The sequence below is a fragment of the Sphingomonas radicis genome (genome assembly GCF_051400635.1).
Lineage (GTDB): Bacteria > Pseudomonadota > Alphaproteobacteria > Sphingomonadales > Sphingomonadaceae > Sphingomonas.
Map to the genome: position 1 here is coordinate 114,117 of NZ_JBLFFG010000002.1, position 113,434 is coordinate 227,550.

The 113,434-nt window shown below is 66.0% G+C and carries 107 protein-coding genes and 1 tRNA gene (2 of these 108 only partly in view); 73 read left to right on the forward strand and 35 right to left on the reverse strand.

Going from position 1 to position 113,434, the window contains the following annotated elements; all coding sequences use genetic code 11:
- Positions 1-1,022, reverse strand: partial view of a class I adenylate-forming enzyme family protein gene (locus ACMGDH_RS07515; protein ID WP_436827333.1) — the 5' portion only. Its footprint begins 469 nt before the window's first position; only the first 1,022 of its 1,491 coding nucleotides appear in the window; the start codon lies at positions 1,020-1,022; its stop codon lies beyond the left edge, outside the window.
- 224 nt (positions 1,023-1,246) lie between these two features.
- On the opposite strand from ACMGDH_RS07515, the gene ACMGDH_RS07520 reads away from it, so the two are divergent.
- From ACMGDH_RS07520 to ACMGDH_RS07535, 4 genes are all read left to right on the forward strand, one after another.
- Positions 1,247-2,467: an acyl-CoA dehydrogenase family protein gene (locus ACMGDH_RS07520; RefSeq protein ID WP_436827334.1), complete on the forward strand. Its 1,221-nt coding sequence runs from the start codon at positions 1,247-1,249 to the stop codon at positions 2,465-2,467.
- 108 nt (positions 2,468-2,575) lie between these two features.
- Complete coding sequence (locus ACMGDH_RS07525) at positions 2,576-3,649, forward strand: acyl-CoA dehydrogenase family protein (protein WP_436827335.1); 1,074 nt, start codon at positions 2,576-2,578, stop codon at positions 3,647-3,649.
- A gap of 200 nt (positions 3,650-3,849) precedes the next feature.
- Positions 3,850-6,579 (forward strand): TonB-dependent receptor, encoded by a 2,730-nt coding sequence (locus tag ACMGDH_RS07530; RefSeq protein ID WP_436828212.1) that lies wholly within the window; start codon positions 3,850-3,852, stop codon positions 6,577-6,579.
- A gap of 69 nt (positions 6,580-6,648) precedes the next feature.
- Positions 6,649-7,950: a spinster family MFS transporter gene (locus tag ACMGDH_RS07535; protein WP_436827336.1), complete on the forward strand. Its 1,302-nt coding sequence runs from the start codon at positions 6,649-6,651 to the stop codon at positions 7,948-7,950.
- Positions 7,951-7,966: 16 nt separating this feature from the next.
- Here the strand turns inward: ACMGDH_RS07535 and ACMGDH_RS07540 are convergent, their stop codons facing one another.
- Positions 7,967-9,211, reverse strand: a complete 1,245-nt coding sequence (locus tag ACMGDH_RS07540; protein WP_436827337.1) for a TetR/AcrR family transcriptional regulator — start codon at positions 9,209-9,211, stop codon at positions 7,967-7,969.
- A gap of 152 nt (positions 9,212-9,363) precedes the next feature.
- Between ACMGDH_RS07540 and ACMGDH_RS07545 the strand changes: the two genes are divergently transcribed.
- The 4 genes from ACMGDH_RS07545 to ACMGDH_RS07560 all read left to right on the forward strand — a co-directional run bounded on the left by ACMGDH_RS07545 (position 9,364) and on the right by ACMGDH_RS07560 (position 13,743).
- Positions 9,364-10,647 carry an acyl-CoA dehydrogenase family protein gene (locus tag ACMGDH_RS07545; protein ID WP_436827338.1) on the forward strand — a complete coding sequence of 428 codons (1,284 nt, stop codon included), beginning with the start codon at positions 9,364-9,366 and terminating at the stop codon, positions 10,645-10,647.
- Between the two features lie 110 nt (positions 10,648-10,757).
- Entirely contained in the window at positions 10,758-11,843 is a 1,086-nt protein-coding gene (locus tag ACMGDH_RS07550) for a Zn-dependent alcohol dehydrogenase (RefSeq protein ID WP_436827339.1), read from the forward strand.
- Positions 11,840-12,856: a phosphotransferase family protein gene (locus ACMGDH_RS07555; RefSeq protein ID WP_436827340.1), complete on the forward strand. Its 1,017-nt coding sequence runs from the start codon at positions 11,840-11,842 to the stop codon at positions 12,854-12,856. Before ACMGDH_RS07550 ends, ACMGDH_RS07555 begins: the two co-directional genes overlap by 4 nt.
- Before the next feature lie 101 nt (positions 12,857-12,957).
- A complete protein-coding gene (locus tag ACMGDH_RS07560; RefSeq protein WP_436827341.1) occupies positions 12,958-13,743 on the forward strand; it encodes an SDR family NAD(P)-dependent oxidoreductase in 786 nt (261 codons plus the stop codon).
- 123 nt (positions 13,744-13,866) lie between these two features.
- On the opposite strand, the gene tesB is transcribed toward ACMGDH_RS07560, so the two are convergent.
- The 5 genes from tesB to ACMGDH_RS07585 form a co-directional block, all read right to left on the reverse strand.
- Positions 13,867-14,769, reverse strand: a complete 903-nt coding sequence (gene tesB, locus ACMGDH_RS07565) for an acyl-CoA thioesterase II (RefSeq protein ID WP_436827342.1) — start codon at positions 14,767-14,769, stop codon at positions 13,867-13,869.
- Between the two features lie 92 nt (positions 14,770-14,861).
- Positions 14,862-15,968: an acyl-CoA dehydrogenase family protein gene (locus ACMGDH_RS07570; RefSeq protein ID WP_436827343.1), complete on the reverse strand. Its 1,107-nt coding sequence runs from the start codon at positions 15,966-15,968 to the stop codon at positions 14,862-14,864.
- A gap of 113 nt (positions 15,969-16,081) precedes the next feature.
- Positions 16,082-17,236 (reverse strand): acyl-CoA dehydrogenase family protein, encoded by a 1,155-nt coding sequence (locus ACMGDH_RS07575; protein WP_436827344.1) that lies wholly within the window; start codon positions 17,234-17,236, stop codon positions 16,082-16,084.
- Positions 17,233-19,260 (reverse strand): 3-hydroxyacyl-CoA dehydrogenase NAD-binding domain-containing protein, encoded by a 2,028-nt coding sequence (locus ACMGDH_RS07580; RefSeq protein WP_436827345.1) that lies wholly within the window; start codon positions 19,258-19,260, stop codon positions 17,233-17,235. The genes ACMGDH_RS07575 and ACMGDH_RS07580 overlap by 4 nt, the downstream gene beginning before the upstream one ends.
- A gap of 28 nt (positions 19,261-19,288) precedes the next feature.
- Complete coding sequence (locus tag ACMGDH_RS07585; protein ID WP_436828213.1) at positions 19,289-20,515, reverse strand: serine hydrolase domain-containing protein; 1,227 nt, start codon at positions 20,513-20,515, stop codon at positions 19,289-19,291.
- Between the two features lie 198 nt (positions 20,516-20,713).
- Here ACMGDH_RS07585 and ACMGDH_RS07590 point away from each other — a divergent pair, with 198 nt between their 5' ends.
- Entirely contained in the window at positions 20,714-22,417 is a 1,704-nt protein-coding gene (locus ACMGDH_RS07590; RefSeq protein WP_436828214.1) for a class I adenylate-forming enzyme family protein, read from the forward strand.
- 203 nt (positions 22,418-22,620) lie between these two features.
- On the opposite strand, the gene ACMGDH_RS07595 is transcribed toward ACMGDH_RS07590, so the two are convergent.
- Positions 22,621-24,105, reverse strand: coding sequence for an FGGY family carbohydrate kinase (locus ACMGDH_RS07595; protein WP_436827346.1), 1,485 nt, complete (start codon positions 24,103-24,105; stop codon positions 22,621-22,623).
- A gap of 152 nt (positions 24,106-24,257) precedes the next feature.
- Here ACMGDH_RS07595 and ACMGDH_RS07600 point away from each other — a divergent pair, with 152 nt between their 5' ends.
- Positions 24,258-24,656, forward strand: a complete 399-nt coding sequence (locus ACMGDH_RS07600; RefSeq protein ID WP_436827347.1) for a glycine zipper 2TM domain-containing protein — start codon at positions 24,258-24,260, stop codon at positions 24,654-24,656.
- Between the two features lie 74 nt (positions 24,657-24,730).
- On the opposite strand, the gene ACMGDH_RS07605 is transcribed toward ACMGDH_RS07600, so the two are convergent.
- Together ACMGDH_RS07605 and ACMGDH_RS07610 are read right to left on the reverse strand one after the other, a co-directional pair.
- Positions 24,731-24,804, reverse strand: a tRNA-Cys gene (locus ACMGDH_RS07605).
- A gap of 207 nt (positions 24,805-25,011) precedes the next feature.
- A complete protein-coding gene (locus tag ACMGDH_RS07610) occupies positions 25,012-25,299 on the reverse strand; it encodes a hypothetical protein (protein WP_436827348.1) in 288 nt (95 codons plus the stop codon).
- Between the two features lie 221 nt (positions 25,300-25,520).
- Between ACMGDH_RS07610 and ACMGDH_RS07615 the strand changes: the two genes are divergently transcribed.
- From ACMGDH_RS07615 to ACMGDH_RS07635, 5 genes are all read left to right on the forward strand, one after another.
- Positions 25,521-26,204, forward strand: coding sequence for a protein-L-isoaspartate O-methyltransferase family protein (locus ACMGDH_RS07615; RefSeq protein WP_436827349.1), 684 nt, complete (start codon positions 25,521-25,523; stop codon positions 26,202-26,204).
- Between the two features lie 16 nt (positions 26,205-26,220).
- A complete protein-coding gene (locus ACMGDH_RS07620) occupies positions 26,221-27,780 on the forward strand; it encodes a TolC family outer membrane protein (protein WP_436827350.1) in 1,560 nt (519 codons plus the stop codon).
- Positions 27,781-27,818: 38 nt separating this feature from the next.
- On the forward strand, positions 27,819-28,283 hold the full coding sequence (locus ACMGDH_RS07625; protein WP_436827351.1) for a DUF2497 domain-containing protein: 465 nt from the start codon (positions 27,819-27,821) through the stop codon (positions 28,281-28,283).
- A 283-nt stretch (positions 28,284-28,566) separates the two neighbouring features.
- The gene (locus ACMGDH_RS07630) at positions 28,567-30,612 is read left to right on the forward strand and encodes a S9 family peptidase (RefSeq protein WP_436827352.1); all 2,046 of its coding nucleotides are present in this window, start codon (positions 28,567-28,569) and stop codon (positions 30,610-30,612) included.
- A gap of 126 nt (positions 30,613-30,738) precedes the next feature.
- The gene (locus tag ACMGDH_RS07635; RefSeq protein WP_436827353.1) at positions 30,739-33,417 is read left to right on the forward strand and encodes a valine--tRNA ligase; all 2,679 of its coding nucleotides are present in this window, start codon (positions 30,739-30,741) and stop codon (positions 33,415-33,417) included.
- Here ACMGDH_RS07635 and ACMGDH_RS07640 read toward each other — a convergent pair.
- The gene (locus ACMGDH_RS07640) at positions 33,414-34,301 is read right to left on the reverse strand and encodes a diacylglycerol kinase family protein (protein WP_436827354.1); all 888 of its coding nucleotides are present in this window, start codon (positions 34,299-34,301) and stop codon (positions 33,414-33,416) included. The genes ACMGDH_RS07635 and ACMGDH_RS07640 overlap by 4 nt on opposite strands.
- A 77-nt stretch (positions 34,302-34,378) precedes the next feature.
- Between ACMGDH_RS07640 and ACMGDH_RS07645 the strand changes: the two genes are divergently transcribed.
- The 5 genes from ACMGDH_RS07645 (at position 34,379) to ACMGDH_RS07665 (ending at position 39,277) form a co-directional block, all read left to right on the forward strand.
- Positions 34,379-35,830, forward strand: a complete 1,452-nt coding sequence (locus ACMGDH_RS07645; protein WP_436827355.1) for an MATE family efflux transporter — start codon at positions 34,379-34,381, stop codon at positions 35,828-35,830.
- 18 nt (positions 35,831-35,848) lie between these two features.
- Positions 35,849-36,835: a porphobilinogen synthase gene (gene hemB / locus ACMGDH_RS07650; RefSeq protein ID WP_436827356.1), complete on the forward strand. Its 987-nt coding sequence runs from the start codon at positions 35,849-35,851 to the stop codon at positions 36,833-36,835.
- Positions 36,836-36,965: 130 nt separating this feature from the next.
- Positions 36,966-37,508 (forward strand): GNAT family N-acetyltransferase, encoded by a 543-nt coding sequence (locus tag ACMGDH_RS07655; protein WP_436827357.1) that lies wholly within the window; start codon positions 36,966-36,968, stop codon positions 37,506-37,508.
- Between the two features lie 459 nt (positions 37,509-37,967).
- Positions 37,968-38,873: a fructose bisphosphate aldolase gene (locus ACMGDH_RS07660; protein WP_436827358.1), complete on the forward strand. Its 906-nt coding sequence runs from the start codon at positions 37,968-37,970 to the stop codon at positions 38,871-38,873.
- Positions 38,870-39,277, forward strand: a complete 408-nt coding sequence (locus ACMGDH_RS07665) for a putative quinol monooxygenase (RefSeq protein WP_436827359.1) — start codon at positions 38,870-38,872, stop codon at positions 39,275-39,277. Before ACMGDH_RS07660 ends, ACMGDH_RS07665 begins: the two co-directional genes overlap by 4 nt.
- On the opposite strand, the gene ACMGDH_RS07670 is transcribed toward ACMGDH_RS07665, so the two are convergent.
- Together ACMGDH_RS07670 and ACMGDH_RS07675 are read right to left on the reverse strand one after the other, a co-directional pair.
- The gene (locus ACMGDH_RS07670; protein ID WP_436827360.1) at positions 39,278-39,493 is read right to left on the reverse strand and encodes a hypothetical protein; all 216 of its coding nucleotides are present in this window, start codon (positions 39,491-39,493) and stop codon (positions 39,278-39,280) included. It lies immediately after the preceding gene.
- A 95-nt stretch (positions 39,494-39,588) separates the two neighbouring features.
- Positions 39,589-40,317 (reverse strand): DUF72 domain-containing protein, encoded by a 729-nt coding sequence (locus ACMGDH_RS07675; RefSeq protein ID WP_436827361.1) that lies wholly within the window; start codon positions 40,315-40,317, stop codon positions 39,589-39,591.
- Between ACMGDH_RS07675 and thiE the strand changes: the two genes are divergently transcribed.
- The 27 genes from thiE to ACMGDH_RS07810 all read left to right on the forward strand — a co-directional run bounded on the left by thiE (position 40,316) and on the right by ACMGDH_RS07810 (position 64,332).
- Positions 40,316-41,008 carry a thiamine phosphate synthase gene (gene thiE / locus ACMGDH_RS07680; protein WP_436827362.1) on the forward strand — a complete coding sequence of 231 codons (693 nt, stop codon included), beginning with the start codon at positions 40,316-40,318 and terminating at the stop codon, positions 41,006-41,008. The genes ACMGDH_RS07675 and thiE overlap by 2 nt on opposite strands.
- Before the next feature lie 60 nt (positions 41,009-41,068).
- Positions 41,069-42,076 (forward strand): L,D-transpeptidase family protein, encoded by a 1,008-nt coding sequence (locus tag ACMGDH_RS07685; RefSeq protein WP_436827363.1) that lies wholly within the window; start codon positions 41,069-41,071, stop codon positions 42,074-42,076.
- A 4-nt stretch (positions 42,077-42,080) separates the two neighbouring features.
- Entirely contained in the window at positions 42,081-42,683 is a 603-nt protein-coding gene (locus ACMGDH_RS07690) for a M23 family metallopeptidase (protein ID WP_436827364.1), read from the forward strand.
- Positions 42,684-42,721: 38 nt separating this feature from the next.
- Entirely contained in the window at positions 42,722-43,201 is a 480-nt protein-coding gene (locus tag ACMGDH_RS07695) for a GFA family protein (protein ID WP_436827365.1), read from the forward strand.
- Positions 43,202-43,270: 69 nt separating this feature from the next.
- A complete protein-coding gene (gene efp, locus ACMGDH_RS07700) occupies positions 43,271-43,834 on the forward strand; it encodes an elongation factor P (protein WP_436827366.1) in 564 nt (187 codons plus the stop codon).
- Between the two features lie 125 nt (positions 43,835-43,959).
- Positions 43,960-44,781 (forward strand): inositol monophosphatase family protein, encoded by an 822-nt coding sequence (locus ACMGDH_RS07705; protein ID WP_436827367.1) that lies wholly within the window; start codon positions 43,960-43,962, stop codon positions 44,779-44,781.
- 148 nt (positions 44,782-44,929) lie between these two features.
- Positions 44,930-45,304, forward strand: a complete 375-nt coding sequence (locus tag ACMGDH_RS07710; RefSeq protein ID WP_436827368.1) for an NADH-quinone oxidoreductase subunit A — start codon at positions 44,930-44,932, stop codon at positions 45,302-45,304.
- Positions 45,295-45,843 carry a NuoB/complex I 20 kDa subunit family protein gene (locus tag ACMGDH_RS07715; protein WP_436827369.1) on the forward strand — a complete coding sequence of 183 codons (549 nt, stop codon included), beginning with the start codon at positions 45,295-45,297 and terminating at the stop codon, positions 45,841-45,843. Before ACMGDH_RS07710 ends, ACMGDH_RS07715 begins: the two co-directional genes overlap by 10 nt.
- The gene (locus ACMGDH_RS07720; protein ID WP_436827370.1) at positions 45,840-46,748 is read left to right on the forward strand and encodes an NADH-quinone oxidoreductase subunit C; all 909 of its coding nucleotides are present in this window, start codon (positions 45,840-45,842) and stop codon (positions 46,746-46,748) included. Before ACMGDH_RS07715 ends, ACMGDH_RS07720 begins: the two co-directional genes overlap by 4 nt.
- Positions 46,749-46,871: 123 nt before the next feature.
- Complete coding sequence (locus ACMGDH_RS07725; RefSeq protein WP_436827371.1) at positions 46,872-48,107, forward strand: NADH-quinone oxidoreductase subunit D; 1,236 nt, start codon at positions 46,872-46,874, stop codon at positions 48,105-48,107.
- The gene (locus ACMGDH_RS07730) at positions 48,104-48,442 is read left to right on the forward strand and encodes a nuclear transport factor 2 family protein (protein ID WP_436827372.1); all 339 of its coding nucleotides are present in this window, start codon (positions 48,104-48,106) and stop codon (positions 48,440-48,442) included. Before ACMGDH_RS07725 ends, ACMGDH_RS07730 begins: the two co-directional genes overlap by 4 nt.
- Positions 48,442-49,110 (forward strand): complex I 24 kDa subunit family protein, encoded by a 669-nt coding sequence (locus ACMGDH_RS07735; protein WP_436827373.1) that lies wholly within the window; start codon positions 48,442-48,444, stop codon positions 49,108-49,110. The genes ACMGDH_RS07730 and ACMGDH_RS07735 overlap by 1 nt, the downstream gene beginning before the upstream one ends.
- Positions 49,110-49,277 carry a hypothetical protein gene (locus tag ACMGDH_RS07740; RefSeq protein WP_436827374.1) on the forward strand — a complete coding sequence of 56 codons (168 nt, stop codon included), beginning with the start codon at positions 49,110-49,112 and terminating at the stop codon, positions 49,275-49,277. The genes ACMGDH_RS07735 and ACMGDH_RS07740 overlap by 1 nt, the downstream gene beginning before the upstream one ends.
- 1 nt (position 49,278) lies before the next feature.
- Positions 49,279-50,583, forward strand: a complete 1,305-nt coding sequence (nuoF, locus tag ACMGDH_RS07745; protein ID WP_436827375.1) for an NADH-quinone oxidoreductase subunit NuoF — start codon at positions 49,279-49,281, stop codon at positions 50,581-50,583.
- Positions 50,580-51,206, forward strand: a complete 627-nt coding sequence (locus tag ACMGDH_RS07750) for a hypothetical protein (RefSeq protein WP_436827376.1) — start codon at positions 50,580-50,582, stop codon at positions 51,204-51,206. Before nuoF ends, ACMGDH_RS07750 begins: the two co-directional genes overlap by 4 nt.
- The gene (gene nuoG, locus ACMGDH_RS07755) at positions 51,206-53,224 is read left to right on the forward strand and encodes an NADH-quinone oxidoreductase subunit NuoG (RefSeq protein WP_436827377.1); all 2,019 of its coding nucleotides are present in this window, start codon (positions 51,206-51,208) and stop codon (positions 53,222-53,224) included. Before ACMGDH_RS07750 ends, nuoG begins: the two co-directional genes overlap by 1 nt.
- Entirely contained in the window at positions 53,221-54,273 is a 1,053-nt protein-coding gene (gene nuoH / locus ACMGDH_RS07760; RefSeq protein ID WP_436827378.1) for an NADH-quinone oxidoreductase subunit NuoH, read from the forward strand. The genes nuoG and nuoH overlap by 4 nt, the downstream gene beginning before the upstream one ends.
- Complete coding sequence (gene nuoI, locus ACMGDH_RS07765; RefSeq protein ID WP_436827379.1) at positions 54,270-54,755, forward strand: NADH-quinone oxidoreductase subunit NuoI; 486 nt, start codon at positions 54,270-54,272, stop codon at positions 54,753-54,755. The genes nuoH and nuoI overlap by 4 nt, the downstream gene beginning before the upstream one ends.
- Positions 54,756-54,896: 141 nt before the next feature.
- On the forward strand, positions 54,897-55,508 hold the full coding sequence (locus tag ACMGDH_RS07770) for an NADH-quinone oxidoreductase subunit J (protein ID WP_436827380.1): 612 nt from the start codon (positions 54,897-54,899) through the stop codon (positions 55,506-55,508).
- Complete coding sequence (nuoK, locus tag ACMGDH_RS07775) at positions 55,505-55,810, forward strand: NADH-quinone oxidoreductase subunit NuoK (protein WP_029724228.1); 306 nt, start codon at positions 55,505-55,507, stop codon at positions 55,808-55,810. Before ACMGDH_RS07770 ends, nuoK begins: the two co-directional genes overlap by 4 nt.
- On the forward strand, positions 55,810-57,891 hold the full coding sequence (gene nuoL / locus ACMGDH_RS07780; RefSeq protein WP_436827381.1) for an NADH-quinone oxidoreductase subunit L: 2,082 nt from the start codon (positions 55,810-55,812) through the stop codon (positions 57,889-57,891). The genes nuoK and nuoL overlap by 1 nt, the downstream gene beginning before the upstream one ends.
- Complete coding sequence (locus tag ACMGDH_RS07785) at positions 57,888-59,456, forward strand: NADH-quinone oxidoreductase subunit M (RefSeq protein ID WP_436827382.1); 1,569 nt, start codon at positions 57,888-57,890, stop codon at positions 59,454-59,456. The genes nuoL and ACMGDH_RS07785 overlap by 4 nt, the downstream gene beginning before the upstream one ends.
- Complete coding sequence (gene nuoN / locus ACMGDH_RS07790; RefSeq protein ID WP_436827383.1) at positions 59,456-60,913, forward strand: NADH-quinone oxidoreductase subunit NuoN; 1,458 nt, start codon at positions 59,456-59,458, stop codon at positions 60,911-60,913. The genes ACMGDH_RS07785 and nuoN overlap by 1 nt, the downstream gene beginning before the upstream one ends.
- A 47-nt stretch (positions 60,914-60,960) precedes the next feature.
- Positions 60,961-61,629 carry a biotin--[acetyl-CoA-carboxylase] ligase gene (locus tag ACMGDH_RS07795; protein WP_436828215.1) on the forward strand — a complete coding sequence of 223 codons (669 nt, stop codon included), beginning with the start codon at positions 60,961-60,963 and terminating at the stop codon, positions 61,627-61,629.
- A gap of 11 nt (positions 61,630-61,640) precedes the next feature.
- A complete protein-coding gene (locus ACMGDH_RS07800; RefSeq protein ID WP_436827384.1) occupies positions 61,641-62,420 on the forward strand; it encodes a type III pantothenate kinase in 780 nt (259 codons plus the stop codon).
- Between the two features lie 12 nt (positions 62,421-62,432).
- Positions 62,433-64,067 (forward strand): ribonuclease J, encoded by a 1,635-nt coding sequence (locus ACMGDH_RS07805; protein WP_436827385.1) that lies wholly within the window; start codon positions 62,433-62,435, stop codon positions 64,065-64,067.
- Between the two features lies 1 nt (position 64,068).
- Positions 64,069-64,332, forward strand: a complete 264-nt coding sequence (locus ACMGDH_RS07810; protein ID WP_436827386.1) for a DUF1467 family protein — start codon at positions 64,069-64,071, stop codon at positions 64,330-64,332.
- 16 nt (positions 64,333-64,348) lie between these two features.
- Here ACMGDH_RS07810 and ACMGDH_RS07815 read toward each other — a convergent pair whose 3' ends face one another.
- The gene (locus ACMGDH_RS07815; protein WP_436827387.1) at positions 64,349-66,598 is read right to left on the reverse strand and encodes a hypothetical protein; all 2,250 of its coding nucleotides are present in this window, start codon (positions 66,596-66,598) and stop codon (positions 64,349-64,351) included.
- A gap of 122 nt (positions 66,599-66,720) precedes the next feature.
- Here ACMGDH_RS07815 and ACMGDH_RS07820 point away from each other — a divergent pair, with 122 nt between their 5' ends.
- Complete coding sequence (locus tag ACMGDH_RS07820) at positions 66,721-67,014, forward strand: Hpt domain-containing protein (protein ID WP_436828216.1); 294 nt, start codon at positions 66,721-66,723, stop codon at positions 67,012-67,014.
- On the opposite strand, the gene ACMGDH_RS07825 is transcribed toward ACMGDH_RS07820, so the two are convergent.
- From ACMGDH_RS07825 to ACMGDH_RS07865, 9 genes are all read right to left on the reverse strand, one after another.
- Positions 67,011-68,189 (reverse strand): vWA domain-containing protein, encoded by a 1,179-nt coding sequence (locus ACMGDH_RS07825; RefSeq protein ID WP_436827388.1) that lies wholly within the window; start codon positions 68,187-68,189, stop codon positions 67,011-67,013. The genes ACMGDH_RS07820 and ACMGDH_RS07825 overlap by 4 nt on opposite strands.
- Positions 68,190-68,198: 9 nt before the next feature.
- Complete coding sequence (locus tag ACMGDH_RS07830) at positions 68,199-69,041, reverse strand: DUF817 domain-containing protein (RefSeq protein ID WP_436827389.1); 843 nt, start codon at positions 69,039-69,041, stop codon at positions 68,199-68,201.
- 16 nt (positions 69,042-69,057) lie between these two features.
- The gene (locus ACMGDH_RS07835; protein WP_436827390.1) at positions 69,058-70,932 is read right to left on the reverse strand and encodes an acetyl/propionyl/methylcrotonyl-CoA carboxylase subunit alpha; all 1,875 of its coding nucleotides are present in this window, start codon (positions 70,930-70,932) and stop codon (positions 69,058-69,060) included.
- Positions 70,929-71,237, reverse strand: a complete 309-nt coding sequence (locus ACMGDH_RS07840; protein WP_436827391.1) for a DUF3088 family protein — start codon at positions 71,235-71,237, stop codon at positions 70,929-70,931. The genes ACMGDH_RS07835 and ACMGDH_RS07840 overlap by 4 nt, the downstream gene beginning before the upstream one ends.
- Positions 71,234-71,716, reverse strand: coding sequence for a nuclear transport factor 2 family protein (locus ACMGDH_RS07845; RefSeq protein ID WP_436827392.1), 483 nt, complete (start codon positions 71,714-71,716; stop codon positions 71,234-71,236). Before ACMGDH_RS07845 ends, ACMGDH_RS07840 begins: the two co-directional genes overlap by 4 nt.
- Before the next feature lie 126 nt (positions 71,717-71,842).
- A complete protein-coding gene (locus ACMGDH_RS07850; protein ID WP_436827393.1) occupies positions 71,843-72,085 on the reverse strand; it encodes a hypothetical protein in 243 nt (80 codons plus the stop codon).
- A gap of 51 nt (positions 72,086-72,136) precedes the next feature.
- Complete coding sequence (locus tag ACMGDH_RS07855; RefSeq protein WP_436827394.1) at positions 72,137-72,415, reverse strand: acylphosphatase; 279 nt, start codon at positions 72,413-72,415, stop codon at positions 72,137-72,139.
- A gap of 110 nt (positions 72,416-72,525) precedes the next feature.
- Positions 72,526-73,002, reverse strand: coding sequence for a transcription elongation factor GreB (gene greB / locus ACMGDH_RS07860; RefSeq protein WP_436827395.1), 477 nt, complete (start codon positions 73,000-73,002; stop codon positions 72,526-72,528).
- A gap of 15 nt (positions 73,003-73,017) precedes the next feature.
- Entirely contained in the window at positions 73,018-75,024 is a 2,007-nt protein-coding gene (locus tag ACMGDH_RS07865) for a lytic transglycosylase domain-containing protein (RefSeq protein ID WP_436827396.1), read from the reverse strand.
- A 70-nt stretch (positions 75,025-75,094) separates the two neighbouring features.
- Here ACMGDH_RS07865 and dapA point away from each other — a divergent pair, with 70 nt between their 5' ends.
- The 7 genes from dapA to ACMGDH_RS07900 all read left to right on the forward strand — a co-directional run bounded on the left by dapA (position 75,095) and on the right by ACMGDH_RS07900 (position 82,865).
- On the forward strand, positions 75,095-75,976 hold the full coding sequence (gene dapA, locus ACMGDH_RS07870) for a 4-hydroxy-tetrahydrodipicolinate synthase (RefSeq protein WP_436827397.1): 882 nt from the start codon (positions 75,095-75,097) through the stop codon (positions 75,974-75,976).
- A gap of 74 nt (positions 75,977-76,050) precedes the next feature.
- Positions 76,051-76,533 carry an SsrA-binding protein SmpB gene (gene smpB / locus ACMGDH_RS07875; protein ID WP_436827398.1) on the forward strand — a complete coding sequence of 161 codons (483 nt, stop codon included), beginning with the start codon at positions 76,051-76,053 and terminating at the stop codon, positions 76,531-76,533.
- Complete coding sequence (locus tag ACMGDH_RS07880; protein WP_436827399.1) at positions 76,526-77,095, forward strand: DUF2062 domain-containing protein; 570 nt, start codon at positions 76,526-76,528, stop codon at positions 77,093-77,095. Before smpB ends, ACMGDH_RS07880 begins: the two co-directional genes overlap by 8 nt.
- Positions 77,096-77,245: 150 nt before the next feature.
- A complete protein-coding gene (locus ACMGDH_RS07885) occupies positions 77,246-79,225 on the forward strand; it encodes a M13 family metallopeptidase (RefSeq protein WP_436828217.1) in 1,980 nt (659 codons plus the stop codon).
- A gap of 138 nt (positions 79,226-79,363) precedes the next feature.
- Positions 79,364-81,751 (forward strand): hybrid sensor histidine kinase/response regulator, encoded by a 2,388-nt coding sequence (locus tag ACMGDH_RS07890; protein WP_436827400.1) that lies wholly within the window; start codon positions 79,364-79,366, stop codon positions 81,749-81,751.
- Between the two features lie 39 nt (positions 81,752-81,790).
- The gene (locus ACMGDH_RS07895) at positions 81,791-82,144 is read left to right on the forward strand and encodes a response regulator (RefSeq protein WP_436827401.1); all 354 of its coding nucleotides are present in this window, start codon (positions 81,791-81,793) and stop codon (positions 82,142-82,144) included.
- Positions 82,137-82,865 (forward strand): polysaccharide deacetylase family protein, encoded by a 729-nt coding sequence (locus tag ACMGDH_RS07900; RefSeq protein ID WP_436827402.1) that lies wholly within the window; start codon positions 82,137-82,139, stop codon positions 82,863-82,865. Before ACMGDH_RS07895 ends, ACMGDH_RS07900 begins: the two co-directional genes overlap by 8 nt.
- A gap of 14 nt (positions 82,866-82,879) precedes the next feature.
- Here ACMGDH_RS07900 and ACMGDH_RS07905 read toward each other — a convergent pair whose 3' ends face one another.
- Positions 82,880-83,665 carry a hypothetical protein gene (locus ACMGDH_RS07905; protein ID WP_436827403.1) on the reverse strand — a complete coding sequence of 262 codons (786 nt, stop codon included), beginning with the start codon at positions 83,663-83,665 and terminating at the stop codon, positions 82,880-82,882.
- Positions 83,666-83,724: 59 nt separating this feature from the next.
- The gene (locus ACMGDH_RS07910) at positions 83,725-84,405 is read right to left on the reverse strand and encodes a hypothetical protein (RefSeq protein WP_436827404.1); all 681 of its coding nucleotides are present in this window, start codon (positions 84,403-84,405) and stop codon (positions 83,725-83,727) included.
- Positions 84,406-84,532: 127 nt separating this feature from the next.
- Between ACMGDH_RS07910 and ACMGDH_RS07915 the strand changes: the two genes are divergently transcribed.
- Positions 84,533-84,922, forward strand: a complete 390-nt coding sequence (locus ACMGDH_RS07915; RefSeq protein ID WP_436827405.1) for a GFA family protein — start codon at positions 84,533-84,535, stop codon at positions 84,920-84,922.
- 12 nt (positions 84,923-84,934) lie between these two features.
- On the opposite strand, the gene ACMGDH_RS07920 is transcribed toward ACMGDH_RS07915, so the two are convergent.
- Genes ACMGDH_RS07920 through ACMGDH_RS07930 form a run of 3 tightly spaced genes read right to left on the reverse strand, consistent with a single transcriptional unit; the run spans position 84,935 to position 87,197 of the window.
- Positions 84,935-85,657 carry an MOSC domain-containing protein gene (locus tag ACMGDH_RS07920; RefSeq protein WP_436827406.1) on the reverse strand — a complete coding sequence of 241 codons (723 nt, stop codon included), beginning with the start codon at positions 85,655-85,657 and terminating at the stop codon, positions 84,935-84,937.
- 39 nt (positions 85,658-85,696) lie between these two features.
- Complete coding sequence (locus ACMGDH_RS07925; RefSeq protein ID WP_436827407.1) at positions 85,697-86,425, reverse strand: metallophosphoesterase family protein; 729 nt, start codon at positions 86,423-86,425, stop codon at positions 85,697-85,699.
- A complete protein-coding gene (locus ACMGDH_RS07930) occupies positions 86,409-87,197 on the reverse strand; it encodes a nucleotidyltransferase domain-containing protein (RefSeq protein WP_436827408.1) in 789 nt (262 codons plus the stop codon). Before ACMGDH_RS07930 ends, ACMGDH_RS07925 begins: the two co-directional genes overlap by 17 nt.
- Positions 87,198-87,851: 654 nt before the next feature.
- Here ACMGDH_RS07930 and recA point away from each other — a divergent pair.
- From recA to ACMGDH_RS07945, 3 genes are all read left to right on the forward strand, one after another.
- Positions 87,852-88,922, forward strand: a complete 1,071-nt coding sequence (gene recA / locus ACMGDH_RS07935; protein WP_436827409.1) for a recombinase RecA — start codon at positions 87,852-87,854, stop codon at positions 88,920-88,922.
- A 182-nt stretch (positions 88,923-89,104) separates the two neighbouring features.
- Positions 89,105-89,935, forward strand: a complete 831-nt coding sequence (locus ACMGDH_RS07940; protein WP_436827410.1) for a class I SAM-dependent methyltransferase — start codon at positions 89,105-89,107, stop codon at positions 89,933-89,935.
- Positions 89,932-90,558: a glutathione S-transferase family protein gene (locus ACMGDH_RS07945; protein ID WP_436827411.1), complete on the forward strand. Its 627-nt coding sequence runs from the start codon at positions 89,932-89,934 to the stop codon at positions 90,556-90,558. Before ACMGDH_RS07940 ends, ACMGDH_RS07945 begins: the two co-directional genes overlap by 4 nt.
- Here the strand turns inward: ACMGDH_RS07945 and ACMGDH_RS07950 are convergent.
- Entirely contained in the window at positions 90,549-91,880 is a 1,332-nt protein-coding gene (locus ACMGDH_RS07950; RefSeq protein WP_436828218.1) for a dicarboxylate/amino acid:cation symporter, read from the reverse strand. The genes ACMGDH_RS07945 and ACMGDH_RS07950 overlap by 10 nt on opposite strands.
- 99 nt (positions 91,881-91,979) lie before the next feature.
- On the opposite strand from ACMGDH_RS07950, the gene ACMGDH_RS07955 reads away from it, so the two are divergent.
- The 3 genes from ACMGDH_RS07955 (at position 91,980) to ACMGDH_RS07965 (ending at position 96,543) form a co-directional block, all read left to right on the forward strand.
- On the forward strand, positions 91,980-93,236 hold the full coding sequence (locus ACMGDH_RS07955) for a M24 family metallopeptidase (RefSeq protein ID WP_436827412.1): 1,257 nt from the start codon (positions 91,980-91,982) through the stop codon (positions 93,234-93,236).
- Positions 93,237-93,323: 87 nt separating this feature from the next.
- A complete protein-coding gene (gene alaS, locus ACMGDH_RS07960; RefSeq protein ID WP_436827413.1) occupies positions 93,324-95,984 on the forward strand; it encodes an alanine--tRNA ligase in 2,661 nt (886 codons plus the stop codon).
- A 55-nt stretch (positions 95,985-96,039) separates the two neighbouring features.
- On the forward strand, positions 96,040-96,543 hold the full coding sequence (locus ACMGDH_RS07965; RefSeq protein ID WP_436827414.1) for a hypothetical protein: 504 nt from the start codon (positions 96,040-96,042) through the stop codon (positions 96,541-96,543).
- 6 nt (positions 96,544-96,549) lie between these two features.
- Here the strand turns inward: ACMGDH_RS07965 and ACMGDH_RS07970 are convergent, their stop codons facing one another.
- On the reverse strand, positions 96,550-98,331 hold the full coding sequence (locus ACMGDH_RS07970) for a cation:proton antiporter domain-containing protein (RefSeq protein ID WP_436827415.1): 1,782 nt from the start codon (positions 98,329-98,331) through the stop codon (positions 96,550-96,552).
- A 556-nt stretch (positions 98,332-98,887) separates the two neighbouring features.
- Positions 98,888-99,967, reverse strand: a complete 1,080-nt coding sequence (locus ACMGDH_RS07975; RefSeq protein WP_436827416.1) for an alkene reductase — start codon at positions 99,965-99,967, stop codon at positions 98,888-98,890.
- Positions 99,968-100,072: 105 nt separating this feature from the next.
- Between ACMGDH_RS07975 and ACMGDH_RS07980 the strand changes: the two genes are divergently transcribed.
- Positions 100,073-100,924 (forward strand): LysR family transcriptional regulator, encoded by an 852-nt coding sequence (locus ACMGDH_RS07980; protein WP_436827417.1) that lies wholly within the window; start codon positions 100,073-100,075, stop codon positions 100,922-100,924.
- A gap of 94 nt (positions 100,925-101,018) precedes the next feature.
- On the opposite strand, the gene ACMGDH_RS07985 is transcribed toward ACMGDH_RS07980, so the two are convergent.
- Both ACMGDH_RS07985 and ACMGDH_RS07990 read right to left on the reverse strand, forming a co-directional pair.
- Entirely contained in the window at positions 101,019-102,239 is a 1,221-nt protein-coding gene (locus tag ACMGDH_RS07985) for an NADP-dependent isocitrate dehydrogenase (RefSeq protein WP_436827418.1), read from the reverse strand.
- Positions 102,240-102,328: 89 nt separating this feature from the next.
- Positions 102,329-102,946, reverse strand: coding sequence for a class I SAM-dependent methyltransferase (locus ACMGDH_RS07990; protein WP_436827419.1), 618 nt, complete (start codon positions 102,944-102,946; stop codon positions 102,329-102,331).
- A gap of 246 nt (positions 102,947-103,192) precedes the next feature.
- Here ACMGDH_RS07990 and ACMGDH_RS07995 point away from each other — a divergent pair, with 246 nt between their 5' ends.
- The 4 genes from ACMGDH_RS07995 (at position 103,193) to tsf (ending at position 107,161) form a co-directional block, all read left to right on the forward strand.
- Positions 103,193-103,921 carry a phosphatidylserine decarboxylase gene (locus ACMGDH_RS07995; protein ID WP_436827420.1) on the forward strand — a complete coding sequence of 243 codons (729 nt, stop codon included), beginning with the start codon at positions 103,193-103,195 and terminating at the stop codon, positions 103,919-103,921.
- Positions 103,918-104,715, forward strand: a complete 798-nt coding sequence (gene pssA / locus ACMGDH_RS08000; protein ID WP_436827421.1) for a CDP-diacylglycerol--serine O-phosphatidyltransferase — start codon at positions 103,918-103,920, stop codon at positions 104,713-104,715. Before ACMGDH_RS07995 ends, pssA begins: the two co-directional genes overlap by 4 nt.
- A 449-nt stretch (positions 104,716-105,164) precedes the next feature.
- On the forward strand, positions 105,165-106,013 hold the full coding sequence (gene rpsB, locus ACMGDH_RS08005; protein WP_436827422.1) for a 30S ribosomal protein S2: 849 nt from the start codon (positions 105,165-105,167) through the stop codon (positions 106,011-106,013).
- A gap of 215 nt (positions 106,014-106,228) precedes the next feature.
- Entirely contained in the window at positions 106,229-107,161 is a 933-nt protein-coding gene (gene tsf / locus ACMGDH_RS08010) for a translation elongation factor Ts (RefSeq protein WP_436827423.1), read from the forward strand.
- A gap of 241 nt (positions 107,162-107,402) precedes the next feature.
- On the opposite strand, the gene ACMGDH_RS08015 is transcribed toward tsf, so the two are convergent.
- Together ACMGDH_RS08015 and ACMGDH_RS08020 are read right to left on the reverse strand one after the other, a co-directional pair.
- Positions 107,403-107,813, reverse strand: coding sequence for a hypothetical protein (locus ACMGDH_RS08015; protein ID WP_436827424.1), 411 nt, complete (start codon positions 107,811-107,813; stop codon positions 107,403-107,405).
- A 74-nt stretch (positions 107,814-107,887) separates the two neighbouring features.
- A complete protein-coding gene (locus tag ACMGDH_RS08020; RefSeq protein WP_436827425.1) occupies positions 107,888-108,682 on the reverse strand; it encodes a hypothetical protein in 795 nt (264 codons plus the stop codon).
- Between the two features lie 233 nt (positions 108,683-108,915).
- Between ACMGDH_RS08020 and pyrH the strand changes: the two genes are divergently transcribed.
- From pyrH to ACMGDH_RS08050, 6 genes are all read left to right on the forward strand, one after another.
- Positions 108,916-109,650, forward strand: coding sequence for a UMP kinase (pyrH, locus tag ACMGDH_RS08025; protein WP_436827426.1), 735 nt, complete (start codon positions 108,916-108,918; stop codon positions 109,648-109,650).
- A gap of 14 nt (positions 109,651-109,664) precedes the next feature.
- The gene (gene frr / locus ACMGDH_RS08030) at positions 109,665-110,222 is read left to right on the forward strand and encodes a ribosome recycling factor (protein ID WP_436827427.1); all 558 of its coding nucleotides are present in this window, start codon (positions 109,665-109,667) and stop codon (positions 110,220-110,222) included.
- Positions 110,223-110,327: 105 nt separating this feature from the next.
- Positions 110,328-110,996 carry a polyprenyl diphosphate synthase gene (gene uppS, locus ACMGDH_RS08035; protein ID WP_436828219.1) on the forward strand — a complete coding sequence of 223 codons (669 nt, stop codon included), beginning with the start codon at positions 110,328-110,330 and terminating at the stop codon, positions 110,994-110,996.
- Positions 110,993-111,763, forward strand: a complete 771-nt coding sequence (locus tag ACMGDH_RS08040; protein ID WP_436827428.1) for a phosphatidate cytidylyltransferase — start codon at positions 110,993-110,995, stop codon at positions 111,761-111,763. Before uppS ends, ACMGDH_RS08040 begins: the two co-directional genes overlap by 4 nt.
- A complete protein-coding gene (locus ACMGDH_RS08045; RefSeq protein WP_436827429.1) occupies positions 111,760-112,917 on the forward strand; it encodes a 1-deoxy-D-xylulose-5-phosphate reductoisomerase in 1,158 nt (385 codons plus the stop codon). Before ACMGDH_RS08040 ends, ACMGDH_RS08045 begins: the two co-directional genes overlap by 4 nt.
- Positions 112,914-113,434 carry the start of a M50 family metallopeptidase gene (locus ACMGDH_RS08050; protein WP_436827430.1) on the forward strand. The gene runs 613 nt beyond the window's last position, so 521 of the gene's 1,134 nt are visible here — the first part of the coding sequence; the start codon lies at positions 112,914-112,916; the stop codon falls past the right edge of the window. The genes ACMGDH_RS08045 and ACMGDH_RS08050 overlap by 4 nt, the downstream gene beginning before the upstream one ends.

Consider the following 113,434-nt stretch of genomic DNA (forward strand, 5'->3'; position numbering starts at 1 on the left):
CCTGGAGCGACCTCTACCCCTTCATCGTCGATCAGCCGGATATCGTGCCCCTCGATCGGCTGGCCCACGGTGTGGAGCTTGTCGGGATGGGCGTTGCACACGAGCAGGGTCGTGCCGCCACCTTCGGTCATGCCGTAATATTCGACGAGCAGCCCCGGCCAGCGCGCGACGATGTCAGCCTTCAACGCAGCGGAGAAGGGCGCGCTGGTACAGGTCTTGAGGCGATAGCTCGAGAGATCGAATCGGTCGAAATCCGGTAGCGCCATGATCCGCTGATATTGCACCGGCACCAGCATCGCATGCGTGGCGCGATGTTCCTGCGAGAGCGTCAGGAACGTGCGCGCATCGAACTTGCCCGTGAGCACGCCCGTCCCGCCCCAGGCGAGCGTGGGGAGGAAGCTGACCAGCGTGGTGTTCGAATAGAGCGGCGTAGCAACCATGGTCACCGCATCCCCGAATCCCGCCGAGGCGCGGGAGATATGCGCCCAGCGCATCGCGTGCGGCTGGACGATGCCCTTGGGTACGCCCGTCGTTCCCGAAGAATAGATGATGTTGAACGGATCGTCCGGGCTGACATGAACTGGTTCGGGCCGGGTGCCATCCGGCGCCAGCCAGCCGCTGAGCCTATCGAGCGCAACCCTCTGCGCCTCCACCGCGAGATCGGCATGGGCGGCATCGTAGAAAAGGATCGGTGCGCCGCAATCCGCTACCATGGCGGCAAGCTGTTCGGGAGTCGAAGAGGGAGCAAGCGGCGCCGCGACACAGCCGGCGCGCAACGCACCTAGAAAGGCGAGGGCGACTTCGATCGAATTGGATCCGACGATCGCCACCGCCTCACCGGCACGAACCCCGTCGCGCTGTAGCGCGGCGGCGGAGCGATCCATCAGCCGATCGAGCTCGACATAGCTGAGGATCGTGGAGCCGCAGATCAGCGCGGGCTTTGCCGGCCGCTCGGTCGCATGGGCGCGGACAAGATCGGACAGGGTCGCGAAATCGCTCGCGAGCATCGTCTCAGCACTCATTCCGGTTCCCATGCTGTGAGGCTAGCCCGGGATCTCCGGGAATACCATACGCACATTTCGAAACTGCGCAGGGTTCGATCAAGCTCCGACGGGCGGCCCGATGCCGGAAGAAATTCCGTTACTCTACGTTAGAATCTGCCGCGCTTATATCGCGACTCGCTTGACGCTCGCCTTGCCATACCGCATCTTCGAAATGATAGCCCAAGGGCTGCAGGAGAGGTGAATTGGCTACCGCACCCGAAATCGAAGCACCCGCGAATCCGCTCGATGCGTTCCGCGCCGAGGTCCGCGAATGGCTGGCGGTGCATTTTCCGCCAAGTCTGAAGGGCAGGGATAATGCCATGTCCGCGGTCGAAGGCCCCACAGAGGAAGATGCCGAGCAGCGCGCATGGCGAGTCGCGATGGGCGAGAAGGGCTGGGGCGTGCCGACTTGGCCAAAGGAATATGGCGGTGGCGGCTTGAGTCGCGCCGAGGCGCGCGTGCTGCAGGAGGAAATGGCGCGGATCGGTGCGTGGAACCCGATCGGCGGCATGGGCGTGATGATGTTCGGCCCCACGCTGCTCGAATATGGCAGCGAGGAGCAGAAGCGCGAGCATATTCCTGCGATCGCGCGCGGCGAAGTGCGCTGGTGTCAGGGCTATTCGGAGCCCGGTGCCGGCTCCGACCTCGCGAGCCTCCAGACCTTCGCCGAGGACCGCGGTGACCATTATCTGGTCAACGGCCAGAAGACCTGGACCAGCGGCGGCCAATGGGCGGACAAATGCTTCATGCTCGTCCGCACGGACAAGACGAAGAAGCACGAAGGCATCACTTTCCTGCTTTGCGACATGGACGCTCCCGGCGTCGAAGTGCGGCCGATCCGGCTGATCTCGGGCTCGTCGCCCTTCTGCGAGACCTTCTTCACGGATGTTAAGGTGCCCAAGGCGAACCGCGTCGGGGAGGAGGGCCAGGGCTGGACGATCGGCAAGCGCCTCCTCCAGCACGAGCGCACCAGCCTCTCGGGTGGCGGCTCGGCGGCGGGCCGGATGTTCGCGGGCACCTCGCTTTCGCAGATCGCCAAGAAATATGTCGGCGTGGACGAGCAGGGGCGGATCGCCGATGCCGAGCTGCGCAACCGCATCGTGCGGCACGAGATGGACCTGCGCGCCTTCATGCTGACGCTCCGGCGGGCGGGCCTTGAGGCAAAGTCGAACCAGGGGCCGTCCGCCGCTTCTTCGATCATGAAGAACGTCGGGGCCAGGATCATGCAGGAGCGTTCCGAGCTGCTGATCGAGATCCGCGGGATGGCTGGGCTGGGCTGGGAAGGCGAAGGGTTCGGCGAGGAAGAGCTCCGCGACGTGCGCGGCTGGCTCTTTGGCAAGGCGGTGTCGATCTATGGCGGCTCCACCGAAATCCAGAACAACGTAATCGCCAAGCGCATCCTGGGGATGCTCGATCATCAATAAGCTAAAAGCCCTCTCCCTTCCGGGGAGAGGGTTGGGAGAGGGGCAGAGCGGAGAGGATGTGGCATTTGCCCCTCTCCCCAACCCTCTCCCCAGAAGGGAGAGGGAGTTATGGCAGTCCTAACCGAAGAACAGATGATGCTGCGCGACATGGCGCGCGAGTGGGCGGACAATGAATCGCCCGTCACCGCCTTTCGCCGCGTCCGCGACATGGCGCCCGCCGAATTCTATGACAGCGCCGCATGGCAAGCGCAGGCCGAGATGGGCTGGGCAGGCATATTGATCCCTGAGGCGCATGGCGGCGCGGGCATGGGCTATCTCTCGCTCGGGCTAGTGCTCGAACAGCTCGGGCGCAATCTCGTCGCGACTCCGCTCGCAGCGACTGCAGCCGCGACGAGCGCGCTGGTGCTCGGCGGCTCGGAAGCGCAACAGGCCGAATGGCTTCCGCGAATCGCCGCGGGCGAGGTTGTCGGAACGCTGGCAGTGGACGAGGGGCCGCGTTTCACTCCGGAGCGCATCGAGACCAGGGTCGAGATCGGCAGGCTGAGCGGCATCAAGGCGTTCGTCGCCGAAGGAGATTCCGCGCAGCTCTTCGTCGTGGCGGCGCAAGACGGACTTTATCTCGTGACGGGTGACGAAGGTGTCACGCGCGCGCCGCGCCGGCTGACGGATGCGCGCAGCCATGCGCAGGTCCGCTTCGACGGCGCGCCCGCGCAGAAGCTCGCGTCGGGTGGACCCGAGTTGCAAGCTCAGGTGACCGATCGCGCCGCGGCTGCGCTGTGCGCGGAAATGCTTGGCATGGCCGAGTCCGCCTTCGCGCAGACCAACGATTATCTGAAGACGCGCGTGCAGTTCGGGCAGGTCCTCGCCAGCTTCCAGGCGCTCCAGCACCGCATGGCGAAGATGTTCACCGAGCTAGAGCTGATGCGCTCGGCGGTGGAAGGCGCGCTGGAGGCAATCGATTCCGGCCGCGGGAGCGTGAGCCAGGAAGTGAGCCTGGCCAAGGCGATCGCCGGTGACACGCTCAATCTCGTCAGCCGCGAGATGATCCAGCTCCACGGCGGCATCGGCATGACCGACGAGCATGATGCGGGCTTCTATCTGAAGCGAGCCCGCGTACTCGAGACGATGTGGGGGAACGCCGCCTGGCACAGGGAGCGCTTTGCTCGGCTGAGCGGATATTGAGTTTCGTGTTTTCCCGCAGACCGGCGGAAGGGTTCTGCGTTGGGGAGGGCGTCAGGCGACTATTGCAAACGGGCAACACTTCACAGCCCGTCCTATCTTGCAACCTTTGTTATGCTTGACTGCTCTGAGGGAAACAGGTCCTATTCGAGGATAGGGTATGGAACCGGCAAGCGTTCCGGCCCGTGGTGGGAGAGGAAATGATGATGCGGATTCGCCTTCTGTCCGCTTGCGCGGCCCCGGCTCTGATCGCGGCGCTCAGTGCGCCTGCCCATGCGCAGGAAACGCCCGCAACGCCCGAGCAGGAAGAGAGCACCTACGACGCGAATGAAGTGGTCATCACGGCGCAGGGCCGCGCGCAGGTGCTCGCCGATGTGCCGCTCGCAGTCTCTGCGATCAGCGCGGAGACGCTTCAGCAATCGGGCGCGACCGACATCCGCCAGCTCAACCAGGTGGCGCCGTCGCTGCTTGTTTCCTCGACCGGCAGTGAGGCCAATGGTTCGGCCCGCATCCGCGGTATCGGTACCGTGGGCGACAATCCCGGCCTCGAAAGCTCGGTCGCGGTGTTCATCGACGGCGTCTATCGCTCGCGTTCGGGCATCGGTCTCAATGAGCTCGGCGAGATCGAGCGGATCGAAGTGCTGCGTGGTCCGCAGGGCACGCTGTTCGGGCGCAACGCCTCGGCCGGCCTCATCAACATCGTGAGCAAGGCGCCGTCGCCCGATTTCGAAGCAGGTGGCGAGGCCACTTACGGTAATTACGATCACCTGCGTCTGTCGGGCTATCTGAACGTGCCGCTGGGCGACACGCTCGCGGGCCGCATCGACGGCGTCTATGTGAAGCGCGACGGCTTCTATCAGGACGTCACCAACGACACCGACATCAACAACCGCAATCGCTATTTCGTTCGCGGCCAGCTCCAGTTCGAGCCGTCGAGCGATCTCACCGTCCGGCTGATCGGCGACTATACCAAGCGCGAAGAGGATTGCTGCGGCGCGGTCTACGCCAATTCGGACATCAACCAGTTCATCGGCGGGCTCAACGATCCGGCGCAGAACAACATCGTTCGCGTGCTCCGCGATCTGGGCCAGCCCATGGCAGCGTTCACCGACCCTTACAGCCGCGATCTCTATGTGAGCCCGGGCCGCAGCTATGCCGGCACTACCGAGGATTGGGGCGCATCGCTTCAGGTCGACTGGAATCTCGGCGGAGCAACGCTGACTTCGATCACTGCCTATCGCGATTATCGCAGCGATCAGGGATCGGACACCGATTACAGCTACGTCGACATTCTCTATCGTGCTGCTGACGGAAATTCCTCGCGCCAGTTCAAGACGTTCAGCCAGGAACTGCGACTTCAGGGCACGGCCTTCAACGAGACGCTCGACTGGCTCATCGGTGGCTATTACGCCGATGAGGACCTGACGGTTACCGACAACCTGCGCTTCGGCAACCAGTACGGCCGTTTCGCGACCTGCCGCATCATTTCGGGCGGCGGCCTCGCGGCGCTTTATTCGCCGACATCACCGGGCTGTCTCGCGGCGCGGCCCGCGGCTTTCGGTGCCGCGTCACCAATCATCTACGCAGCCTTCGACAGGCTCGACGGGATCAACGATCGTGGCAGCACGCGTGACGAATATTTCCAGAACAGCCGAAACTGGGCGCTGTTCACGCACAACATCGTCCATGTGGCCAAGGGCCTCGATCTGACGCTGGGCCTGCGCTACACCAACGAACGCAAGCGCTTCAACGCGACGTTCGGCAACGACAACGTGGCCTGCACGCAAAATCAGGCTGCGTTGCTGCCGCTGCGTCCGGTGGCGTCGCTGACTGCGGTGGTGGACGGCATCCTCGCGCTCTCATGCCAGGGCAATTCGACGGCCGAGCTCAACGGCGTCTCGATCAACGACGAGCGCACCGAGGATGAGTTCACCGGCACCGCGGTGCTCTCCTACAAGCCGATGGACGACTTGCTGATCTACGGCAGCTATTCGCGCGGTTACAAGGCGGGGGGCTTCAACCTCGATCGTTCGGCGCTCAAGGCACCGATCGCGCCGTTCGGCGGGCAGGCGGGCGCTCAGGCGCTGGTGAGCAACCTTCAGTTCGATCCGGAGATCGTCAATGCCTTCGAGATCGGCGCGAAATATTCGACCGGGCCGTTCAGCCTGAACGTTGCGGCCTTCCGCCAGGAGTTCAAGAATTTCCAGCTCAACACCTTCAACGGCACGGTCTTCCTCGTCCAGAACGTCAATGGCTGCAGTTCGGGGCTGAACGGCGGCGATCTGGACCAGAGCAAGTTTCCGACTGCACCCAACTACAACGCGGCTGCGGCGACGACCGGTTCGTGCAGCGGCGACGATGTGACCTATGGCGTGCTGTCGCAGGGCATCGAAATCGAAGCCTCGCTGGTGCCCGCGCGTGACGTGCGGATCGGGCTTGGCCTCACCTATTCCGATACCAAGTACCGCGAGGATCTGGTCGGCAATGCTTCCGGTGCGCCGCTCGATCAGGCGCTGCGCAAGCTGCCGGGCGACAATCTGTCGAACGCGCCGGAGTTCGTTACCACCGCTTCCTTCGCGTGGACCCCGGAGCTCGGCGGCTCGGGCCTCAGCGGCCTCGTCTATTTCGATACGCGCATGACCAGCGACTACAACACCGGTTCGGACCTGTTCCCGCAGAAGGAACAGGACGGCTATGTGCTGATGAACGGCCGCATCGGCATTCGCGGACGTGACGAGCGCTGGGCGATCGAGCTGTGGGCGCAGAACCTGCTCAATCAGGATTATACGCAGGTCGCGTTCAACTCGCCGTTCCAGGAGGGGGCGGCGGGCGCTCCCTTCACCGATCCGCAATATCCGGGTGGGCGGCAGATCTTCTCGGCCTATCTCGCCGAACCGCGCACCTATGGCGTGACGCTGCGTACCCGCTTCTAAGTCCCTCGCACCCCGGGGGAGCGAGCACGTCGCTTCCCAGGGGTGCCTAGTATCGAGAGTGCCGCGACCATGCTCCACTCAGCCAGTCCCGACGCCGCCGCAGACGCCCTGGCGCTCAAGCGGCGGCGGCTGACGCTCGCGCTGCTCACGATCACATATTTCTTCAGCTACATGGACCGGCAGATCCTCGCGATCCTGCAGGAACTTATCAAGAAGGATCTGGCGCTCAGCGATACCCAACTGGGCCTGCTGTCCGGGCTCGCATTCGCGGTTTTCTACGCGACGCTGGGCATTCCCGTCGCCCGCCTCGCCGATCGTGCCAATCGCAAGAACATCGTCGCCGTGAGCCTCGCGATCTGGAGCGCGATGACCGCGGCCGGTGGGTTGGCGCAGAACTTCGCGCAACTGCTGCTCGCGCGCATCGGCGTGGGAATCGGCGAGGCGGGATCCTCGCCTCCCAGTCATTCGATCATCGCTGACCTCTATCCTCCCGAGCGGCGCGCGGGCGCGATGGGCGTCTATTCGCTGGGCGTAGTGCTCGGCGCGGCGCTGGGCACTTTCATCGGAGGGCTCGTGGCGAGCGCTTATGGCTGGCGGGCGGCGATGTTCGTGATCGGCCTTCCCGGCGTGCTGCTCGCGGTGATCGTATGGCTGTTCGTGGTGGAGCCGCGCCGCGGGCTATCCGACGCGCACGCGCATACCGCGCATGAAACGCCGCCCTCGCTCGGCAAGGGCTTCGCCTCGATTCTGGACAACCGGCCCGCGCTGCATCTGGTGATGGCCGTCACTCTCACCTCGATGATCGGCTATGGCCTGACAGCGTGGGGGCCGAGCTTCATGGTGCGCTCGCTTGGCTTCTCGGTGCGCGAGATTTCGCTCTATGTCGCGCTGCCTGCGGGCGCCGCCGGCGCTGCGTCGGCGGTGCTGGGCGGCCGGCTCGCGGACCGGCTCGCGCGTTCGCACGGGCTCCACGCCCAGTCGCTGATGGTGGCGGTTCTCAAGACGCTGGCGCTCCCGTTCACGCTCGCCTTTTTCCTTCTCGGCAGCCCGGTCGCCGCGATCGCGGCCTATTTCACTTATGTGCTGCTCGCCAACAGCTATCTGGGTCCCACCTTTGCGCTGATCCAGGGGCTGGCGCCAGTGCGGTTACGTGCGCTCTGGGCGGCGATCACACTGCTAGTAATCAACCTGATCGGCCTCGGACTTGGCCCGACGCTCGTGGGCGTGATCAGCGACTTGCTCAAGCCCTCGCTAGGAAGCGAATCCCTGCGCTGGTCGATGTTGCTGTTCGCCGCCGTCACGCCTTGGGCGATATTCCATTACTGGCGTGCGGGCGTGTTGCTGAAGCGCGCCCAGGCTGCCCGGGTTTGATGCCGACGGGCTCCGGCTAGCTCTGCAGCACTCGATCGTCGAACAGGCCGAATGCTAGCGTGGAAGCGTAGAAGGCCACGGCCTTCTCGCGCGCCATGGTGCTCGCCCATTTGCGCATGTCGAAGGCTGCATTCTGGAGCGCCATCAGCGCCTGCGACGCCACCAGCGGGTCGATCGCGCGGATCGAGCCTTCGGCGATGCCGTCGGACAGCATCCCTGCGAAGCGGCGCGCGATCCGGTTCGAACGGTCGATCATCGTGGAGCGCACCTGCGGCGGGAGGCCGGACAGCGCAGTGGTGCGCAACAGCGGCCCGTTCTCCGAGAATTGATAGTCGAGCAGCGTCGCCAGCGTGCTCTCCAGCCGATCCCAATGGCTGCCCCCGATCTGCTCGGCCAGTCGCTGCGCTTCGGTGATGATGTCGAAGCTGCGCTTGTAGCAGGCGATCACCAGGTCGTCCTTGGCGTCGAGATGGTGGTAGAAGCTGCCCTTGGTGACGTTGAGCTCGGACGCGATCCGCTGGACCGAGGCACCCCGATAGCCGAGTTCGTTGATCAGCCGCGTAGCCGCCAGCAGGAACGCTTCCCGGCCCGGCTCGGGCTCGTCATGTTGGAGGTCGAGCAGTCGCGGCTTCCAGCCCTCCCCGGGTGCGACGATCCCGTCCCTGAACACGTCCATCAGCCGTGCCTCGACGCGCGGATATTCGTCGACTTCGTAGCGGGTGAGCCAGGCGGGCAGCCAGAAGGTGTTCTCGAGCAACACGTGCGCGCGTGCGCCGCGCAGATCGGTTTCGGCGCGGGTGCCGTCGGCACCCCATAGCGCGCGCGTCTTGCGGAAGATGTTGCGCCAGCCGGTGAGCAGCTGACCCTTCATCGGCTCTTCCATCGCGCGAAGGTCCGAGAGGACCGCGAAGTCCCGCTCTTCGCCGCGGCGGATGCGCGCGAGCCGTTCCATGTTGATCTTGAGATAGCGCGCGACGCGAGCCTCGGGCATCGCCTCGGCCGCCGCTTCGTCGAGCATGGCGTCGAGCCGTTCCAGCGTGTGCTCGAACGCCGCCGCTGCCAGATCTTCCTTGCGCTTGAAATAATAGGTCACGCTGGTGGTGTTGAGCCCCACACGCCGCGCGACATCGGCGAAGGTCATTCCCTTCGCGCTCTGCTCGTTGATCGCGTCCGCGGCCGCCGCAAGGATCGCATCCCGCTTCGCCTGAAACCGTTTCGTGCCCTTTTCCGCTCCCCTGGCGGTCGTCTCCGGCGCTTGCATGTTTGACAACTTACTCCATTCCGGCAGCAGCCAAAGCAGTTTTTTGGGTTTCGGGGATGGAAATCCGCAGGCGTTGAATTGGAGCCGCAATCCTCTTTACCGAATATGCGGTACGCTCTAAGCCGATTCCGAACGAGCAGGAGAGCGACGCCATGGACTTCACGCTGACCGAGCGCGAGACTCATTTCCGCGACCGCGTGAAAGCGTTCATCGATACGCATATCCGCCCGCGCTACCCCGAGTATCGCGCGCAAGTCGGCGAGGGTGAGCGGTGGAAGGTGATCCCCGTGATCGAGGAAGTAAAGGCCCGCGCCCGCGCTGAAGGGCTGTGGAACTTCTTCATGCCGCCCCACTCGGGGCAGACCCATGTCGACGACAGCTTCGAGTTCGACGGCACCCAGCTGACCAACCTCGAATACGCCCTTTGCGCCGAGGAGATGGGACGGATTTCCTGGGCCTCTGAGTGCTTCAATTGCTCGGCGCCCGATACCGGCAACATGGAAGTGTTCCACCGCTACGGCACGCGCGAGCAGAAGGAGCAATGGCTCCGGCCGCTCATGAACGGCGAGATCCGCTCCGCCTTTCTGATGACCGAGCCCGCGGTCGCCTCGTCCGATGCGACCAACATCGAGACGCAGATCGAGCGCGACGGCGACGACTATGTGATCAACGGCCGCAAATGGTGGTCTTCGGGCACGGGTGACCCGCGCTGCAAGATTGCGATCGTGATGGGCAAGACCGATCCGAGCGCATCGCGACACGCGCAGCAGAGCATGATCCTGGTGCCGCTCGATGCCCCCGGCGTGCGGATCGAGCGGATGCTTTCGGTTTTCGGGTATGATCACGCACCGCACGGACATGGCGAAGTGGTGCTCGAGAATGTCCGTGTTCCGGCCAGCAACATCCTGCTCGGCGAGGGCAGGGGATTCGAGATTGCCCAGGGCCGGCTGGGCCCGGGGCGTATCCACCATTGCATGCGTACGATCGGGGTTGCGGAAGAGGCGATCGCGGCGATGGCGCGTCGGCTGGTGAGCCGTGTCGCGTTCGGCAAGCGCATCTCCGACCATTCGATCTGGGAGCAGCGCGTCGCCCGCGCGCGCATCGACATCGAAATGACGCGGCTGCTCTGCCTCAAGGCGGCCGACATGATGGACAAGGCGGGCAACAAGGCTGCGCACCTCGAAATATCGATGATCAAGGTGCAGGCGCCCAGCATGGCGCTCCAGATCCTCGACGACGCGATCCAGGCGCATGGCGGCGCAGGCGTGTCGGGCGATTTCGGCCTCGCGAGCGCTTGGGCGAACATCCGCACTCTTCGGCTCGCGGACGGACCCGACGAGGTCCACAACCGCACCATCGCCCGGCACGAGTTCGGCAAGCACGCCGAATTCAAGGCGGATCGGGCATCGTCGGCCGACCTTGGAGTTTCGCGATGAACCTTTTCCGTTTGCGCTGAGCTTGTCGAAGCGCCGTCCTGCTTTTCGGGACGAGGGGAAGAAGAGAATGGCCCTTCGACAAGCTCAGGGCAAGCGGAGGTTGGAGCAACGTGAAAGCAGCCGTACTTTTCGAGGCCGGAAAGCCGCTCGAGATCGCCGATGTGCGGGTTTCCAAGCCGGGCCCTCGCGAGGTGCTGATCCGCACCGCCGCGGTCGGCGTGTGCCGTTCGGACCTGCATTTCGTCGACGGCGCCTTCCCGCATCCGGTGCCTACCGTGCCGGGACATGAAGCAGCAGGGGTGGTGGAGGCCGTCGGGTCCGACGTCGCGCATCTCAGGCCCGGCGATCACGTCATCACCTTCTTTACCGTCTTCTGCGGATCGTGCGAGATGTGCGTCACGGGGCGGCCATCGCTGTGCATCGATCCGTCGACACGCCGTCCGCAGGATGCGGATCCGCGGCTCGCGCTGGCCGACGGCACCCCGCTGGCGCCGTTCCTCAATCTCTCGGCCTTCGCCGAGATGATGCTGGTGCACGAGAATGCCTGCGTCGCGATCAGCAAGGATATGCCGCTCGATCGCGCCGCGCTGCTCGGCTGCGCGGTGATCACCGGCGCGGGATCGGTGTTCAACGATAGCCGCGTTCGCCCCGGCGAGAGCGTGGCGGTGATCGGCGCGGGCGGCATTGGCCTTGCGGCGATCAACGCCGCCAAGATCGCGGGAGCGGGGACGATCTTCGCGATCGATCCGGTGCCGCACAAGCGCGAGCTGGCCCTCAAGCTCGGCGCCACCCATGCACTCGACGCGTCGTCCGAGACCTTGCTCAAGGAGGTACTAAGGCTCACCAATGGCGGCGTCCATTATGCGATCGAGGCGGTGGGGCGTCCCGCCACTGCCGAGCTCGCCTGGAACATCCTGCGCCGCGGCGGCACCGCGACGATCCTGGGGATGATCGCACCGGGCAATAGCGTCAGCCTGCCCGGGCCAACCTTCCTGACGGGCAAGAAGATCCAGGGCTCGCTGCTCGGTTCCACGCGCTTCCCGATCGACATGCCGCGGCTGGTGCAGATGTACCTCGACGGGCTGCTCGACCTCGACACGATGGTCGCCGAACGCATCCGGCTCGAGGACGTCAATGACGCGCTCGACAAGCTCCGCACAGGCGACAGTGTGCGATCGGTGATCGAGTTCGCATGAGCGACCTTAACGAAGCGCAACTCGGCGAATGGCTCGCTGCCAACGTCGCCGGGTTCGAGGCGCCCTTCACGATCGAGAAGTTCCCGGGTGGACAGAGCAATCCGACGTATCGCATTGATTCAGCTAACGGGGCGTACGTCCTCCGCCGCAAGCCCTTCGGACCGATCCTACCTTCGGCGCACGCGATCGAGCGCGAGTACCGGCTGATCGTCGCCCTACATCCCACCGGCTTTCCGGTCGCGCGACCCTTTGGGCTCTGCGAGGATGCCGAGGTGATCGGCTCGCCCTTCTATGTGATGGACATGATCGAGGGGCGAACGCTGTGGGACGGGTCGCTCCCGGGCATGGCGCCCGCCGAACGCACTGCCCTGTACAACGCGATCGTCGACACGCTCGCCGCGCTGCACGCAATCGATCACGAAGCGATTGGGCTCGGCGATTATGGCAAGCCCGGAAATTACTTCGAGCGGCAGGTGGCACGCTGGACCAAGCAATATCGCGCCAGCCAAACCGACGATCTTCCCGAGGTCGAGCGGCTGATCGAATGGTTGCCGCGCACGGTGCCGCCGCAGACGCGCACGTCGATCGTCCATGGCGATTTCCGGATCGACAACATGATCTTCGCGCCGAACGAACCACGCGTGCTCGCCGTGCTCGATTGGGAGCTGTCGACGCTCGGCGATCCGCTCGCGGACTTCTCCTATTTCCTGATGAGCTGGGTGACCGAGCCCGAGGGCCGCTCGGGTGTCAAGGGGCTTACCGGCCCAGAGACCGGGATCCCGACGATGGAAGCGATTGTCGAGCGCTATTGCGCCGCGACCGGGCGCGACGGGGTGCCGAACCTCGACTGGTACTTCGCCTACAACCTCTTCCGCCTCACGGGCATCGTGCAGGGCATCAAGAAAAGGATGCTGGACGGCAATGCCTCGAGCACGCAGGCGGCGAAGACAGTCGAACGGCTGCCAGGGCTTGCTGCTGCCGCCTGGGAGTTTGCACGCAAGGCAGGAGCATAGCTAAGTCCGTCATCCCGGCGAAGGCCGGGATCTCAGGCGGCAAGCGAACGGCCTGTGAGACGAGATCCCGGCTTTCGCCGGGATGACGAGAAAGGACGAAAGTGCGCTTCGAGAACAAGGTCGTCATCGTCACGGGCGCAGGCTCCGGGATCGGACGCGCGACGGCGCGGGCCTTTGCGGCTGAGGGCGCGAAGGTGATCGCCGCCGATCTGAGCGAGAGCGTGGCGGCCACCGCCGAGGGCTATGACTCGATCCTGCCGCATCAGATGGATGCCGGTTCCGAAGCCGATGTCGAGCGCACCGTTGGGCTTGCCTGCGATCGTTTCGGCGGGCTCGACGTCTTCTATGCCAACGCCGGCATCTCGGGCGGCGCTGCTGGCATCTTCGATTCCAGCGCCGAGCTCTGGACCGAGGTGCTGCGCGTCAACCTGATCGGCCCCTTCCTCGCGATCAAGCACGCCGCCCCGCGGATCGTGGAGCGCGGCGGCGGGGCCATCCTGTGCACCGCGAGCGTGGCGGGGCTGCGCTCCGGCGCTGGCGGACCGGCCTATTCGGCGAGCAAGGCAGGAGTGATCAATCTCGTCCAGACCGCCGCGCAGCAACTCTCGACTTCGAACGTGCGCGTAAACGCGATTTGCCCCGGGTTGATCGAGACAGGAATGACCAAGCGTGCGTTCGACTATGCGCGCGAAGTCGGCAAGGAGCACAAGCTGGGCCAACTCAACCCGCTGCGCCGCGCCGGCGCGCCCGAGGAAATCGCCAGGGTGGCGCTGTTCCTTGCATCCGACGAAGCGAGCTACGTCAATGGCCAAGCATGGGTAGTCGACGGCGGCCTATCCTCAAGCCACCCGGTGACGCGGCAGGAGTTCGGCAAGCCGGCGTTCTAGAGGCGCGGTTGGTGGTTAGTTACCGTTAGCCCCGCGCTCCTGCGAAAGCAGGAGCCTAGGGTAGTGAAGCACCGCACTTGTTCTGGGCTCCTGCTTTCGCAGGAGCACTGAGAGACCAACCGCTTAGGAGCCTTCGCCCCGGCCTTCAGAGCGCTCGCGCAGCCGGACCAGCCCTTCCTGCGCCACGCTAGCCACCAGTCGGCCATGGCGACTGTAGATGCGGCCGCGGTTGAAACCGCGCGAGTGGCCGGCCCAAGGACTGTCGGTGGTGTAGAGCAGCCATTCGTCGAAGCGGAACGGCTCGTGGAACCACACGGCATGGTCCAGGCTCGCAGTCTGCACCTGGCCGGTGAGCCAGCTGACGCCGTGCGGCAGCATGCAGGTGCCGAGCAGCGTCATGTCGCTGGCGTAGGCTAGCATCGCGCGGTGGAGCGCGGAATCGTCGGGCAGCGGCGCGACGACGCGAAACCAGCTGTGCTGGACGGGCTCGGATGGCACCGGCTGAAACCAGTTACGCGGGTTGACCGGGCGGATTTCGATTGGCCGCGCGCGCAGGAAGAAGCGGCGGAGCTTCTCGGGCACTTGATCGCTGATCTCGTCGCGCAGTTCGCGTTCGGAGCGCAGCGCGTCCGGATCGGGAACCTCGGGCATCTCCGACTGGTGGTGGAGCCCGTCGGCCTCGCGCTGGAAGGATGCCGCCATGTTGAGGATCGGCTGGCCCTTCTGCATCGCGATCACGCGGCGCGTGGCGAAGCTGCGTCCCTCGAAATCGCGGACGACGCGGTAGATGATCGGATGATCCTCGTCGCCGGGCCGCATGAAATAGGCGTGGAGCGAATGCGCCGCCTTGCCGTCCTCGACCGAGCGCTGCGCCGCCTGGAGCGCCTGGGCGATCACTTGCCCGCCGAACACGCGTCCGACGCCGCCGGGCTGGCGGGGGCCGCGGTAGAGATCGGTGTCGAGTTCCTCGACATCGAGCAAGGTGGTGAGTTGATCTACCAGTTGCTGGGGAGTGAGTTCAGGCATTTCTCAAACCGATCGTGCTGAGCTTGTCGAAGCACCCTTCTTCTCGCTCAAGAAAGAACGCCCTTCGACAAGCTCAGGGCGAACGGGCGTAGTCAGTAGCCTGCCGCTACGGCCAGCGCGTCGGCATGGAAGTTCGCATCCCCGAACAGTTCGGCCAGCACGCGCGCGCGCTTCATGTAGAAGCCGACATCATATTCGTCCGTCATGCCGATGCCGCCATGCATCTGGACAGCCTCCTGCACCGCAAGGCTGGTGGCAAGACCGGTCATCGCCTTGGCGACCGAGACTGCCTCCGCCGCTTCCTCGCCTGCGTCGAGCCGCTGCTGCGCCTTGAGCACGGCGGCGCGCGCGATTTCGATCTCGCTGTAGAGATGCGCGGCGCGGTGCTGGAGCGCCTGGAAGCTGCCGATCGGTACGCCGAACTGCTTGCGCTCCTTGAGATAGCCGACGGTTATGTCCATCGCGCCGCCGCCGACGCCGAGCAACTCGGCCGATGCGCCGGTGCGGCCGGCGGCGAGCAAGCGCCCGAGCGGACCGTCGCCCACATCGACTTCGCCCACCACCGCATCGGCATCGACTTCGACGCCGTCGAAGCGCAGGTGCGAGGCGATGCTCGAATCCGCCAGCCGCTGGGGCTCGACGGCGAGGCCAGCCGCGTCGCTCGGCACCACGAACAGCGTCGCTCCCCCCTCGGTTCGCGCCGCGACGAGTAGCAGATCGGCGACATGCGCGTGGTGCACGAACGTCTTTGCGCCCGAGAGTCGGAAGCCGTTGCCCGCGCGCTCGGCTCGCATCGCGACTACGCCATTGTGCTTCGGTCCCTCGTCGATCGCCAGCGCTGCAACGGTCTCGCCGGCCAGGATGCCGGGGAACCAGCGATCGGCATGCGCGCTGCCCTTGAGCGCCTCGACCGCGGCGACGGCTGTGGTGAGGAAGGGGGAGGGGGAGAGGTTTCGCCCAATCTCCTCGAGCACCGTGCCAGCCTCGACATGCCCGAGCCCGAGCCCGCCCTGGGCCTCGGGGATGAGGATGCCGGTGAAGCCCATCTCGGCGAACTGCTTCCACAGATCGCGCGAGAATCCCGTGGGATCGTCCGCGTCACGGAGCGCACGGAGGTGCGAGACCGGGGCGGCATCGGCGACGAACTCCTTCGCGGTATCGCGGAGCATCGCCTGTTCGTCGTTGAGGTAGAGGGGCATTTCATTCTTCCTTGCTCCCTCTCTCATTGGGGAGAGGGCTGGGGAGAGGGGGCTGGAGGAGAGCTGTTGGCACCTGCCCCTCTCCCAACCCTCTTCCCGGAGGGGAGAGGGCTTTAGGACGGCAGTTCCAGAATCCGCTTGGCGATGATGTTGAGCTGGATCTCGCTGGTCCCGCCCTCGATCGAATTGGCCTTGGTCCGCAGCCAAGCACGCGCCGCGGCGCCGTGCGCCGAAGCCTCGCTTTCCCATTCGAGCGCATCCGCGCCGCCAGCAGCCATCTGCAGCTCGTGCCGCGTTTTGTTCAGCTCGGTCCCGTAATATTTCATCATCGAAGGCTGCGCGGGATGTGCCCGGCCCGCCTTGAGCTCGTCGAGGAACTTCTCGGACATTGCAGCAAAGGCCCGCGAGCGCACCTGGAACAGCGCGATCTGCGCGCGCAGGATCGGATCGACGCCCTTGCGTGCCGCTTCGATCATCGGATCGCCACCGCTCCCGCCCAGCCCGAAGCCCGAAATCATCTCGCGCTCATGCCCGAGCAGATATTTGGCGACGTCCCAGCCCTTGTTGAGCTCGCCGACTAGATTCGCCTTGGGAACCTTCACATCGTCGAAGAAGGTCTCGCAGAAGGGCGAGTTGCCGCTGATCAGCTGGATCGGCTTGGTGCTGACACCTGGCGAGGCCATGTCGAATAGCAGGAAGCTGATCCCGCCCTGTTTGCTGCTCTTGTCGGTGCGCACCAGGCAAAAGATCCAGTCGGCCTTGTCGGCATAACTGGTCCACACCTTCTGGCCGTTGACGAGGAAATGGTCGCCCCTGTCCTCCGCGCTGGTCTGAAGCCCCGCGAGGTCGGAGCCCGCGTTGGGCTCGGAATAGCCCTGGCACCAGCGGATCTCCCCGCGCGCGATCTTCGGCAGATGCTCCAGCTTCTGCTCCTCGCTGCCATATTTGAGCAGCGCCGGCCCGAGCATCGAGATGCCGAAGCTGTTGAGCGGGTTGCGGCAGTTGAGCCGCTTCATTTCCTCGCGCAGGATCTTGGTCTCGGCCGGCGAGAGCCCGCCGCCGCCATAATCCTTCGGCCAGTCGGGCACCGTCCAGCCGCGCGCGGCCATGCGGTCGAGCCAGAGCTTCTGGTCGGGATGGGCATATTCGGGATTGCGCCCGCCCCAGGTGACTTCCTTGTCGCTCCGCGGCGGTGTGCGCATCGAGGGCGGGCAATTGGCTTCGAGCCACGTGCGCGTCTCGGCGCGGAATTGATCCAGGTCGCTCATTTGTTGAACTTCTCGCCGTTCTCGGCCTTCTCGCGGAGCAGCGGGGCGACTTCGAAGCCGTGCTTCTCCAGCGCGGCGACGATCTTGCTCAGCCCTTCGGTATCCGCCCAGAACATCGGCCCGCCGCGGTACACCGGCCAGCCATAGCCATAGATCCACACCACATCGATGTCGCTCGCGCGCTGCGCCATGCCCTCGGCGAGGATCTTCGCGCCTTCGTTGACCATCGTGTAGAGCGTGCGTTCGACGATCTCCTGCTCGGTCACCTCGTGCTGCGGCGTGCCGGTCCGGTTACGGAAATCCTCGATGATCTCGGCGACGCGCGGGGAGGGCGAGGGGGTGCGCTTCTCGTCGTAATCGTAGAAACCCGCGCTCTTCTTCTGCCCCCAGCGGCCCTCGGCGCACAGCGCGTCGCGGATGTTCTCGATCCGGTTGGGATCGCGGTGCCAGCCGATGTCGGTGCCGGCGAGGTCGGCCATCTGGAAGGGGCCCATCGGCATGCCGAAATCGACATGGACCTTGTCGATCTGGGCTGGCGTCGCGCCTTCGAGCAGCAGCTTCTGCGCCTCCACCTGGCGCGGCATCAGCATCCGGTTGCCGATGAAGCCGTGGCACACGCCCGCCACCACCGCGACCTTCCTGATCTTCTTCGAGACCGCCATCGCAGTGGCGAGCACGTCGTCGGCGGTCTTGGCGCCGCGCACGATCTCGAGCAGCTTCATCACGTTTGCGGGCGAGAAGAAGTGCAGCCCCAGCACGTCCTGCGGGCGCGAAGTCGCCGCGGCGATCTCATCGATGTTGAGGTAGCTGGTGTTGGAGGCGAGGATCGCGCCGCGCTTGGCGATCTTGTCGAGCCGGCCGAACACGTCCTTCTTTACGTCCATGCTCTCGTATACCGCTTCGATGATCAGGTCGCATTCGGCGAGATCGTCGAAGTTCAGCGTCGGCTTGAGCAGCCCCATCGCATTCTCGACCTGCTCGGCGGTCATCCGGCCCTTGGCGGCGCTCGCCTCATAGTTCTTGCGCATCACGCCGGTTCCGCGGTGGAGCGCATCCTGTGCCATCTCGACAATCGTCACCGGGATGCCCGCCGAGAGGAAGTTCATGCTGATCCCGCCGCCCATCGTGCCCGCGCCGATCACGCCTACGCGGCGGATGTCGCGCAGCTTGATGTCCTCCGCGATGCCGTCGATCTTCGATGCCTTGCGCTCGGCGAAGAAGATATGGCGCTGGGCGGCCGACTGCGTCCCCATGATCAGCTTCATGAAGTTCGCGCGCTCGATCTGGACGCCTTCGGCATAGGGCTTGGATACGGTCTGCTCGATCACCGAGATGATCGTCTCGGGCGCCTCGAAGCCGCGGAAACGCTTGGCGTTGGTCTTGCGGAACTGCTCGAATACCGCCGGATCGGCCTCGACGTTCCGGGTCGAGGCGCGGGGAAGGGGGCGTTGCGCCGCGACTTCGCGCGCAAAGGCCACCGCCTCGTCGAGCAGACTGTTCTCACCTGCGAGCCGGTCGACCAGCCCCGCTTCCTGCGCCTTGGCAGAGGAGATCGGGTCACCCTTGGCCGCCATCTCGAGTGCGAGCGCAACGCCCGCGACGCGCGGCAGCCGCTGGGTGCCGCCAGCGCCGGGCAGGATGCCGAGCTTGACCTCGGGCAGCCCCAACTTCGCCGAAGGCACCGCGATGCGATAATGGCAGGCGAGCGCGACTTCGCAGCCGCCGCCCAGCGCCGTGCCGTGGATCGCGGCCACCACCGGCTTGTCGAGCGCCTCGATCTCGTCGACCAGCGTGGGAAGTCCGGGTTCCTGCATCGGCTTGCCGAACTCGGTGATGTCCGCACCCGCGAAGAAGGTCTTGCCGGCGCAGGCGATCGCGACTGCCTTGATGCCGTCGTCGCTCGCCGCCGCGCGGATGCCCGCCTGCAGCCCCTGCCGCACCGCGGCGCCGAGCGCGTTCACTGGCGGGTTGTCCGAAGTGATGATCAGGACTTCGCCCTGGCGGCTGGTGGTGATGGGGGACATCCTCTTCTCCTGTCGTTCGTGTGCGCGGTCAGGCCAGCGCCGAATAGATCATCGTCTTGAGCTCACGCCGGATCGGGTAGAGCATCGAGGGCGAGAATTGCGTCATGAACACCATCGATATCCGCTCGACGGGATCGACGAAGAAGGCAGTCGAGAACATTCCGCCCCAATAGAATTCGCCCGGCGACCCAGGCATCAGCGTCCGCGCGACATCGGTCGTCACTGCAAAGCCGAGCCCGAAGCCGACACCTGCGTTGGTGGTCTCGCTGAACAGCGCGCGCGACAGGGTCGCAAGGTCCGCCCCTCCGGGGAGATGGTTCATCGTCATCAGTTCGATCGTCTTGGGACTGACGATGCGGGTGCCGTCGAGCGCGCCCTTGTTCAGCAGCATCGTGCAGAAGCGGTGATAATCGAGCGCGGTCGAGACGAGGCCGCCGCCGCCCGATACCAGCCGCGGAAACTTCGCCCAGGCGGATTCATCGCCTCGATCGTACATCACCGGTCGCCGATCCTCGCTCAGCGTCCAGCAATCCGGGAGCCGGTCCAACTTGTCGTCGGGAATCTGGAAAAAGCTGTCGCGCATTCCGAGCGGGCCGAAGATGCGCTCGGCGAAGAAGCGGTCGAGCGGCATGCCGGAGACGCGCTGCACCACTGCGCCGAGCACGTCGGTCGAGACCGAATAATTCCACTCCGTGCCGGGCGAGAATTCGAGCGGTAGCTTGGCCAGCGCGGCAACGAATTCGTCGAGCGTGAGATTGCCGTGCCAGCTCTCGATTCGGCCCGTGCGATAGGCGGCGTCGATGTTGGTCCGGTTCTGGAAGCCATAGGTGAGGCCGGAAGTGTGGCGGAGCAGATCCACCATCCGCATCGGCTCGGCGGTCGGCCTGGTGACGAACGGCGCGCCACCGCCGCCTCCGGCGTAGACTCCGATCCCCTTGAACTCGGGCAGCACATGATGAACGGGCGTGTCGAGCGCGACCTTGGCCTCTTCCACCAGCATCATGAAGGCGAGGCTGGTAACCGGCTTGGTCATCGATGCGATGCGGAACAAGCTGCTCTCGTCCAGGGCCGCACCGCCCTCGCGCGCCGAACCCTGATGCGAAAAATGGACGATCTCGCCGTCGCGCGCGATCAGCAGCTGTGCGTGCGGGAGCTTGCCCGAATCGAGATAGCGCTCCTTCACAAAGCCATCGATCCGCGCCAGCCGCGCGGACGAAAATCCGTGGCTTTCTGGCTGGACGAATATCGGGCTCAGGGCATACCTCTCTTTCGAATCGCGTCGGAAGCGTCATCGTTCAGACACGCTTCTTCTATTGCCTTGAGCGCCGTTTGAATCAACACTAACGTTCAATGATGGCGTTGCCCCAACGGCAAACCCAACATTCGGAAACGATGGAGAGATCGCGCCTTGGCCCTTGAACCGATCGTGCCGCTCGACCCTGACTGGCCCAAGATGTCGCTCGAGCAGGCGAAGGCGCTGCTCACTGCCCCAGGCGCCCGTTTCGAAATGGAGATGGCGGATATCGGCGGCGTCCCCACGCGCGTATGGAAGAACGCGCCGCCGTCGCTCGCCGCGCTCCAGCAGCTGGTACGCGCCTATGGGGATCGCGTCTTCACCATCTATGAAGACGAGCGCGTCACCTATGACGCGAATTATCGCGCCGTGTGCCACCTCGCCGCGCGGCTCACCGAAATGGGCGTGGGGAAGGGCGATCGAGTCGCGCTGGCAATGCGCAACCTGCCCGAATGGCCGACGATCTTCTTCGCGATCGCGAGCATCGGCGCGATCGTGGTGCCGCTCAATGCCTGGTGGACCGGCGGCGAGCTCGAATATGGCCTGCGCGATTCCGGCGTGCGGGTGCTGTTCGTCGACCGCGAACGACACGAGCGGCTGAAGCACTGCTACGACGATCTTTCCGGCCTGGAACGTGTGGTGGTGAGCCGTGCCGACGAAGCCCCGGGCGGCAAAGCCGTGCGGCTGGAGGATCTGATCGGGACCCGCGCCGCCTGGGCTGCGCTTCCCGAAATTCCCTTTCCGCAGGCTGCGATCCAGCCCGACGACGATGTTACGATCTTCTACACCAGCGGCACCACCGGCTCCCCGAAGGGAGCGCTGGGCACGCACCGCAACATCGTCACCAACATCCTGTCCGGCGGCTATTCGACTGCGCGCACGCTGCTGCGCCGGGGCGAAACGCCGCCCGCGACGCCCGATCACAAGACCTCGCTGCTCGTCATTCCGCTGTTCCACGTCACCGCGTGCAGCGCCGGGCTGATGGCGATGATGGCGGCGGGTGCGACGATCGTCTTCATGCGGCGCTGGGATCCGGTGCAGGCGATGGAGATCATCGAGCGCGAGCGCGTCAACCTGACCGGCGGCGTGCCGACGATCGCCTGGCAGCTTCTCGAGCACCCGGACCGCCACAAATACGACCTATCGAGCCTGGAGACGATCGCCTATGGCGGCGCGCCCTCGGCGCCGGAGCTGGTGAAGCGGATATACGAGGAGTTCGGCGCGCTTCCGGGCAACGGCTGGGGCATGACCGAGACGATGGCCACCGTCACCAGCCATTCGGCCGAGGATTATCTGATGCGGCCGACCAGCGCCGGGCTCCCGGTGGCGACGGCGGACCTCAAGATCATGACGCTCGAAGGCGATCGCGAGCTTCCCGTGGGCGAAGTCGGGGAGCTGTGGGCGAGGGGCCCGATGATCGTGAAGGGCTATTGGAACAAGCCCGAGGAAACCGCGCAGACCTTTGTCGATGGCTGGGTGCGCACCGGCGATCTCGCGCGGCTGGACGAAGAGGGATTCCTCTACATAGTCGACCGCGCCAAGGACATTGTGATCCGCGGCGGCGAGAACATCTACTCGTCGGAAGTCGAGGACGTGCTCTACGCGCACCCCGCGGTGACCGACTGCGCGCTGATCGGCATCCCGCACCGGACCTTGGGCGAGGAGCCGGCCGCGGTCGTCCACCTCGCGCCGGGCATGGAGGCGAGCGAGGCCGAGCTGCAGGAATGGGTGCGCGCGCGCGTGGCAGCTTTCAAGGTTCCGGTGGCGATCCGCTTCGTGAAGGATACGCTGCCGCGCAACGCCAACGGCAAGATCCTGAAAACGGAGCTCAAGACGCTGTTCGCGGGGGAAGAAGCGGCGTGAACTACTAGGGTCAATCGACATTCGGATTTTGGCCAGCCAATTCCCAACCGTCACCCCGGACTTGGTCCGGGGTCCACCTGGAGACAAGGGCTGGGCAAGAGGCTCCTTGGCAGCCAGCGAGGCGGAGTGGACCCCGGAACAGGTCCGGGGTGACCGGTGGAATGGGCGGATGCGGCGTGCTTCGGCCTGAATGTCGATCGGTCCTAGCTCGTCGTTCCCGCCTTCGCGGAGGTTACGATCGAATGCACCGCATTAGCCCATCCCGTCAGCCGCGCTTCCCGCATGCTCGCCTCCATCTCCGGCTCGAACGTCCGAACGGCGCCACGCATCTGCGCTGCTTCTTCCAGCCCTGCGAACAACCCGCAACCAACCCCCGCCAGCATCGCCGCGCCCAGCGCCGTCGTCTCCGCGAAGTCGGGCCGATCTACGGGTATGTCGAGGACATCGGCGAGATCCTGCGCGATCCAGTCATTGGTGACCATGCCGCCGTCGACACGGAGGCGAGACCAGTCGGCGCCGTCGGCAGCGAAGGCGGTCTTCAGGTCGTGGCTCTGATGTGCCATCGCCTCGAGCGCGGCGCGAATGATGTGCGCCCGGCTCGTCGAAAAGCTCAACCCGGAGAGCGCGCCGCGCGCTTCCGGCTCCCACCAGGGCGCGCCGAGGCCGCTCAGCGCGGGCACGAGGAACACGCCGCCGCTGTCGGGCACCGACCGCGCGAGCGCTTCCGTTTCGGCTGCGTTCGTAACGAGGCCGAGCGAGTCGCGCAGCCACTGGACCAAGCTCCCGGCAACGAACACCGCGCCTTCGATCGCATAGGTGCGGCGCCCGCCAAGCTGCCAGAGCACGGTCGCGAGCAATCGATGCTTCGATGAAGGCGGCGTGGTGCCGGCGTTGGCGAGGATGAAGGCGCCGGTGCCATAGGTCGCCTTGGTCTCGCCCTTGGTCAGGCACGCCTGGCCGATCGTCGCCGCCTGCTGGTCGCCCGCAAGCCCGCAGATCGGGATCGCGCCGCCGAACAGGCTCGTCGTGGCGAACCGGCCCGCACAATCGACGATCTCGGGGAGCGCGGCCCGGGGCGCGGCGAACATGTCGAGCAGGCTGTCGTTCCACCCGCCGCTGCCCAGGCCCATCAGCAAGGTGCGCGAGGCATTGGTCGCGTCGGTGACGTGCAGCCCGCCGCTCAGCTTCCACACCAGCCAGCTCTCGACCGTGCCGATCGCGAGCCGCTCCCCGGCTTCGCGCAGCTGCGGCCAATGCTCCATCGCCCAGGCGATCTTGGTGCCTGAGAAATAGGGATCGAGCAGCAGCCCGGTGCGGGCCTGGAGCGCGGGCTCCTCGCCAGCCTCGCGAAGCTGCCGGCACAGAGCGGCGGTGCGCCGGTCCTGCCACACGATCGCAGGCGCCAGCGGCTCGCCGGTGATCTTGTCCCAGAAAACGATCGTCTCGCGTTGGTTGGTGATTCCGATTGCGGCAATCGCATCGGGGCCGCCGGCCTTCTCGACCATCGCGGCCGCACAGGCGAAGCTGCGCTCCCAGATCTCGGCGGCATCATGCTCGACCAGCCCTGGCCCGGGATAATATTGCGTCAGTTCTTCGGCATGCGACGCCAGGCATTTGCCCGAAGGCTCGAACAGCATCGCGCGCGTCGATGTCGTGCCTTCGTCGATCACCAGCAGCAATTCACCCATAGATCAAGGCTAGCGGCGATCGTGGGCGGGGGGAATGGCGGATGAACGCCGGCTAACTGAACGCCGGCTAACGGGTGCGTTCAGGCGCGCTGCACGCGACTCGTGCCAAAAGGGCTCCAGATTGAGGCACCGATGCCTCCGAGGAGGACGATATGAAGAAGCATCTGATCAGCGCCGCGCTTGCCGCCAGCGTCGTCGTCGGCGGCATGGCTGCTACTCCGGCCGCGGCACAGCGCTATGGCTATGGCGATTACCGCGACGATTATCGCCGCGACTATCGTGATGGCTATCGGGATGGCTATCGCCGCGATTACCGCGACGGTTATCGCAACTACCGCGGTGACGGCTATCGCTACCGCAACTATCGCCGCTGCAGTGACGGGACCACAGGCACGATCCTCGGCGCGATCGCCGGCGGTCTGCTGGGCGGCGAGATCGGCCGCGGCAGCTCGTACCGCGGGCGCAGCACCACTGGCACCATCATCGGTGCGGGCGTGGGCGCACTCGCCGGCCGCGAGATCGAGCGCGGCGGCAGCAACTGCCGCCGCTAAAACCCCGACAAAACTACAGAAAGGTGCCTGTGCCAGTCGCAGGCACCTTTTTTATTGTCCGCGGGGAAGGAGGATGGAGGCCCGAGCCGGAATCGAACCGGCGTGCAAGGATTTGCAGTCCTCTGCGTAACCACTCCGCCATCGGGCCATCCGAGCGGTGAGGCGCGCAAATGCGCTGGCCGGTCGCCTCGTGTCAACTACTAGGTTCAAAAGGCGGAAACCGGTTTAGCTAGTACGTCGATTGCGGCCGGGGAGAAATCGCCATTCGCCGGATAGAAAACAGGTCGGAGTCGCTGTAGCGGCCGACTCGCTGAAGCTGCGTCTTTTCGGCATGAGCGGAGCTGTAAGCACACGGCTAGCGCGAGTCCTTCCGGCGCATCGCCTGGAGCGCCGCATATCCGCTCGTCGTGATGACTGCGTCGCGGAAACAGGGCGCGCGGTTCCGGACCACGATCGCCTCGTACATCACCAGTCCGGCGTCGCAGAGCGCTTCCATCACTGCCAGCAGCTCGCGGTTGCGCATCGAGCCTTCCAGTCCAAAGGCATTGGCGTCCACGTCGCGTGGAGTGGGGCGCCACTGCGCCAACTGATCGAGCACACGGCGCGCGATTGCGGACTCGAGCCTGTCGCCGGCCTGCTCCACCATAGGATTCCCCGCGTTTAACGTGCTGGTCTCGCTATTCCTTTACTGTTGCGTAACCTCTCTCAACGAAGGGTTAACGCGTTGGCGGCCCGAACCCAGTTTGCGCCCGGCCGATGCCTTGGTGCAAGTCGCTTGGCGATCTCGCTGCGCCGCGATAGAAGCGCAGCGTCTTCAACAAGTGTATTGCACAGCTAATACGGTTGTGCCAGATAGCCGGAGTAATGATGGCCCTTTCGGTCGATCCTGCGCCCGTCGAAGCAAGCCGCTTCGAAGCGATGCGCCATTCGATGGTGGCAAGCCAGCTGCGCACCAATGCGGTCAACGATCCGCGTGTGGTGGAAGCGATGGCAAAGGTGCCGCGCGAGGCTTTCCTGCCGCCCGAGCATCGCGCCATCGCCTATCGCGACACGCTGCTGCCGCTGGCCGGGGGACGGCGCCACAATTCGCCGCTCGCGACCGGGCGCCTGCTCACCGAAGCGCGCGTGCAGCCGAGCGATCGGGTGCTGCTGGTCGGCGCAGCGGGAGGCTATGCTGCAGCAGTGCTCGCCCTGCTCGCCAACTCGGTCCTCGCGCTGGAAGAAGAGGATTCGCTGGTGGCGATCGCGCGCGGCGGTCTCGCCGGCGAAGCGAACGTCGAGCTGGTGCAGGGGCCGCTCAACGCCGGCTGGCCCGCCGGTGCGTCTTATGACCTGCTCGTGATCGACGGCGCAGTCGAGCAAGTTCCCGACGCGCTGGTCCAGCAGGTCGCGATCGGCGGCCGGATCGTCACCGGCGTCATCGATCGCGGGGTCACGCGCCTTGCCAAGGGCCGCCGGTCCGAGGGCGGGTTCGGGCTGATCGACTTCGTCGATATCGAATGTGCAGAGCTTCCTGGTTTCCGACGCCTACGGACCTTTCAATTCTGATCAAAAGATGAGGCTGATGCGATTTTCCTCTCTGCTCCTTGGTGTCAGCCTTGCCGCGATCGCCGTTCCTGCCAGTGCGCAGACCGCGGCCCAGCGGCAGGGTACGGTTCCCGCCGCTGCTGCCCCCGCGGCGGCTCCCGTCCCGACCACGACCCTGCGGGATGCGCTGGTCCAGACCTATAACAGCAATCCGGAGCTCCAGGCGGAGCGGGCCAACCAGCGGGCGAACGACGAGAATGTGCCGATTGCCCGCTCGCGCGGCCTCCCGGGAGCGGACGCGACGGGCTCGGTGAACTCGAGCCTGTACGACAGCGACGCGAACCTGATTTCGCCGACTCGTCAGGGCCGGCTCGGGATCAACCTGTCGCAGCCGATCTACAGCGGCGGGGGCGTGCGCAATTCGGTGCGCGCGGCCGAACGGCGCGTGGAAGCCGGGCAGGCCGATCTGCGCGGTGCCGAATCGGACATCTTCACGCAGGCGGTCACTGCCTATGTCGATGTCATGCGCGATGAGGCGATCGTTCGCCTCAACCAGCAGAACGTCAACGTCCTCGAAGTGAACCTTCAGGCGACGCGCGACCGTTTCGAGGTGGGCGATCTCACTCGCACCGACGTCGCTCAGTCCGAAGCGCGGCTCGCGCTCGCGCGCAGCCAGCTGCGCACCGCCGAGGCACGGCTGATCGGAAGTCGCGAAACCTATATCCGCGTGATCGGCACGCCCCCGGGGGTGCTCGCGCCACCGCCGGCGCTGCCCAATCTGCCCGACGATGTGGCGACGGCCGAACAGATCGCGCTCGCCAACAATCCCTATCTCGAGGCGGCGCAGCTCGCCCGTGACGCTTCGCGCTACGACGTGAGCGTGGCGCGCGCTGGCCGGCTGCCGCAGGTCAGCCTCGGCGTGGGCGGCAATTATTACAATTATCTCGGCTCGATTCCGGCGGCCGCGGCAGCGCAGGGCGCGAGCGGCAGCGGCTTCTCGAGCACGATCGGCGCGGAGCTTTCGCTGCCGATCTTCCAGGGCGGACGGCCGGCGGCGCAGGTGCGTCAGGCGCAGGCGCGTCAGGCATCGGCGATCGAGCAGGTGACGCTCACCGAGCGCGGCGTGATCGCCCAGGCACGCTCGGCCTACGCTGCCTATCAGTCGGCGCTGCGCGTGATCGAATCGAACCGTGTCGCGGTCGAGGCCAACCGGCTCAGCCTGGAGGGCGTCCGCGCCGAGAACAGCGTCGGCACGCGCACGATCCTCGATATCCTCAACGCCGAGCAGGAACTGCTCAATTCGCAGGTCAACTATGTGACTGCCGAGCGCGACGCCTATGTCGCAGGCTTCACACTGCTGGCGGCGATGGGTCGCGCGCAGGCGGACCAGCTCGGCCTCGAAGGCGGGCCGCTCTACGATCCGGCTGCCAACTACAAGCGTGTCCGTGGCGACTGGAGCGACTGGAACGACGATCCCGAGCCGCAGCCGGTGGGCACTCCGACTCGCGAGACTCCGGCGCAGGGAGCCAATGTCGCGCCTGTCGGTCTGGACCCCGTGCTGCAACGCGACGTTGACACCAACCCCCAGAATCCCTGATTGGGTTAGCCGGGCCAGTTGAGGAGAAGGTGCCGGCTATGGGCGATATCAGCGCCGAACCTTCGATGGAGGAGATCCTCTCCTCCATCAAGCGCATCATCGCCGAGGAAGGCGATGCCGCCACCGGTGCGCGCGTCCGCCGCGCCCGGGAAACGCCTTCGGACGAAATAGAGCAGGGGCCGGCGGACGAGGCTGCCGATCGCGAAGTCTTCGAATTGCGCGAAGCCGTCGCCGCGGAGCAGACCGAACGCGCGACTGCCCCGGCAGCCGGCCCGGCCCCCGAACCGATCCTCTCGCAGCAGGCGATGGAAGCGACTCGTCAACCGCTGGAGGCGCTCTCGCGGATCCTCGTGAAGCCCGAAGTGCCCGGATCGGACACGCTCGAAGGGCTGGTGCGCGAAATGCTCAAGCCGATGCTCCGCGACTGGCTCGACGCCAACCTGCCGCAGATCGTCGAAGCGATGGTCGCACGCGAAATCTCGCGCATCACCAGCGGGCGGTGAGCCGCTGGCGGCGGCGGGCTGCTCCAAATCCTCCTCCGTCACCCCGGCCTTGTGCCGGGGTCCACTCTACCGCGAGTCATGCCGCAGCGATCGGGGGCGGATAGGGTATATATGCGCCCTTTGCGCGCTCGCTGCTGGTCCCGGCGCGCGCCGAGACGGTATGGCCCGGCTGCCCAGTGGACCCCGGCACAAGGCCGGGGTGACGAATGGGAGAAGGGACCGGAATCGCGTTCCGCGCCATCCCATATTGCGCCGCACTCCGGGCTTTGCTCTACCTCGCCCCATGAAGCACCTCCTGCTCGCGAGCGTCGCGCTCGCCTTTGCCGCCGCACCTGCCGCTGCCCGGGACCTCACCATCCAGGACGTAGCGACGCTCTCCCGCGTCGGCGCTCCCACGGTTTCCCCCGATGGACGCTGGCTCGTCTGGCAGCAGCGCGAGACCGACCTCGCCGCGAACCGCGGCCGATACGATCTCTGGCGTCTCGATCTCACGAAGAAGGGCGTGGCGCCCGAGAAGCTCGCTGCCGAAGCCGATGTGAACGAGACGAGCCCGCAATTCTCGGCGGACGGCAAGACAGTCTGGTTCCAGTCGGACAAGGGCGGCGAGGACGCAATATGGGGCGTTCCGGGCGCGGGCGGCGCTGCCGTCAAGCTCGGTGCGGTCCCGGGCGGCTTCAGCGGCTTCAAGGTCGCGCCGACCGGCGACAAGCTGCTCGTCTGGGCCGATCGCAAGCCTGGCGCACCGAACCTGGAGCCGGCGATGGTCAAGAAGGACCCCAACGCCGGCTCCGGCCGCACCTACGACCAGCTCTTCGTGCGCCACTGGGATACATGGTCGAACGGCGACCGGTCCCAGCTGTTCGTGCTGCCCTTCGGCCCGCAAGGGGCGAGCGGCAACGGCACGCCGATCATCGGATCGCTGATCGGCGATACCCCATCCAAGCCTTTCGGCGGCGGCGAGGAGCTCGCCTGGTCGCCCGACGGCAAGACAGTCTATTTCGCGCTGCGCGAGGCAGGGCGGATCGAACCGCTTTCGACCAACCTCGACATCTTCGCCGCGCCTGCCGACGGATCGGCGCCGCCGGTGAACCTCACGCCCGACAACGACGGCACCGACACGCTCCCCACCGTCTCGCCCGACGGCAAGTGGCTCGCCTGGGCCTCGATGGCGCGCGCGGGCTATGAGTCGGATCGTCAGCTGCTCAAGCTGCGCAACCTCGCCACCGGCGAAGTCCGCGCGCTGACGCAGGATTGGGATCGCTCGGTCGCCTCGATCGCCTGGGCTGCGGACGGCAAGACGCTCTATGTGACTGCGCAGGACACGCAGGAGCAGCCGATCTTTGCGGTGGATGCGCAGAGCGGGAAGGTGACCCGGCTTACGCAGGAGGGCGTCGTCTCGGCGGTCGTGCCGGTGAAAGGTGGCGTGGTGTTCAGCATGAACAGCCTCACCGCGCCCGACGATTTCTACCGTCTCTCGGGCAAGAAGGTGGAGCGGCTGACCTCGGTCAACGCAGCGAAGCTCGCGGGGATCGATTTGCCCAAGGTCGAGCGCTTCAGCTTCACTGGCGCGAACAACGACAAGGTCTGGGGCTATGCCGTCCGGCCGCCGACCCTTGCCGCCGGTGCCAAGGCGCCGATCGCCTTCATCGTCCACGGCGGGCCGCAAGGGTCGAGCAACAACAGCTGGTCCTATCGCTGGAATCCCGCTGTGTTCGCGGGCGCCGGCTATGCCGTGGTTTCGGTCGATTTCCACGGAAGCACCGGCTACGGCCAAGCCTTCACCGATGCGATCCAGAACAATTGGGGCGGCTGGCCGCTCGAGGACCTGCAGAAGGGCCTCAAGGCCGCGACCGACAAATTCTCTTACCTGAATGCCGACAACGCCTGCGCGCTCGGCGCGTCCTACGGCGGCTATATGATGAACTGGATCGAGGGCCAGTGGCCCGATCGGTTCAAGTGCATCGTCCAGCATGATGGAGTCTTCGATGCGCGGGCCATGGCGTACGAGACTGAGGAGTTGTGGTTCGACGAGTGGGAGCATGGCGGCAAGGCCTATTTCGAGGACCCCGAGGCCTTCGAGAAATGGAACCCCGTCCACCACGTCACCAAATGGAAGACGCCGCAGCTCGTCATCACCAGCGAGAAGGATTTCCGCATTCCCTACACCCAGGGGCTGGCCGCATTCACTGCGCTCCAGCGGCGCGAGATCGACTCCCGCCTGCTCGTCTTCCCCGACGAGAACCATTGGGTGCTCAAGCCGAAGAACTCGATGCAATGGTATAGCGAGGTGCTCGGCTGGCTGGGGAAATATACCAGGCCTCAGCAGTGAACCTCGTGCTCCTGCGAAAGCAGGAGCCCAGGGTTACACGGGGCATCGCTTGCGACTCTGGGCTCCTGCTTTCGCAGGAGCACGGGGTGGGGTGACGCGCGCGGCGCCGCTGGCTAAGGGCAGCGCATGACGACCGAGCTTCCCAAGACCTTCGACCCCGCCGAAATCGAATCCCGCTGGTATGGCCATTGGGAGGAAAAGGGCCTGTTCGCGCCCGAGCGCCCCGGCGCCGATCCCTGGACGCTGGTCAACCCGCCGCCCAACGTCACCGGTAGCCTCCACATCGGCCATGCGCTCGACAACACGCTGCAGGATATCCTGGTCCGCCACGCGCGACTGAAAGGCAAGGACGCGCGCTGGGTAGTCGGCACCGATCATGCCGGCATCGCCACCCAGATGGTGGTCGAGCGCCAGCTCAACGAAAAGCAGCAGAAGCGCACCGACTTCACCCGCGAGGAATTCGTCGCGAAGGTGTGGGAATGGAAGGCGGAGAGCGGCGGCGAGATCACGCGCCAGCTCCGCCGCCTCGGCTGCTCGATGGACTGGGCCAACGAGCGCTTCACGATGGACGACGGCTTTTCGAAGGCGGTCCTCAAGGTGTTCGTCGAGCTTCATCGCCAGGGGCTGATCTATCGCGACAAGCGCCTTGTGAACTGGGACCCGGGCTTCGGCACCGCGATCAGCGACCTCGAAGTCGAGACCGTCGACGTCAAGGGCAGCTTCTGGCGCCTGCGCTATCCGCTCGAGGACGGTAGCGGCTTCATCGAAGTCGCGACCACGCGCCCCGAAACGATGCTCGCCGACATGGCCGTCGCGGTGCACCCTGACGACGAACGCTACAAGCCGCTGGTCGGCAAGAAGGTGCGGCTGCCGATCACCGGCCGGCTGGTGCCCATCGTCACCGACGAGCATGCCGATCCCGAGCTCGGCTCGGGCGCGGTCAAGATCACGCCCGGCCACGATTTCAACGACTTCGAAGTCGGCAAGCGCGCCGGCATCAAGCCGGCCGAAATGCTCAACATGCTCGACGCCAAGGCGCGCGTGACGCAGACCGCCGACGGGCTGATCCCGGAGGAGCTGCTGGGCCTCGACCGGTTCGAGGCGCGCAAGGCGGTGGTCGCATGGCTCAAGGCCGAGGGTTTCCTGATCCCGCACGTCGACAAGGACGGCGAGGAGCACGACGCCGAGCCCCGCACGATCGCGACGCCCTATGGCGACCGCTCGGGCGTGGTGATCGAGCCCTGGCTCACCGATCAATGGTATGTCGACGCCGCGACGCTGGCGAAGCCCGCGATCGAGGCGGTCCACTCGGGCGCGACCAAGATCGTGCCCAGGAGCTGGGAAAAGACCTATTTCAACTGGATGGAGAACATCCAGCCCTGGTGCGTCTCGCGCCAGCTCTGGTGGGGCCACCGGATCCCGGCGTGGTTCGCCGAGGACGGCCGCATCTTCGTTGCAGAAACCGCGGAGCAGGCGCAGGCCGAGGCAGGCGAGGGCGTCGCGCTCACCCAGGACCCCGACGTCCTCGACACCTGGTTCTCCTCCGCGCTCTGGCCCTTCGCGACGATGGGCTGGCCGGACGAGGATGTGAAGGCCAAGGGCCGCTACCCCAACGACGTGCTCATCTCGGGGTTCGACATTCTGTTCTTCTGGGATGCACGGATGATGATGCAGGGTTTGCACTTCATGAAAGAAGTGCCGTTCAAGACCTTGTATCTCCACGGTTTGGTACGCGCTGCGGACGGGCAGAAGATGTCCAAGTCCAAGGGCAACGTCGTCAATCCGCTCGGGCTCATCGACAAGTACGGCGCCGATGCGCTGCGCTTCTTCATGGCCGCGATGGAGAGCCAGGGCCGCGACATCAAGATGGATGAAAAGCGAGTCGAGGGCTATCGCAACTTCGCGACCAAGCTCTGGAACGCCGCGCGCTTCTGCCAGTCGAACGGCATCGCCGCGAGCCGCACGATCGAGCCGCCAGCGGCGACCCTCGCGGTCAATCGCTGGATCGTCGCGGAGACCGTCGCGACCGTCCAGACGCTCGACCTCGCACTCGCGGACCTGCGCTTCGACGAGGCAGCCAACAGCATCTACCAGTTCACCTGGAGCCGGTTCTGCGACTGGTACCTCGAGCTGATCAAGCCCGTGCTCCAGACCGAGGGTGCCGAAGGGGCGGACGAAACCCGCGCGGTCGCCGGCTGGGTGCTCGACCAGATCCTGGTCATGCTCCACCCCTTCATGCCCTTCATCACCGAAGAGCTCTGGTCCAAGATGGGCCCGCGCGAATATGAGCTGATCGTGGCGAAATGGCCGATGGCCGACGCCCGCGCGCTCGATCCCGCGGCCGCGCAGGAGATCGACTGGCTGATCCGGCTGGTGAGCGAGATCCGCGCCGCGCGCACCGAGCTCAACGTGCCCCCGGGCGCGCGCCTGCCGGTCCACGTCCGCGACGCCTCGGCCGACACCGCCGCCCGCCTCGCGCGCCAGGACGCAGCGCTCGCCCGCCTCGCCCGCGTCGATCAGGCTTCGGACGATATCCCCGCTGGCGGCGCCCTCCAGATCATCGTCGACGAGGCGACCTATGTGCTGCCGCTCGGTGACGTGGTCGATCTCGAAGCCGAACGCGCCCGCCTCACCAAGGCGATCGCCGCGGCCGAGAAGGAGCGCGACAGCCTGGCAGGCCGGCTGAACAATCCCAGCTTCGTCGAACGCGCCAAGCCGGAGGCAGTCGAGAAAGCCCGCGCCGATCATGCCGAAAAGGCCGCCGAGGCCGAGCGTCTCTCCGCGGCGCTGGCGCGGCTCGGTTAGCCTTCCGCCGGCGCCATCACTTCGATCACGCCGGCGGCGATCTTCGCGACCGCCGGCGTCTTCGCCAGCACTTCGCCGTCGATCGAAATCGGCAGCACCGGCTCGGTCGCGATCCGCAGCGCCTGTCCGGTGAATTCCACCGTGTCCTCGTGCCGCGCCTCCAGCCGCAGGATCGATGCGGCCCAGTTGCGCACCAGCCGCCGCTTCACATGGCCCTTCACCGCCTGAACCACGATCCGTCCGCTGTCGAGCTCGGCCGAATCGACCAGCTCGGTGCCGCCGTGGAAGGCGCCGTTGGAGATGCGCACCTCCACCACGCGCAGCCGCTCTGCCGCCGTGCCTTCGCCGACGATCAGCGTGAACGGGCGGAAGCGCAGGAACTGGATCGCCGCCCAGCCCAGATAGCCCGCGCGGCCGAACCAGCGCTTCGCCAGATGCGGCACCGTTTCCGCGATCTTGGGCGAGAGGCCGATCGCCGCGGCGTTGGCGAAATAGTCGTCGCCGATCATCCCCAGGTCGATCCGCCGCGGCGCGCCCTTCACGATCACATCCACTGCGCCGTCGATGTCGAGCGGGATGCCCAGCGACCGCGCAAAGCTGTTCGCGGTGCCGAGCGGCAGCACCCCCAGCCGCACCCCGCGCCCCACGATCAGATCGACGAGCGAACTGATCGTCCCGTCGCCCCCGCCCAGGATCAGCAGCGCAGCTCCCCGGTCGAGCGCGCGCTCGACGGCCGCGGGCAGCGCTGCCGGATCGTCCACGGCATGGGCATCCACGGCAAAGCCCAGCGCCTCGAATCGCGCACGCGCGCTTTCGAACGAACGACGGCCGCTGCGCGATCGGGTGTTGACGATCATCGCCGCACGCGCCTTTGCTTCCGCCATCCTGCCCTTCCATCCGGAACGTATCGGGCGGGTAACGTTTGTCCCGGGCGGGACGATCCGCAGCCGATGGAGAGTGCATGGCCCCGAACCGCGCCGCGACGCGAGACCTGACGCAGGGGCCGATCGGCAAGACGCTGCTTCTGTTCGCGCTGCCCACGCTCGGCTCGAACATCCTCCAGTCGCTCAACGGCTCGATCAACTCGATCTGGGTCGGCCGCTTCCTTGGCGAGCAGGCGCTGGCGGCGACCAGCAATGCCAACATCATCATGTTCCTGATGTTCTCGGCGGTGTTCGGCTTCGGCATGGCGGCGACGATCCTGATCGGCCAGTCGATGGGCCGTCACGATGTCGATGCGGCGCGGCGCGCCTTCGGCTCGGCGATCGGGCTGGTGATGGGCGGCGCGGTGCTGATCGCGATCCTCGGCTGGCTGTTCTCCCCGCAGATCCTCCGCCTGCTCGCCACCCCGGGCGAGGCGCGGGGGATGGCGCTCGACTATCTTCGCGTAATCTTCCTCGGCCTGCCGTTCACGATGCTAGGCGTGCTCATCCAGATGAGCCTGCGCGGCACCGGCGATTCGCTCACGCCGCTCTGGTTCATGGTGCTCAGCGTCGTGATCGACGCCGGTTTCAATCCGCTGCTCATCGAAGGGATCGGCCCGTTCCCGCGCATGGGGATAGCCGGATCGGCCACCGCGACGCTGCTCGCGGGCGTGATCTCCTCGCTCGGCCTGCTGGTCTATGTCTATCGGCGCGACCTGCCGATCCGCCTCAGAGGGGCCGAGCTGCGCTACCTGATCCCCGAAAAGGCGCTGATCCGCACGATCGTCGCCAAGGGGCTGCCGATGGGCGCGCAGATGCTGGTGATGTCCACCGCCGGCCTCAGCATGGTCGGGCTGGTCAACCGGCTCGGGGTCGATACCGCGGCCGCCTATGCGGTCTCGCAGCAGCTCTGGACCTATATCCAGATGCCCGCGATGGCGATCGGCGTCGCCGTGTCGAGCATGGCCGCGCAGAATATCGGCGCGGGGCGCTGGGACCGCGTCGGCGCGATCACGCGCTCCGGGCTGATCTACAATACGGCGATCACCGTTTTCGTGATCATCGCGATCCTCCTGTTCGATCGTCCCGTGATGGCTTTGTTCGTCGGCGGCGACAGTCCGGCGATCCCGATCGCGCGCCACATCCAGCTTCTCGCGAGCTGGACCTTCGTCATGTTCGGCGCGACGATGGTGCTCTTCTCCACCGTCCGTGCGAACGGCGCCACGGTGCCGCCGCTGGTGATCCTCGCGATCACGATGTTCCCGATCCGCCTCGGCTTCGCGTTCGGGGCCCAGCCCTGGCTCGGAAGCGATGCGCTGTGGCTGGCCTTCCCGGTCGGCTCGGCCTTCTCGCTGCTGTTCGCGACTCTCTACTATCGCTATGGCGGCTGGCGGAGCGAAGTGCTCGCGGTGCCACCCGAGCAGGTCGAGATCGAGGAAGAGGCGCTCGCTGCCAGCGAGCCCGCCGGGCGCTTGCAACCCAATTGCTGAGGGCGCATCAGCGCGCCCATGACTCAATATCCCGCGCTTCGCCTCCGCCGCACGCGTGCCGCCGCCTGGAGCCGGCGCATGTATGCCGAAAATGTGCTCACCCCCGCCGATCTGATCTGGCCGCTGTTCGTCACTGCCGGCGAGGAAGAGGAGCCGATCGCCTCGCTGCCGGGCGTGTCGCGCTGGTCGGTCAAGGCGATCGTCGAGCGCGCGAAGGAAGCCGCGGCGTTGGGCATCCCGTGCGTGGCGCTGTTCCCCAATACGCCGCACGAGCTGCGCACCGACGATGGGCGCGAAGCCTTCAATCCCGACAATCTGATGTGCCGGGCGATTCGGGCGATCAAGGATGCGGTGCCCGAGATCGGCGTGCTCACCGATGTCGCGCTCGATCCCTATACCAGCCACGGCCATGACGGGATCGTCGATGCCGCCGGCTATGTGCTCAACGACACCACCGCCGCGGTGCTCACCGATCAGGCCCTGGTGCAGGCCGAGGCGGGGGCCGACATCGTCGCCCCGTCGGACATGATGGACGGCCGCGTCGGGCTGATCCGCGGCGCGCTCGAGGCCAATGGCCATGTCAACGTCCAGATCATGGCCTATGCCGCCAAATACGCCTCGGGCTTCTACGGCCCGTTCCGCGACGCGGTCGGCAGCCGCGGACTGCTCAAGGGCGACAAGAAGACCTATCAGATGGACCCCGCCAACGCCGAGGAAGCGTTGCGCGAAGTCGCGCTCGACATCGCCGAAGGCGCGGACAGCGTGATGGTGAAGCCGGGGCTGCCCTATCTCGACATCATATTGCGTGTGAAGAGTGAGTTCCAGGTGCCTGTATTCGCCTATCAGGTCTCGGGCGAATACGCGATGATCGAAGCCTCGGCCGCGGCCGGAGCGGGGGACCGCGAGGCGCTGGTGATGGAAACGCTGATGGCCTTCAAGCGCGCCGGCTGCTCGGGTGTCCTCACCTATCACGCACCCCTGGCGGCGCGCTTGCTCGCGGAATGACCCGCATCTTCGTCACCCCCGCGAAAGTGGGGGCTCATCTCGGAGAGAAGCCGCGGGACACCACAGCTGTTGAATCCCGGGCGCGTACAGGAGATGGATCCCCGCTTTCGCGGGGATGACGGAGAATGGAATGATCACCACCGAACGCCTCCGCCTCCGCCCATGGCGTCAGGAAGACAAACCCGTCTTCCACGCGCTCGCCAACACCCCGGCGATGATGGAGCATTTCGGCGGCCCGGTGCCGCGGGCGAAGCACGATGCGATCATCGATCGCCAGATCGAGCAGCAGGCGCGCTTCGGCCATTGCATGTGGGTAGTCGAGATCCGCGACACCGGCGACTTTGCGGGCGTATGCGGCCTGCGCATCGGCGGGCACCCCGGCACCCCGGTTCCCGAGGAGCTCGAGATCGGCTGGCGCATCGGTGAGGCGTGGTGGGGGCAGGGCATCGCCCGCGAAGCGGCCGAGGCGAGCATCGCCTGGGGCTGGGCCAACACTACGCGCCCGCGCATCGCTGCCTGGACGACGATCTCCAACACCCGCAGCTGGGGGCTGATGGAGCGCCTCGGCATGCGCCGCCGCGCCGACCTCGACTTCCGCCACCCGGATCATGCCGAAGGCGACCCCTTCGGCGCGATGATCGTCTACGCAATCGATCGCCCTCAGGGCTTGTAAAATAGGATTTGTTCTGCTTTCGTTCGAATATGGGCGAGCAGCAGGACTTTTTCCTTCACGGACGCGGCGTTTGCGTGTCGCAAAGGCGACGCGTCGCAGATGCTTCCCTGTCGCGTGAGTGGCGCTTCGCTGTCGCATCGGTGTCTAGCGACTGTGGCGTCGCTGTCGCTTCGCTGGCGCTTCACCGTCGCGTCGCTGCAAAATCACGCTATCGCGTCAACCCAGTGTCAACCAAGTGTCAAGTTAAGGCGTAGTCAAGCAGGGCTGGCCCGCCGTCGTTCCGCCCCTCGACTCGCTCGGATCGCCGCGCGTCCCGGGCATTGGATCGCTGGCTATCGTTGTCAGCCTTCCAAGCCGCGAAACGTGCTGCAATAGCGAAACGAGCTTCGCTGCGAATCGGATCGCGGGCACTGCGGCGCGCGTTCCGACCGTGACCTGAGGATGGGGACGAGAAACGATATGAACGCTTCCGAGATGACGGCCAAGATCGCCAACGGCCAGGGCTTCATCGCCGCGCTCGACCAGAGCGGCGGTTCCACGCCCAAGGCGCTCAAGGGCTATGGGATCGAGGAAGGCGCCTGGTCGAGCGACGAGGAGATGTTCGGCCTCATCCACCAGATGCGCAGCCGGATCATCTCGTCGCCGGTCTTCACCGGAGACAAGGTGCTCGGCGCGATCCTGTTCGAGCGCACGATGGACGGCACGGTGGGCGGCAAGCCCGCCCCCCAGGCACTGATCGACAAGGGGATCGTCCCCTTCCTCAAGATCGACAAGGGCCTCGAAGCCGAAGCTGACGGCGTGCAGCTGATGAAGCCGATCCCCGGGCTCGACGCGCTGCTCGCGCGTGCCAAGGGGCTGGGCGTGTTCGGCACCAAGGAACGTTCGGTCGTCAATCTCGCGAACCGGCAGGGCATCGCCGCGATCGTCGAGCAGCAGTTCGATGTCGCCCGCCAGGTGCTCGCCGCCGGGCTGGTGCCGATCATCGAGCCCGAAGTGAACATCAAGAGCCCCGAGCGTGCGGAGGCCGACCGCATCCTGCAGGAGGAGCTGCTGAAAGCGCTCGACGCGCTTCCGGGTGACGACAAGGTGATGCTCAAGCTTTCGATCCCCGCCCAGGCCGGGCTGTTCGGCCCGCTGGTCGATCACCCGCGGGTGCTGCGCGTCGTGGCGCTCTCGGGCGGGTACAAGCGGCCCGAAGCCTGCGCCGAGCTCGCGAAGAACCGCGGCATGATCGCCAGCTTCAGCCGCGCGCTGCTGGAGGATCTGCGCCACCAGATGCGCGATGCCGAGTTCGACGCCGCGCTGGGCGCCGCGATCGACGAAATCTATGCCGCGTCGACCGACAAGGTCGCGGTGCCGGCATGAGCGTCGCGCGCCGCCCGGTCCTTGCCGGCCTGGCCCTGGCGATGCTGGGCGGCGGAGCCTTGGCGCAGGAGACAGGCGAGATGAAACAGGAAATGCCCGTTCCGACCTTCGGAATGATAGGCAGGATCAAGGCGCAGCCGGGCAAGCGTACCGAACTGATCGGGATCCTGACCAGCGGCACCGAATCGATGCTCGGGTGCCTGGCCTATCTGATCGCGGAGGATGCGAAGGACCCCGACGCCCTCTGGATCACCGAGATCTGGGACAATAAGGAGACCCACGCCGCGTCGCTCCAGCTGCCGGCGGTGCGCGAGGCGATCGCCAAGGGGCGTCCGCTGATCGCGGCGTTCGAGATCAGCGCGGAGACGCGCCCGGTGGTGCGGCTCAACCCGCCGGCCCGCTGATCAGCCGACGGTGACCGGGGCTTCGGCCATCGCCGTAAGCACGTCCGCGACGGTCGAGCCGATGACGACCTCGTGCGCCTTGTCGAACGAGATCACGCCGACTTCGCCGCCGGCCAGGTCGATAGTCGTCACGGTGCGGACGAGCGGGAGGTTCACCAGCATCGGTTCGCCGTTGATCGACTTGAGCAGAACGAAGTGCGGCTTGGAATTGGTCATCGGAGGATCTTCCCTGGCGATTGTTTGGATTCTTATAGGGGGTAGCAGCAGGGGGAGGGCCGGAGCGCCGATAATCTAGTGGGTAGACTGTGCTGTCATGGCCTTGAGCGTGAGAGCGTCTTGGATGGCGGCGGCATCGGTGTCGTTGTTGAAATAGCCCAGACTTCGCGGCCGGCGCGGGCCTGAGCGGCCATCCAGTCGGCGGCGGCGAGGAGTGCCTCGTCCGAATAGCGGCCCCAATATTTGCCCTGGCCGCCGTGGAAGCGGAGGTAGGCAACGGGGCCGACGGCGTTGCGGGGACTCTCCAGCCCCGGCATGTCGTGCGTGCAGAAGCTGGCGCCGTAGCGATCGAGGAGCGCGAACACTTCATCGGCGTACCAGCTCTTGTCGCGGAACTCGAAGACGCTGGTCACGTCCTTGGGCACGATCTGCAGGAAGCTCTCGAGCCGTTCGAGGTTGAGCCGGAAGCGCGGCGGAAGCTGGTAGAGGATCGGACCGAGCGCTTCGCCGAGGTGCCGGAAGGGCGGCATCATCCGCTCCAGCGGCTCGGCGCAATCCTTGAGCTTCTTGGCCTGGGTCAGGAAGCGGTTGGCCTTGACGGCGTAGCGGAATCCCGGCGGCGCCTGCTCGCGCCACGCGTCGAAAGTCTCGGCCTTGGGGAGGCGGTAGAAGCTGTTGTTGATCTCGACGGTGTCGAAATGCTCGGCGTAGAAGGCGAACCAGTTCTTGACCGCGAGCTTCTCGGGGTAGAAGCGGCCACGCCAATGGCGGTAGATCCAGCCCGAACAGCCAATGCGGATCGCCGCGAAACCGGAGTGACTCATGATTGATCCCGAAGATGACTTCGACGCCGACAACGCGCTGGAGGGCTTTGCGGATCAGTTCGTGCGCGACGATCGCCGGCCACCGTGCCAGCTCTACCTCATCTCGCCGCTCGACGTGGGGGGCGGCTTCGCGGACCGCCTGGCGCGGGCGCTCGATGCCGGGCCGGTCGCCGCTTTCCAGTTCCGGGTGAAAGACGTCGACCAGCACCAGGCCGCGCGGCTGGCTGAGCCGCTCCAGCGCATCTGCGCCGACCGCGAGGTAGCGTTCATCGTCAACGACAGCGTCAGCCTGGCCAAGCGGCTCGGCGCCGACGGCGTGCATCTGGGACAGGAGGACGGCGACGCTCGTGAGGCGCGCTCGATCCTCGGTCCGTCGGTGCAGATCGGCGTGACGTGCCACGACAGCCGCCATCTGGCGATGGAAGCGGGCGAGGCGGGCGCCGACTATGTCGCGTTCGGCGCCTTCTATCCCACGACGACCAAGGAAGTGCGGCACCGCCCCGAGCCGGCGATCCTGAGCTGGTGGACCACCGTGTTCGAGCTGCCCTGCGTGGCGATCGGCGGAATCACGCCGGCGAACGCACGGCCGCTGATCGACGCGGGAGCGGATTTCCTCGCGGTCTCCGGCGCGGTGTGGAGCGGCGACGAGGCGGCGACGGTAAGGGCGTTCCAGGAAGTACTCAAAGGCTGACGAAACCACCGCGGACCGGCTTCGTTTCCTGACTAACCTTTGTTGGTCAGGAGCTTGCCCTTGCGTAAATCCGTTGGTGTCGCCGCACTGTTAGCTTCCCTGGCCTCGGCCCCACTGGCCGCACAGCCGAAGGCGCCGGCAGGCAAGCCGCCGATCGACTTCACGACGATGCATGCGCAGGTCATCCTCGATTCGCTCGGCTTCTCGCCGGGCATAGTCGACGGGCGCGAAGGCCAGTCGTTCACCACGGCACTCCGCGGCTTCCAGGCGTCGCGCGAGCTGCCGGTGACCGGGAAGCTCGACCGCGCCACGCTCCGGGCGCTTCATCGATATCGCGCTCGCCGCCCGCTCGCGCAGGTGACGATCGAGCCGGCGATGCTCCGCGGGCCGTTTATCCGGCCGATGCCGAGCGATCCGGAGAAGCAAGCCAAGCTGCCCGCGCTCGCCTATACACGCCCGCTCGAGAAGCTCGCCGAGATGTTCCACACCACGCCCGAGGTGCTGGTGGAGCTCAACCCCGGCGGCGCCACCATCGAACCCGGCGCGACCTTCCGCTTCCCCAATGTCCTGCCGCAATCGCGCGACTATCGAGGCGACTGGAAGCCCGAATGGCGCCAGACGCTGAGCGATCTCAACATCGACGCGCGCCAGCCCGCGGCCGACCACCTCGTCGTCGACAAGTCCGAAAAGGCGCTCAAGGTGTTCGATGCCGGTAACCGGCTCGTCGCCCAGTTCAGCGCGACGATGGGGAGCCGGCACGATCCGCTTCCGATTGGTACCTGGAAGATCAACGTCATAGATACAAATCCCAAGTTCCACTATAACCCGGACCTGTTCTGGGATGCCGACGCAGATGACGACAAGGCGCTGCTGCCGCCGGGCCCCAACGGCCCGGTGGGTGTCGTCTGGCTCGATCTCTCCAAGGAGCATTACGGCATCCACGGCACGCCCGAGCCGCAGAACATCGGCCGCACCCAGAGCCACGGCTGCATCCGGCTCACCAACTGGGACGCCGCACGGCTCGCCCTGATGGTGAAGCCCGGGACGCAGGCAGTGTTCCGGGAGTGAAGCCATGGTAAGACCCTGGGCGATGGGAGCGGGGGTGCTTCTGCTTTTGGTGGTGGCCGGGCTCGCCTCGATGATCCGGGTCGTGCCCCCGCATCCCGCGGCGGTGCCGGGCCCGGCGGCGACGCCTCAGCAGGCACCCGCAGCGCAAGCTTCACCGATTGATGCTCCTGCCGGCCTGCTCGTGCCGGTCCAAGGCGTGGCCCGCGCGCAGATCGTCGACAGCTGGGGACAATCGCGCGCCAACGGGCAACGAACGCACGAGGGCACCGACATCATGGCCCCTGCCGGCGCTCCGGTGGTCGCCGCGGCGCCCGGTACGGTCGAGAAGCTGTTCTACAGCAGCGGCGGCGGCGGGATCGCGCTTTACGTCCGTTCGCCGGACCGGCGCTGGAGCTATTATTATGCCCACCTGCAGCGCTACGCGCCCGGCGTGGCGGAAGGGGTGGCGGTCAAGGCCGGGGACCTGCTCGGCTTCGTGGGCGACACCGGCAATGCGGGCGCAGGCAATTTCCACCTCCATTTCGGCATGGCGCAGATGCAGCCGGGCGAGCGCTGGTGGCAGGGGCAGCCGATCAATCCCTATCCGATGCTTGCGCAAGGGAACTGATGTTCGTATTATGTTCCCATCCGGCAAGGAAGGGCATGATGTTGGAAGGTGGCTGCAACTGCCGGTACGTGCGCTATCGGCTGACGGCGGATCCGATCGTCGTGAACTGCTGCCATTGCCGCATGTGCCAGCGCACTTCGGGAAGCGCTTTCGCGCTCAACGTGATGATCGAGGCCGTGCATGTCGAGCAGATCGGCGAGGGTCAGCCCGAAGTGTTCGCCCCTGAGCCGGGCGATCCGATCGCGCAGGGAAGCGCGCGCTGTCCACGATGCGCGACGGTGTTGTGGGGTCACCATGCCGATTTCGGCGCCGCCGTCTGCATGGTGCGCGTCGGGACGCTCGACTTCAGCCGCGAGGTGGTGCCGACCGCGCATTTCTTCACCGTCACCAAACACCCATGGGTAGCCATTCCGAAGGATGCTCTCGCCTATGAGACACTTCCTGACCTCAGCGCGCCTCCTCCGTGGGGCGCGGAGGGCCAGCGGCGGATAGACGCCGTGCTCGCGCAGCGGCGCTGACTTGCCGGATGCCGCGTCGGAAGCTAAGGGGCCCGCCTCAGCTCTTTCTCAGCGACAGGTCTCGATCCCATGAAGATCAGCGGCGTGGACATCCGTCCCGGCAACATCATCGAATATGAAGGCGGCATCTGGCGCGCCGTGAAGATTCAGCACACCCAGCCCGGCAAGGGTGGTGCCTATATGCAGGTCGAGCTCAAGAACCTGCGCGACGGCCGCAAGAACAACGTCCGCTTCCGCTCGGCGGAGACGGTGGAGCGCGTACGGCTCGATACCAAGGATTTCCAGTTCCTGTTCGCGGACGGCGACACGCTAACCTTCATGGACAAGGAAACTTACGATCAGACCACGCTGCCGCGCGACCTGCTCGGTGACGCGGCCGCTTTCCTGCAGGACGGTATGGACGTGGTGATGGAGCTCTACGACGAGGAGCCGATCAGCGTGCAGCTGCCCGACACGATCGAAGCGACGATCATCGAGGCCGACGCCGTGGTGAAGGGCCAGACCGCCTCGTCCTCGTACAAGCCAGCAGTGCTCGACAACGGCGTGCGCATCATGGTGCCGCCGCACATCGCCAGCGGCACGCGCATCGTCGTCGACGTGTACGAACAGACCTACGTCCGCCGCGCGGACTGAACCAAAATCTCCCTCTCTCCGCTTGCGGGGAGAGGGTAGGGGAGAGGGGGCTGCTCGATTCCCTCACCCGATATTGCCCCTCTCCCAACCCTCTCCCCTGAAGGGGAGAGGGCTATAGGTGTCTTATGGTAGCCCATTCAGGCCTGATCACCGTCATCGAGAAGGCATGCCGTAAGGCAGGCCCGCGTCTGCGCCGTGACTTCAACGAGGTCCAGCACCTCCAGGTCAGCCGCAAGGGCCCCGCCGACTTCGTGTCGCTGGCCGACAAGCGCGCCGAGGATACGCTGATCGAGGAGCTCCAGAAGGCGCGGCCCGATTGGGGCTTCCTGGTCGAGGAGCGCGGCGAGATCGCCGGCGATCCGAACAAGCCGCGCTGGATCATCGATCCGCTCGACGGCACATCCAACTTCCTCCACGGCATCCCGCACTTCTGCATCTCGATCGCGGTCGAGGACCCGCACGGGACGCAGGGCAAGCCCGAAGTCACCCACGGCTATATCTACCAGCCGCTCACCGACGAGAGCTTCTGGGCAGAGAAGGGCAGGGGCGCGTGGGTGCAGGACCAGCGGCTTCGCGTCTCCGCGCGGCGCGATCTGGCCGATGCGCTGATCGCGACCGGGATACCGTTCCTGGGCCACGGCGACTTCGTCGAATGGACCCGGATCTTCGGCGCGGTGGCGCCCGAGGTGGCGGGAATCCGCCGACTCGGCTCGGCCGCGCTCGATCTCGCCTGGGTCGCCGCGGGCCGATTCGACGGCTATTGGGAATCGAACCTCAAGCCCTGGGACGTGGCGGCCGGCATGCTGCTGGTGAAGGAGGCCGGCGGCTTCATCACCGATTATCGCGGGCAGGATATGGCGCGCGAGCGCAACCAGTATCTGGTCGCCAACGATGGGCTGCATTCGAAGCTCCACAAGCTGGTCGCAGGGGCGCTGCGGAACCGATAGCGCCGCTCGTTCGTCCGGTTGCGAGGGCGTGATATTCGCACCCTTGCAAGCATCATTTGTTGCGAGTGATTCTCAGGGCTTCCGGGCCTTGCCGCACTCGGTCGACGGGCCTAAAGCCGCACCAAATTCCGCATCTGCGAGAAGGCAATTGGTCGATCTATCGCAATATCTGCCCATCCTGCTGTTCCTCGGCGTGGCGCTGGTGCTGTCGAGCGCCTTCGTATTCCTGCCGATGCTGGTGGGGCGCCTGACGGGCACGCATCAGCCGACGCCGGAGAAGCTCACCGAATATGAGTGCGGCTTTCCCGCCTTCGAGGATTCGCGCAGCCAGTTCGACGTGCGTTTCTACCTCGTCGCGATCCTGTTCATCGTCTTCGATCTCGAAGCCGCCTTCCTCTATCCCTGGGCGGTCTCGGTGTTCGATCTCGGCTGGACCGCCTGGATCTCGATGATGATCTTCATCGTCGAGCTGGCGCTCGGCCTCGTCTATGCATGGAAGAAAGGTGCGTTGGAGTGGGAGTAGAACTCAGCCCGACCCAAGGTCCTTTGGCGCCGGGGACGCTGCCCAACGTGGCGTTCCTCGACGACATCAATGCCGAGCTCGGCGACAAGGGTTTCCTCGTCACGTCGACCGAGGAGTTGTTCCAATGGGCGCGTACCGGCTCGCTGTGGTGGATGACCTTCGGTCTCGCCTGCTGCGCGGTCGAGATGATTCACGTCAACATGCCGCGCTACGACATGGAGCGCTTCGGCGCCGCGCCGCGCGCATCTCCGCGGCAGTCGGACGTGATGATCGTCGCGGGCACCTTGTGCAACAAGATGGCTCCGGCGCTTCGCCGCGTCTACGATCAGATGTCGGAGCCGAAATACGTCATCTCGATGGGCTCGTGTGCCAACGGCGGCGGCTATTACCACTATAGCTACAGCGTCGTGCGCGGCTGCGACCGGATCGTGCCCGTGGACATCTATGTCCCCGGCTGCCCGCCGACCGCCGAGGCGCTTCTTTACGGCGTAATGCAGCTCCAGCGCAAAATCCGCCGCATCGGGACGCTCGAACGGTGAGGGCGCCTGCACCTCGCTACGCCGCGAACGACGGCGTGATCGATACGGCCACCGCCGCGCTCGGCGGCATGCTGCTCCATGCCGAGGACAAGGTCGGCGAAGTCAATCTGACGCTCGATCGTGTGCGACTGGTGGATGCGATGATCGCGCTGCGCGACACGCCCGGCCTCGAATATCAGATGCTCATGGAGATCGCGGGTGCCGACTATCCGGCGCGGTCCGAGCGCTTCGATGTCGTCTATTGCCTGCTCAGCCTGACGCGAAACCACCGCATCAAGGTCAAGGTCACCACCGACGAAGAGCAGCCAGTGCCTTCGGTGACGGACATCTGGCCCGTCGCCGGCTGGCTCGAGCGCGAAGTCTACGACATGTACGGCGTGCTGTTCGAGGGCAACACGGACCTGCGCCGTATCCTCACCGACTATGGCTTCCAGGGGCATCCGCTACGGAAGGACTTTCCTCAGACCGGCTATGTCGAGCTGCGCTATTCGGAAGAGGCCAAGCGCGTGGTCTATGAGCCGGTCAAGCTCGCGCAGGATTTCCGCAATTTCGACTTCATGAGCCCTTGGGAAGGCGCAGCCTATGTGCTGCCCGGCGACGAGAAGGCTGCGCCGGGGCCCGGTCCTGCCGACACGCCCCAGGCCAAGCCCGCGCCGGCTCCCGCGCCTGCGCCGCCTCCGCCACCGCCGGTCCCTGAGGAAAAGGGCGCGCCGAGCCCCGTCACCGCCGACGATGTGGTGAAGGCGGGCGAGGCCGCGACCAAGCCGGTCAAGCCGCGCGCCAAGCGTGCCAAGACCAAGGACGGCACCGCCCAGACTGGCGCGGGCCAGGACCATCCCGGCAACAAGCCCGAAGAGAAGCCGACGGACCCTGATGTGGCACCCGGCAAGGGGCAGAACCAGTGACGAAGTTCGGATATTTTTCCCCGTTAGCCCTGAGCCTGTCGAAGGGCGGACTGTCCTGCGAAGACCAGCGGGCGGAGTCGTGCTTCGACAAGCTCAGCACGAACGGATTTGGGGGAGGCCGCCGTGGCTGATACCGTCGAGAAGATGATGGAGCGCGACACCATCAAGGACCCGGCAACGGGCGACGTCGCGATCCAGAACTACACGATCAACTTCGGCCCGCAGCATCCAGCCGCGCACGGCGTGCTCCGCCTGGTGCTCGAGCTGGACGGCGAGATCGTCGAGCGCGTGGATCCGCACGTAGGGCTGCTCCACCGCGGCACCGAGAAGCTGATCGAGTACAAGACCTACACCCAGGCGCTGCCCTATTTCGATCGCTTCGACTATTGCTCGCCGCTGTGCATGGAGCACAGCTTCGTGCTCGCGGTCGAGAAGCTGCTCGATCTGGAGGTTCCGCTCCGCGGCCAGTATCTGCGGGTCTTCTTCGCCGAGCTGACCCGCATCTCGAACCACCTGCTCAACCTGGGCAGCCATGTGATGGACGTGGGTGCGATGACGCCCAATCTGTGGCTGTTCGAGTTGCGCGAGGACACGCTCAACTTCTTCGAGCGTGCATCCGGCGCGCGCATGCACGCCAATTGGTTCCGCGTCGGCGGGGTGCGGCAGGATGTGCCGCTCAAGCTGCTCACCGACATCGCCGAATGGCTCGACACCCGCCTGCCGCGGCTGTTCGAGGATGCGATCAGCCTGGTCGCCGAGAACCGCATCTTCAAGCAGCGCAACGTCGATATCGCGGTGGTGAGCCGCGATGACGCGATGCGCTGGGGCTTCTCCGGCCCGATGATCCGCGCCGCGGGCATCCCCTGGGATCTGCGTCGTTCGCAGCCCTATGACGTCTATGATCGGATGGAGTTCGAGATTCCCGTCGGCACGCGCGGGGATTGCTACGACCGGTTCATGGTGCGCGTCGAGGAGGTCCGCCAGTCCGCGCGGATCATGAAGCAGTGCCTGCAGCAGATGCCCGAAGGACCGGTGCTGACGCTCGACCACAAGGTCGCGCCGCCCCGCCGCGGGGAGATGAAGCAGTCGATGGAATCGCTGATTCATCACTTCAAGCTCTTCACCGAGGGGTATCACGTGCCCGCGGGCGAGGTGTACGTCGCGACCGAAAGCCCCAAGGGCGAGTTCGGCGTCTATCTGGTGAGCGACGGCACCAACAAGCCCTACCGGTGCAAGGTCCGCCCCACCGCGTTCAGCCATCTCCAGGCGATGGACTTCATGTCCAAGGGCCACATGCTCGCTGATACGACTGCGATCCTGGGTGCGATGGACATCGTGTTCGGGGAGTGCGACCGGTGAGCATCGATCGTGTGGCAATCGCGCACGAGATGATCGCGCGCTACAATGCGCAGGACGCCGACGGCTATGTCGCGCTGATGACCGACGGCGCCTGCGAGGCGACCTATCGCGGCGCGGTGCTGCGCGAGGGTCGCGAAGGCGTGCGCTCGGGCCTCAATGCGATGTTCGCCGAGTTTCCCGGAAATCGTGCTGAAATCCTCACTTCCTATGCGCTCGGCGACACCGTCGTTCTGCACGAGAAGGTCGCGCGCTCGCCCGAAGCCGAGCCCTTCGAAGTGATGTCCATCTATTCGTTCTCCGACGACAAGGTCGATCGGGTGGAGTTCATTCGCTGATGGCTGAAGCCCCACAACTTCCCGACGAGGCAGAGACCCGCGCGCGCTGGGGCGCGTTCGCCTGGTCGCCCGAAAATGCCGAGAAGGCCCGGGAAATCCTCGGCCGCTATCCGGCGGGCCGCCAGCAGTCGTGCACGATTCCCTTCCTCGACCTCGCCCAGCGCCAGGTGGGGGCGGAGACCAACACCCAGGGTTGGCTGCCGATTCCGGTGATCGAATTCGTCGCGCGCGAGCTGGGGCTGCCCTACATCCGCGTGTTCGAAGTCGCGACCTTCTACACCATGTTCAATCTGGTGCCGGTCGGCCGCTATCATGTGCAGGTTTGCGGCACGACGCCGTGCATGCTGCGCGGTTCGGACGATGTGATGGCTGCATGTAAGGCGCGCGGCATGAAGAAGGGCCACACCACCGAGGACGGGCTGTTCACGCTTACCGAGGTCGAGTGCATGGGCAATTGCTCGTCGGCGCCGATGGTCCAGATCAACGACGACAATTACGAAGACCTGACCTACGACCGCACGCTCGCGATCCTCGACGCGCTGGCGAAGGGCGAGAGCCCCAAGACGGGCACGCAGGAGCCCGGCCGCCATACGGTCGAGCCGCTCGGCGGCCCGACGACGCTGCAGGCGATGGTTACCGAGAACCACGATTACCGGGGGGAATGGTGATGAGCGGCGACAACAAGAACCTGATCGTCACGATCCTCGCGATCATCGGCGCCGTCGTCGTCGCTGGCTGGGTGCTCAAGATCACCTTCAACCTGCTCGGCCCACTGCTGCTGATCGGCGTGGCGGTGCTGATCTACCTCATGTTCTTCAAGAAGGGTCCTCGCTGAGATGCTCGCCGACAAGGACCGCATCTTCACCAATGTCTACGGCTACCAGCCGTGGAACCTGCAGGCTGCGCTCAAGCGCGGCTCCTGGGACAATACCAAGGCGCTGCTCGCGCTCGGCCAGGACACGATCATCGATCGCATCAAGGCCTCGGGTCTGCGCGGTCGCGGTGGCGCGGGCTTCCCGACCGGCATGAAGTGGAGCTTCATGCCCAAGAACCCGACGCCCGAGCGGCCGAGCTTCCTGGTGATCAACGCCGACGAGTCCGAGCCCGGCTCGTGCAAAGACCGGGAGATCATCCGCCACGATCCGCATTTGCTGATCGAGGGCGCGCTGGTCGCCGGCTTCGCGATGCGCGCGCGTGCCGCCTACATCTACATTCGCGGCGAATATATCCGCGAGGCCGAGACGCTCTTCGCCGCGGTCGCCGAGGCCTATGACGCCGGGCTGATCGGCAAGAACGCCTGTGGCTCGGGCTATGACTTCGACGTCTTCGTCCACCGCGGTGCGGGCGCGTACATCTGCGGCGAAGAGACCGCGATGCTCGAAAGCCTCGAGGGCAAGAAGGGCCAACCGCGGCTCAAGCCGCCGTTCCCGGCCGGAGCAGGCCTCTACGGCTGCCCGACCACGGTGAACAACGTCGAATCGATCGCAGTGGCGCCGACCATCCTTCGCCGCGGCCCCGAATGGTTCGCGAGCTTCGGCAACGAGAACAACAAGGGCACCAAGCTCTTCCAGATCTCGGGCCATGTCGAGAAGCCGTGCGTGGTCGAGGAAGCGATGAGCATCCCGTTCCGCGAGCTGATCGAGAAGCATTGCGGTGGCATCCGCGGCGGCTGGGACAATCTGCTCGCGGTGATCCCGGGCGGCTCCTCGGTGCCGCTCGTTCCCGCAGCGCAGATCATGGACGCGCCGATGGATTTCGACGGCCTGCGCGCCGTCGGTTCGGGCCTCGGCACCGCCGCCGTGATCGTGATGGACAAGTCCACCGACATCGTGCGCGCGATCAGCCGCCTCAGCTATTTCTACAAGCACGAGAGCTGCGGCCAGTGCACGCCGTGCCGCGAAGGCACCGGCTGGATGTGGCGCGTGATGGAGCGGCTGCGCACCGGCGACGCCGACATTGCCGAGATCGACACGCTCCAGCAGGTGACCAAGCAGGTCGAAGGCCACACGATCTGCGCGCTCGGGGACGCCGCCGCCTGGCCGATTCAGGGCCTGATCCGCCATTTCCGCCCCGAACTCGAACGCCGCATCAACGAGCGCCGCGGCGCGGGTGAGGCGCCGATGATGGAGGCGGCGGAGTGATCGGGATCTTTGCTGCCACCACTATGATGCTTGCAGCCGTGCAGAGTGCTCCGGCTGAGGCCGCTCCCGTGACTCTCGAAGCTCGCGAGACGCTCGAGCGCTACGCCGCTTGTGTGGTTGACGGTAGTGCGGACAAGGTCTCGGAGACGCTGACGAAGGATTTTCGCAGTTCTGAATACCGTAATGCGATGGATGCCATCCGCAGCGCTAACGCTCATTGTTCTCGCGTGCTCCGGAAGACTGGCAGTCGCGGGGCGACGATGCGTAGCAGTTCTTTGCTGGTTGCAGGTGCCATGGCCGAGCTGCTGCTGGAGAGGGAAGGGTCTCCGCTGAAAACGCGCCTCGCAAAGGCCGCTGGGGGTGTGCAGACAACCGCCTTTTCACCAAGCGACGCGATGGCGATCTGCGTTGTTCGCTCGGTGCCGGACGACGTTTCTGCGTTGTTCGTGACCACCTTGGGCAGCGAAGAGGAAGCAGCTGCCGTCGGTCGACTTGATCCGGCGGTCAAGGCTTGCAGTGCCGGTCGCCAGTATGAGGTCAATCCGGAAGGCATGCGCGCCATGCTCGCAACAGCGGCCTTCCGTTCCGTAGCGGCGCAATCCGCTCAGACGAGTAGCCGATAATGCCCAAGCTCAAAGTAGACGGAATCGAAGTCGAGGTGCCCCAGGGCGCCACCGTGCTCCAGGCTTGCGAAGCCGCAGGGAAGGAGATTCCGCGCTTCTGCTATCATGAGCGGCTGTCGATCGCCGGCAATTGCCGCATGTGCCTGGTCGAAGTGAAGCCCGGGCCGCCCAAGCCGCAGGCTTCGTGCGCGTTGCCCGCCGCCGACAACCAGGAAGTCCGTACCGACAGCGCGATGGTGAAGGCTGCGCGCGAAGGTGTGATGGAATTCCTGCTGATCAATCACCCGCTCGATTGCCCGATCTGCGATCAGGGCGGCGAGTGCGATCTGCAGGACCAGAGCCTGGCCTATGGCCGCAGCCACAGCCGCTATACCGAGAACAAGCGGGCCGTGACCGAGAAGTACATGGGCCCGATCATCAAGACGATCATGACGCGGTGCATCCAGTGCACGCGCTGCGTCCGGTTCGGCGAGGAAGTGGCGGGCGTGGAGGATATCGGCGCGATCTATCGCGGCGAGGACATGCAGATCACCACCTATCTCGAGAAGGCGTTCAAGAGCGAACTCTCGGGCAACACGGTCGATCTCTGCCCGGTCGGTGCGCTCACCCACAAGCCGGTGGCGTTCGAATATCGCCCCTGGGAGCTGCGCAAGCACCTGTCGATCGACGTGATGGATGCCGTGGGCACCAACATCCGCCTCGACAGCCGCGGCCGCCAGGTGATGCGCGTGCTTCCGCGCATCAACGAGGACGTCAACGAGGAATGGGCGCACGACAAGACGCGCTACCATGTCGACGCGCTGGTTCGTCGGCGGCTCGACAAGCCGTACGTGCGCCGTGACGGCAAGCTGGTCGAGGCAAGCTGGGACGAGGCGTTCGACGCGATCGCCGCAGTTGCCAAAACCGCGGGCAGCAGCGTTGCCGCGATCGCCGGCGATCTGCTCGACTGCGAGACGATGTACGCCGCCAAGGCGCTGGTGAAGGCGCTCGGCTCCGATCTGATCGAAGGCCGCCAGACCGGCATGGCCTATGACGTGACCAACCTCGGCGCGGTGGCGTTCAACTCGACGATCGCCGCAGTGGAAGACGCCGACGCGATCCTGCTGCTCGGCTCGAACCTGCGCTGGGAAGCGCCGCTGATCAACACGCGTGTCCGCAAGGCGATCAAGAAGGGCGCAAAGGTCTTCGCGATCGGCCCCGAGGTGGACCTCACCTACAAGGTCGAATGGCTGGGCAACGACCTCGAGCTGCTCGGCAAGCTGCCCGAGGTGGCGGCGCAGGCGATCGACAACGCCAAGAAGCCGCTGCTGATCGTCGGCCCCGGCGCGCTCAAGGACGGGCACGGCCCGGCGCTTGCGATGGCCAAGGCCTTCCAGCGCACGGCGACCGAGACCGACGCAGCGTGGAACGGCTTCAACGTCGTCCACACCGCCGCGGCGCGGATGGGCGGGCTGATGCTCGGCTGGGCGCAGAAGGGCGGCATTGCGGATATCGTCGCCGCCGCGCCCAAGCTGACCTTCTTCCTCGGTGCCGACGAAGTCGACTTCACGGCGTTTGCCGGCAGCTTCAAGGTCTATATCGGCCATCATGGCGACAAGGGCGCGCATCACGCCGATGTGATCCTGCCCGGCGCCACCTATGCCGAGAAGCCCGGCACCTATGTGAACCTCGAAGGCCGCGTGCAGCGCGCCGACCGCGCGGTGTTCGCCCCCGGCGATGCGCGCGAGGACTGGAGCATCCTGCGCGCGCTTTCGGAAAAGCTCGGCCATACGCTGCCGTTCGACAGCTTCGACGAGCTTCGCGCCGCGATGGCGAGCGAAGTTCCGGCGTTGGGGCAGGAGGGGCTGGTCTCCTATGAATGGGCCCCGCCGAAGCTCGCCGCCAAAGCCAAGGGGCCGGTGAGCTATCCGATCGCGGACTTCTACCTTACCAACGCCATCTGCCGCGCCTCGCCGACGATGCAGCGCTGCTCGGCCGAACTGATCCACGGCGAAGACTTTGCGGAGGCCGCGGAATGACCGCCTTCTTCCAATCCTGGGGCATGTCGTACGAATGGGCGTGGTTCGTCGCCACGATCGTCGGCATCCTGGCGATCGCGTTGCCGCTGATGCTGACGGTGGCGATGGTGATCTACGCCGACCGCAAGATCTGGGCGGCGATGGCGCTGCGCCGCGGCCCGAACGTGGTCGGCCCCCTCGGCCTGCTCCAGAGCTTCGCTGACGGTCTCAAGGTGTTCCTGCAGGAAACGATCATCCCCGCGGCGGCGAACCGCGGGCTGTTCCTGATGGCGCCGATCATCACCTTCACGGTGGCGCTGATCGTCTGGGCGGTGATCCCGTTCCAGGCGGGCGTGGTGCTCGCCGACATCAACGTCGGCCTGCTCTACATCCTCGCCGCCTCGTCGCTCGGCGTGTACGGCGTGATCATCTCGGGCTGGTCGTCCAACTCGAAATACCCGTTCTACTCGGCGCTGCGCGCGTCGGCGCAGATGGTGAGCTACGAAGTTTCGATCGGCTTCGTCCTGATCTCGGTTGTGCTCTGGGCGGGGACGTTCAACCTCTCCGGCATCGTCACCGCGCAGCAGGGCACCGTGCTCGGCTTCCTCAACGGCTTCGGGTTCAATCCGCTGCTCTTCCCGATGTGGGTGGTGTTCCTGATCTCGTCGCTCGCCGAGACCGCACGCCCGCCGTTCGACCTGACCGAGGCCGAGTCCGAGCTCGTCGCCGGCTACCAGACCGAATACAGCTCGATGAGCTTCGCGCTCTTCTGGCTGGGCGAATATGCCAACGTCATCCTGATGTGCACGCTCAACGCCGTGCTCTTCTGGGGCGGCTGGCTGCCCCCGGTCGACTGGGCGCCGCTCTATCTGGTGCCGGGCATCCTCTGGCTGTTCGCCAAGATTGCCTTCTTCTTCTTCGTGTTCAGCTGGATCAAGGCCACGGTGCCCCGCTACCGCTACGATCAGCTGATGCGGCTGGGCTGGAAGATCTTCCTGCCGCTGTCGCTGATCTTCGTCTTCCTCGTTTCCGGGTTCTTGATGTTGACCCGCGTCGGAGTGCCCGCATGAGCGCCGCGCAACTGATCCGATCCTTCACGCTCTGGGAGTTCGTGAAGGCGCACTGGCTGACCTTGAAGTATTTCTTCAAGCCCAAGGCGACGATCAACTATCCCTATGAGAAGAACCCGATCTCGCCTCGCTTCCGCGGCGAGCATGCGCTGCGCCGCTACGCCAATGGCGAAGAGCGCTGCATCGCGTGCAAGCTGTGCGAGGCAGTGTGCCCCGCGCTGGCGATCACGATCGAGGCCGAGCCGCGCGAGGACGGCAGCCGTCGCACCACGCGCTACGACATCGACATGACCAAGTGCATCTATTGCGGCCTGTGCCAGGAAGCGTGCCCGGTCGATGCGATCGTCGAGGGGCCGAACTTCGAATTCTCGACCGAGACCCGCGAGGAGCTGATCTACGACAAGAACAAGCTGCTCGCGAACGGTGACCGCTGGGAGCGCGCGATCGCCGCGAACCTTGCCGCCGATGCGCCGTACCGTTAAGCGCGCCGCAACAGTGGGACGCACGATGATTCACTCTACCGCCGTCATCCCCGCGAAAGCGGGGACCCATCTCCTGCCGGCTGGGCAGGCGAACGGGTTCGGGAGCTGGGCCCCCGCTTTCGCGGGGGTGACGCTGCGCGCATGATCCAGCTTCTCGCCTTTTATCTGTTCGCGTTCGTCGTCCTGGCCTCCGGGGCCATGACGATCCTCTCGCGCAACCCGGTGCATAGCGTGCTGTGGCTCATCCTCGCCTTCTTCAACGCGGCGGGGCTGATGGTGCTCGCGGGCGCCGAGTTCATCGCGATGCTGCTCGTCATCGTGTACGTCGGCGCGGTAGCGGTGCTGTTCCTTTTCGTCGTGATGATGCTCGACATCGATTTCGCCGAGCTGCGTGCGGGCGTGATGCGCTATGCCGCGGTGGGCCTCGCGCTCGCGATCGCGCTCGTCGCCGAGATCGTCATTGCGATCGGTGCCTATAGCGCGGGCGGGCTTCAGCTTGGCCGCCGCATCGCGCCGATCGACGCTGGAGTGCCCAACATCGAGGCGATCGGGCGGCTGCTCTACACGCGCTACCTGTTCGTATTCGAAGGCGCGGGGCTGGTGCTGCTGGTGGCGATGATCGGTGCGATCGTGCTCACCTATCGCCAGCGCAGCGACGTCCGCCCCCAGAACATCAACCGCCAGATCAACCGGCGTTCGAAGGATGCTACGCGCAACATGAACCCACCAGTGGGGCAGGGGGTCGAGCTGTGATCGGCGTCACCCATTATCTGGTCGTCTCGGCGATCCTGTTTACGCTGGGCGTGCTCGGCATCTTCATGAACCGGAAGAACCTGATCGTCATCCTGATGGCGATCGAGCTCATCCTGCTCGCGGTGAATCTCAACCTCGTCGCCTTCTCGGCGGCCTTGGGCGATCTCGTCGGCCAGGTCTTCGCGATGTTCGTGCTGACCGTCGCCGCAGGCGAGGCCGCGATCGGGCTTGCCATTCTCGTCATCTACTTCCGTAGCCGGGGCACGATCTCGGTCGACGACGTCAATCGGATGAAGGGCTGATGTCGCCGATTCTCCTAATCGTTTTCCTGCCGCTGATCGCGGCGGCGGTCGCGGGTCTGTCGAACAAGGCGTTCGGCAGCGCCTTCCCCAAGATAGTCACCACGGGCGCGCTGTTCGTCTCGTGCGCGCTCTCCTGGCCGATCTTCCTCCAGTACCTCCATGGCGCCGAGGCGACCGTGGTTCCGGTGCTCAACTGGATGGTCTCGGGCGACTTTCACGCCGAATGGGCGCTGCGCGTCGACTCGCTGACCGCAGTGATGCTGGTGGTGATCACCAGCGTCTCGGCGCTCGTCCACCTCTATAGCTGGGGCTATATGAGCGAGGACCCGGATCAACCGCGGTTCTTCGCCTACCTCTCGCTCTTCACCTTCGCGATGCTGATGCTCGTGACGGCGGACAACCTCGTCCAGATGTTCTTCGGCTGGGAAGGCGTGGGCCTCGCGTCCTACCTGCTGATCGGATTCTGGTTCCGCAAGCCGAGCGCCAACGCCGCCGCGATCAAGGCCTTCGTGGTCAACCGCGTGGGTGACCTCGGCTTCATGCTCGGTATCTTCGGCACCTTCCTGGTGTTCGGCACCGTCTCGATCCCTGCGATCCTCGAGGCTGCACCCGGCATGGCCGGCTCGACTATCGGCTTCTGGAGCATGCGCGTCGACACGATGACGCTGCTATGCCTGCTGCTGTTCATCGGGGCGATGGGCAAGTCGGCGCAGCTGGGGCTCCACACCTGGCTTCCCGACGCGATGGAAGGCCCGACTCCGGTGTCGGCGCTGATCCACGCCGCGACGATGGTCACCGCGGGCGTGTTCATGGTCTGCCGCCTCTCGCCGATGTTCGAAGTGAGCCCCACCGCACTCGGCGTGGTCACCTTCGTTGGTGCCGCGACCTGCCTGTTCGCCGCGACCGTCGGCCTGGTGCAGACCGACATCAAGCGCGTGATCGCCTATTCGACCTGCTCGCAGCTCGGCTACATGTTCTTCGCCGCAGGTGTCGGCGCGTACGGCGCGGCGATGTTCCACCTGTTCACGCACGCCTTCTTCAAGGCGTTGCTGTTCCTCGGCGCCGGCTCGGTGATCCATGCGATGCACCACGAGCAGGACATGCGCTTCTACGGTGGGTTGCGTAAGCACATCCCGATCACCTTCTGGACCATGACCGCGGGCACGCTCGCGATCACCGGCGTCGGCATCCCCGCGGTGCTCGGCAACCATCTCGCTATCGGGTTTGCCGGCTTCCATTCGAAGGATGCGATCATCGAGGCGGCTTGGGCCGCGGGCGTGCCGAGCGCCTTCTGGGTCGGTGTGTTCGTCGCGCTGCTCACCAGCTTCTATTCGTGGCGCGTGGTGTTCCTCACTTTCTTCGGCAAGCCGCGCTGGGCAGGCTCGGAGCACATCCAGCACGCCGCCCACGACGCGCACGGCCACGACCATGCGCACGACAAGGGTCCCGCGCAGGAAGGTGCCGGGCACGAGCCGACAGCGCACGAGATCCCGCACGATCACGGTCATGAGGGCACCGCGGGCTATCACCCGCACGAGAGCCCGTGGGTGATGCTGCTCCCGCTGCTGCTGCTCTCCGTCGGCGCGATCGCGGCGGGCTATGTCTTCCACGGCTTCTTCATCGAAGCCGAGGAGGGCGCGCATTTCTGGAACGGCGCGCTCGCGTTCGACACGCATCTGATGCACGCGATGCATGAGGTGCCGACCTGGGTGAAGCTCTCGGCGACCGTCGCGATGCTCTCGGGGCTGGTGATCGCCTGGTACGCGTACATCAAGCGTCCGAGCTTCGCCGGCGCAGTCGCGGAGAACTTCCGCGTCGTCCACACCTTCCTGCTCAACAAATGGTACTTCGACGAGCTCTACAACTTCCTGTTCGTGCGCCCGGCATTCGCTATCGGCCGCGTCTTGTGGAAGGCGGGTGACGAGAAGACCATCGACCGCTTCGGCCCCAACGGGCTCGCCAATATCGTCCGCCTCGGCAGCGTCGGCGCGGTCAGGCTGCAATCGGGATATGTCTACACCTATGCGTTCATCATGCTGATCGGCCTCACTGCGGCGCTGACCTGGGTGATCGCAGGATGAGCGGCTTCCCGATCCTCACCGTCATGCTCGCTGTTCCCGCACTCGCGGCGGTGGCGTGCCTGTTCGTCAATGCGCAGAGCGCCCGCTGGATCGCGCTCGTCGCGACTTTGGTCGATCTCGTCCTGGGCGGCCTGCTCTGGGCCAACTTCCAGATCGGCGGCGAGCAGTGGCAGTTCGTCGAGCACGTCACGCTGTTCCGTCTCGGCTCGGCCGAGTTCGCCTGGGCGCTCGGCATCGACGGTTTCGCCCTGCTGCTGATCCTGCTCTCGGTGTTCCTGATGCCGATCTGCATCGGCGCGAGCTGGGAAGCGATCGAGCAGCGCGTCCCCGAATATATGGCTGCGATGCTCGCCACCGAAGTGCTGATGATCGGCACTTTCGCGGCGCAGGACCTGTTCCTCTTCTACGTCTTCTTCGAAGGCGGGCTGATCCCGATGTTCCTGATCATCGGCATCTGGGGCGGGGCGAACCGCATCTACGCGTCGTACAAGTTCTTCCTCTACACTTTGCTCGGCTCGCTGCTGATGCTGGTCGCGATGATCGCGATGGTGCTGACCACCGGCACCACGTCGATCCCGGCGCTGATGGCGCACGACTTCGCACCGCACGTCCAGACATGGCTGTGGCTCGCCTTCTTCGCCTCGTTCGCGGTCAAGATGCCGATGTGGCCGGTCCACACCTGGCTTCCTGACGCGCACGTCCAGGCGCCGACGGCAGGTTCGGTGATCCTGGCAGGCGTGCTGCTCAAGCTTGGCGGCTACGGCTTCCTGCGCTTCTCGCTGCCGATGTTCCCCGAAGCCTCGGCGCAGTTCATGTCGCTCGTCTTCGTGCTCTCGTGCGTTGCGGTGATCTACACCAGCCTCGTCGCGCTGGTGCAGACCGACATGAAGAAGCTGATCGCCTATTCGTCGGTCGCGCATATGGCGATCGTGACGATGGGGCTGTTCGCGCTCAACCCGCAGGGGATCGACGGCGCGATGATGGTGATGCTGGGCCACGGTCTGGTCTCGGGCGCGCTCTTCCTGTGCGTCGGCGTGATCTACGATCGGCTCCACACCCGTGAGATCGATCGCTACGGCGGCCTCGCGATCAATATGCCGCGTTACGCCACGCTGTTCCTGCTCTTCACCATGGCTTCGGTCGGTCTGCCGGGCACGAGTAACTTCGTCGGCGAGTTCCTGGGCCTGATGGGGACGTACAAGGTCTCGACCGTCACCGCGTTGCTCGGCACCACCGGTATCATCCTGGGCGCCGCCTATATGCTGTGGCTGTTCCGCCGCGTCGTCTGGGGCGATCTGACCAAGGAAGACGTCAAGGCGATGCCGGACCTGTCGCTGCGCGAGATCGCGCTGCTCGCGCCGATCGCCGCGGTGGTGCTGTGGATGGGCGTATATCCCGAAAGCTTCCTCGCCCCGATGCGTGCCGACACTGCGCGCCTGGTGGAGCGCGTCTCGCGCGCCGCACCTCCGGGTGACTCGCAGCCAACTCCGGGCAATCCCGCCGCCGCCGCTGCCGCGCAAGCTGGCCACGGCGAAGCCGCCTCCGCGCACGGGGAGGCACATTGATGAGCTATTCGATGCAACTTCTGATGGCGCTCCCCGAGCTGGTGCTCGCCGTGGGCGCAATCCTGCTGATGCTGGTCGCCGCATGGGGCGGCCAGGCTTCGACCCGGCTGGTGAGCTGGGCCGCCGTGGCGGTGTTGCTCGGCGCGGGCATCTCGCTCGCCGGGCCTGCTTCGGCGGGCGGCACGGCCTTCGACGGCCTCTACCGCGCCGACATGTTCGCGGCCTTTGCCAAGGTGCTGATCTTCGCCGCGGCCGCGGTCTCGATCGTGATCGCCCCGCGCTTCTTCCAGCGCACCTCGGGCGACGACCTGCGCCCCGAATATCCGGTGCTGATCCTGCTCTCCGCCGCCGGCATGGGGATGATGGTCTCCGCGGGCGATCTGATCACGCTCTACGTCGGGCTCGAGCTCCAGAGTCTTTCGGCCTATGTGCTCGCCAGCTTCATGCGTCGCGACACGCGCTCGGCTGAGGCAGGCCTCAAGTATTTCGTCCTGGGTGCGCTCGCCTCGGGCATCCTGCTCTACGGCATCAGCCTGGTGTACGGCTTCTCGGGCACCACCTTGTTCGGCGGCATTGCCGAAGCTTATGCGGCAACGCCCGAGGGCGGCCGCAACTTCGGGCTGCTCTTCGGCCTGGTGTTCGTCTTCGCCGGCCTCGCGTTCAAGATCAGCGCCGTGCCGTTCCACATGTGGACGCCCGACGTCTATGAAGGCGCGCCGACGCCGGTGACTGCCTTCTTCGCCTCGGCGCCCAAGGTGGCGGCGGTCGCGCTCGCAGTGCGCGTCGCGGTGGAGGCGATGGGGCCGGCGCTGCACGACTGGCGCCAGATCGTGATCTTCGCTTCGCTCGCCTCGATCGTGCTCGGGGCGGTCGGCGCGATCGGCCAGACCAATATCAAGCGGCTGCTCGCCTATTCGTCGATCAACAACGTCGGCTTCGCGCTGGTCGGCCTGGCCGCGGGCACCGCGGAGGGCGTGTCGAGCGTGCTCGTCTACATGGCGATCTACGTCGTGATGACGCTCGGCAGCTTCCTGGTGGTGCTCCAGATGCGCGATGCCGAGGGCGGCTCGATCGAGACGATCGAGAGCCTCTCGGGCATGTCGCGCACCCGGCCCGGGCTCGCGCTCGCGCTGGCGATCTTCATGTTCAGCCTGGCGGGCATCCCGCCGCTGCTCGGCTTCTTCGCCAAGCTGGGCGTTTTCATGGCTGCGGTGCAGGCGGGCCTGTGGGTGTTCGCAGCGGTCGCGGCCGCCGCATCGGTGATCGGCGCCTATTATTACCTCAAGATCGTCAAGACGATGTATTTCGACGCGCCCGCACCGGCCTTTGCCGGTCGTGCCGACGCAGTCGAAGGCGGGCTGATCGTGCTCACCGCGACGGCGATCTCGCCGGTCGGCTGGCTGTTGCTCGGGCCGCTCGGCCTGTGGACCGCAGCGGCCGCAAGGGCGCTGTTCTGAGCCACACCCTCCGGACCGCCGCGGAGACGGGCTCGACCAACGCCGACATGGCCGAGCTCGCCCGCAGCGGCGCGGCCGAAGGTCTGTGGCTGCGCGCCGAGCGCCAGACCGCGGGAAAGGGCCGGCAGGGTCGTGCCTGGGAATCGCCCGCAGGCAATCTCTACGCGAGCACGCTGGTGCGCCTGCGGCCGACCGATCCTTCGCCCGCCACTCTCGCGCTGGTCGCCGCGGTCGCGCTGGAGGAGACGGTCTCCACCTTCCTGTTTACGGGCGAAGGCGCGGGTACGGTGCTGAAATGGCCCAACGACTTGCTCGTCGGTGGCGCAAAGCTGTCCGGCATTCTGCTCGAACGTGTGGAGAATGCTGTGATCATCGGCTTCGGCGTCAACCTCGCGCATCATCCGCAGAGCCTCGACCGGCCGACCACCAGCCTTGCCGCTCATGGCCCGGTCCCCGATCCGCAGGTCTTCGCCGAGACGCTGGCCGAGGCCTTCGCGCGGTGGCTGGCGCGCTGGCGCGGAGAAGGGATCGGCGCGGTCCGCGATCGCTGGATGGCACGCGCGCATCCGCCGGGCACTGCGTTGACCGCGCGCCTGGCGGACGGCAGTGCCGTGGAGGGGCTGTTCGAGGGGCTGGATGGGCAGGGCGCGCTCATCCTGCGCTTGGCCGACGGCGGCCGCCATGTCATTCACGCAGGCGACGTGTTCCTGCTCTGAAGGGGAAAGCGATGCTGCTCGCGGTCGACGCCGGCAACACCAATGTGGTTTTCGCGCTGGTCGAGAGCGGAGACGTCCGCGCACGCTGGCGGATCGCCACCGATCCGCGGCGCACTGCCGATGAATATGCCGTGTGGCTGAGCCAGTTGCTTGCGCTCGAGGGCTATGACCGTTCGGCCGTCACCGGCGTGATCATCGGCACGGTGGTGCCGCGCGCGCTCCACAATCTGGAGGTGCTGGCGCAGAAATATTTCAAGACCGAGCCGGTGATCGCCGGGCAGGGCAAGGCCGAATGGGGCTTCCCGCTCGACGTGGACGAGCCGGGCAACCTCGGCGCAGATCGCGCGCTCAACATGATTGCCGGCCATGCCCGGCATCCCGGCGACCTGCTCATCATCGATTTCGGCACTGCCACCACCTTCGACGTGGTCGATTATCGTGGTGCCTATAAGGGCGGGATCATCGCGCCGGGCATCAACCTGTCGCTCGACGCGCTCGTCACTGCGGCGGCAAAGCTGCCGCGCATCGCGATCACCGCGCCCGAGGGGACCAGCGTTGTCGGCCGCAACACGGTCGACCAGATGCACATCGGCATCTACTGGGGCTATGTCGCGATGATCGAGGGGCTGGTGGCCCGGCTCAAGGCCGAGGTGGGGCGCCCTTCCAAGGTTATCGCAACCGGCGGGCTCGCGGTGCTTTTTGAGAAGCGCACCGATGTGTTCGACGTGATTGAACCCGATCTGACCATTCAGGGGTTGGCCATGCTGTGGGAACGCAGCGTCGCGGCCTGACAAGGAATTACAGTGAAACCCGGTAACGAACTCCTCTTCCTCGCGCTCGGCGGCTCGGGCGAGATCGGCATGAACGTCAATCTCTATGGGACGCAGGGCAAGTGGCTGATGGTCGATTGCGGCATCACCTTCGGCGACGCCAATTATCCGGGCGTCGACGTGATCCTGCCCGACCTCCAGTTCATCGAGGAACGGCTCGACGATCTGCTCGGCATCGTGCTCACACATGGGCACGAGGATCATATCGGCGCGCTGCCCTATCTCGCTGCCGATCTCGACGTGCCGCTCTATGCCACCCCGTTCACTGCCGGCCTGATCCGCGGCAAGCTCGAGGAAGAAGGGATCGAGGACCGGATCGAGCTCAATGTCGTCGATGAGGAGGGGCCGTTCTCGATCGGGCCGTTCACGATGACCTACACGCCGCTCGCCCATTCTATCCCCGAGGGCAACGCGATCCTGATCGAGACCCCCTATGGCCGGATCTTCCACACCGGCGACTGGAAGCTCGACGACGCGCCTTCGCTGGGCGGCGCCTCGACCGCCGCGGAGCTGACTGCGATCGGCGACGAGGGCGTGCTCGCACTGGTCTGCGATTCGACCAACGTGTTCAATCCCGAAGCCTCGGGATCGGAAGCGGACGTACGCACCGGGCTCGACGAAGTGATCGGCGCAGCGAAGGGGCGCGTGCTCGTCACCACCTTCGCTTCCAACGCCGCACGGCTCCAGACTTTGGGCGAAGTCGCGCAGGACACCGGCCGCGCGCTGTGCGTCGCCGGGCGCTCGCTCGACCGTATCATCCGGGTTGCGCGCCAGACCGGCTATCTGCGGGACTTCCCCGAGACGGTCGACTTCGACACCGCGATGACGATGCCGCGTGACAAGGTGCTGATCGTCGCGACCGGCGGGCAGGGGGAGCCGCGCGCCGCGCTTGCGCGGATTGCCGACGGGACGCACCAGCTCAAGCTCACCGAAGGCGATCTCGTCGTCTTCTCGTCGCGCCAGATTCCCGGCAACGAGATCGCGATCGGCAAGATCATGAATACGCTGGCGGCCAAGGGCGTCGACATCGTCACCGATCGCCAGGCCTTCATCCACGTCTCGGGGCATCCCGGCCGGCCCGAGCTCGCCGAGATGTACCGCTGGATCCGCCCCGAGATCGTCCTGCCGGTGCACGGCGAGGTGCGGCACATGCATGAGCAGGCACGCTTCGCCAAGTCGCTGGGCGTGCCCCGCGCGATCACCCAGGTGAATGGCGAGATCTGGCGTCTGGCGCCGGGTGCGCCCGAGCGAGTCGGCTTCGCGCCCGCCGGGCGGCTTGTGCTCGATGGCGACGTGATCCTTCCGGCGGACGGCTCGACGATCAACGAACGGCGTCGCGTTGCGCTCTACGGCCAAATTTCGGTCGCGGTGGCAGTGCGCGGCGGCAAGCTGGCGGGCGCACCGCAGGTGCGCATCCAGGGCGTGCCGGTGGAGGAGGACAAGGAAGCCTTCCTCGAGGAAGCCGCCGCCGCCGCCAAGGAAGCGGTCAGGAGCGACGGGCGCAACATTGAAAAGCTGCGCGAGAGCGTCCGTCTCGCGGTTCGCCGCGCGGCGACGCGCTTCACGGGCAAGAAGCCGGTGGTCGATGTGCTGATCGTGGAGATCTGACGTGCGCTGGCAATCCGCGCTCGCGATCTATTTCCTCTTCTGGACCTTCTCGGTGTTCCTGGTGCTGCCTTTCGGCGTGCGGACTGCGCACGAGGCCGGCGGCGAGCTTGTCCCCGGTCAGGCCGAAAGTGCGCCGCACGACTTCTCGGTGAAGAAGCTGCTGCTGCGAACGACGATCGTCTCGGCGATCCTCTTCGGGCTCTTCTTCCTCAACTATCTCTATGGCTGGGTCACGCCCGCGATGCTCGACTGGGCGCGCCCCTAGGCGCGTCCCGGGCTTCTCAGGTGCGCAGGCGCTCGATTGCCTGCGCCAGCACGACGTAGAGCTTGCCCATGTCCGACGAGAGTAGCGTGATGCCCAGTTGCGATCCGTCTCGCAGCGTCAGGATGTGGCGCAGCATCCCCTCGAAGTCGTGGATGTAGCGGTTGACGTTCTCGCGGAACGCAGCGTCGGCGTCGTAGAGGCGTGCGACTTCGCGTGACTGCGCCGGATCGAGCAGCCGCACCGCTCGCCGGGTAAAGACGCCCCGGTCGCCCTTCAGATAGGCGGCCCAGGCGCTGTCGGCGACTTCCGCCGAGAACGCCTTGGCGATGTCGATCGCCGAGGAGTTGAGCGCCTCGATCAGCAGCGAGACGCGGCGCGAGAAGCTGTCGCTGTCGGCCGCTTCGATCTCCGCGCGCGCATCCGCGATCTGGGCGTCGATCTGCGAGGTGGTGTTAGCGAGCGCCATCATCTGCTGGCTCAGCCGCTCCGAAGCGCGCGCGGCTGCGCCCACCGCGGCTTCAGTCGCCTCGGCAAGCTCGGCGAGCTGCCACCGCACCGAGCCGTCAACTGCACGCCGAAGAGCGGTGGTACTGGCTTCCTCAAGCGCACGGGCCGCTCCGGGCGCAATTCCCGCCATCGCGTCACGGGCATGATCCGCGGCCGCGCTTGCGGTCTCGCGAACTCGGGCCAGCGCGTGCACCAACTGCGGCGCGGCGGTCTCGGCGAAACGCCGCGTGGTTTCGATCGTCTCATCGACAACGTCGCCGACTGCAACCACCTGTTCGCTGCTGGTCGCGAGCGTCTCGAGCAGCGACGCCTGGGTTTTGGCAAGCGAGTCGCGCTGCTGGCCGATAACATCGGCGATCGCTTCGATCGCCTCGTGGGTGCTTTCGGCGGCTGAAACCAGTGCCAGCAAATCGGGCCTGGTGCCGGCTACGACCTGACGGCTGGTCGCAATCCGCTGATCGAGCCGGCTGAGCGCCGCGGGAAGCGTCTCGTCGATCTCGCGTGCCGAGGCGTCGAGAGCAGTGAGCAGATCCTCGGATGTACCGATTACTCTGCGCGCCAGATCGTCGCCTGCACGCAATGCCTGCGCCATCGCATCCATCGATGCATGAAGCGTGCTTACCGACGTGGCGAGCGCATGGGTACGCTCCATGCCCGAGGCATGCAGCGTCTGCAGTTCCCGGTCCAACCGGTCGACGCCGCCCGAAAGCTCGGCGAACAGCGCCTCGCCGCGGCCCTGCTCCTCGCCGAGCCGTGCGCTGATCCGGCCGATCCGTTCTTCGATCTCGGCCATTCGCCCACCCAGCGCCTCGGCGCTGTCGCGTCCTGCGCGGTCGAGCGCCGCCTGGTTGGCGCTCAGCATCGCGAGGATCGCCTCGCCCTGCGCGGCGATCCCCTTGCGAGCCTCGTCCACGGCCTGGGCTGCGCTCTCGAGCACTATGTCCACTGCGGACGACATCTCGCCGGTAACCTGCTCAAGCCGCGCGCTCGCCGTCTCGCTGGTGGCTTCCATCCGCGCGATATGTGCGGCGAGTCGTTCGGCCGCGCCCCCGGCGATCGAATCAGCTTCGCGCCCGCGCTCCGCCAGCGCGGTGAGCTGGGCGTCGAGCGAGGCTGCGCGCTGGCTGGCGAGCAGCCCGGCGGCGTCCACGCGGTTCGCCATCTCGCGCATCTCGTCATGCGCCCTGGGCAGCGACGACAGCACGATCTCCACACGACGTTCCGCATCGGCCGAGGCTTCGGCGAGCGTACGCGTGCTCGTGTCGAGCGTGCGCGCCTGCTTGCCCATGGTCCCGGAGACCGACTCGAGCCGCTCGACCGCCCGATCGCCCATCGCGATCAGCATGTTGGTCTGTTCGGCCAGGAGCTCGCGGTTCTCGCTGATCTTGCGTGCGAGGGTCGCGACGACGCGCTCCAGGCTCGCGGCCTCGGCACGCATCGCGCGGGCAGTGGCGCCGAAGCGTTTCGCCTCGGCGCGGCTCGTGCGCAGCGCGAGCAGGTAGAGGATGGCGATCAGCGCTGGCGGCACGCACATCGCCGCCAGCAGCTCGATCAGCGCCACGGGCTCCATCGGGCCGCGCAGCGCCGGGAGTGCGAGCCAGATGGCCCCGGCGATCCAGCCGAGCACGGCGACCACTGCGATGAGGGCAGGCAGCCAGCTAGCGCCGCCCCGAACTGGCTCGTCCTCTTCCTCGATCTCGTACACGGGCTCGGCATGAACGAAGTCTCCGACTTCGGGCTGTCCGTTGCCGGTGCTCACAACGCGTTTCGCGAATTCTGCGGGTTGTCCCCCAATCATACACCGGGTGTATCACAAATCGCCTCGCCGCGAACAGCGCCAACGCAACCAATGATTAAGCCATGCGCTCTAGCATCGTGCGCATGGCTTACGATCCCGGTGCAATCGATGCGACCCTGGCGGCAGCGGTAGGCGACGAGCCCGCGCTGATCGCCGAACTGCGCGAAGCTTTCCTCGAAAGCGTGAACCGCTGCATCGGCGCCTTGCGAGGCGCGGACAGCGCACAGAGCTGGACTGCGGCCGCGCTGCGGCTCAAGGGCCTTTCGGCAAGCTTCGGGGCGGTTCGGCTCATGGCGCTGGCATCCGAAGCCGCCACCGGTCCGGCCCACGACGGCGCGGTCCTGCGCCGCATCCAGCGCGCGGTCGAGCGCTTCTAGCGCTTCCGGCTCAGCTCGCGCATCGCATCGTCCAGACCAGCCAGCGTGAGGGGGTACATGCGGTCCTGCATCAGCTCGCGGATCAGGCGGACCGATTGGGTATATCCCCAGTGCGCCTCCGGCAACACGTTGAGCCACACCGCAGCGGGATAGGTGCTGACGAGGCGCTGCATCCACACCGCGCCGGCTTCCTCATTGAAATGCTCGACCGAGCCGCCGGGGTGGGTGATCTCATAGGTGCTCATCGAAGCGTCGCCGACGAACACCAGCTTATAGTCGTGGCCGTATTTGTGGAGCACCTGCCCTGTGGGCGTCCGCTCTGTGAAGCGGCGGGCATTGTCCTTCCACACGCCCTCGTAGACGCAGTTGTGGAAGTAGAAGAATTCGAGGTTCTTGAACTCGCTGGTCGCGGCCGAGAACAGCTCCTCGCAGAGCTTGATGTGCGGGTCCATCGATCCGCCGACGTCGAGGAACAGCAACAGCTTGACGGCATTGTGCCGCTCGGGGCGCATCCGAACGTCGAGCCAGCCTTGGCGCGCAGTGCCGTCGATCGTCGCGTCGATATCGAGCTCGTCGGCCGCGCCCTCGCGCGCAAAGCGGCGCAGCCGGCGTAGTGCCAGCTTGATGTTGCGCGTGCCCAGCTCGCGCGTGCTGTCGAGGTTCCGGAACGCACGCTGGTCCCACACCTTGATCGCGCGGCCATGCTTCGATTCGCCGTCGATCCGTACGCCCTCCGGATTGTAGCCCGAATTGCCATAAGGCGAGGTGCCGCCGGTGCCGATCCACTTGCTGCCGCCCTGATGCCGCGCGTGCTGCTCCTCCAGCCGCCGCTTGAGCGTCTCCATGATCTCGTCCCACGATCCCATCGCGCGGATTTGCGCCATTTCCTCGGGCGTCAGGAACTTCTCGGCGACTGCCTTCAGCCATTCCTCGGGGATCTCGCCCGGAGCAACGCCGTAGGTCGCGGCGATGCCCTTGAAGACCCTGGCGAAGACCTGGTCGAACCGGTCGAGCAGTCCCTCGTCCTTCACATAGGTCGCGCGTGCCAGATAGTAGAATGCCTCGGGCGTGCGCTCGATCACCTCGCGGTCGAGCGCTTCGAGGAGCAGCAGATGCTCCTTGAGGCTGGCCGGGATGCCCGCAGCGCGCAGCTCGTCGAGGAAGGCCAGGAACATGCTTGCGTCCTATCTGCGGCGCCCGTGGATAGACTCCACCAATACGAACGAGATGATCATCAGCAAATACCAGGCGCCCAGCTTGGCAGGCGACACCATCTCCCATCCGTCTTCCTGGCTGGGATAGACCCAGGCGCGCGAGAAGGTAGCGATGTTCTCCGCGAACCAGATGAACAGCGCGACCAGGAACCAGCCGAGCAGCAACGGCATCCAGCGTTCCCGGCGCCACACGGTGAAGCATACCCGCGTGCGCCAGAAGAGCAGCCCGGTGGCGGCGAAGAGCAGGAGCCGGACGTCGGGCAGCCAATGGTGCGCGAAGAAATTGATGTAGATCGCCGCCGCGAGCACCCAGCTGGTCCAGCGCGGCGGATAGCCGGGAAAACGGAAGCGGAAGATGCGCCAGACCCGGGCGATGTAGCTGCCGACCGCTGCATACATGAATCCGGAGAAGAGCGGCACGCCGCCGATCCTGAGCAGGCTTGGCTCGGGATAGAGCCACGATCCATGCGCGGTCTTGAACAGCTCCATCACCGTGCCGACCAGGTGGAAGGCGAGGATGACCTTGGCTTCCTCGATGCTCTCCAGCCGGAAAACGAGCATGCCGATCTGGATCGCGACGGCGCCGATGACGAGGAAGTCGTAGCGGGCGAGCGGAGCGTCGGCGGGGTAGAAGAGGTGCGTGGCTAGGAGCAGCCCGAGCAGCAGCCCACCGAACAGGCACGCCCATCCCTGCTTGAAGCCGAACAGCAGGAACTCGTAGACCCACGCCTTCCAGCCCGATTTGGGCTGCGCCGCTTCGAGCCGCGCACGGACGCGGGCGAAGCGCGTGGCGCCGGGACCGCCGGCGTGCATCAGGGGGTTTCCGTGTTCACTCGGCGGGCTCGATCCGGGCGAGCAGCGTGCCTTCGGTGACTTGGGCCCCCGCCTCAGCCTTGAGTTCGGCGACCGTGCCGTCAAAGGGCGCGACCAGGCCATGCTCCATCTTCATCGCTTCGAGCGTGAGGAGCTTCTGACCCTTCGTGACAGCGTCGCCCGCGGCAACCTCCACCAAAGTCACTCGACCGGGCATCGGCGCAATGACCGCGCCGTCACCCGCAGCCGCTGCACCGGTAGTCGTTCCGCGCTTGAGCAACACACCGAAGGTCTGACCATCCTGGGTGACCAGCGCGCCGTCGCGTCCGACGGGTGAGGCATAGATGTCGTTAAACGGTTCCTGGTCCGCTTCGACGGTGTAGGTCTCACCGTCGACTTCAAGGCATACCAACCGCCGGCTCGGCGCGTTAAGACGAAAGCCTGCAGGGCCCGCGACATGGCCTTCGGCTTGGCTCGCGACGATGATCTGCGCGGCTTGCCCCAGTAGCAGCGAGCTGGGCCGATCCTCGGGAACCAGCGCCTCAAGATGCTCGCTGATAAATCCCGTCGTGATGCTGCCCTCGGCGAAATCCGGCATGCTCAGCGCACGATGGAGGAAGCCGGCGTTCGTCTTGACCGGCCAGACCGCTACGCCCTCCATCTTCTGGCGCAGCAAGGCGATCGTGTTCTCGCGCGTATCGGCAGCGACGATGATCTTGGCGATCATCGGATCGTAGAAAGGACTGATCTCGGAGCCTCGCTCGACGCCGGTATCCACCCGAACATCGTCTTCGGGGAAGAAGCATCGCTCCAGACGGCCGATCGAAGGCAGGAACCCTTTGGCCGGGTTCTCCGCATATAGCCGGGCTTCCATCGCCCAGCCGTTGATCTCCAATTCCTCCTGCTTCTTCGGCAGCGGTTCACCGCTGGCCACGCGGAGCTGCCATTCGACCAGATCCTGGCCGGTGATCTCCTCCGTCACGGGATGCTCGACTTGAAGCCGGGTATTCATCTCCATGAACCAGATGCGATCGGCACGCAGGCCTTCGCTCGCGTCGGCGATGAACTCGATCGTGCCGGCGCCGACATAGTCGACCGCCTTGGCCGCGCGCACCGCAGCGGCGCAGATCGCCTCGCGCGTCGCCGCGTCCATGCCGGGGGCGGGCGCCTCCTCGATCACCTTCTGGTGGCGGCGCTGGAGCGAGCAGTCGCGCTCGAACAAGTGGACGACATTGCCGTGGGTATCCCCGAACACCTGCACTTCGATGTGGCGCGGGCTCAGGACGTACTTCTCGATCAGCACGCGATCGTCGCCGAACGACGAAGCTGCCTCGCGCTTGCAGCTGGCGAGAGCGTCGGCGAAATCGGCGGGAGCGTCGACGCGACGCATCCCCTTGCCGCCGCCGCCCGCGACGGCCTTGATCAGCACCGGATAGCCGATCGCATCGGCTTCGGCCTTCAGACGCTCGGGCGACTGGTCTTCGCCGAGATAGCCGGGAGTGACCGGCACGCCCGCCGCGATCATTCGCTCCTTGGCGGCGTCCTTCAGGCCCATCGCACTGATGCTGCCCGGGTTGGGGCCAACCCACACCAGCCCCGCGTCGATCACTGCCTGGGCAAAATCGGCGTTTTCCGAGAGGAAGCCATAGCCCGGGTGGATCGCCTGCGCGCCGGTAGCCTTGGCCGCCGCGATGATCTTTTCGCCGACCAGATAGCTCTCGCGGGCCGGCGAAGGGCCGATGTGGACCGCCTCGTCGGCCTGGCGGACGTGGAGCGCTTGCGCGTCGGCGTCCGAATAGACGGCGATCGTGCGGATACCCATCCGCCGGGCGGTGCGGATGATCCGGCAGGCGATCTCGCCGCGATTGGCGATGAGAAGCGATTCGATCATGGATGCCGCTCCGGAAAGCCGTGGCGGCGATTGAGCGCCGCGAGCAGGGCTTCGATGTCGTTGACGAACCCGCCCTCGGCGAAGGCGAGCGCGGGAAGGTTCTGGTTCGCCTCGCCGATCGCGGCGATCACCTCGGGTCGGGGCCGAGGATAGGCGACGCGGACGACGTCGAGGCCCGACGCCCGATCGGGAAAGGCCGCGAGCAGCCCCTCGATCGTGATGCAGTCCTTGCAATAGAAGCTGCGCCCGGGAAGCTCGGCATCGGCAAACTCGGACTCGAGCAGGAACAGACGGTCGCGGCTCATTGCGCGTCACATCCCGTAGTGCGCTGGCTCCAGGTGATGTTGAGCACCTTCCACTGGCCATTCTCACGGACGAGATCGAAGTGATTGGTGCCGCAATGATGCACTTTGCCGTCAACCAGGAAGCTGTAGGGCGCCCAGACCATCGCGATGTCGCCGTCGATCTCGACCGCGGGATTGGCGATGCGCTCCTCATATTTCTCGGGTCCGGGCTTGATGCCGCCGGTGAAGTCGCTCCAGCTCATGTGGCGCAGGCTGCGCGTGCCGTCGGGTTTCTCGACCGCGACTGCGACATGGCCCTCGGGCCGGGTCTGCGCGGCAATCGCGGCGCCGTCGCGTGCGGCGAGGCCCGCGAACATCGCGCGGATCGGCGCGAGCACCGCGGCTTCCTCGGCACTGGGCGGCGGAAGCGCGGTGCCCTTCTCAATGGGTGCGACGGGCGTGGTCTGGAGCCCCAGCAGCAGGGCGAGCGTCAAGGTCATTACGAAGCGATCCCTCTCGACGAAGAGAGGAATCGCCTGCAAATCCGCTACGCGCCGATGCGCAGCGCCAGCGCGGCCGGCCCCTCCCCTGAAAGGAGCGGACGGTCACACAGCCGCCGGGAGTGGTCAACTATTGTTGGGTGCTCGCGCCCGGTCGGGGCGCCGTTCCTGCGCGTGCTCGATCGCGTGCCCCTTGCGCACGCGCGTCGCCGCGCTCGGCTCGGCGACATGCGCGATCTCGTCCTGCGTGCCGACGTCGCGCGCCAAAGTGCCGCCGCTCGACGTGCTGAACGACGGGCCGGGTTCCATACTCTCGATCAGCTCGCGGTCGTCGTGATCGCGGGCCGATGTTGTGCGGGGATGTTCCATCAAGCTCCTCCTACCGCCGATTCAATGCGGGGGAGGGGGAGGCGTTCCCGGTTACGCGGTGAAGCGTTTGGTGAATCCCTTGGCCGACTTCTCGCCATCGGCCGGATGCGCCTCGACATGATCGACCCGCGCCAGCGGCGGTCCTTCGCCGAGCCCCTGGACGAGGCTGTCGAGCGCCTGCTCCTCACCGGCTGCCAGGATTTCGACCCGCCCGTCGCGGACGTTGCGTACCCATCCGGTGAGGCCGTTGCGCTGCGCGGTGCGCACCACCCAGTCGCGATAGCCGACGCCCTGAACACGTCCGGAAACGAAAATACGCTTTGTCGCCATATACCCCACGCTAACTCGGGCGGCATCCTGCCGCTCCGGCAATGTGTCTAGCATGGTGTGCGCCAAGCGGAGCAAGCGGTTCCCTCGGTTCGCCGCAACTGGGGCACATATCAGGGGTATGCGATTGCGATTATTTCATATTCGCGCTCGCCGCCGGGGAGCGTGACGCGCCGGAGGTCGCCGATCCTTGCACCCCGCAGCGCGCGGGCGAGCGGCGCGTTCCAGCCGACGAGGCCCTTTGCCGCATCGGCTTCATCGTCGCCGACCAGCGTGAGCGTGCGCTGGTTATCGTCCTCGTCGGCAATGGTGACGGTCGCGCCGAAATAGGCGCGGCTGCGATCTTCCTGATGGGCAGGGTCGACAACTTTCGCGGCCTTCATCCGCTTCGAGAGCCAGCCGAGCCGCCGGTCGATCTCGCGCAGCCGCTTGCGGCCATAGATATAGTCGCCGTTCTCCGATCGATCGCCGTTACCCGCAGCCCAGGAGATGGTCTCGACGAGCTGCGGCCGCTCGACTGCGAACAGCGCCTCATATTCGGCCCTGAGCGCGGCGAAGCCGGCCGGCGTGATGTAGTTGGGGCGGTCCATCGCGGGTGGGGAAGCTCAGCCGGGCCGGCTCTTGCCCAGATACCAGCTCAGGTTGTTGGGACCGCGCGAGCGCGCCCGCTGCGGATTGAGCAGATCGTAGACCACGGCATTCTCCAGCACGCGCTGGACATAGTTCTTGGTCTCGAAATAGGGGATTTCCTCGACCCAACGAAGCACATCGGTGCCCGGCAGGCGCGGATCGCCATTCTCGCGGATCCAGCGGTTCACGTTGCCGGGACCCGCGTTATAGGCGGCGACCGCGAGCGGATAGCTGCCGTACTGATTATACATCCGTTTAAAGTAGCTCGATCCGAGCTGGATGTTGTAATCGGTGTTCTCGACCAGCGAGGATTGGTTGTAGCTCAGCCCGAGCTTGGTCGCGGCCTCGCGCGCGGTGCCGGGCATCAGCTGCATCAGGCCGCGTGCGCCGGCATGGCTCACCGCGGCGCGATCGAACTGGCTCTCCTGGCGCGCGATCGCATGGATCATCGTCCAGCTGTCCTCGTGCCCGGCGGGAACGGGCACCGAGGGGAAGCCCGCGGCGGTATAGTCCGAAAGCCCGTTCTCGAGCGCACTGCGGCCGACCATCACGCCCAGGTCCGGGCGGCCGATCGTGCGGCTGAGCTCGGCGGCAAGGACATGGTCGGTGTCCGTCTCGGCGTCGCGCGCGATCTGGCGGATGAACAGCCCCTGGTCGGCGCGGTTGCCCACCGAGCCGAGATATTGCGCGGCGCGCACCGTCTCCTTCCGGAAGAAGGCCTGGCGCATTGCGGGGTCGATCGGTCGATTGGCGAGCGCGGGCGGGGCGCGCAGCGGACGGCCGGTGCGCTCGAGCGCGAGCTGGCCGTAATAAAGATCGGGGAAACCCGCCGCCTGCGCGAAATAGGCCTGCGCCGCGATCTGATCGCCCGCGGCCTCCGCCGCGCGTCCGGCCCAGTAAATGCCCTTCGAGCGCGTCTGCGGCGTCCGCGATCCCCGCGAATAGCGCTCGAACATGCCGATCGCGTCGCGTGGGCGCATGAGGTTGTAATAGGCAGTGCTGCCCGCCAGCCAGACGAGGCTCGTGTAATCGTCGCGCTCGCCGAGCGGGAGCGCGCTGATATCGGTGCCCGGCGCGAAGGCGTCGTCGACGCGGCTCGCGATCTGATAGGCCAGGCTGTACTGCCGGTCCGCCACTGCGCTGCGCGCGGCAGTCAGCAGCACTTCGTACCATTCCTCGGCGTCGCCCGGCAGCGAGGTGAGCGCGGGGCGGTTCGCCAGATAGGAGCGCATCGCGGCTTCCTGGCCGCTGTCGCGCAGCCATTGCGCACGATCGGCGATATAGCCGGGATCACCGCTGCCGAGTACCTGCGCCGCCGCGCCCTTGCTGGCGGCATCGGGCGCCTTGGTGCGATAGGCGAGCCGCGCCTCGAACACCGGGCGGCGCGACGAGGTGAGATAGAGGAGCTGGCGCTGCGCCGCGGAGGTCGCGCCGCGCCACAGCAACATGTCCATCCGCGCGTCGTGGTCCGCGGCGGTCAACGCCGATGCGAAACTGCCGATCAGCCGGGTTTCATCGGCCGGCCGAAGCACGCCCGCGCGCCATGCTTGGCGCGCCTGCTCATTGGCTTCGGGGCGGCGGCCCGAAACCGCGAGCGCCTCGGCATAGCGGATGCGGCCTGCGGCGGTGGCCGGCGGGAACCGCTCGAAGAAGCGGATGACCAGCGACGGCGCCTCCACGCCGCTGACCAGCACGGTCTCGGCGGCGGCACGGCGGCTCGTCTCGCCCGGCCAGCCGGGATGCGCCAGCAGGAAATTGGCATAGTCGGCGAAAGGCCAATTGTCCGATTGCTGGAGGCGCTTCCACTCGACGAGCGCAGGCGCGATGTCGCTGGACTGGCCGTAGCGCGGCGCAGTCTGGGACGCGGCGCTCTCGAACGCCATCCGGTACAGGTCGATGTGCTCCCGTGCGAGCTGCGACGAAGCAGCCAGCCCCGAAACCCCCGCAAGTAGCAACCCACTCTTCAACGCAGAACTGAGCATGCTGGACATGATACGCAACCGCGGCCTATCTGCCACCCCCGATTATCCACCTATAGGAAAGATTTCCGGCATGTTCTCCGGCTCGATTCCGGCGCTGGTGACGCCCTTCCGCGACGGCAAGTTCGCGGAAGAGGATTTCCGCGCGTTCGTCGACTGGCAGATCGAGCAGGGCTCGACTGCGCTGGTGCCGTGCGGCACCACCGGCGAGGCCGCGACGATGCCGAAAGACGAGCATTTCCACGTGGTGCGCGCGTGCGTTGAGCAGGCGAGGGGGCGGGTTCCCATCCTCGCCGGCGCCGGATCGAACGACACCCAGGTGGCGATCGCGAACGTGCGCGCCGCAAAGGACGCGGGCGCCGACGCCGCGCTGATGGTGCCGCCCTATTACAATCGCCCGAGCCAGGAAGGCATCTTCCGCCATTTCGAGGCCGTGGCGAAGGCGGCCGAGCTGCCGATCGTGCTCTACAACGTCCCCGGCCGCACCGTGACCGATATCCAGCCCGCGACGATGGCGCGGATCGTCAAGGCGTTCCCCGAAGTGTTCATCGGCGTGAAGGACGCGACCGGCCAGCTCGCGCGCGTTTCCGAGCAGCGCGCCGGCTGCGGCAGCGGCTTCACCCAGCTCTCGGGCAACGACGAGACTGCGCTGGCCTTCAATGCGATGGGCGGGGTAGGGTGCATCTCGGTCTCGGCCAATGTCGCGCCCAGGCTGTGCTCGGACTTCCAGGCGGCATGGGCGGTGGGCGATAATGCGCGCGCGCTCGAGCTCCACGACCGGCTCTATCCGCTCCACGTCGCGATGTTCACCGATGCTTCACCTGGGCCGGTGAAATACGCCTTGAGCAGGGTCCGTCCGGGCTTCCCCGCCGAGCTGCGGCTCCCGATGACCGAAGCGGGCGAAGCAAGCCGCAAAGCCGTGGATGCCGCGCTGGAGCATGCCGGGCTGATCTGACGCCGCGCCGGCAGCCGAGGACTGCTCAAACGGCGCTGGCGTTTCGCCGCACGCGCCCCTACATCGCCCCTCCCATGCCTCGTCCGCGTCCTGCCACATTCGATAAAGTGAAGACCGTCGCCGAGAACCGGCGCGCACGCTTCGACTATTTCATCGAGCAGACCTACGAAGCGGGCATCGCGCTGACCGGCACCGAAGTGAAGTCGCTGCGCTTCGGCGAGGGATCGATCGCCGAGGCCTATGCCGAGGTGACCGGCGAGGAAGTGTGGCTGGTCAATGCGAACATCCCCGAATTCAGCCACGGCAACCGCTTCAACCACGAGCCCAAGCGTCCCCGTAAATTGCTGCTTCATGAGCGTGAAATAAACAAGCTGCACGGAGCGGTAGCGCGCGAGGGTATGACCCTCGTGCCCCTTTCCATCTATTTCAACGGACGGGGCCGCGCGAAAGTCGAACTCGCGCTCGCGAAGGGCAAGAAAACGCATGACAAGCGGGACACCATCAAGGAGCGGGACTGGAAGCGAGAGCAGCAGCGGCTTCTCCGCGACCGTGGCTGATCGCCGCTTCTCCGAGCGGTTCCGCGCCTGGGCGGACCGCAACAAGCCGACGCGCGAGAGCTTCGAATCGAACCGCTGGCTGAAGCCTATCGCCCACCGCATCCTGCATTCGGCGCTGTGGCGGATGACGCGCCGCTCGGTGCCCCGCGGCGTCGCGCTCGGCATGTTCACCGGCATCCTGATCCCGATGGGGCAGATCCCGGCCTCGGCCGTGCTCGCGCTGCCGCTCAGGGCGAACATCCCGGCGGCGGCGCTCACCACCTTCTTCACCAATCCCGTGACCACGCCCTTCCTGTTCATCCTCTACTACAAGGTGGGCGACTGGGTGCTGCACCTCAGCGGCACCTCGCCGGCCGAGGCGAGCACGGCAGTCGCGGGCGGCGGGTGGCTGCACTGGCTGGCGGCCGACGTGGGCCTGCCCACGCTGGTCGGCATGGCGATATGCGCCGTGATCGGCGGCCTGATCGGCTATTTCGGCGGGGCGCTCGCCTGGCGGCTGTGGGTGTTGCGCAAATGGCGCAAGCGCACCCAGGAACGTGCGGGGCGCGACCGGGCTGATTGACTGGCCCTAGTGGCGATCTAAGACGGCTCCTTTCTCCTTTTCGAGGGGCCCCAGATGCGTCTTTCGTTGCTTGCTACTACCTTCCTCGCCGCCCCCGCGCTGCTCGCCGGCTGCGCGCCTGCCGATGTTCCGTCGACCGTCGCTGCGCCCATGGCCGCGGCAGGCGCGGGAACCGCGGCGCCCCAAGCGGCCAAACCGCAGATCGGCAGCTATGGCTTCGACGAGTCCGGGATGGACAAGTCGATCGCCCCCGGCGACGATTTCTACGGCTACGCCAACGGCACCTGGGCCAAGAACACGCCGATTCCCGCCGATCGCTCGAACTATGGCATGTTCACCGTGCTCGACGATCTCTCGAAGCAGCGCACGCGCGAGATCCTCGATGCGGCCAAGGCGGATGCCGATTCGAAGATAGGCGTCGCTTATTCGACCTATCTCGATCAGGCGGCGATCGATGCCAAGGGCTTGGCGCCGATCCAGCCCTGGCTGAACCAGATCAAGGCGGCCAAGACCAAGGCGGCGCTTCCGGCGCTCTATGCCGCCGCCGACCGCAACGGCGTGCCCGTGCCCTTCGCGAGCTACATCGGCCAGGACGACAAGAACCCCGAAGTCTATGCGCTGAACATCTATCAGGCGGGCATCGGCATGCCCGATCGAGACTATTATCTCTCGACCGAGGCCAAGCTGGTCGAGACCCGGACCGCTTATGAGAAGCATCTGGCCAATGTGCTGACGCTCGCGGGCGAGCCCAACGCCGCGGCGCGCGCCAAGGCGATCCTCGACTTCGAGACCAAGGTCGCGCAGGCGCACTGGACCCGGGTCGAAAGCCGCGACGCCAACAAGACCTATAACAAGCTGACGCTGGCAGATCTGCGCAAGCAGGCGCCGGGCTTCGACTTCCTCGCTTATTTCAAGGGCATCGGCGCGCCGGTCGACAGCGCGATCGTGGCCCAGCCGAGCGCGGTTGCGGGCATCGCCAAGGCCATTCAGGCGACGCCGGTAGCGGTGCTGCAAGACCAGTTGCTCGTTCGCAGTCTCGATACCTTCGCCGATGTGCTGCCGAGCGCCTTCGACAAGGAGCAGTTCGCATTCTACGGCACCACGCTTTCTGGCACGCCCGAGCAGCAGCCGCGCTGGAAGCGGGCAGTGGATTTCACCACCGGCGCGCTCTCCGACGATGTCAGCAAGGTCTATGTGGCAAAATACTTCCCGCCCGAGACCAAGGCGGCGGCCGACGATCTCGTCAAGAATGTGATCCAGGCGATGGGCCGCCGCATCGATCAGCTCGACTGGATGGCACCGGCTACGAAGGCGCGGGCGCGCAAGAAACTCGCCACCTTCACTGCGAAGATCGGCTATCCGGATCGTTGGCACGATTATTCGAACCTGACGATCACCGCCGGCGACGCGCTGGGCAACAACATCCGTGCGAACAACTGGCAGCACGAAGACAGCATCTCGAAGCTGGGCCAGCCGATCCGGCGCTGGGAGTGGGGAATGACTCCGATGGAGATCAACGCCTACGCCAATTTCGGCATGATGGAGATCGTCTTCCCGGCAGCCATCCTCCAGCCGCCGTTCTTCGATCCGCATGCCGATCCGGCGATCAACTATGGCGGCATCGGCGCGGTGATCGGGCACGAGATCAGCCACCATTTCGATGACCAGGGCGCGAAGTACAACGAGAAGGGCGAGCTCTCGACGTGGTGGAGCGATACCGACGTGGCGGGCTTCAAGGCGCGTACCGATGCGCTGGTAGCCCAGTACGACCAATATGAGCCGCTGCCGGGCATGAAGGTGAAGGGCGCACTCACGCTCGGCGAGAACGTCGCCGATCTCGCGGGCCTTACCGTCGCCTATGACGCGTACAAGGCTTCGCTGGGCGGGCAACCGGCGCCGGTGCTCGACGGCACGTCGGGCGACCAGCGCTTCTATCTGGGTTGGGCGCAGGTGTGGCGGCGCAACTATCGCGAGGCGAACCTGCGTCAGCGGCTGCTGACCGATCCGCACTCGCCGTCCGAGCAGCGCGCCTGGGTCGTGCGCAACCTCGATCCCTGGTACTCGGCCTTCGCACCGGAACCGGGCGCGAAACTGTTCCTGCCGCCCGAGCAGCGCGTCCGCATCTGGTGATGCCTTACTCCCTCTCCCCTTGTGGGAGAGGGAAGGGGCCCGCCGCCGGAGGCGGTGGGAAGGGTGAGGGGGCTCCTTCTCCGCTAGGAGAGGATTCTGGCGCTTGACCCCCGCCGCGCTACCGAACATCGGTGGTCAATGGCGAGCTTGCCCGCGACTCCTTCCAGGACCCGGCGTTTCCTGCCGCTTCTCGCCGCGACCGTGGCGGGCGCCGCGGCGGGAATGTTCGTGCTGCTGACGCTGAACGATCGCGTGGTGGCAATCGGCTTTGCCGCGGCGGGCGTGCTTGCGGCAGGCGTGCTCTATGCCGCCCGCCGGATGTTCCGGAGCGAGGAAACGGCGGAGGCGCCGGTCGACTGGTCGGTAGCGCACGCGCTCGCCTCGGCGTCGGACGACGCGCTCGCGGTGACCGACCGTGCCGGCCGCCTCGTCTGTGCCAATGCCCGCTTCGAGGCGCTGTTCGATGGCTGGCCGACACCGCCCAACCTGCCGGTGAGCGAGACTGCGGTGGCGGCCCTCGGGATCGCCGCGCGCACCGCCTGGCGCGACGGCGAAGCGCGGCTCGACGATATCCAGGTGTTCGGCGCCTCCGTCTCGGCGCGGATCGCGCGCGTGGGCGACGAATCCCTCGTCTGGCGCTTCATCGGGATTCGGGCGCTCGACGTGACTGCGCAGGTCCAGGCGCTGATCGGCGGGACGACTGGCGACCGGCTGGGCGCGGCGGGGATAATGGCAGTGATGGTCTCACCCGAAGGGCGGGTGCGCGGCGCCAATCGCGTGTTCCGTGCCCGTGCGATGGGCATGCCAGATGCGCCGGTCGAGGGGCGCGACTTTGCCCGGTTCCTGATCACCGATTCGCTGGGGCTGGTGCGCTTCGAGCGCGAGGGGATGGAGGGCACGCCGCTGCGCGTGCTCCAGATCCCGTTCCTCGACGGCGACGACGCCCCGATGCTCGTCGCACTGCTCGACGAGGAACATGCGGAGATTCCGGCGCCGGCCATCGGCGCGAATGCCACCGCACATGTCCGCTCGCTGATCGCGCTGCTCCCCTCGGCGATGGCGCTGGTCGACCGCGACGGCCGCTTCGTCCACATGAACGACGCCTTCGTCCGTGCCGCGCGGATCAACCCGGCCGCGCCGCCGCTCTATCCGATCGATCTCGTCGTCCGCGAGGACAAGGCCGCCCTGGCAGACGCCGTGCGCCGCTTCGCCAGCGGCGCGCCGCAATCGGCCGAGATGACGGTGCGCTTCACCGACGCGCCCGACGAGCCCGTCTCGCTTTCGATCGCCGGCGCCCGCGGACTGGGCGATGCCGCGGTGCTGCTCGGCCTCAAGGATTCGGGCGAGGAGGGCAAGCTCAAGCACCAGGTCGCGCAAGCCACCAAGATGCAGGCGGTGGGTCAGCTCGCCGGTGGCGTCGCGCACGACTTCAACAACATCCTCACTGCGATCATCGGCCATTGCGACCTGATGCTGATGCGCCATTCGCCCGGCGACAGCGACTATGACGACATCCAGCAGATCCGCGCCAATTCGAACCGCGCGGCGAGCCTGACCCGCCAGCTGCTCGCCTTCTCGCGTCAGCAGACGCTCCGGCCGCAGGTGCTCCAGCTGCCCGATGTCATTTCGGAAGTTTCCAATCTCCTCAAGCGCCTGCTCGGCGAGACGGTGCGGCTCGAGGTCAAGCACGGGCGCAACCTGGGGCCGGTGCGCGCCGACCCCGGTCAGCTTGAGCAGGTCGTCGTCAATCTCGCCGTCAACGCGCGCGATGCGATGCTGGCCAAGAACCCCAACGGCGGCGGCACGCTTACGATAGAGACCATGTCAGTCCCCGCCTCGCAGGTCCGCCAGATGGACGACGACGTTCTTCCGGTGGGCGACTATACCGCGCTGCGCATCGCGGACACGGGCACCGGCATCCCGCCCGAGATCATCTCCAAGATCTTCGAGCCCTTCTTCACCACCAAGGAAGTCGGCCGCGGCACAGGGCTGGGGCTTTCGACCGTCTACGGCATCATCAAACAGTCCGGCGGTTTCATCTTCGCCGACAACATCGCCGGCGGGGGCGCCGAGTTCACTATCTACCTGCCGATCCACGCCGCGCCCGAGACGGTGGTGGTCAAGGCCACCGCAGCGAGGGAGAAGCCCGCCGACCTGTGGGGAACGGGCACGATCCTGCTGGTGGAGGACGAGGACATGGTCCGCGCCGTCGCCGAGCGCGCGCTCACGCGGCAAGGCTATACCGTCGTCACAGCCGAGAACGGCGAAGTCGCGCTCGAGACGCTCGCGGAGATGGAAAAGCCCGATCTGCTGATCTCGGACGTCGTCATGCCCCTGATGGACGGGCCGACGATGGCGCGGCAGATTCGCAAGCTCTACCCCGATCTGCCGATCCTTTTCATGTCCGGCTATGCCGAGGAGCAGTTGCGGCGCTCGATAGACATTCCCAACGTCGCCTTCCTCCCGAAACCCTTTTCGGTTCAGCAGCTTGCCGAGGCTACACGCGAAGTTCTGGCAGCGAAATAGGGCTTGGCGAGGCATCGGCTTTCTGCAATGGGACGGCCAATGGCCACGCTTCATCGCATCCTGATCGTCGAAGACGAACCGTTGATCGCGATGATGTTGGAGGACTTCATCGACGCTCTCGACCGCGAAGTCGCCGGAGTGGCGGACAATGTCGCCACGGCGCTCGACCATGTCGAGCAGCACGAAATCCACGCCGCGATCCTCGATGTGAACCTGCGCGGCGGCGAGCAGAGCTGGCCCGTCGCCGACAAGCTCGCCGAGAAGGGCATCCCCTTCGTGCTCGCCACCGGTGGCGCCGGCGATACGATTGCCGAGCGTTTCCGCGATCGCCCCGTCCTCTCCAAGCCGTTCACGATGGACGGCGTCGAGAAGGTCCTGTCCGGGCTTGGCTGAGCGCAGCCGCCGGTTTCTTCTCATCGCGGCCGCCACGCTCGCCGCGCTGCTCCTTCTTCTCTTCGCGCTGTTCGAGATCAGCCGTGTGCCCTGCTGGCAGCTGATCGGCACGCCGCTCTGCAAGGTCGAGACGTCGGAAAAGCTGGTCGCGCTCACCTTCGACGACGGACCCACTCCGCTGGGCGTCGACGCCGTTCTGCCGGTCCTGCAGCGCCACGGCGCGCAAGGCACCTTCTTCCTCGTCGGCCAGGAGATGGACCGTTATCCCGGCCAGGCCCGCCGCCTGCTGGTCGCGGGGCACGAACTCGCCAACCACAGCTATTCGCACAAGCGCATGTGGGGCCTGTTTCCCGGCCGATACGAGCACGAGATCCGCCGCACCGACGCGCTGCTGCGGAGGGAAGGGGCGGTGAACCCGACATTCTTCCGCCCGCCCAATGGCAAGAAGCTCACCGGGCTGCCGATCGCGGTCGAGCGCACCGGCTACCGCACCATCACCTGGGATCACGAGGATCCCATGACCGCGCCCAGCGCCCGCGCCTTTGCCGACGGCGTGCTGGCGCGCGTCCGGCCCGGCTCGATCGTGGTGATGCACGTCATGTACCGCACCGGTCAGGTCCAGCGCGATGCGCTGCCGCTGGTCCTCGAGGGACTGGCCGCGCGCGGTTATCGCGCCGTCAGCGTGAGCGAGCTCCTGCGCCACGGCGAAGGCGCTCGCTGAGAGCCGCAGCGCCCTCAGAAACGCGGATGGTCGTCGGCGCCGATGAGGTCGCAGGTGCCGCGGAACGCATAGTCGCCCGTACCCCTGATGCTGATGCGCCCGCTCCGCCGATCGATGGTGATGCTCGGTTTGTTGAGTCCGTTCAGCCGATAGCCCGCGCGGATCGTGTCGCGTGCCATCGACACATCCGAGAGTGCCCACCAGCCGTGGTCCCCGCGCGAGTTGATCGGCGGGATCAGCTTCTTCGGCAGCCGGATGCGCCCGCCGCCGTCCCACAGCTGGATCGTCACGCTCGCGTCGAAGTCCTCCTTCGTGAGCTCGGTCCGGTTGCCGTAGACGTAGCGATCCTTGTCATAATCCCAGCTATAGCCCCAGCGCGTCGCCGCAGTGGGCCGCTGCCCTTCGCCATAGCAGACCAGGCCGAGATCGATCTCCTCATGGGTCCAGCTCGGGACCGGGCGTGTCGCTTCGGAGGGTCTCGACGGCACCGGCGCGGGGAGCGGGCGCCCCTGCTGGCGGCAGTCGGGCGCCGGGGAAGTGGTGATGCTGTCGTAACGGCCGTTGACCGTCGCCACGGTGACGCAGGTGCGGGTCCGCTGGTTCCACCAATAGGTCCAGACCCGGTCGTCGCCGGTCTCCGCACGGACATTGACATAGCCGCGCGACTGGATCGCAGTCTCTGCACTCGCCGCCCGCGCGCCGATCAGGTCCCGCAGCTCGGGAGGGGTCTGCGCCGAAGCCGCGCTGCCGAATGCAAGAACAGGCAGAGTTCCAAGCACGATGACTGCGTAACGCTTCATGGGAATACTACCTTTCGCCCGAGAGTTCGTGACCGCCGTGCTGACTTGCGGGATCTGTATTACGCTCCGCCTACAAACAGGAAACCCATGAAGAGCATCAGCACTGCGCTGACAACCAGTGCCCGAATGCTGTGCAGCAGGCCGCTGAGCAACCCCGCGTGCAAATGCTTTGCGAACCAGCGTGCCTGCACTGCCACATAGCCGATGAGCGTGACGATGATTACGGCCGGTCCCAGCGGAAGCGACCAGCTATGGCCCGTATGCGAGATGGACGTGCCGAGGCCGAGAAACAGCGCAAACGGCCCGGCGGCATAGCATTGCGCATAAAAGGGCGCCTTCAACCGGGGCTTGGTCACCGGCACCTTGCTCGCCCGCAGCAGCCGGACCGCGAGCATCAGCGGAAAGATCGAGAAGACGATGAGGCGCAGCAGCAGCAAAGTCGAATTGTCGCTCACCAGCGCCCCGAGCCCGGTCGTGCGCGTAACGATCGGATTGGTGCCGCCGCCCAGCGCCATTTCCACGCCGTGCGAGAGGAGAAGCGCGATGACGAGGAACAGCGGCGGGCTCAGCGTATCGGTGAACTGCTCGTCCTCCTTCTCGCGCAGCTCCAGGTCCGCATAGTTCATCATCGCCAGCGGCCGGGTGACGGCCCGCCAGAGCGTGGCCGGAAAGAAGACGATCCAGCTCATCACTTCGTAGAGCAGCTCGTCGAGCGAGTTCAGCCACTGCATGAAGTTCATGGGAGCCCCCTTTGCTATACGGAAAGGATGAAGCAGGCGAACCGCCAAGTGAAGTTGAAAGGCGCGTTTTGCGCGGGCGCCGTGCTTTGAATAGAGTATTCCGGCTGCTGATTTGTGGAGGCTCGGCATGGATCGACTGACTGGCGGCTGCCTGTGCGGCGATGTCCGAATCGCGGCGGAAGGAGCTCCATATCGCGTGGGGCTTTGCCACTGTCTCGACTGCCGCAAGCACCACGGCGCCCTGTTCTACGCGGCGGCGGTGTTCCCCGAGGACGCAGTGACGATCGAAGGCGAAACGCGCGAATATCGCGGGCGGTTTTTCTGCCCCCGCTGCGGCTCCTCGGTCTTCGCGCGCACCGCCGACGAAATCGAAGTGCATCTGGGCGCGCTCGATGCTCCCGACCAGCTGATGCCGACCTACGAAGGCTGGACCGTCCGCCGCGAGGCCTGGCTGCCTCCGTTCCCGCTCGAGAGACGATATGAGCGCGATCGTGAAGCCACCGGCCGCGAGGAATAGGCCGCCCGCTTCCTAATCGACCACCCGCACCGCATCACCCACGCGGATCAGCCCGGGCCGCGCCGGTGTCGCGTAGAGCCCATAATGGTTGCCGAAACGTTGCGCGACGGTACGCAGCACGCGCGGGTCCTTGGCGCCGGTGTCGGGATCGATCGTGATCATCACGCAGCGCGCGATCGGATCGGCGCATTGGACCAGCGCGCCGTCGTGCGCCTCGCCGAACGCCAGCCGCAGCCCCTGCCATTGCTTGGTGGTCAGGTCGCTCTCGACGACAATGTTGGCGCGGAAACGGCGAGGGTCGAGGCGAGCGCCGTGCTCGGCCTCCACCTGAGCATGACTCGCCGTGGTCGCGATCGAGATCGGCATCGAATCATAGATGCCGCGCGCCACCTGCATCAGCCCTGCGGGCTCGCCCGCCGCTGCTTCCAGTTGGGCGCGAAGAATGGGATCCTGGAGCGAGAGCGATGCGCCGTCCGGCGTCTCGACGATTACCGTCGATGTCTTGGGCGCCCCCGGATCGGCGAAGCGGGCGCGGTGGAGCAGCATCGCGGGCACTTCGCGGCCCGTGAACCAGGGGAAGCGCGAGCCGTTGGCGCTGCGGACGAAGGCATATTGGCGATCGCCCTCAACCCCCTGCCAATCGACTTCGGCGACCGCGAGCGATTCGCCCGCCATCGATTTCACCGGAAAGCGATTGAGCGCCGCGACGCGGCCGATGATCTGCCCCATGGGCATGTGGCTAGCCCGCGAACCGGACCGGGGCAATCGCGCGCCTCAAATCTCCAGCAACGCGTAGGGCCGGTCGAAGCGCTGCGAAACCACGAACTGCGCGCAGTTGAACACCGGCACCCCGCGCCGCGTGCGGCCTTCGTAGCGGCCGCGGTGCGCGTGGCCGTGGACTACTGCCTTGACGTTGTCGAACCGGTCCACGGCATCGGCAAGGCGCGAGGACCCGAGGAAGGGATAGATTTCGAGTGGCTCGCCCTCCACCGTTTCCGGGATCGGGGCATAGTGGAGCACTGCCACCACGCGATCGGTCCGCAGCGAACGCAGCCCGTTCTCGAGCTTGCGTGCCTCGTTGAGCGATTCCTCGACGAAGGCCTTGACCGCTCCCTCGCCGAATGCGCCGAGCTCACCGCGGCCGAAACCGCCGACGAATCCCTTCACGCCCGCGAAACCGACGCCTTTGATTTCTACCGCCTGCTCGTCGAGGATCGTCACGCCGGCCTGGTGGAGGATGCGCGCGACTTCCTCCGGCTGGCCGCATTCATAGTCATGGTTTCCGAGCACCCCGACGCTGGGGATGGTGCAGGCGCGCAGATCCTCGGCCAGCAGCTCGGCTTCGCTGGTCTTGCCGAAATTGGTGAGGTCACCGCACAGCGCGAGCACGTCGGCCTCTTCGGAGATGCGCGCGAACAAGTCGCGGTAGCGATGCTCGGACTGTTCGGTGACGTGGAGGTCGCCGATCGCCGCAAGGCGCAGCGGCTCAGAAGTGCCGCTCATGCTTCTCCTCCAGTCCCTTGCCGACGACATCGGCAAAGCCCCAGGTGGTGATGTCGATCACATAGTCGCGCGGGGAGAGCAGCCGTCCACGACAGACCCGCACGTTGGCGGGGGGCAGCTCGGCCTGCGCCTGGACGCGCTCGATCAGCGTGTCGAACAGCCAGCGCGGCACGCAGTCGCGTTCGGTGGGGTAGATGAAGCGGAAATTGAGGATATGGATCAGCAGCACCTCCCAATGGAGCTCCATTGCGGAGAGCAGCCGGTGCCAGTCGATCTCGTCGTGCTTCTTCAGGATCACATGCGCGACATCGGCGCCATCGTAGCGGTAGCGGTCCTGGATGAACATCTTGGAGAGGATGAACTCGGTGGGCGGGGTGATCCGCACCCGGCTGCCGTAGACCTCGGCCTCGTACACTTCCGTGAACCACGAATCGGTGACCGGCAGTGATGCGGAGGAGATGTTGTAGATGACGTCGAAGAAGTTCTCGTCCTGCCAGACCTTGCCGATCCACCGGTCGTCCTCGATCGTGATTCGGTAGCCTGCCGCCTTGAAATGCGCGAGCAGCCGCGGTGCGTCGCCCGCCTTGCAGAAGATGTCGATGTCCTTCGTGGGGCGGATCACGCCCGTGTGGCAGGTGAGCGCATAGGTGCCCGACAGGAGATAGGGGATGTCCCACCGGTTGAGCAGCTTCAGGCTGTCGGAATAGAATTCGACTGCTTCCTCGGGAGGATCGAAGACACTGGCGTCGAGGGGCTCGGGCAGGTCCGACATGAGGCTCCAGGGCTGGCGCGGCGAGCGCGGGAGCTTCGATAACGGGGCGGGGAAGGGGGCGGTTCCGCAGGCGTGCCAAAGTCAATTTCGGCGCGGTGTGGACGCTTTCGCTCCCACGCGCTTCCAGTGGAGGGCGAATTTCGATCCGGGCAGCGATCCAGGCCGCCCCCTCCGGCCTTTCGAACGAGCTGGCAAAATAGGATTTGATCTGCTTTTGTTCCGCGCATGGGCAAGACAGCAGGATTCGCTTCGATGGTGCGGTGTGGCGGAACGGAAACTTCGCGGCGTGAACATGTCGCGTTGCTGTCGCGCAAGTGGCGCGTGACTGTCGCGTCGGTGTGTCGTCGGTGGCGCGTCAACGTAGCGTCAACGTAGCGTCAACGTAGCGTGGGCGTAGCCTGGTTGTCGCGTGGGTGTAGCGTGAGTGATGCTTCGGTGTCGCTTCATAGGCGCTTCGTAGTAGCCTCGCAGGCGCTTCCGCTCGAAAACGCGTTATCGAGTCAATCGGGTCAACCAGATGGCTGCCGCGTCGTCTGTAGTATGATTACCACGATGCAAGAAGGTTCCCCTCTTGTTCCGAGAGAACAAATAATGTACGAACACAACTCACGCGTTGAACCTATGGTCCAAACCCTCTAGCGACGAGGACTTCAGATGGCGGCTTCCCTTAAGGTGATCGACGGCAACATGGCCACTTCCACGGACAAGCAGAAGGCGCTCGACGCCGCACTCGCGCAGATCGACCGCGCATTCGGCAAGGGCTCGGCGATGCGCCTGGGCTCGAAGGAGACGATGCAGGTCGAAGCGATCTCGACCGGCTCGCTGGGGCTCGACATTGCGCTCGGCGTAGGCGGCCTGCCGCGCGGGCGCGTCATCGAAGTCTATGGTCCGGAAAGCTCGGGCAAGACCACGCTGGCGCTCCACGTCATTGCCGAGGCGCAGAAGAACGGCGGCACCGCTGCCTTCGTCGACGCCGAGCATGCGCTTGATCCGGTCTATGCCAAGAAGCTGGGCGTCAACATCGACGAGTTGATCGTCTCGCAGCCCGATACCGGCGAGCAGGCACTCGAGATCGTCGATACGCTGGTGCGCTCGAACGCGATCGACGTGCTGGTGGTCGATTCGGTCGCCGCGCTGGTGCCCCGCGCCGAAATCGAGGGCGAGATGGGCGACAGCCACGTCGGCCTTCAGGCGCGCCTGATGTCGCAGTCGCTCCGCAAGCTCACCGGTTCGATCAGCCGCTCGCGCTGCATGGTGATCTTCATCAATCAGCTGCGTATGAAAATCGGCGTGATGTATGGAAATCCGGAGACAACTACGGGCGGTAACGCCTTGAAATTCTATGCTTCCGTCCGCCTCGATATCCGCCGCACCGGGCAGATCAAGGACCGCGACGACATCATCGGCAACTCGACCCGCGTGAAGGTGGTCAAGAACAAGGTGGCGCCGCCGTTCAAGCAGGTCGAATTCGACATCATGTACGGCGAGGGCATTTCCAAGATCGGCGAGATCCTCGATCTCGGCGTCAAGGCGGGGCTGGTCGAGAAGTCGGGCGCTTGGTTCAGCTACGACAGCGTCCGCATCGGCCAGGGCCGCGAGAACGCCAAGACCTTCCTCAAGGAGAATTCCGAGCTCTGCGACCGGCTCGAGGCGGCGATCCGCAACCGCACCGAGCAGGTTGCCGAGGGGCTGATGTCTGGTCCGGAGCCCGACGACGATCTTTGATCTGAGCAACCTTCAACTTTTTTGACCAAGTCGGCGTGACGATGCCGGCCCAGGTCACGGGCCAAGTCCCATCGGAAGACCCGGCGCATCGCCTGCGCCGGGTCTTTCCAGTTCGGCCTTGTCGGTTCGCGTGAAGCGCGTCAGATGCTCGTTGGAGCACGGCGGCAACAGGGAAGGGGCGGATGACCACCACGTTCGATTGGACCGGCCGCGTCGGCGATGTCTGGGCCGACGAGTGGCGGCGGACCGATCGCAGCCTCGCGGGGCTCGCGCAGCATCTCGACGCAGCGATTCTCGCTGTGGCTCCCCGTCAGGGGAGTGCGATCGACATCGGCTGCGGCGCCGGCGGAACTTCGATTGCGCTCGCCACCGCTCGGCCGGAGCTCTCGATCACCGGCGTCGATCTTTCGCCTTCGCTGGTCGCCATCGCCCAGGATCGTGCAGCCAGCCTCGCCAATTTGCACTTCCAGGTAGCCGACGCGCAGAGCCTCGGCCCCGTCGCTGCCGATCTTCTCTTCTCCCGCCACGGCGTGATGTTCTTCGATGATCCCGTTGCGGGGTTCGCGGCGCTGCGCGATGCGGCGAAGCCGGGTGCGAAGCTGGTCTTCTCCTGCTTCCGTGCCCGCGCCTGCAACGAATGGGCGCTGGTGGCCGATGCGGCGGTGGGTAATCAGGTCCTCCCGTCCTCGACCTATGCAGCCGGTCCCTTCGCTTTCGAGGATTCGGATTTCACGCGGGACATGCTCGTCCGGGCGGGGTGGGTGGATGCCACGGCGCAGTCGGTCGATTTCGCTTATGTTGCCGGCGCGGGCGAGGATCCCGTCGAGGATGCGCTCGGCTTCTTCTTGCGAATCGGCCCGGCCGCCCGCGCGATGGCCGATGCGGAGCCGGACCGCCGTAAGGCGATGCGCGAGTTGCTCCGCGCCGCGCTCGCCTGCCACGTCGAGAACGGCGCGGTGACTTTCGACGCCGGCGCCTGGTTATGGACCGCGACTGCAGGAGAGGCCGCATGACGATCATCGTTCATCATCTCGAGAACAGCCGCTCGCAGCGCGTCCTCTGGCTGCTCGAGGAACTGGAGCTTCCCTATGAGATCAGGCGCTACGAGCGGGACAAGGCGACGATGCTCGCCCCGCCCGAGCTCCGGCGCGTGCATCCGCTCGGCAAGTCGCCGGTGATCGAGCGCGAAGGGCGGGTGGTCGCCGAAACCGGAGCGATCATCGAATATCTGGTCGAGTTCGCCGACGGCCGTCTCGGCGCGCCACCGCACCGTGAGGATGCGCTGCGTTACCGTCAGTTCCTCCATTACGCCGAAGGCTCGCTGATGCCGCCGCTTTACGTGAAGCTGGTGCTCGGCCGCGTGCCGCTGCTGGGCAGGACGGCGCAGAAGAAATTCCAGCCGATGATAGACGTCCACCTCGATTATGTTGAGGCCGAGCTTGCCGATCGTCCGTGGTTCGCCGGCCAGGAATTCACCGCGGCGGACGTGATGATGAGCTTCCCGCTCGAAGCGGCAACGGCGCGCGCTGCGGCGACCGAGGGACGGCCGCACATCGCCGCCTGGCTCGCCCGCATCCACGCGCGGCCCGCCTACCAGGCCGCGCTGGAGAAGGGCGGGCCCTACGCCTACGCCTGAGGCTTGCCGTAGTCGTCGAAGCTGTCGTCGGCCCCCGGCGCCGGTGCCGTGGGGAAGATGATCTCCTCATCGGGCGATTGCGGCGCATCGAGCTGCCCTTCCCAGCGCGCCACCACGGCGCTGGCGACGGCGTTGCCGATCACGTTGGTGGCGGTGCGGCCCATGTCGAGGAAATGGTCCACCGCGAGGATCAGTAGGATGCCGGCCTCGGGGATCTGGAAGTGCGAGAGGGTGCCGGTGATCACCACCAGGCTGGCCCGCGGCACCCCGGCGATGCCCTTGCTGGTGATCATCAGCATCAGCAGCATCGTGATCATCGTCCCCCAGTCGAGGTGGATGCCATAGGCCTGGGCGATGAAGATCGACGCGAACGTCATATACATCATCGAGCCGTCGAGATTGAACGAATAGCCGAGCGGCAGGACGAAGCTGGCGATCCGCGGCGGCACGCCGAACTTGTCGAGTGCCTCCAGCGTGCGCGGATAGGCCGCTTCGGACGATGCAGTGGAGAAGCCGAGCAGGATCGGATCGCGAAGGTAGCGGAGAAGCTGACCGGTCCGCGGTCCCACGAACAGGAAGCAGGCGCCGAGCAGCACTGCCCAGAGGACGGCGAGCCCGAGATAGAAGCTGCCCATGAAATAGGCGAGATCGCCCACCACGCCGAGCCCCTTGGTAGCGAGCGTGCGGGCGACGGCACAGAACACCGCGACCGGCGCGAAGAGCATTACATAGCCCGTGACGGTGAGCATCACCGAGACCAGCGCTTCGAGCCCGCGCAGCAACGGCGCCGCCTTCTCTCCAACGGCGGCCATGGCGACGCCGAAGAAGAGCGAGAAGATGACGAGCTGGAGGATATCGTTGGTTGCCATCGCGTCGATGGCAGAGGTGGGAACTAGATGGACGAAGAACTTGGCCGCGTCGAAGCCCGAGCGGTCCACTCCGCTGGATGCCGCTGCATCGGGCAGCGCAAGATTGAGCCCGACGCCCGGTTGGAGGAGATTGACGAGCAAGAGGCCGAGGGTGAGCGAAATCAGGCTCGCGCAGACGAACCACAGGAAGGCCCGCAGCCCGACGCGTCCGATCGCACCGGTGCCCCCCATGTGCGCGATGCCCACCACCAGCGTCGAGACTACCAGCGGTGCGATGATCATCTTGATCAGGTGCAGGAACATCTGAGTGGGGATGTCGAGGTAATAGGCGATGTCGGCGAGTGTCTTGGTGCCCGCGGCGCCGCCGTCGTCATAAGTCAGGTTCAACGCCCAGCCGAGCAGCCCCCCGAGCACCAACCCCGCCAGAATGTACCACGTCAAACGCTTGCCCACACGGACCCCCAATTTGTTTCTTTTGACACGGAAGGGGATTGTCGGCGCCGGGTCAAGAATTCTATCGCTCCGGCTATCGCCTTTCCTGGGGAGAAATCCATGTCCAGCCTCAGTCGCCGCGGGCTGCTAGCCGCAGCCGGCGCAGCGCCCCTGCTTTCGATTCCCGCAGTTCTGCGGGCTGCCGAGCCGGACCTTTCGGAGCTGAGGGATCTGACCGCAGGAGCGCAGCCGATCACCGCCGAGGAGCGCCTGGTGCGGATTGCGCGCGCCCGGGCACTGATGAAGGCCAACGGCATCGGCGCGGTGCTGATCGAGCCCGGTTCTTCGCTGCTCTATTTCACTGCGGTGCGCTGGGGGCGCAGCGAACGGCTCACCGCGGCGATCCTGCCGGTCGAGGGCGAGCCCTGCATTGTCACGCCTTTCTTCGAGGAGCCTTCGGTTCGCGAGAGCCTGGGTGTGCCGGCCGAAGTGCGGGTGTGGCAGGAGGACGAGGATCCGCTCGCGGTCGTCGCCGGCTTCCTCAAGGACCGCAAGCTGGCCGGTCGGCCCATCGGAATCGAGGAGACCGTCCGCTTCTTCGCAGTCGACGGGCTGAAGCGTGTGCTGCCCGAAGTCAAGATCGTCTCCGCAAACCCCGTCGTCCGCGGCTGCCGGATGATCAAGACCCCGCGCGAGATCGCCCTGATGCAGCTCGCGACCGACGTGACGATCGCCGCCTATCGCTGGACCCATCCGCGGATCGAGGCCGGCATGACTCCGCGGGACATCGCCGCGTTGATGAGCGCTGCGACACGCAAGCTGGGCGGATCGAACGAATGGAACCTGATCCTGCTCGGCGAAGCGGCGGCCTATCCGCACGGCACCGGCAAGCCGCAAAAGGTGGTGCCGGGCGAAGTGGTGCTGATGGACTGCGGCTGCAGCGTCCAGGGCTATCAGTCGGACGTGTCGCGCAGCTTCGTCTTCGGTACGCCGACCGCCGAGCAGCGCAAGGTGTGGGATCAGGTCGCCCGCGGTCAGCAGGTCGCGTTGGCAGCGGCGCGGCTCGGCACGCCGGCCGGGCAGGTGGATGATGCAGTTCGCCGTTACTATGCGACTCTCGGCTACGGTCCGGACTACAAGCTTCCCGGCCTCTCGCATCGCACCGGCCACGGCATCGGGATGGACGGGCACGAGCCGGTCAATCTGGTGCGCGGCGAGAGGACTCCGCTCGCGCCGGGGATGTGCTTCTCGAACGAACCCGGCATCTACATTCCCGGAAGCTTCGGCATCCGGCTCGAGGACTGTTTCCACATGACAGAAAGCGGGCCCAAGTGGTTCAGCGAGCCGCCCAAGTCGATCGACGCACCGATGGGATAATGGCGCGCGCGCCACAGTCGAGGAGCAATCAAACTGATCGAAGCGTTTCGCTTGAGCGAAACGCCGTGCGCCCCTAAGTCGCACCTCATGACGTCCACCAACGATATCCGCCGTTCGTTCCTCGACTATTTCGAGCGCGAGGGCCATGCGCGCGTGCCTTCGGCCCCGCTCGTTCCGCACAACGACCCCACGCTCATGTTCGTCAACGCGGGCATGGTGCCGTTCAAGAACGTGTTCACCGGGCTGGAGACGCGGCCATACAGCACCGCTGTCAGCTCGCAGAAGTGCGTCCGCGCGGGCGGCAAGCACAACGATCTGGACAATGTCGGCTACACCGCGCGCCACCACACCTTCTTCGAGATGCTCGGCAACTTCTCGTTCGGCGACTATTTCAAGGAGCAGGCGATCACGCATGCGTGGACACTGCTCACCAAAGAATGGGGCCTGCCCGCGGAGAAGCTGACTGCCACCGTCTATCATACCGACGATCAGGCATTCGACCTGTGGAAGAAGATCGCCGGGCTTCCCGAAAGCCGAATCATCCGCATCCCGACCAAGGACAATTTCTGGGCGATGGGATCGGACGGGCCCTGCGGGCCGTGCTCGGAAATCTTCTACGACCATGGCGATCATATCTGGGGTGGACCGCCGGGATCGCCGGAAGAAGACGGCGACCGATTCGTCGAGATCTGGAACCTGGTGTTCATGCAGTTCGTCCAGGCGGACGACCAGATCGTCGGGGATCTTCCGCGCCCGTCGATCGACACCGGCATGGGGCTCGAGCGGGTCGCCGCGGTGCTCCAGGGCGTCCATGACAATTACGACACCGACACGTTCAAGGCGCTGATCGCCGAATCGGGTGCGCTCACCGGCGCGTCGACCACCGGCGAGAACCAGGCGAGCCACCGCGTGATCGCCGATCACCTGCGCTCCTCGGGCTTTCTGGTCGCCGACGGCGTGCTGCCGGCGAACGAGGGACGCGGCTATGTTCTCCGCCGCATCATGCGCCGCGCGATGCGCCACGCGCACCTGCTGGGTGCCAAGGACCCGCTGATGCACCGCATGGTGCCCGCGCTGGTCGCCGAGATGGGCGCAGCCTATCCTGAGCTGGTTCGTGCGCAACCGCTGATCGAAGCGACCCTGCTCCAGGAGGAGACGCGCTTCCGCCAGACGCTCGCCAACGGCCTGCGGCTGCTGGACGAGGCGACGCAGGGGCTGAGCGACGGCGATACGCTGCCGGGCGCGACGGCCTTCAAGCTCTACGACACCTTCGGCTTCCCCTATGATCTGACCGAGGACGCGCTGCGCCCCAAGTCGATCAGCGTCGACCGTGAAGGCTTCGACGCCGCCATGGCCGAGCAGAAGCGTGCGGCGCGTGCGGCCTGGAAGGGATCGGGCGATAAAGCCTCCGACGAGCTTTGGTACGATCTGGCGGACGAGCTCGGCAGCACCGAGTTCATCGGCTATTCGGGCACCGAGGGGGAAGGTGAGGTGATCGCGATCGTCAAAGACGGTGCCCGCGTCGAAAGCGCGGGTCCGGGCGATAGCGTGATCCTGCTCACCAACCAGACACCCTTCTACGGCGAGAGCGGCGGCCAGATGGGCGACGCGGGTAGCATCTCGAACGAGAAGGGGCTGCGCGCCGTGGTCGACGACACGTCGAAGCCGCTCGGCCGGCTCCATGCGCATAATACGAAAATCGAGGGCGGCGAAGTCGCGGTGGGCGACACCGTGCATCTCTCGGTCGATGCCGAGCGCCGCGATCGCATCCGCGCCAATCACAGCGCTACCCACCTGCTTCACGCGGCGCTCCGCGCGAGGCTCGGCGGCCACGTCACGCAGAAGGGCAGCCTTGTGGCGCCCGACCGGTTGCGCTTCGATTTCTCGCATCCCTCCGCGCTGACGGCACAGGAGATCGCCGACATCGAGGCGGACGTGAACGCCCAGATCCGTAACAACGAGTCGGTCACCACGCGGCTTATGACGCCGGATGACGCGATTGCGGCGGGCGCCATGGCGCTGTTCGGCGAGAAATACGGCGACGAGGTGCGCGTGCTCTCGATGGGCCGCAACGCCGACGTCTCCTATTCGGTCGAGCTTTGCGGCGGCACCCATGTGAGTGCCACCGGCGACATCGCGATCTTCAAGATCATCTCCGAGAGCGCTGTCTCCTCGGGCGTGCGGCGCATCGAAGCGCTGACTGGTGAGGCGGCCCGCCAGTGGCTGAATGGTCGCGACGAGCGGCTGCGCGAGGCGGCCGCTGCGCTCAAGGCATCGCCGGACGAAGTGCCGGCGCGCGTGGCCAGTCTGATCGAGGAACGGCGCCGGCTCGAGCGCGAACTGGCGGACGCCAAGAAGGCCCTGGCACTCGGTGGCGGGGGATCGGCTGCGCCGGCAGGGCCGGAGCAGGTCGGCGGGCTGAACTTCGTGGGCCAAGTGCTCGAAGGACTTGAGCCCAAGGCGCTGCGTGGCGCGGTAGACGAGGCCAAGGCGCGGATCGGGTCCGGCGTGGTCGCGCTCGTGGCGGTCAACGAAGGGCGCGCGTCGGTCGCGGTCGGCGTGACCGACGACCTCCTTGGCGCGCAGAATGCCGTCGAGCTCGTCAAGCGCGCCGTCGAAGCGCTGGGCGGGCAGGGTGGTGGCGGCCGTCCGGATATGGCCCAGGGCGGCGGGCCCGAGGGCAGCAAGGCGGCCGATGCGCTGGCCGCGGTCCGCAGCATGCTAGCCGCGGAGAAAGCCCCGGCCTGAGTAGGGGCGGAGCGGACTTCGCAGGATCAACTACTCCATCTAGAGTGAACCGATGATGCTCCTTCCGCTCCTCCTTTCGATCGCTGCCGGGCAGGCCGACGGCGACTTGCTGGCCCCCGCACGGCAGGGAATGCTCCGCTGCGCCTCGCCCGACCGGGCACGCAAGAGCTGCGCTACGCTCACTCGGTTCACGTTCAAGCCCGACGGCAGCTTCGATGCCGAAGTGACGGGCGTCGGCGGACCTGCCGGGATTCAGGTCCACTATCGAGCGCCGGGGACCCTAGTCGACGGCGCCGCCTGCTTCACGCATCAGGCCAACACGCTGGCCGATGCCAGTTTCACCAAGCCCGGGGCGAAGCTCGCGCAATCCCTCCAGGATTCGCTGCGCAACCAGCTCGCCGCATCGATGGCGCCGCTCAACGGGAAGCAGCGCTGCTACCGCGACACGCCGGTGGGCGGCGCGCTGGTCAGCCGGACGACGCTGGACGGCGCGGCGCACCCCGAACTCGACCGCACGGTGCTGTGGGTGCGGCCCGAGGACGGCTACAAGGTCGAATAGCCCCGCTCAGCCGGGCGAGCTTTCGGTCTCTCCCAACTGCGTGCGACGCAGCCGCGGCTCGCGTTCCAGCCCCGCGGCTTCCTTGATTTCCTTGCGCATCTCATCGCGCTTGCCGTGGATCGAGGCAATCACCGGACCCACTGCGATGCCGACGTCCACCAGCACCGCCTCCGAAAGCTGGAGCGAGCTTTCGAGCGTTTCAGGGACCGCATCGGTGGCACCGGCCTTGTAGAGCTCGGCGGCGTGCGCAGCGTCGCGGGCGCGAGCGATGATCGGCAGATTGGGCACCCAGCCGCGTACCCGCTTGGTGAGGCGCACGGTGAGCACCGGATCGTCCATCGTGAGCACCAGCGCCTTGGCGTGGCCGAGCTTGAGCTGATCGACCAGCTCGGTGCGCGTCACGTCGCCGAACAGCACCGGATGCCCCTCGCGACGCGCGGCGTTGACGTTGTCGATGTCGGCGTCGACGCCAAGATAGGGCTGGTTGTGCCGGCGCAGCATGTCCGCGACGGTACGCCCGACGCGGCCGAAGCCGATGACGATGGTGCCCTGCTCCACATCGAGCTCGGGTGCCGGCGCATGATCCAACTCCTTCGCCTCGATCCGGCGCGAGACGAAACGGCCGGCCTTGGCGAGCAGCGGCGTCGAGGTGAGGCCGATAGCCGTGACCGCCGACCAGAAGGCGCTGGTGGTGGGCGAGATCAGCCCGGCAACGCCGGCGACGCCGAGTACGATCAGCGTGGTTTCCGAAGGGCTTGCCATCAGCACGCCGGTTTCGGCGGCGGTGCCGGTGCGCGCGCCGGAGAGCTTGAGCAGCCCGGTGGTGACCGCCACCTTGACGACCACCACCAGCAGCGAGGCGCCGAGCAGCGCACCCCAGTTCTCGACCAGGAAGCGCAGATCGAGCCGCATGCCGACGGTGATCAGGAACACGCCGAGCGCGAGCCCCTTGAAGGGCGCGGTGATCGCCTCGACCTCGCCATGATATTCGGTCTCGGCGATCAGCAGTCCAGCGATCAGCGCGCCGACGATCGGCGAAAGCCCTGCCGCGGTGGTGGCGAGGCTGGCGACGATCACGACGAGCAGGCTCGCGGCCAGGAACAGCTCCGGGCTCTTGGTGCGCGCGGCTTGGGCGAACAGGCGCGGGAGCAGCAGGCGCCCGCCGACGAACAGGACCGCGACGGTCGCCACGCCGATACCGAGCGTGACGAAGATGCTGGTGAGCCCGTGGACGCCTGGAATGGGCGCCAGTGCGCCGAGCAGGAAGATGATCGGGACCAGCGCGAGATCCTCGAACAGCAGCATCGCGAAGGCGGCGCGGCCCACCGGGCTGGTCGTTCCCGCGATGGGCAGCACCAGCGCGGTCGAGGAGAGCGCTAGCGCTAGGCCGAGGCCGATCGCGCCGCCCGTGCTCAAGCCGGTGAGGTACAGAACCGCGGCGAGTATGAGCCCCGAGCCGAACAGCTCCGCCGCGCCGACGCCGAACACCAAGGTGCGCATCGCCCAGAGCCTGCGAAACGACAGCTCGAGGCCGATCGAAAAGAGCAGCAGGATGATGCCGAATTCGGCGAAGGGCTCGATCGCATGGGGATCCGAGATGGTGACGTAGAAGAGCCAGGGGTGCTGGCCGACGAGCGCTCCCAGGGCGGAGGGGCCGACGAGGATACCCACCAGGATGAAGCCGATGACCGGGCTGATCCGGAAGCGCGCGAAGGCGGGGATCACCAGCCCGGCCGCGCCGAGGATCACCAGCGCGTCGCTGAAGCCGCTGTTGTGAAGGTTCAACATGCGTGCCTCGCATCGAGGCGGAAAGTGGCAAAGGCTACCCAGCGCGCGGCCCGACCTTCTTTCCAGTGCGCGCCCGGAGAGCGGGTAGGGAAGGGTGGGACGAAGCAGGGGATTCTCATGGCCGCAAAGGCAGCATGCGCGCCCCTGTTTGGCAACCCGGACCGCGAATTTCGCCCGACGTAGTGGGCTGGCTTCGAGCCGGGAGCACGAAGCGCGAGTTAAGCCGACACTCAACCAGAAGGTTGGTGGCGGGTGCATCTTCCAACCCTTTGGCTGGTTCTAAAAAGCGCGGATTCCTGCGGGTTTCGAGCATTTCCGGCGATGCGGAGGTTGACTCGCGGTTGACTCGCTTGCGTGTTTTGCGCGCTGGTAGAAGGCCGGAGTCAAGCAGCGGCCGAGCGTCAGGGCTCATGCCAGGTCGAGCAATACGGAACCGCAGGAAGTGCATTACTGAACGAAAGCAGAACAAATCCTATTTTGCCAGTGCAGACTTGCCGCCGTACCGCCGGAACCGGCAAGCCGGGTCCGGCGGCAGGGCCATGCGGGCGATCGGTGGTCAGGCGGCTACCGCCTCGGCTCCCGAAAGGGTCGGATAGTCGGTGTAGCCGGCTGCTCCGCCGCCGTAGAAAAACTCCTTCCTCGGCTCGTTGAGTGGAGCACCCACACGGATACGCTGCATCAGATCGGGATTGGCGAGCGCCATCTGCCCGTAGGATTCGAGGTCGGCCACTCCCGCGACTACATCCTGGCCGACGCGCTCGCGGCCGAGCCCCGCGCGGTTGAGAATGAGAGCGCTGTTCCACGCCTTGCGCAGATCCGCCAGCAGCGTTTCGTTGCCGATGTGCACGAGATGCAGATAGGCGAGGCCGATCTTGTCGAGCTCCGCCACCAGCTGCCGGTAAAGTTCGGGCCCTTCAGGGCCTTCGTCGAGCCCGCCGAGCGTCATCGCTGGTGATAGGCGGATGGCGGTGCGTTCGGGGCCGATCGCCCCGGCAACCGCCCGCGCGACTTCGACGGCGAAACGATAGCGATTGGGAATCGTGCCGCCATATTCGTCTTCGCGCCGATTGGCGTTGGGGGCGATGAATTGCTGGATCAGATAGCCGTTGGCGCCGTGGATCTCGACGCCGTCTGCGCCGGCCTCGACCGCACGACGAGCGGCATCGGCAAAATCCTGCACGGTTGCCGCTATCTCTTCCCGAGTGAGCGCCCGCGGCTCGGGGATGGGAAGCGGACCGGCTGCAGTGAAGATGTCGAGCCCCGGCGCCACGGCGGAAGGAGCGACCGGCTGGCGGTGATGCGGGGTGTTATCCGGGTGGGACATCCGGCCGACGTGCATGAGCTGGATGAACAGATGTCCGCCCGCCCGATGGACCGCCGTGCTGATCCTGCGCCAGCCCTCTGCCTGCGCATCGTTGTGAATGCCAGGCGTGTTCATATAGCCTTGGCCGTCTTCCGACGGCTGGGTCCCTTCGGTGACCAGCAGGCCGAGGCTTGCGCGCTGCGCATAATATTCGACCGAGATCTCGCTAGGCGTTCCATCGGGCAAGGCCCTGCCGCGCGTCATGGGTGCCATCACCATTCGATTGGGCAGGCGCATCGCGCCGACTTGGATGGGGCTCCAGATATCGCTCATCGTCCTGTCTCCTGATCATTGCGTCCCGCTTGACTTAATGGTGTTGTATCAGGAACGATACGGCGCGATATGGAACATATGGGCTCAAATATGGAACAGAATTGGTTGGCTTCGATCGAGGACTTCCTGGCTGTGGCGGCACATGGCGGGTTGAATGCCGCGAGCCGCGCCACACAGGTGCCCAAGGCAACGCTCTCCCGCCGCCTTCAGGAGCTCGAGACGGCGTTGGACACGAGGCTGGTCGAACGCGGCGGGCATCGACTGGGCCTGACGGACGAGGGCCGGTTCCTGCTCGAAAGGGCAGCCCCGCTCGTGGCCGAACTTCAGCAGATCGGCGAGGCCGTGAGCGACCGCGGCCGCCAGCCGAGCGGGCCGCTGAGGATCAGCGTGCCGGGCCTGTTCGCCCAGACGCGGCTGAGCGCAATCGCGGCCGGTTTCGTGGCGCGGTATCCCGAGGTGACGCTCCACATCGACGTCTCCGACGAGTTCGTCGATCCCGCCCTCGACGGATACGATATGGTGGTCCGGGTGAATCCGAAGCCGGATACGGACCTTGTCGGCAAATGCTTCCTGCGATCGGAGATGGTGGTTGCCGCGCCACCTTCACTCCGCCCGCCTGCATCGGGCGAAGTGCCGGTGGTCGTCATCTCCTCGCTCGCCGATCTCGCTGAATGGACGGCGCGGGGCGAGCAGGGCCTGTTCCGGATCGTCCCCCGCCCGGTGATGGTCTGTTCCTCGATGATGCTCGTCTATCACGCGATCATCGAAGGCGTCGGCTGCGGACTGGTGCCGCGCTGGCTGATCGAGGACGATGTGCGGGCCGGCCGCCTCGCGCTCTGGGGCGTGGTGCCCAACCTGCGCGCGGAGGCATGGGTGCTGCATACGTCGCGACGCCTCACCAGCCCCAAGGTGCGCGCGTTCGTGGATGCACTGGTCGAGGCGCATCGGCCCGAGTGAGATCGACCGCGCCCGCGATTGCGCGGTGCCGCCAAAAGCAAAAGGGGGAGCGTTGCCGCTCCCCCTTCGCATTCGTCGTCCGTGTGAGACAGGCTTACTGCCAGCTGCCCATCGCTTCCTCGAGGTTGACGCGGATCGCCTCGAAGAACTGCTCGGTGGTCATCCAGGCCTGGTCTGGCCCGATCAGCAGCGCGAGATCCTTGGTCATCTTGCCGCTCTCGACGGTGTCGATGCAGACCTTCTCGAGCGTTTCGGCGAAGCGCGTCACCTCGGGGGTGTCATCGAACTTGCCGCGATACTTGAGGCCGCCGGTCCAGGCGAAGATCGACGCAATCGGGTTGGTCGAAGTCGCCTTGCCCTGCTGGTGCTGGCGATAGTGGCGAGTGACGGTGCCGTGCGCCGCCTCGGCCTCGATCGTCTTGCCGTCCGGCGACATGAGGACGGAGGTCATCAGGCCGAGCGAGCCGAAGCCCTGCGCGACCTGATCCGACTGGACGTCGCCGTCGTAGTTCTTGCAGGCCCAGACGAACTCGCCGTGCCACTTGAGCGCCGAGGCGACCATGTCGTCGATCAGGCGATGCTCGTAGACGATGCCCGCGGCCTGGAACTGGTCCTTGAACTCGGTCTCGAACACTTCGGCGAAGATGTCCTTGAAGCGCCCGTCATAGGCCTTGAGGATCGTGTTCTTGGTCGAGAGATAGACCGGCCAGCCGCGGCCGAGGCCGTAGTTCATGCTCGCGCGCGCGAAATCGCGGATCGACTCGTCGAGGTTGTACATGCCCATGGCGACGCCGGCGGCGGGGAAGTCGAACACTTCCTCCTCGATCGTCTCGCCGTTCTCGCCTTCCCACTTCATCGTGAGCTTGCCCTTGCCGGGGACCTTGAAGTCGGTCGCGCGATACTGATCGCCGAAGGCGTGGCGGCCGACGACGATCGGCTTGGTCCAGCCGGGGATGAGGCGGGGCACGTTCGAAATCACGATAGGCTCGCGGAAGACGACGCCGCCCAGGATGTTGCGGATGGTGCCGTTGGGCGACTTCCACATCTTCTTGAGGCTGAATTCCTCTACACGGGCCTCGTCCGGCGTGATCGTGGCGCACTTCACGCCGACGCCGTACTGCTTGATCGCATTGGCCGAATCGATCGTGATCTGATCGTTGGTCTCGTCGCGCTTCTCGATGCCGAGGTCGTAATATTTGAGGTCGATGTCGAGATAGGGGAGGATCAGGCGCTCGCGGATCCACTGCCAGATGATCCGCGTCATTTCGTCGCCGTCGATCTCCACGACGGGCGTTGCAACCTTGATCTTCGCCATGCTCGCTTGTCCTATGGTTTGATGGTTTGCGCGAGCGTCTAGGAGGATGGGGGAGGGGGATCAAGCGTCTGGCGCGCGATCCCCGGCAATCACTGCTTCCAGCACCACCAGAGCTGGGCGGGGGGCAGATTCCACCATTCGACCGCGTGATCGATGTGGGTCCAGTGCGGGGTGAGGAAATTCCGCACCTTGGGGTTGTATTGATAGACGAGGAAGGCACCGCCGGGACGCAGCACTTCCTGCGTCGCCTTGGCGATCTGGTCGCCGACGCCGGCGGGAAGCGTGGAGAAGGGCAGGCCCGAGGCGATGTAGTCGGCATGCTCGAAGCCGTGATCGCGGATGATCTTCTGGACGTCGGCGGCGGAGTCGTTGACCGCGATGAAGCGCGGATCGTCGATCGTGCGGCTGAGATAGTCGATGAAATCGGGGTTGGTGTCGATCACGATCAGCTTGGCGTCGGGCGCGAGGCGCTCGAGAATCGGCCGCGTGAAGGTGCCCACGCCGGGGCCATATTCGACGAACAGCTTGCAGTTCGCCCAATCGACCGGCTTCAGCATGTGGCGGACCAGCGTCTGCGACGAGGAGGCGATCGCGCCGACCATCACCGGATGCTTGAAGAAGCCCTTGAGGAACATCAGCCAGGGCGAAGGCGTGCCGGCCCCGCGGGCACGGGTGCGGCGCTTGGCCTCGGCGGTTGATGCGGGCATGTGAATCCTTCGGAATAGTGGCGAACTGGTGGAAGCGACTGCGCAAGAATCCGCCAAGATTCAAGCGCGTCGGGGTGGTCCTGCCGTCGACGGCAACCGTCGGTGGGGCGAACTGGCTTGCGCAGATAGACCACCTCTGCGCATTCCTCAAATCCTATTGCGACGAGCGGCGGCGCGGATCGGAGCCGCCGCCCGAATGTTCAGGCCGTCTAGGAAAACGGGCGTGTCGCCGCTACACCGCGCGGCATGGCATCGCTCGACAAATCCGGCGTCGGTACATCGACGGTTAAATGGCGCTTCCCCAGCATTCACCCCGAGGGGCGCAAATATGTGCTGATCGCGGGCGCGATCGCGCTGGTGAGTCTCTTCGTCTGGGACTTCATCACCTGGCCGTTGGTGTTCCTGACGATGGGCGTCGCCGCCTTCTTTCGCGATCCGGTGCGCGTCACACCGCAGGGCGAGGGCCTGATCGTCTCGCCCGCCGACGGGCTGATCACGATGATCGAGCGCGTGCCGCTGCCGCCCGAGCTCAAGGGGCCGCATGCGCTGGGCGAGGAGTCGATGGTGCGCGTGTCGGTGTTCATGAGCGTGTTCGACGTGCATGTTAACCGCACCCCGATCACCGGCACGGTCAAGCATGTCATCTACATTTCCGGCAAGTTCATGAACGCCGATTTCGACAAAGCGAGCGAAGAGAATGAGCGGCAGCACATCGTGGTCGAGGACCGCGACGGGCTGCGGATCGGCTTCACCCAGATCGCCGGGCTCGTCGCGCGGCGCATCGTCGCTTTCGTCAAGTCGGGCGACATGGTAGTGGCGGGGCAGCGCGTGGGGCTGATCCGCTTCGGCAGCCGCGTCGACGTGTTCCTACCCGAAAGCTATGCATGCGAAGTCGCGCTCGGCCAGCGCGCGATCGCCGGCGAGACGATCCTGGCGCGCAGGGGCGGGACCGCAGCGACGGGAATCGCCCAATGAAACCGCCCCGACGCGAGCGGGGCATCCCGCTTCGCGCGGTGCTGCCCAATACCGTGACTGCGCTCGCGCTCTGCTCGGGCCTCACTGCGATACGTTTCGCGATGCTCGGCAAATGGGAGCTCGCGGTGCTGATGGTGCTGCTCGCGGCAGTGCTCGACGGCGTCGACGGCCGCATCGCGCGGTGGGCGCGCGCCGAGAGCCGCTTCGGCGCCGAGCTCGACAGCCTTTCCGACGCGATCTCGTTCGGCGTGGCGCCCGCGCTGATCCTCTATCTCTGGACGCTCAACGCGCTCGGCAGTTTCGGCTGGATGATCGCGCTGCTGCTCGCGCTGTTCTGTGCGCTGCGGCTCGCGCGGTTCAACGCCAACATCGATCGTGAGCACCAGCCGCACAAGTCGGCCGGTTTCCTCACCGGCGTTCCTGCGCCGGCAGGCGCGGTGCTCGCGCTCACTCCGCTGTTCCTGTGGCTCTGGGTCGAGGCGCCCCAGTTCCGCGAACCGCTGGTGATCGCGCCCTGGACTGCGTTCGTGGCGGTGCTGATGATATCGAGCATCGCCACCTTCGCGCCGACGATCCGGTTGCGGCAGCGGATTCGCTTCGAGGCGGTGGCGGTACTCGTCGTGCTCGTCGCAGCGCTGGTTTCGGCGCCCTGGCCGACACTCGCGCTGCTCGCGCTTGCCTATCTCGCGACGATTCCGTTCAGCGTGCGGAGCTATCGGAGGGTCAGGCGGCTGCGCGCAGCGCAGGACGGAGCGGCATCCGCGCCGGAGCCGAGCGAACCGTCACGCGGCTGAGGCGCGGCGGAAGCACGGGAAGCGGCGAAGCAGGCCGGACGAGTTCGGCAAAGCGATGGAGCTGCGGGCGAATGCTTGCGACGAGTGCCCAGGTGGCCATCGCAAAGGCAGCGCCGAACAGCAGCAGAACAGCAAATCCAGTCATCACTCGGCTCCCAACCTCACGCGCCGCGACAGAATCGAAGGATTCTCAATCGCTTGGCTCCGCCGGACGTTCCTTGTCCGCCTTCTGGACGCTTTATGTTCCGCTAACGTTCTCGTGTCAAGCGTATGTTCTGCACTTGTTCCATATTGCATCGTCCGGGAAGTTGGGCTAAGCGCGCCGCCTCAACCCGCATGGGAAGCATCATAAACCGGTGCCACGGCCCGCCCCCGCCAAGTCTGGCGTGGGGATCACAAGGTCCCTGGTCACTCGCTTCCCAGAGGCTCAACCGGAAGGAGTTATCCCTATGGCGGCACCTGTCGTCACCATGCAGCAGTTGCTCGAATCGGGCGCGCACTTCGGTCACCAAACCCACCGCTGGAACCCGAAGATGAAGCCCTACATCTTCGGCGACCGCAACGGCATCCACATCATCGATCTTTCGCAGACCGTGCCGCTCTTCGCGCGCGCGCTGGAGTTCGTGAATTCCACCGTCGCCGCCGGCGGCAAGGTGCTGTTCGTCGGCACCAAGCGCCAGGCGCAGGAGCCGATCGCCGAGGCCGCACGCCGCTCGGGTCAGCACTTCGTCAATCACCGCTGGCTGGGCGGCATGCTCACCAACTGGAAGACGATCAGCAACTCGATCAAGCGTCTCAAGACGCTCGAGGAGCAGCTTTCGGGCGACACGCACGGCCTCACCAAGAAGGAAGTGCTCCAGCTCACCCGCGAGAAGGACAAGCTCGAGATGTCGCTCGGCGGCATCCGCGATATGGGCGGCATTCCGGACATCATGTTCGTGATCGACGCCAACAAGGAAGAGCTGGCGATCAAGGAAGCCAACACGCTCGGCATTCCGGTCGTCGCGATCCTCGACTCGAACGTGAGCCCGGACGGCATCGCGTTCCCGGTTCCGGCGAACGATGACGCCAGCCGCGCGATCCGCCTGTATTGCGAAGCCGTGGCGATCGCCGCGACCCGCGGCAACCAGGATCGCCAGGCGAGCTTCGGCATGGATCGGGGCGCGCAGGAAGAGGCTCCGATCGAGCCCGTGCTGAGCGAGCCGGTCGCCGAACCGGCGGTTGCCGAGCCGGAAGCGCCTGCCGCTTCGACTGAGCCCGAGACAGCGCTCGAGGGCGAGCGCCAGATCGACGCGTAACGTTGAAACGGGATGTCTCCGAACTGACATAGGCACGCACTAGGCGGCCGGTCAGTTCGGAACGCCGCATTCTCCCCGTTCGTGCTGCGCTTGTCGAAGCACCGTCCTTCTTCTCGGCGCCCGGCAAGAAAGACGGCCTTTCGACAAGTGCAGGGCGAACGGGGATTTTGATATCGAGGGAGCGGCCCCGGGGCCGCCAGCAAGAGGAAAGAGACATGGCCGAAATCACTGCAGCAGCCGTCAAGGAACTGCGCGAGAAGAGCGGCGCCGGCATGATGGATTGCAAGAAGGCGCTGGCCGAGACCAACGGCGACATGGAAGCCGCGGTCGATTGGCTGCGCACCAAGGGCCTTGCCGCCGCCGCCAAGAAGTCGAGCCGCACCGCGGCCGAGGGCCTGGTCGGCGTCGCCGTCGCGGGCACCAAGGGCGTGGCCGTCGAGGTCAACTCGCAGACCGACTTCGTCGCCAAGAACGAGATCTTCCAGAGCTTCGTCCGCGACGTGACCTCCGTGGCGATGGAAGTCGGGGACGACATCGACGCGATCAAGGCGGCCAAGCTGCCGGCCGGTACCGTCGAGGAAGTGCTGACGAACAACATCTCGACGATCGGCGAGAACCAGGTGCTTCGCCGCGCCAAGAAGGTCGAAGTCGCCAATGGGGCGGTGATTCCCTACGTCCACAATGCCGCGGCTCCGGGGCTCGGCAAGATCGGCGTACTCGTCGCGCTCGAATCGGATGCGGGCGTCGACGTGCTCGAGCCGCTGGGCAAGCAGATCGCGATGCACATCGCCGCGGCCTTCCCGCTGGCGCTGTCGGTCGAGGACCTCGATCCGGAAGTCGTCGAGCGTGAAGCTGCGATTCTCCGCGAAAAGAACGCTGAGAAGATCGTCGGCAAGTCCGCCGAGGTGGCCGAGAAGATCCTCAACGGCCCGATCGAGAAGTTCAAGAAGGAGAACGCGCTGCTGACCCAGGCGTTCGTCATGGATGGCAAGACCCCGGTCGCCGACGTGATCGCCAAGGCCGCCAAGGACGCCGGCGCGACGATCACGCTCAAGGACTATGTCCGCTTCCAGCTCGGCGAAGGCATCGAGAAGGAAGAGAGCGACTTCGCCGCCGAAGTGGCCGCGACGGCGGGTCTCACCAAATAAGGTCTTCCCGGACCTGATGCGCGGGCGCTGTCACCTACCGGTGGCGGCGCCCGTTTGCGTTTGTGCGCAATGCGGCGAGCTGGGCCTGCTATTGGTCGACAGTCGGTAGGCTGCTTGTCCGATATATCCGAGAATCAACTAGCACGCCGTCATGTAAGGCGGTGCTGAAGCCCCGGTTTCCTACGCTGCTGGATAACTTTGAGCAGCGTGTTCGAACCTGTTCAAGAGGCTCTGCTCCACGTCAATGCCAGCGGATTTGCGATCCTGGTAGGATCGTCTTCTTGAGGCCCTCAAGTTCGGATATGAGCACGTCCAGGCTCTCAGGCTTAAAGACCAGCGGCAACTCCACTCCGCCTTCGAGGGTCATGAGGAGCATCGGCTCACCCCGGTCGGTCTTCGCCGTCTGCATGCCCTTGGGTCGGATGAGCTGCTGCTCGTTGTCCTGGCCATTGAACCTCTCCGATTCGGCTGCCAGTGCAGCCGCTAGAGCTCCGGAGCACTCGGAGCTTACTTCGAAACGGTGGATCTCCTGATCCTCCCCGAGCATCTCAAGATGGATGCTGCCGTCCTTCGCCGACCATTGAACAACCCGAACATACTTCAACGCAGCTTCCCCTTGGTTCGACGATGATTGCACCGGCGAAGCCTGCATCGCCGCCAGCTTCTTTGCAAATTGCTGAGAGCCGTTTTCGAAAGGTGGTGCTCGGCAGCACATGGTGCGGGGCGCTATTCCTTCGGGAAGAGCAGCTTTGCCGGCCGGCGCTCGCGAGCGGTCTTGAACAGCGAGTAGGTCTGCCCCACCACCTCGGTCACACCGGTAATGGAGGAGATGTAGCTTTCCAACTCCGGCGTCTTCCTGGCTTCGACAAGCCGCACGGGTGCCGCGGGATCCGGTCCCTCAAACCGGACATAGAAAAGCGGCTCGCCTCGCCGGAGGATGAGGTCCTTCGTCGTGTCGTGCCATTCGAAGGCCCACATCAGCGCGCGCGGCCAGATATCGATCGGGAAACGGCCACTGATCTGGATGCCGGGCCTTCTATCCGCCAGATAATGAAGAATAGGGGGATATTGGTTGATGTAGACCGGATCGTCCGAGACGAAGACATAAGGGGTCAGCATCTGCAGCACCGGCCGTTGCGGGTTGCGCCATTCGTGCCGTGGCTGGAATACGATCCACCGTTGGAGAGCGTCTGAGCGGATCGGGCTTTTCTCCGCGAGCACGTTCGTGATGTCCATGCCGCCGCCAGTCAGGTTCAGGCGCAGGTGCACATCGATTGGGCAATTGATCGCGAACTGACGGCGATCGAAATCCAGGACCGAAGGACATTGCCCTACCGATCTGGGATCAGTGCTCTGGGATTCGATCCGCACGGGCTTAGGCGAATCCCAGATGATGCTCGTCTTTTCGGCATTGAGCAGCCAGCCAACCGTATAAACGCGGGATTCGGTCGGTTCGCGCTGATCGGAACTCGGCTCGGTCCCGGCGCTGCGGGGACCTTTCGAAAATAGATTCTTCAGCATTCGCGGATTTGTGCCCTTCTATCATCTCGGCTGGGGCGCCGAGCGGATTTTTCCGGCATCCGCGCGTAGCACGGCAGCCGCTGACGAGCTAGCCGCGTCGTCGCGGCGGAGTGGTGCCCAATGCTTCGCACCCGGGCGCACGCTCCACAACAAAGCAGGGCCGAGCCGCTTGTCCCTGTGTCGCCGCTCCTCTAGGGTCCGCGCCGCTCCATTCTCCCCGATTCAAGGCTTCCATGACTGCTCCCCGCTTCAATCGCATCCTCCTGAAACTCTCTGGCGAGGTCCTGATGGGCTCGGGCCAGTTCGGCATCGACCCTGCGACCTGCGCGCGCGTTGCTGCCGAAGTGAAGGAGGCGACCGAGACGGGGCTGCAGGTCTGCATGGTCGTGGGCGGCGGCAATATCTTCCGCGGGCTGGCGGGCGCGGCGCAGGGCTTCGATCGTGCCTCGGCCGACTATATGGGCATGCTCGCGACCGTGATGAACGCGCTGGCGATGCAGAACGCGCTCGAGAAGGCCGGGGTCGATACGCGCGTCCAGTCGGCGATCCCGATGCAGTCGGTGTGCGAGCCGTTCATCCGTCGCCGTGCCGAGCGGCACATGGAGAAGGGACGGGTGGTGATCTTCGCCGCGGGCACCGGACTTCCCTTCTTCACCACCGACACCACTGCTGCGCTGCGCGCCGCCGAGATGAACTGCGATGCGCTGTTCAAGGGCACCAGCGTGGACGGCGTCTATGATGCCGATCCGAAGAAGGTGGCGAATGCGAAACGTTACGAATCATTGAGTTACGATCGTGTCCTAGCAGATAATCTGAAAGTGATGGACGCCTCCGCAGTGGCGCTCTGCCGCGACAACAACATTCCGATCGTGGTGTTCAACATCCGCGAGGAAGGCAATCTCGCCGCCGTGCTGCGCGGCGAGGGAACCTCCACGATCGTCCGGAACACAGCCGAATATGCTGAATAGAGGAGAGCCGTAAAATGGCCGCTTACGACAAGGCAGATCTCGAACGCCGCATGGCCGGCGCGGTCGAGGCGCTCAAGCACGACCTTCAGGGCCTGCGCACTGGCCGTGCCTCGACCACGCTGCTCGATCCGGTGACGGTCGAAGTCTATGGCGCGCAGATGCCGATCACGCAGGTGGCGAGCGTTTCAGCGCCCGAGCCGCGGCTGCTCTCGGTGCAGGTGTGGGACAAGTCCAACGTCGGACCGGTCGACAAGGCGATCCGCTCGGCGGGGCTCGGGCTCAACCCGATCGTCGACGGCCAGACGCTGCGCCTGCCGATTCCCGATTTGACCGAAGAGCGCCGCAAGGAGCTCGCCAAGCTTGCCAATCAATATGCGGAAAAAGCGCGGATCGCGGTGCGCAACGTCCGCCGCGACGGCAATGACAGCCTTAAGACCGACGAGAAGAAGGGCGTCTATTCCGAAGACGAGCGCAAGCGCCACGAGACAGAGGTGCAGAAGCTGACCGACGCCACGATCGCCGAGATCGACGCCGCGGCTGCCGCCAAGGAAAAGGAAATCCTGAACAAGTGATCCAGGGCATACGCCCCTTGTGCGGGGCGGGAGGGGCCGGTGGCCGCTAATCCTGCTCCCGTTACCGGTTCCGAGGCACCGCTGCCGCGCCATGTCGCCATCATCATGGACGGCAACGGGCGCTGGGCGAAGAAGCGCTTCCTGCCGCGCATCGCCGGGCATCGCCAGGGCGTGGAGGCGGTGCGCCGCGTGAGCCGTGCCGCGCGCAAGCTCGGCATCGAAGTGCTGACGCTCTACGCCTTCTCGTCCGAGAACTGGCGTCGCCCCGACGAGGAAGTGCGCGACCTGATGGGTCTGCTGCGCCACTTCCTGGCCAGCGAGCTCGACGAGCTGGTCTCCGAAGGCGTCAGGCTGCGCGTGATCGGCGACTGGCGAAGCCTGGCGCCAGACCTGGTGGCGATGATCGACGCGGCGATGGCACGGACCGCGGACAATCCGGGACCGACGCTGGTGATCGCACTCAATTATGGCGCCCAGGCGGAGATACTTGCGGCGGCGCGGCGGCTGGCGGCCGACGTGGGCGAGGGGAGGCTGGCGCCCGAGGCGATCGACGGGGCGCGCTTCGAAGGCGCGCTCGAGACCGCCGGCCTGCCGCCGCTCGACCTGCTGATCCGCACCTCGGGCGAACAACGGCTCTCCAATTTCCTGCTCTGGCAAGCGGCTTACGCCGAGTTGATGTTCGTCGATACGCTGTGGCCGGACTTCGACGAGAAGGCGCTGGCGGCGGCGATCGGCAAATTCGGTCAGCGCGAACGGCGTTTCGGGGGCCTGTGAGCAAAGGCGGATCGGATCTTCCCGCCCGGGTCGTGGTGGGCGTGGCGCTGATCGCATTGGCGCTCGGGGCACTCTGGACCGGCGGGCTGGGCTTCTGGCTCCTGCTGGTGATCGCGGCGCTGCTGATGATGGCCGAATGGGCCGATCTGGCCGGGGCAAGCGCGCGCCAGAAGCGGCTCGCCCAATATGCCCTCAGCGTGCCGCTGGCGATCATGGCGCCGGGCCTCGCGGCCGGCCCGGGGTTCCTTGCGCTCGGCCTCATTCTGGGAGCGACGTTCTTCGTCGGCGCAGTGGTGCGCAAGCCGCAGCTTGCCGGCGGCGTGCTCTATATCGGCCTTCCCGTGCTCGCGCTGGTGCTGTTGCGCCAGGAGTTCGGGCTGCTGACGACTTTCTGGGCAATGGCGCTGGTCTGGGCCTGCGACACCGGCGCCTATTTCGCCGGGCGGGCGATCGGCGGCCCCAAGCTGGCGCCGGCGATCAGCCCCAACAAGACCTGGGCCGGCTTCCTTGGCGGCGTAGCGGCTGCGGGCGTGTTCGCTGCACTGCTGGTGCCTTTCGGCCTGCCTTTTGCGCTCGCGTTCGCCACGCCGGTATTGGCGGCGATCGCGCAGGGCGGGGATTTGTTCGAGAGCCATCTCAAGCGCGTCGCGGGGGTCAAGGATTCGGGCAATCTGCTTCCCGGCCATGGCGGCTTCCTCGACCGGCTCGACGGGCTGGTGGCGGTGGCGCCGGTGGCGGCGTTGCTTGCGCTGATGGTGGGGCGATGAAACGCGTCACCATCCTGGGCGCGACCGGATCGGTGGGCAGCTCGACGCTCGATTTGATCGAGCGCGATCCGCAAGCGTTCGAAGTGCTCGCGCTCACTGCCCATCGCGACGTGGACAAGCTGGCGGCGGCGGCGATCCGCACCAATGCGCGGCTGGCGGTAGTTGCCGATGCAAGCTGCCTCGACCGGCTGCGCTCGGCGCTGGCGGGCACGGGCATCGAAGTGCAGGGTGGCGCGGGCGCCGTCTGTGACGCGGCCCGCAGGGGCGCCGACTGGACGATGGCGGCGATCGTCGGCACCGCGGGGCTCAAGCCGGTGATGGCCGCGCTGGAAGCGGGCGGCACCGTGGCGCTTGCCAACAAGGAGGCGCTGGTCTCGGCCGGTGCGGTGATGACCGCCGCGGCGCGGTCGCACGGGACGACGCTGCTTCCGGTCGACTCAGAGCACAATGCGGTGTTCCAGTGCCTCGACCGCACCGCGCCCAGGAGCGTGCGCCGCATCATCCTTACCGCGAGCGGCGGTCCGTTCCGCGAGACGCCGCTCGAGGCGATGCGCAGCATCACCCCGGCGCAGGCGGTGGCGCACCCCAATTGGTCGATGGGCGCCAAGATCTCGGTCGATTCGGCGACGATGATGAACAAAGGGCTCGAGCTGATCGAGGCCTTCCACCTCTTCCCGGTGCGTGCCGACCAGCTCGACGTGCTGGTGCATGCCCAGTCGGTGGTCCATTCGATGGTGGAATATGTCGACGGCTCTACGCTCGCGCAGCTCGGCAGCCCGGATATGCGCACGCCGATCGCCTATGCGCTGGCCTGGCCCGAGCGGATGGAGACGCCGTGCGCACCGCTCGACTTGGCGAAGATCGGCCGATTGGATTTCGCCGCACCCGATCCCGAACGCTTCCCGGCGCTGACGATTGCGCGGCAGGCACTCGATGCCGGTGGGGCGCGGCCGGCGATTCTCAACGCCGCCAACGAAGTCGCCGTCGCGGCATTCCTGGCCGGGCGCGTTACATTTCTTGAAATTGCCGCAATCGTTGCCGATACGCTGGCGCGCTATGACCCGGCCGCCCCGGACTCGCTCGATGCCGTGCTGGCCGTCGATGCCGAGGCGCGGGAATATGCGGCGGAGCGTGTGAAGGACTGCGTCGTTTGATCGAATCCCCCGGCATCCTGCTCACCATACTCGCTTTCCTGCTGGTGATCGGGCCGCTCGTCTTTTTGCACGAGATGGGACATTATCTCGCCGGCCGCTGGTTCGGCGTGAAGGCCGAGGAATTCTCGATCGGCTTCGGCCGCGAGATCGCGGGATTCACCGACAGGCGCGGCACACGCTGGAAGTTCGGCTGGCTGCCGCTGGGCGGCTATGTGCGCTTCGCCGGCGACATGAACCCCGCGAGCCAGCCCTCGCCCGAATGGCTCGCGCTGCCCGCCAGCGAGCGAGCGCGGACCTTCCAGGCCAAGCCGCTGTGGCAGCGCGCGATCATCGTCGCGGCGGGGCCCGTGGCCAATTTCGTCGTCGCGATCGTGATCCTCTCTGCCTTCGCGCTCGCTTATGGCGCCAATCGCACGCCGAGCACGGTGGGCAGCGTGCTTCCGGGCAGCGCGGCCGAGGCAGCGGGGCTCCGGCCCGGGGACGTGGTCACGAGCCTGGGCGGACGTTCGGTCGTCAC

Coding starts and splice junctions, on each gene's coding strand:
- hemB (WP_436827356.1), top strand. CDS start 35,849: ATGACTCAATATCCCGCGCTTCGCCTCCGCCGCACGCGTGCCGCCGCC.
- ACMGDH_RS07965 (WP_436827414.1), top strand. CDS start 96,040: ATGCTCCTTCCGCTCCTCCTTTCGATCGCTGCCGGGCAGGCCGACGGC.
- ACMGDH_RS08045 (WP_436827429.1), top strand. CDS start 111,760: ATGAAACGCGTCACCATCCTGGGCGCGACCGGATCGGTGGGCAGCTCG.
- ACMGDH_RS07975 (WP_436827416.1), bottom strand. CDS start 99,967: ATGAGCGATATCTGGAGCCCCATCCAAGTCGGCGCGATGCGCCTGCCC.
- ACMGDH_RS07655 (WP_436827357.1), top strand. CDS start 36,966: ATGATCACCACCGAACGCCTCCGCCTCCGCCCATGGCGTCAGGAAGAC.
- nuoI (WP_436827379.1), top strand. CDS start 54,270: ATGAGCGCCGCGCAACTGATCCGATCCTTCACGCTCTGGGAGTTCGTG.
- ACMGDH_RS07940 (WP_436827410.1), top strand. CDS start 89,105: ATGACCACCACGTTCGATTGGACCGGCCGCGTCGGCGATGTCTGGGCC.
- pyrH (WP_436827426.1), top strand. CDS start 108,916: ATGACTGCTCCCCGCTTCAATCGCATCCTCCTGAAACTCTCTGGCGAG.
- ACMGDH_RS07535 (WP_436827336.1), top strand. CDS start 6,649: ATGCTCCACTCAGCCAGTCCCGACGCCGCCGCAGACGCCCTGGCGCTC.
- ACMGDH_RS07740 (WP_436827374.1), top strand. CDS start 49,110: ATGAGCGGCGACAACAAGAACCTGATCGTCACGATCCTCGCGATCATC.
- ACMGDH_RS07855 (WP_436827394.1), bottom strand. CDS start 72,415: ATGGCGACAAAGCGTATTTTCGTTTCCGGACGTGTTCAGGGCGTCGGC.
- thiE (WP_436827362.1), top strand. CDS start 40,316: ATGATTGATCCCGAAGATGACTTCGACGCCGACAACGCGCTGGAGGGC.
- ACMGDH_RS07735 (WP_436827373.1), top strand. CDS start 48,442: ATGGCTGAAGCCCCACAACTTCCCGACGAGGCAGAGACCCGCGCGCGC.
- ACMGDH_RS07800 (WP_436827384.1), top strand. CDS start 61,641: ATGCTGCTCGCGGTCGACGCCGGCAACACCAATGTGGTTTTCGCGCTG.
- ACMGDH_RS07575 (WP_436827344.1), bottom strand. CDS start 17,236: ATGAGCGACCTGGATCAATTCCGCGCCGAGACGCGCACGTGGCTCGAA.
- ACMGDH_RS07640 (WP_436827354.1), bottom strand. CDS start 34,301: ATGGCGGAAGCAAAGGCGCGTGCGGCGATGATCGTCAACACCCGATCG.
- dapA (WP_436827397.1), top strand. CDS start 75,095: ATGTTCTCCGGCTCGATTCCGGCGCTGGTGACGCCCTTCCGCGACGGC.
- ACMGDH_RS07545 (WP_436827338.1), top strand. CDS start 9,364: ATGGACTTCACGCTGACCGAGCGCGAGACTCATTTCCGCGACCGCGTG.
- alaS (WP_436827413.1), top strand. CDS start 93,324: ATGACGTCCACCAACGATATCCGCCGTTCGTTCCTCGACTATTTCGAG.
- ACMGDH_RS07670 (WP_436827360.1), bottom strand. CDS start 39,493: ATGACCAATTCCAAGCCGCACTTCGTTCTGCTCAAGTCGATCAACGGC.
- recA (WP_436827409.1), top strand. CDS start 87,852: ATGGCGGCTTCCCTTAAGGTGATCGACGGCAACATGGCCACTTCCACG.
- ACMGDH_RS07840 (WP_436827391.1), bottom strand. CDS start 71,237: ATGAGCCGCGACCGTCTGTTCCTGCTCGAGTCCGAGTTTGCCGATGCC.
- ACMGDH_RS07690 (WP_436827364.1), top strand. CDS start 42,081: ATGGTAAGACCCTGGGCGATGGGAGCGGGGGTGCTTCTGCTTTTGGTG.
- ACMGDH_RS08015 (WP_436827424.1), bottom strand. CDS start 107,813: ATGCAGGCTTCGCCGGTGCAATCATCGTCGAACCAAGGGGAAGCTGCG.
- ACMGDH_RS07675 (WP_436827361.1), bottom strand. CDS start 40,317: ATGAGTCACTCCGGTTTCGCGGCGATCCGCATTGGCTGTTCGGGCTGG.
- nuoH (WP_436827378.1), top strand. CDS start 53,221: ATGACCGCCTTCTTCCAATCCTGGGGCATGTCGTACGAATGGGCGTGG.
- ACMGDH_RS07645 (WP_436827355.1), top strand. CDS start 34,379: ATGGCCCCGAACCGCGCCGCGACGCGAGACCTGACGCAGGGGCCGATC.
- ACMGDH_RS07580 (WP_436827345.1), bottom strand. CDS start 19,260: ATGTCCCCCATCACCACCAGCCGCCAGGGCGAAGTCCTGATCATCACT.
- efp (WP_436827366.1), top strand. CDS start 43,271: ATGAAGATCAGCGGCGTGGACATCCGTCCCGGCAACATCATCGAATAT.
- ACMGDH_RS07835 (WP_436827390.1), bottom strand. CDS start 70,932: ATGATCGAATCGCTTCTCATCGCCAATCGCGGCGAGATCGCCTGCCGG.
- ACMGDH_RS07895 (WP_436827401.1), top strand. CDS start 81,791: ATGGCCACGCTTCATCGCATCCTGATCGTCGAAGACGAACCGTTGATC.
- ACMGDH_RS07660 (WP_436827358.1), top strand. CDS start 37,968: ATGAACGCTTCCGAGATGACGGCCAAGATCGCCAACGGCCAGGGCTTC.
- nuoG (WP_436827377.1), top strand. CDS start 51,206: ATGCCCAAGCTCAAAGTAGACGGAATCGAAGTCGAGGTGCCCCAGGGC.
- ACMGDH_RS07915 (WP_436827405.1), top strand. CDS start 84,533: ATGGATCGACTGACTGGCGGCTGCCTGTGCGGCGATGTCCGAATCGCG.
- ACMGDH_RS07595 (WP_436827346.1), bottom strand. CDS start 24,105: ATGGGTGAATTGCTGCTGGTGATCGACGAAGGCACGACATCGACGCGC.
- tesB (WP_436827342.1), bottom strand. CDS start 14,769: ATGCCTGAACTCACTCCCCAGCAACTGGTAGATCAACTCACCACCTTG.
- ACMGDH_RS07530 (WP_436828212.1), top strand. CDS start 3,850: ATGATGCGGATTCGCCTTCTGTCCGCTTGCGCGGCCCCGGCTCTGATC.
- tsf (WP_436827423.1), top strand. CDS start 106,229: ATGGCCGAAATCACTGCAGCAGCCGTCAAGGAACTGCGCGAGAAGAGC.
- ACMGDH_RS07620 (WP_436827350.1), top strand. CDS start 26,221: ATGCGATTTTCCTCTCTGCTCCTTGGTGTCAGCCTTGCCGCGATCGCC.
- ACMGDH_RS07825 (WP_436827388.1), bottom strand. CDS start 68,189: ATGTTCCTGGCCTTCCTCGACGAGCTGCGCGCTGCGGGCATCCCGGCC.
- ACMGDH_RS08020 (WP_436827425.1), bottom strand. CDS start 108,682: ATGCTGAAGAATCTATTTTCGAAAGGTCCCCGCAGCGCCGGGACCGAG.
- ACMGDH_RS07990 (WP_436827419.1), bottom strand. CDS start 102,946: ATGCCCGCATCAACCGCCGAGGCCAAGCGCCGCACCCGTGCCCGCGGG.
- ACMGDH_RS07845 (WP_436827392.1), bottom strand. CDS start 71,716: ATGACCTTGACGCTCGCCCTGCTGCTGGGGCTCCAGACCACGCCCGTC.
- ACMGDH_RS07820 (WP_436828216.1), top strand. CDS start 66,721: ATGGCTTACGATCCCGGTGCAATCGATGCGACCCTGGCGGCAGCGGTA.
- frr (WP_436827427.1), top strand. CDS start 109,665: ATGGCCGCTTACGACAAGGCAGATCTCGAACGCCGCATGGCCGGCGCG.
- ACMGDH_RS07540 (WP_436827337.1), bottom strand. CDS start 9,211: ATGCAAGCGCCGGAGACGACCGCCAGGGGAGCGGAAAAGGGCACGAAA.
- rpsB (WP_436827422.1), top strand. CDS start 105,165: ATGGCGGCACCTGTCGTCACCATGCAGCAGTTGCTCGAATCGGGCGCG.
- ACMGDH_RS07570 (WP_436827343.1), bottom strand. CDS start 15,968: ATGCCCCTCTACCTCAACGACGAACAGGCGATGCTCCGCGATACCGCG.
- ACMGDH_RS07600 (WP_436827347.1), top strand. CDS start 24,258: ATGAAGAAGCATCTGATCAGCGCCGCGCTTGCCGCCAGCGTCGTCGTC.
- ACMGDH_RS07795 (WP_436828215.1), top strand. CDS start 60,961: ATGGCCGAGCTCGCCCGCAGCGGCGCGGCCGAAGGTCTGTGGCTGCGC.
- ACMGDH_RS07925 (WP_436827407.1), bottom strand. CDS start 86,425: ATGAGCGGCACTTCTGAGCCGCTGCGCCTTGCGGCGATCGGCGACCTC.
- nuoN (WP_436827383.1), top strand. CDS start 59,456: ATGAGCTATTCGATGCAACTTCTGATGGCGCTCCCCGAGCTGGTGCTC.
- ACMGDH_RS07635 (WP_436827353.1), top strand. CDS start 30,739: ATGACGACCGAGCTTCCCAAGACCTTCGACCCCGCCGAAATCGAATCC.
- ACMGDH_RS07850 (WP_436827393.1), bottom strand. CDS start 72,085: ATGGAACATCCCCGCACAACATCGGCCCGCGATCACGACGACCGCGAG.
- ACMGDH_RS07590 (WP_436828214.1), top strand. CDS start 20,714: ATGTCGCTCGAGCAGGCGAAGGCGCTGCTCACTGCCCCAGGCGCCCGT.
- ACMGDH_RS07890 (WP_436827400.1), top strand. CDS start 79,364: ATGGCGAGCTTGCCCGCGACTCCTTCCAGGACCCGGCGTTTCCTGCCG.
- greB (WP_436827395.1), bottom strand. CDS start 73,002: ATGGACCGCCCCAACTACATCACGCCGGCCGGCTTCGCCGCGCTCAGG.
- ACMGDH_RS07885 (WP_436828217.1), top strand. CDS start 77,246: ATGGCCGCGGCAGGCGCGGGAACCGCGGCGCCCCAAGCGGCCAAACCG.
- ACMGDH_RS07555 (WP_436827340.1), top strand. CDS start 11,840: ATGAGCGACCTTAACGAAGCGCAACTCGGCGAATGGCTCGCTGCCAAC.
- nuoL (WP_436827381.1), top strand. CDS start 55,810: ATGTCGCCGATTCTCCTAATCGTTTTCCTGCCGCTGATCGCGGCGGCG.
- ACMGDH_RS07970 (WP_436827415.1), bottom strand. CDS start 98,331: ATGTTGAACCTTCACAACAGCGGCTTCAGCGACGCGCTGGTGATCCTC.
- ACMGDH_RS07920 (WP_436827406.1), bottom strand. CDS start 85,657: ATGCCCATGGGGCAGATCATCGGCCGCGTCGCGGCGCTCAATCGCTTT.
- ACMGDH_RS07955 (WP_436827412.1), top strand. CDS start 91,980: ATGTCCAGCCTCAGTCGCCGCGGGCTGCTAGCCGCAGCCGGCGCAGCG.
- ACMGDH_RS07985 (WP_436827418.1), bottom strand. CDS start 102,239: ATGGCGAAGATCAAGGTTGCAACGCCCGTCGTGGAGATCGACGGCGAC.
- ACMGDH_RS07905 (WP_436827403.1), bottom strand. CDS start 83,665: ATGAAGCGTTACGCAGTCATCGTGCTTGGAACTCTGCCTGTTCTTGCA.
- ACMGDH_RS07865 (WP_436827396.1), bottom strand. CDS start 75,024: ATGCTCAGTTCTGCGTTGAAGAGTGGGTTGCTACTTGCGGGGGTTTCG.
- ACMGDH_RS07615 (WP_436827349.1), top strand. CDS start 25,521: ATGATGGCCCTTTCGGTCGATCCTGCGCCCGTCGAAGCAAGCCGCTTC.
- ACMGDH_RS07625 (WP_436827351.1), top strand. CDS start 27,819: ATGGGCGATATCAGCGCCGAACCTTCGATGGAGGAGATCCTCTCCTCC.
- ACMGDH_RS07695 (WP_436827365.1), top strand. CDS start 42,722: ATGTTGGAAGGTGGCTGCAACTGCCGGTACGTGCGCTATCGGCTGACG.
- ACMGDH_RS07630 (WP_436827352.1), top strand. CDS start 28,567: ATGAAGCACCTCCTGCTCGCGAGCGTCGCGCTCGCCTTTGCCGCCGCA.
- ACMGDH_RS07995 (WP_436827420.1), top strand. CDS start 103,193: ATGGCATCGCTCGACAAATCCGGCGTCGGTACATCGACGGTTAAATGG.
- ACMGDH_RS07770 (WP_436827380.1), top strand. CDS start 54,897: ATGATCCAGCTTCTCGCCTTTTATCTGTTCGCGTTCGTCGTCCTGGCC.
- ACMGDH_RS07930 (WP_436827408.1), bottom strand. CDS start 87,197: ATGTCGGACCTGCCCGAGCCCCTCGACGCCAGTGTCTTCGATCCTCCC.
- ACMGDH_RS07705 (WP_436827367.1), top strand. CDS start 43,960: ATGGTAGCCCATTCAGGCCTGATCACCGTCATCGAGAAGGCATGCCGT.
- ACMGDH_RS07910 (WP_436827404.1), bottom strand. CDS start 84,405: ATGAACTTCATGCAGTGGCTGAACTCGCTCGACGAGCTGCTCTACGAA.
- ACMGDH_RS07525 (WP_436827335.1), top strand. CDS start 2,576: ATGGCAGTCCTAACCGAAGAACAGATGATGCTGCGCGACATGGCGCGC.
- ACMGDH_RS07785 (WP_436827382.1), top strand. CDS start 57,888: ATGAGCGGCTTCCCGATCCTCACCGTCATGCTCGCTGTTCCCGCACTC.
- nuoF (WP_436827375.1), top strand. CDS start 49,279: ATGCTCGCCGACAAGGACCGCATCTTCACCAATGTCTACGGCTACCAG.
- ACMGDH_RS07945 (WP_436827411.1), top strand. CDS start 89,932: ATGACGATCATCGTTCATCATCTCGAGAACAGCCGCTCGCAGCGCGTC.
- ACMGDH_RS07665 (WP_436827359.1), top strand. CDS start 38,870: ATGAGCGTCGCGCGCCGCCCGGTCCTTGCCGGCCTGGCCCTGGCGATG.
- smpB (WP_436827398.1), top strand. CDS start 76,051: ATGCCTCGTCCGCGTCCTGCCACATTCGATAAAGTGAAGACCGTCGCC.
- pssA (WP_436827421.1), top strand. CDS start 103,918: ATGAAACCGCCCCGACGCGAGCGGGGCATCCCGCTTCGCGCGGTGCTG.
- ACMGDH_RS07830 (WP_436827389.1), bottom strand. CDS start 69,041: ATGCACGCCGGCGGTCCCGGCGCCACGCGCTTCGCCCGCGTCCGTGCG.
- uppS (WP_436828219.1), top strand. CDS start 110,328: ATGGACGGCAACGGGCGCTGGGCGAAGAAGCGCTTCCTGCCGCGCATC.